At 43.8% G+C, this 115,343-nt stretch carries 98 protein-coding genes and 2 pseudogenes (1 of these 100 running past the window's edge); 39 read left to right on the top strand and 61 right to left on the bottom strand.

Annotation, left to right across the window (positions count from 1 at the left end; genetic code table 11):
• The 3 genes from A136_RS09680 to A136_RS09670 all read left to right on the top strand — a co-directional run.
• Window positions 1-159 carry the 3' portion of a hypothetical protein gene (locus tag A136_RS09680; protein WP_017060414.1) on the top strand. It extends 141 nt beyond the left edge of the window, so only the last 159 of its 300 coding nucleotides appear in the window; the start codon falls outside the window, past its left edge; the stop codon is at window positions 157-159.
• A 250-nt stretch (window positions 160-409) separates the two neighbouring features.
• Complete coding sequence (locus A136_RS09675) at window positions 410-1,951, top strand: HD-GYP domain-containing protein (protein ID WP_017065417.1); 1,542 nt, start codon at window positions 410-412, stop codon at window positions 1,949-1,951.
• Between the two features lie 202 nt (window positions 1,952-2,153).
• The gene (locus A136_RS09670; protein WP_017065416.1) at window positions 2,154-3,344 is read left to right on the top strand and encodes an amino acid aminotransferase; all 1,191 of its coding nucleotides are present in this window, start codon (window positions 2,154-2,156) and stop codon (window positions 3,342-3,344) included.
• Between the two features lie 123 nt (window positions 3,345-3,467).
• On the opposite strand, the gene A136_RS09665 is transcribed toward A136_RS09670, so the two are convergent.
• Window positions 3,468-4,109 carry an outer membrane beta-barrel protein gene (locus A136_RS09665; protein WP_017065415.1) on the bottom strand — a complete coding sequence of 214 codons (642 nt, stop codon included), beginning with the start codon at window positions 4,107-4,109 and terminating at the stop codon, window positions 3,468-3,470.
• A gap of 150 nt (window positions 4,110-4,259) precedes the next feature.
• Here A136_RS09665 and A136_RS09660 point away from each other — a divergent pair, with 150 nt between their 5' ends.
• Complete coding sequence (locus A136_RS09660) at window positions 4,260-6,149, top strand: DUF294 nucleotidyltransferase-like domain-containing protein (RefSeq protein ID WP_017065414.1); 1,890 nt, start codon at window positions 4,260-4,262, stop codon at window positions 6,147-6,149.
• A 5-nt stretch (window positions 6,150-6,154) separates the two neighbouring features.
• Window positions 6,155-6,871, top strand: a complete 717-nt coding sequence (locus tag A136_RS09655; RefSeq protein WP_017065413.1) for a 3'-5' exonuclease — start codon at window positions 6,155-6,157, stop codon at window positions 6,869-6,871.
• Between the two features lie 211 nt (window positions 6,872-7,082).
• On the opposite strand, the gene A136_RS09650 is transcribed toward A136_RS09655, so the two are convergent.
• From A136_RS09650 to A136_RS09635, 4 genes are all read right to left on the bottom strand, one after another.
• Window positions 7,083-8,972 (bottom strand): GGDEF domain-containing protein, encoded by a 1,890-nt coding sequence (locus A136_RS09650; protein WP_017065412.1) that lies wholly within the window; start codon window positions 8,970-8,972, stop codon window positions 7,083-7,085.
• A gap of 20 nt (window positions 8,973-8,992) precedes the next feature.
• Window positions 8,993-10,141 (bottom strand): sugar ABC transporter substrate-binding protein, encoded by a 1,149-nt coding sequence (locus tag A136_RS09645; RefSeq protein ID WP_029235305.1) that lies wholly within the window; start codon window positions 10,139-10,141, stop codon window positions 8,993-8,995.
• A 350-nt stretch (window positions 10,142-10,491) separates the two neighbouring features.
• Window positions 10,492-11,586: a 3-phosphoserine/phosphohydroxythreonine transaminase gene (gene serC / locus A136_RS09640; protein ID WP_017065411.1), complete on the bottom strand. Its 1,095-nt coding sequence runs from the start codon at window positions 11,584-11,586 to the stop codon at window positions 10,492-10,494.
• A 163-nt stretch (window positions 11,587-11,749) separates the two neighbouring features.
• Window positions 11,750-13,012, bottom strand: a complete 1,263-nt coding sequence (locus A136_RS09635; RefSeq protein WP_017060405.1) for a DUF945 family protein — start codon at window positions 13,010-13,012, stop codon at window positions 11,750-11,752.
• A 183-nt stretch (window positions 13,013-13,195) separates the two neighbouring features.
• On the opposite strand from A136_RS09635, the gene A136_RS09630 reads away from it, so the two are divergent.
• From A136_RS09630 to A136_RS09620, 3 genes are all read left to right on the top strand, one after another.
• Window positions 13,196-15,139: an ATP-binding protein gene (locus A136_RS09630; RefSeq protein ID WP_017060404.1), complete on the top strand. Its 1,944-nt coding sequence runs from the start codon at window positions 13,196-13,198 to the stop codon at window positions 15,137-15,139.
• Window positions 15,132-15,629 (top strand): response regulator, encoded by a 498-nt coding sequence (locus A136_RS09625; RefSeq protein WP_017065410.1) that lies wholly within the window; start codon window positions 15,132-15,134, stop codon window positions 15,627-15,629. Before A136_RS09630 ends, A136_RS09625 begins: the two co-directional genes overlap by 8 nt.
• Before the next feature lie 286 nt (window positions 15,630-15,915).
• Window positions 15,916-16,458 carry a hypothetical protein gene (locus tag A136_RS09620; RefSeq protein WP_017065409.1) on the top strand — a complete coding sequence of 181 codons (543 nt, stop codon included), beginning with the start codon at window positions 15,916-15,918 and terminating at the stop codon, window positions 16,456-16,458.
• Between the two features lie 150 nt (window positions 16,459-16,608).
• Here A136_RS09620 and A136_RS09615 read toward each other — a convergent pair whose 3' ends face one another.
• Window positions 16,609-17,190, bottom strand: a complete 582-nt coding sequence (locus tag A136_RS09615) for a TfoX/Sxy family DNA transformation protein (RefSeq protein WP_017060401.1) — start codon at window positions 17,188-17,190, stop codon at window positions 16,609-16,611.
• 357 nt (window positions 17,191-17,547) lie between these two features.
• On the opposite strand from A136_RS09615, the gene A136_RS09610 reads away from it, so the two are divergent.
• From A136_RS09610 to A136_RS09590, 5 genes are all read left to right on the top strand, one after another.
• Window positions 17,548-18,468 carry an HDOD domain-containing protein gene (locus A136_RS09610; protein ID WP_017065408.1) on the top strand — a complete coding sequence of 307 codons (921 nt, stop codon included), beginning with the start codon at window positions 17,548-17,550 and terminating at the stop codon, window positions 18,466-18,468.
• A 54-nt stretch (window positions 18,469-18,522) separates the two neighbouring features.
• Window positions 18,523-19,428, top strand: coding sequence for a lysine exporter LysO family protein (locus A136_RS09605; RefSeq protein WP_017071961.1), 906 nt, complete (start codon window positions 18,523-18,525; stop codon window positions 19,426-19,428).
• Between the two features lie 174 nt (window positions 19,429-19,602).
• Window positions 19,603-20,130 (top strand): hypothetical protein, encoded by a 528-nt coding sequence (locus tag A136_RS09600; protein ID WP_017065407.1) that lies wholly within the window; start codon window positions 19,603-19,605, stop codon window positions 20,128-20,130.
• Between the two features lie 118 nt (window positions 20,131-20,248).
• Window positions 20,249-21,892, top strand: coding sequence for a pyridoxal-dependent aspartate 1-decarboxylase PanP (gene panP, locus A136_RS09595; RefSeq protein WP_017060397.1), 1,644 nt, complete (start codon window positions 20,249-20,251; stop codon window positions 21,890-21,892).
• Window positions 21,893-22,250: 358 nt separating this feature from the next.
• A complete protein-coding gene (locus A136_RS09590; protein ID WP_004734686.1) occupies window positions 22,251-23,105 on the top strand; it encodes a MurR/RpiR family transcriptional regulator in 855 nt (284 codons plus the stop codon).
• Window positions 23,106-23,229: 124 nt separating this feature from the next.
• Here the strand turns inward: A136_RS09590 and A136_RS09585 are convergent, their stop codons facing one another.
• Window positions 23,230-24,522, bottom strand: coding sequence for an iron-containing alcohol dehydrogenase (locus A136_RS09585; RefSeq protein WP_017060396.1), 1,293 nt, complete (start codon window positions 24,520-24,522; stop codon window positions 23,230-23,232).
• Window positions 24,523-24,928: 406 nt separating this feature from the next.
• Here A136_RS09585 and A136_RS09580 point away from each other — a divergent pair, with 406 nt between their 5' ends.
• Both A136_RS09580 and A136_RS09575 read left to right on the top strand, forming a co-directional pair.
• Entirely contained in the window at window positions 24,929-25,192 is a 264-nt protein-coding gene (locus A136_RS09580) for a GrxA family glutaredoxin (protein ID WP_009847069.1), read from the top strand.
• 249 nt (window positions 25,193-25,441) lie between these two features.
• Window positions 25,442-27,124 (top strand): aspartate:alanine antiporter, encoded by a 1,683-nt coding sequence (locus tag A136_RS09575; RefSeq protein ID WP_017060395.1) that lies wholly within the window; start codon window positions 25,442-25,444, stop codon window positions 27,122-27,124.
• A 306-nt stretch (window positions 27,125-27,430) separates the two neighbouring features.
• On the opposite strand, the gene fabV is transcribed toward A136_RS09575, so the two are convergent.
• The 3 genes from fabV to A136_RS09560 form a co-directional block, all read right to left on the bottom strand.
• Window positions 27,431-28,633, bottom strand: a complete 1,203-nt coding sequence (fabV, locus tag A136_RS09570) for an enoyl-ACP reductase FabV (protein WP_017065406.1) — start codon at window positions 28,631-28,633, stop codon at window positions 27,431-27,433.
• Window positions 28,634-28,843: 210 nt separating this feature from the next.
• Window positions 28,844-31,126 carry an acyl-CoA dehydrogenase gene (locus A136_RS09565; protein WP_017065404.1) on the bottom strand — a complete coding sequence of 761 codons (2,283 nt, stop codon included), beginning with the start codon at window positions 31,124-31,126 and terminating at the stop codon, window positions 28,844-28,846.
• A 55-nt stretch (window positions 31,127-31,181) separates the two neighbouring features.
• Complete coding sequence (locus A136_RS09560) at window positions 31,182-31,811, bottom strand: TetR/AcrR family transcriptional regulator (protein WP_017065403.1); 630 nt, start codon at window positions 31,809-31,811, stop codon at window positions 31,182-31,184.
• Between the two features lie 755 nt (window positions 31,812-32,566).
• On the opposite strand from A136_RS09560, the gene A136_RS09555 reads away from it, so the two are divergent.
• Both A136_RS09555 and A136_RS09550 read left to right on the top strand, forming a co-directional pair.
• A complete protein-coding gene (locus tag A136_RS09555; protein WP_017065402.1) occupies window positions 32,567-33,874 on the top strand; it encodes a TolC family outer membrane protein in 1,308 nt (435 codons plus the stop codon).
• Complete coding sequence (locus A136_RS09550; protein WP_017065401.1) at window positions 33,874-34,485, top strand: OmpA family protein; 612 nt, start codon at window positions 33,874-33,876, stop codon at window positions 34,483-34,485. Before A136_RS09555 ends, A136_RS09550 begins: the two co-directional genes overlap by 1 nt.
• Window positions 34,486-34,760: 275 nt before the next feature.
• Here A136_RS09550 and nhaA read toward each other — a convergent pair whose 3' ends face one another.
• The 5 genes from nhaA to A136_RS09525 all read right to left on the bottom strand — a co-directional run bounded on the left by nhaA (window position 34,761) and on the right by A136_RS09525 (window position 41,942).
• Complete coding sequence (nhaA, locus tag A136_RS09545) at window positions 34,761-35,927, bottom strand: Na+/H+ antiporter NhaA (RefSeq protein ID WP_017065400.1); 1,167 nt, start codon at window positions 35,925-35,927, stop codon at window positions 34,761-34,763.
• 275 nt (window positions 35,928-36,202) lie between these two features.
• A complete protein-coding gene (locus A136_RS09540) occupies window positions 36,203-37,351 on the bottom strand; it encodes a lipocalin-like domain-containing protein (protein ID WP_029235304.1) in 1,149 nt (382 codons plus the stop codon).
• Window positions 37,341-39,794 (bottom strand): ABC transporter permease, encoded by a 2,454-nt coding sequence (locus A136_RS09535; RefSeq protein WP_017065398.1) that lies wholly within the window; start codon window positions 39,792-39,794, stop codon window positions 37,341-37,343. Before A136_RS09535 ends, A136_RS09540 begins: the two co-directional genes overlap by 11 nt.
• Window positions 39,775-40,446 carry an ABC transporter ATP-binding protein gene (locus A136_RS09530; protein ID WP_017060385.1) on the bottom strand — a complete coding sequence of 224 codons (672 nt, stop codon included), beginning with the start codon at window positions 40,444-40,446 and terminating at the stop codon, window positions 39,775-39,777. Before A136_RS09530 ends, A136_RS09535 begins: the two co-directional genes overlap by 20 nt.
• Window positions 40,447-40,568: 122 nt before the next feature.
• Window positions 40,569-41,942: an MATE family efflux transporter gene (locus A136_RS09525; protein ID WP_017060384.1), complete on the bottom strand. Its 1,374-nt coding sequence runs from the start codon at window positions 41,940-41,942 to the stop codon at window positions 40,569-40,571.
• A 98-nt stretch (window positions 41,943-42,040) separates the two neighbouring features.
• On the opposite strand from A136_RS09525, the gene A136_RS09520 reads away from it, so the two are divergent.
• Complete coding sequence (locus A136_RS09520) at window positions 42,041-43,471, top strand: DUF2867 domain-containing protein (RefSeq protein WP_017065397.1); 1,431 nt, start codon at window positions 42,041-42,043, stop codon at window positions 43,469-43,471.
• Between the two features lie 124 nt (window positions 43,472-43,595).
• Here the strand turns inward: A136_RS09520 and A136_RS09515 are convergent, their stop codons facing one another.
• The 3 genes from A136_RS09515 to rsuA all read right to left on the bottom strand — a co-directional run bounded on the left by A136_RS09515 (window position 43,596) and on the right by rsuA (window position 46,368).
• Window positions 43,596-44,255 (bottom strand): DUF2913 family protein, encoded by a 660-nt coding sequence (locus A136_RS09515; protein ID WP_017060382.1) that lies wholly within the window; start codon window positions 44,253-44,255, stop codon window positions 43,596-43,598.
• Window positions 44,255-45,472: a Bcr/CflA family multidrug efflux MFS transporter gene (locus A136_RS09510; protein ID WP_017060381.1), complete on the bottom strand. Its 1,218-nt coding sequence runs from the start codon at window positions 45,470-45,472 to the stop codon at window positions 44,255-44,257. The genes A136_RS09515 and A136_RS09510 overlap by 1 nt, the downstream gene beginning before the upstream one ends.
• Before the next feature lie 200 nt (window positions 45,473-45,672).
• Window positions 45,673-46,368, bottom strand: coding sequence for a 16S rRNA pseudouridine(516) synthase RsuA (gene rsuA, locus A136_RS09505; protein ID WP_017060380.1), 696 nt, complete (start codon window positions 46,366-46,368; stop codon window positions 45,673-45,675).
• A gap of 97 nt (window positions 46,369-46,465) precedes the next feature.
• On the opposite strand from rsuA, the gene A136_RS09500 reads away from it, so the two are divergent.
• The 4 genes from A136_RS09500 (at window position 46,466) to A136_RS09485 (ending at window position 50,959) form a co-directional block, all read left to right on the top strand.
• The gene (locus A136_RS09500) at window positions 46,466-48,208 is read left to right on the top strand and encodes a DEAD/DEAH box helicase (protein ID WP_017065396.1); all 1,743 of its coding nucleotides are present in this window, start codon (window positions 46,466-46,468) and stop codon (window positions 48,206-48,208) included.
• Between the two features lie 180 nt (window positions 48,209-48,388).
• Entirely contained in the window at window positions 48,389-48,787 is a 399-nt protein-coding gene (locus A136_RS09495) for a PepSY domain-containing protein (RefSeq protein ID WP_017065395.1), read from the top strand.
• Window positions 48,788-48,848: 61 nt separating this feature from the next.
• Complete coding sequence (locus tag A136_RS09490) at window positions 48,849-49,508, top strand: response regulator transcription factor (protein WP_017060377.1); 660 nt, start codon at window positions 48,849-48,851, stop codon at window positions 49,506-49,508.
• 104 nt (window positions 49,509-49,612) lie between these two features.
• Window positions 49,613-50,959, top strand: a complete 1,347-nt coding sequence (locus A136_RS09485) for an ATP-binding protein (RefSeq protein ID WP_017065394.1) — start codon at window positions 49,613-49,615, stop codon at window positions 50,957-50,959.
• Between the two features lie 77 nt (window positions 50,960-51,036).
• On the opposite strand, the gene A136_RS09480 is transcribed toward A136_RS09485, so the two are convergent.
• Complete coding sequence (locus A136_RS09480; RefSeq protein ID WP_017065393.1) at window positions 51,037-52,344, bottom strand: LssY C-terminal domain-containing protein; 1,308 nt, start codon at window positions 52,342-52,344, stop codon at window positions 51,037-51,039.
• 14 nt (window positions 52,345-52,358) lie between these two features.
• Window positions 52,359-53,087, bottom strand: coding sequence for a glycosyltransferase family 2 protein (locus tag A136_RS09475; protein ID WP_017065392.1), 729 nt, complete (start codon window positions 53,085-53,087; stop codon window positions 52,359-52,361).
• Between the two features lie 367 nt (window positions 53,088-53,454).
• Here A136_RS09475 and rplY point away from each other — a divergent pair, with 367 nt between their 5' ends.
• Window positions 53,455-53,733: a 50S ribosomal protein L25 gene (rplY, locus tag A136_RS09470; protein WP_017060373.1), complete on the top strand. Its 279-nt coding sequence runs from the start codon at window positions 53,455-53,457 to the stop codon at window positions 53,731-53,733.
• 168 nt (window positions 53,734-53,901) lie between these two features.
• On the opposite strand, the gene A136_RS09465 is transcribed toward rplY, so the two are convergent.
• The 3 genes from A136_RS09465 to A136_RS09455 form a co-directional block, all read right to left on the bottom strand.
• Window positions 53,902-54,294: an NUDIX hydrolase gene (locus tag A136_RS09465; protein WP_017065391.1), complete on the bottom strand. Its 393-nt coding sequence runs from the start codon at window positions 54,292-54,294 to the stop codon at window positions 53,902-53,904.
• A 61-nt stretch (window positions 54,295-54,355) separates the two neighbouring features.
• Window positions 54,356-55,117, bottom strand: a complete 762-nt coding sequence (locus tag A136_RS09460) for a nucleotidyltransferase domain-containing protein (RefSeq protein ID WP_017065390.1) — start codon at window positions 55,115-55,117, stop codon at window positions 54,356-54,358.
• Between the two features lie 71 nt (window positions 55,118-55,188).
• Window positions 55,189-55,851, bottom strand: a complete 663-nt coding sequence (locus A136_RS09455) for a DNA alkylation repair protein (protein ID WP_017065389.1) — start codon at window positions 55,849-55,851, stop codon at window positions 55,189-55,191.
• A gap of 204 nt (window positions 55,852-56,055) precedes the next feature.
• On the opposite strand from A136_RS09455, the gene A136_RS09450 reads away from it, so the two are divergent.
• A complete protein-coding gene (locus A136_RS09450; RefSeq protein ID WP_017065388.1) occupies window positions 56,056-56,577 on the top strand; it encodes a type II secretion system protein in 522 nt (173 codons plus the stop codon).
• 87 nt (window positions 56,578-56,664) lie between these two features.
• Here the strand turns inward: A136_RS09450 and A136_RS09445 are convergent, their stop codons facing one another.
• The 7 genes and pseudogenes from A136_RS09445 to A136_RS09420 all read right to left on the bottom strand — a co-directional run bounded on the left by A136_RS09445 (window position 56,665) and on the right by A136_RS09420 (window position 60,425).
• Window positions 56,665-57,198 carry a GNAT family N-acetyltransferase gene (locus tag A136_RS09445; protein ID WP_017065387.1) on the bottom strand — a complete coding sequence of 178 codons (534 nt, stop codon included), beginning with the start codon at window positions 57,196-57,198 and terminating at the stop codon, window positions 56,665-56,667.
• A 2-nt stretch (window positions 57,199-57,200) separates the two neighbouring features.
• Window positions 57,201-57,737, bottom strand: a pseudogene (locus tag A136_RS09440) (GNAT family N-acetyltransferase).
• A 50-nt stretch (window positions 57,738-57,787) separates the two neighbouring features.
• Window positions 57,788-57,886: pseudogene (locus A136_RS22595) on the bottom strand (DUF3465 domain-containing protein); the annotation flags it as partial.
• A 39-nt stretch (window positions 57,887-57,925) separates the two neighbouring features.
• Entirely contained in the window at window positions 57,926-58,177 is a 252-nt protein-coding gene (locus A136_RS09435; RefSeq protein ID WP_017065384.1) for a TIGR03643 family protein, read from the bottom strand.
• Window positions 58,178-58,300: 123 nt separating this feature from the next.
• Window positions 58,301-58,822: a GNAT family N-acetyltransferase gene (locus tag A136_RS09430; RefSeq protein WP_017065383.1), complete on the bottom strand. Its 522-nt coding sequence runs from the start codon at window positions 58,820-58,822 to the stop codon at window positions 58,301-58,303.
• Window positions 58,823-58,968: 146 nt separating this feature from the next.
• Window positions 58,969-59,781 carry a hypothetical protein gene (locus A136_RS09425; protein ID WP_017065382.1) on the bottom strand — a complete coding sequence of 271 codons (813 nt, stop codon included), beginning with the start codon at window positions 59,779-59,781 and terminating at the stop codon, window positions 58,969-58,971.
• A gap of 218 nt (window positions 59,782-59,999) precedes the next feature.
• Complete coding sequence (locus A136_RS09420; RefSeq protein ID WP_017065381.1) at window positions 60,000-60,425, bottom strand: hypothetical protein; 426 nt, start codon at window positions 60,423-60,425, stop codon at window positions 60,000-60,002.
• A 528-nt stretch (window positions 60,426-60,953) separates the two neighbouring features.
• Here A136_RS09420 and A136_RS09415 point away from each other — a divergent pair.
• Together A136_RS09415 and A136_RS09410 are read left to right on the top strand one after the other, a co-directional pair.
• Entirely contained in the window at window positions 60,954-61,145 is a 192-nt protein-coding gene (locus A136_RS09415) for a hypothetical protein (RefSeq protein WP_017065380.1), read from the top strand.
• Between the two features lie 211 nt (window positions 61,146-61,356).
• Complete coding sequence (locus tag A136_RS09410; protein ID WP_017065379.1) at window positions 61,357-61,776, top strand: BLUF domain-containing protein; 420 nt, start codon at window positions 61,357-61,359, stop codon at window positions 61,774-61,776.
• Between the two features lie 102 nt (window positions 61,777-61,878).
• Here A136_RS09410 and A136_RS09405 read toward each other — a convergent pair whose 3' ends face one another.
• The 3 genes from A136_RS09405 to A136_RS09395 all read right to left on the bottom strand — a co-directional run bounded on the left by A136_RS09405 (window position 61,879) and on the right by A136_RS09395 (window position 76,829).
• Window positions 61,879-62,829, bottom strand: a complete 951-nt coding sequence (locus A136_RS09405) for an OmpA family protein (RefSeq protein ID WP_017065378.1) — start codon at window positions 62,827-62,829, stop codon at window positions 61,879-61,881.
• 62 nt (window positions 62,830-62,891) lie between these two features.
• Window positions 62,892-66,407 carry a hypothetical protein gene (locus A136_RS09400; RefSeq protein ID WP_017065377.1) on the bottom strand — a complete coding sequence of 1,172 codons (3,516 nt, stop codon included), beginning with the start codon at window positions 66,405-66,407 and terminating at the stop codon, window positions 62,892-62,894.
• A gap of 27 nt (window positions 66,408-66,434) precedes the next feature.
• Window positions 66,435-76,829 (bottom strand): DUF11 domain-containing protein, encoded by a 10,395-nt coding sequence (locus A136_RS09395; RefSeq protein ID WP_017065376.1) that lies wholly within the window; start codon window positions 76,827-76,829, stop codon window positions 66,435-66,437.
• A gap of 306 nt (window positions 76,830-77,135) precedes the next feature.
• On the opposite strand from A136_RS09395, the gene A136_RS09390 reads away from it, so the two are divergent.
• A complete protein-coding gene (locus tag A136_RS09390) occupies window positions 77,136-78,995 on the top strand; it encodes a helix-turn-helix domain-containing protein (RefSeq protein ID WP_017065375.1) in 1,860 nt (619 codons plus the stop codon).
• Between the two features lie 28 nt (window positions 78,996-79,023).
• Here the strand turns inward: A136_RS09390 and A136_RS09385 are convergent, their stop codons facing one another.
• Complete coding sequence (locus tag A136_RS09385; protein WP_017065374.1) at window positions 79,024-79,890, bottom strand: LysR family transcriptional regulator; 867 nt, start codon at window positions 79,888-79,890, stop codon at window positions 79,024-79,026.
• A 141-nt stretch (window positions 79,891-80,031) separates the two neighbouring features.
• Here A136_RS09385 and A136_RS09380 point away from each other — a divergent pair, with 141 nt between their 5' ends.
• Window positions 80,032-80,406: a YybH family protein gene (locus A136_RS09380; RefSeq protein ID WP_017065373.1), complete on the top strand. Its 375-nt coding sequence runs from the start codon at window positions 80,032-80,034 to the stop codon at window positions 80,404-80,406.
• Between the two features lie 204 nt (window positions 80,407-80,610).
• Here A136_RS09380 and proX read toward each other — a convergent pair whose 3' ends face one another.
• From proX to proV, 3 genes are read right to left on the bottom strand one after another with little or no spacing between them, the layout of a single operon-like run.
• A complete protein-coding gene (gene proX, locus A136_RS09375) occupies window positions 80,611-81,618 on the bottom strand; it encodes a glycine betaine/L-proline ABC transporter substrate-binding protein ProX (RefSeq protein WP_017065372.1) in 1,008 nt (335 codons plus the stop codon).
• Window positions 81,611-82,705, bottom strand: a complete 1,095-nt coding sequence (proW, locus tag A136_RS09370; RefSeq protein WP_017065371.1) for a glycine betaine/L-proline ABC transporter permease ProW — start codon at window positions 82,703-82,705, stop codon at window positions 81,611-81,613. Before proW ends, proX begins: the two co-directional genes overlap by 8 nt.
• Before the next feature lie 3 nt (window positions 82,706-82,708).
• Entirely contained in the window at window positions 82,709-83,896 is a 1,188-nt protein-coding gene (gene proV, locus A136_RS09365) for a glycine betaine/L-proline ABC transporter ATP-binding protein ProV (RefSeq protein ID WP_017065370.1), read from the bottom strand.
• Window positions 83,897-84,537: 641 nt separating this feature from the next.
• On the opposite strand from proV, the gene A136_RS09360 reads away from it, so the two are divergent.
• Window positions 84,538-85,275 (top strand): HAD-IIB family hydrolase, encoded by a 738-nt coding sequence (locus A136_RS09360; RefSeq protein ID WP_017065369.1) that lies wholly within the window; start codon window positions 84,538-84,540, stop codon window positions 85,273-85,275.
• A 49-nt stretch (window positions 85,276-85,324) separates the two neighbouring features.
• Here A136_RS09360 and A136_RS09355 read toward each other — a convergent pair whose 3' ends face one another.
• From A136_RS09355 to A136_RS09345, 3 genes are all read right to left on the bottom strand, one after another.
• Window positions 85,325-85,537: a TIGR02450 family Trp-rich protein gene (locus tag A136_RS09355; RefSeq protein WP_017065368.1), complete on the bottom strand. Its 213-nt coding sequence runs from the start codon at window positions 85,535-85,537 to the stop codon at window positions 85,325-85,327.
• A gap of 141 nt (window positions 85,538-85,678) precedes the next feature.
• Window positions 85,679-88,126: a molybdopterin guanine dinucleotide-containing S/N-oxide reductase gene (locus A136_RS09350; RefSeq protein ID WP_017060333.1), complete on the bottom strand. Its 2,448-nt coding sequence runs from the start codon at window positions 88,124-88,126 to the stop codon at window positions 85,679-85,681.
• 22 nt (window positions 88,127-88,148) lie between these two features.
• Window positions 88,149-89,243: a NapC/NirT family cytochrome c gene (locus A136_RS09345; protein ID WP_017060332.1), complete on the bottom strand. Its 1,095-nt coding sequence runs from the start codon at window positions 89,241-89,243 to the stop codon at window positions 88,149-88,151.
• Between the two features lie 307 nt (window positions 89,244-89,550).
• Here A136_RS09345 and A136_RS09340 point away from each other — a divergent pair, with 307 nt between their 5' ends.
• Window positions 89,551-89,826 (top strand): nitrogenase-stabilizing/protective protein NifW, encoded by a 276-nt coding sequence (locus A136_RS09340; RefSeq protein WP_017065367.1) that lies wholly within the window; start codon window positions 89,551-89,553, stop codon window positions 89,824-89,826.
• 135 nt (window positions 89,827-89,961) lie between these two features.
• Window positions 89,962-91,086 carry a M14 family metallopeptidase gene (locus A136_RS09335; RefSeq protein WP_017065366.1) on the top strand — a complete coding sequence of 375 codons (1,125 nt, stop codon included), beginning with the start codon at window positions 89,962-89,964 and terminating at the stop codon, window positions 91,084-91,086.
• 143 nt (window positions 91,087-91,229) lie between these two features.
• Here A136_RS09335 and A136_RS09330 read toward each other — a convergent pair whose 3' ends face one another.
• Together A136_RS09330 and A136_RS09325 are read right to left on the bottom strand one after the other, a co-directional pair.
• Window positions 91,230-91,586 (bottom strand): hypothetical protein, encoded by a 357-nt coding sequence (locus A136_RS09330; RefSeq protein ID WP_017060329.1) that lies wholly within the window; start codon window positions 91,584-91,586, stop codon window positions 91,230-91,232.
• A gap of 267 nt (window positions 91,587-91,853) precedes the next feature.
• Window positions 91,854-92,480, bottom strand: coding sequence for a LysE family translocator (locus A136_RS09325; protein WP_017065365.1), 627 nt, complete (start codon window positions 92,478-92,480; stop codon window positions 91,854-91,856).
• 209 nt (window positions 92,481-92,689) lie between these two features.
• Here A136_RS09325 and A136_RS09320 point away from each other — a divergent pair, with 209 nt between their 5' ends.
• The 3 genes from A136_RS09320 (at window position 92,690) to A136_RS09310 (ending at window position 94,847) form a co-directional block, all read left to right on the top strand.
• Window positions 92,690-93,928: a DEAD/DEAH box helicase gene (locus A136_RS09320; protein ID WP_017065364.1), complete on the top strand. Its 1,239-nt coding sequence runs from the start codon at window positions 92,690-92,692 to the stop codon at window positions 93,926-93,928.
• 252 nt (window positions 93,929-94,180) lie between these two features.
• On the top strand, window positions 94,181-94,402 hold the full coding sequence (locus A136_RS09315) for a hypothetical protein (protein ID WP_017065363.1): 222 nt from the start codon (window positions 94,181-94,183) through the stop codon (window positions 94,400-94,402).
• A gap of 142 nt (window positions 94,403-94,544) precedes the next feature.
• Window positions 94,545-94,847: a thiamine-binding protein gene (locus tag A136_RS09310; RefSeq protein ID WP_017065764.1), complete on the top strand. Its 303-nt coding sequence runs from the start codon at window positions 94,545-94,547 to the stop codon at window positions 94,845-94,847.
• Between the two features lie 57 nt (window positions 94,848-94,904).
• Here A136_RS09310 and A136_RS22840 read toward each other — a convergent pair whose 3' ends face one another.
• Both A136_RS22840 and A136_RS09305 read right to left on the bottom strand, forming a co-directional pair.
• A complete protein-coding gene (locus A136_RS22840) occupies window positions 94,905-95,072 on the bottom strand; it encodes a hypothetical protein (RefSeq protein WP_017060325.1) in 168 nt (55 codons plus the stop codon).
• Between the two features lie 109 nt (window positions 95,073-95,181).
• Window positions 95,182-95,445 carry a DUF1289 domain-containing protein gene (locus A136_RS09305; protein WP_017065362.1) on the bottom strand — a complete coding sequence of 88 codons (264 nt, stop codon included), beginning with the start codon at window positions 95,443-95,445 and terminating at the stop codon, window positions 95,182-95,184.
• 188 nt (window positions 95,446-95,633) lie between these two features.
• On the opposite strand from A136_RS09305, the gene A136_RS09300 reads away from it, so the two are divergent.
• The 5 genes from A136_RS09300 (at window position 95,634) to A136_RS09280 (ending at window position 100,552) form a co-directional block, all read left to right on the top strand.
• A complete protein-coding gene (locus A136_RS09300) occupies window positions 95,634-96,080 on the top strand; it encodes an META domain-containing protein (RefSeq protein ID WP_004734625.1) in 447 nt (148 codons plus the stop codon).
• 382 nt (window positions 96,081-96,462) lie between these two features.
• Window positions 96,463-97,629: an ABC transporter substrate-binding protein gene (locus A136_RS09295; protein WP_017065361.1), complete on the top strand. Its 1,167-nt coding sequence runs from the start codon at window positions 96,463-96,465 to the stop codon at window positions 97,627-97,629.
• Between the two features lie 5 nt (window positions 97,630-97,634).
• Window positions 97,635-99,335, top strand: a complete 1,701-nt coding sequence (locus tag A136_RS09290) for an ABC transporter permease (RefSeq protein ID WP_017065360.1) — start codon at window positions 97,635-97,637, stop codon at window positions 99,333-99,335.
• Window positions 99,301-99,951 (top strand): ATP-binding cassette domain-containing protein, encoded by a 651-nt coding sequence (locus A136_RS09285; protein WP_017065359.1) that lies wholly within the window; start codon window positions 99,301-99,303, stop codon window positions 99,949-99,951. The genes A136_RS09290 and A136_RS09285 overlap by 35 nt, the downstream gene beginning before the upstream one ends.
• Window positions 99,941-100,552, top strand: a complete 612-nt coding sequence (locus A136_RS09280; protein ID WP_017065358.1) for a CDP-alcohol phosphatidyltransferase family protein — start codon at window positions 99,941-99,943, stop codon at window positions 100,550-100,552. The genes A136_RS09285 and A136_RS09280 overlap by 11 nt, the downstream gene beginning before the upstream one ends.
• A gap of 50 nt (window positions 100,553-100,602) precedes the next feature.
• Here the strand turns inward: A136_RS09280 and A136_RS09275 are convergent, their stop codons facing one another.
• The 17 genes from A136_RS09275 to A136_RS09195 form a co-directional block, all read right to left on the bottom strand.
• Window positions 100,603-101,235, bottom strand: coding sequence for an OmpA family protein (locus tag A136_RS09275; protein WP_017065357.1), 633 nt, complete (start codon window positions 101,233-101,235; stop codon window positions 100,603-100,605).
• An 11-nt stretch (window positions 101,236-101,246) separates the two neighbouring features.
• Window positions 101,247-102,491 (bottom strand): TadE/TadG family type IV pilus assembly protein, encoded by a 1,245-nt coding sequence (locus A136_RS09270; RefSeq protein ID WP_017065356.1) that lies wholly within the window; start codon window positions 102,489-102,491, stop codon window positions 101,247-101,249.
• Between the two features lies 1 nt (window position 102,492).
• Window positions 102,493-103,032, bottom strand: a complete 540-nt coding sequence (gene tadF / locus A136_RS09265) for a tight adherence pilus pseudopilin TadF (protein WP_017065355.1) — start codon at window positions 103,030-103,032, stop codon at window positions 102,493-102,495.
• The gene (locus A136_RS09260) at window positions 103,013-103,552 is read right to left on the bottom strand and encodes a TadE family protein (protein ID WP_017065354.1); all 540 of its coding nucleotides are present in this window, start codon (window positions 103,550-103,552) and stop codon (window positions 103,013-103,015) included. The genes tadF and A136_RS09260 overlap by 20 nt, the downstream gene beginning before the upstream one ends.
• An 8-nt stretch (window positions 103,553-103,560) precedes the next feature.
• A complete protein-coding gene (locus A136_RS09255; protein ID WP_017065353.1) occupies window positions 103,561-104,289 on the bottom strand; it encodes a tetratricopeptide repeat protein in 729 nt (242 codons plus the stop codon).
• Window positions 104,282-105,169: a type II secretion system F family protein gene (locus A136_RS09250; protein ID WP_017065352.1), complete on the bottom strand. Its 888-nt coding sequence runs from the start codon at window positions 105,167-105,169 to the stop codon at window positions 104,282-104,284. The genes A136_RS09255 and A136_RS09250 overlap by 8 nt, the downstream gene beginning before the upstream one ends.
• Window positions 105,169-106,095, bottom strand: a complete 927-nt coding sequence (locus A136_RS09245; protein WP_017065351.1) for a type II secretion system F family protein — start codon at window positions 106,093-106,095, stop codon at window positions 105,169-105,171. The genes A136_RS09250 and A136_RS09245 overlap by 1 nt, the downstream gene beginning before the upstream one ends.
• Entirely contained in the window at window positions 106,092-107,372 is a 1,281-nt protein-coding gene (locus tag A136_RS09240; RefSeq protein ID WP_017065350.1) for a CpaF family protein, read from the bottom strand. Before A136_RS09240 ends, A136_RS09245 begins: the two co-directional genes overlap by 4 nt.
• A complete protein-coding gene (locus tag A136_RS09235; RefSeq protein ID WP_017065349.1) occupies window positions 107,372-108,607 on the bottom strand; it encodes an AAA family ATPase in 1,236 nt (411 codons plus the stop codon). Before A136_RS09235 ends, A136_RS09240 begins: the two co-directional genes overlap by 1 nt.
• Before the next feature lie 11 nt (window positions 108,608-108,618).
• The gene (locus A136_RS09230) at window positions 108,619-109,125 is read right to left on the bottom strand and encodes a hypothetical protein (RefSeq protein WP_017065348.1); all 507 of its coding nucleotides are present in this window, start codon (window positions 109,123-109,125) and stop codon (window positions 108,619-108,621) included.
• Window positions 109,122-110,420 (bottom strand): type II and III secretion system protein family protein, encoded by a 1,299-nt coding sequence (locus tag A136_RS09225; protein WP_029235303.1) that lies wholly within the window; start codon window positions 110,418-110,420, stop codon window positions 109,122-109,124. Before A136_RS09225 ends, A136_RS09230 begins: the two co-directional genes overlap by 4 nt.
• Window positions 110,421-110,466: 46 nt before the next feature.
• Window positions 110,467-111,258 (bottom strand): Flp pilus assembly protein CpaB, encoded by a 792-nt coding sequence (cpaB, locus tag A136_RS09220; protein ID WP_017065346.1) that lies wholly within the window; start codon window positions 111,256-111,258, stop codon window positions 110,467-110,469.
• A gap of 10 nt (window positions 111,259-111,268) precedes the next feature.
• Window positions 111,269-111,706, bottom strand: coding sequence for an A24 family peptidase (locus A136_RS09215; RefSeq protein ID WP_017065345.1), 438 nt, complete (start codon window positions 111,704-111,706; stop codon window positions 111,269-111,271).
• Between the two features lie 3 nt (window positions 111,707-111,709).
• The gene (locus A136_RS09210; RefSeq protein WP_017065344.1) at window positions 111,710-111,910 is read right to left on the bottom strand and encodes a Flp family type IVb pilin; all 201 of its coding nucleotides are present in this window, start codon (window positions 111,908-111,910) and stop codon (window positions 111,710-111,712) included.
• Window positions 111,911-112,301: 391 nt separating this feature from the next.
• Window positions 112,302-113,495, bottom strand: coding sequence for an ISL3 family transposase (locus A136_RS09205; protein WP_017063708.1), 1,194 nt, complete (start codon window positions 113,493-113,495; stop codon window positions 112,302-112,304).
• Window positions 113,496-113,652: 157 nt separating this feature from the next.
• A complete protein-coding gene (locus tag A136_RS09200; RefSeq protein WP_017065343.1) occupies window positions 113,653-114,594 on the bottom strand; it encodes a class I SAM-dependent methyltransferase in 942 nt (313 codons plus the stop codon).
• 8 nt (window positions 114,595-114,602) lie between these two features.
• Window positions 114,603-115,301: a TIGR01621 family pseudouridine synthase gene (locus A136_RS09195; RefSeq protein ID WP_017065342.1), complete on the bottom strand. Its 699-nt coding sequence runs from the start codon at window positions 115,299-115,301 to the stop codon at window positions 114,603-114,605.
• Window positions 115,302-115,343: the final 42 nt, after the last annotated feature.

Below are 115,343 nucleotides of genomic sequence, written 5' to 3'. Positions count from 1 at the left end.
AAGCAAAAGATCGATGTCGAACAAGACCAAGCACCAACGGAAAAACACGCGGTGTCTGCTATTCTGAAACACATCAACCAATGGGCTGCAGACAAACTAGCGTCTCACCCTGAGATTGAAACCGGCTCAATCGAAGCTGAAATCAATCTCAAAAAGTAACGGGTTAAAGTAGATAGCGAACTCAATCACGCGCGATTCTAACCCAATACACAGACTGAATAGCTTCGACCCTCGACCGGGGCTATTCAAGTATCTTCATAAAAATGCTGCAATAACCCCCACCTAGCTAACAAATCTCTAACACAAACCAGTTTCTTGTATCAATCCACGAAAGCTATCGATAGAATTTCCGGTCTTATTCACGTCAGTTATGCTAATTATTCGCAATTCTAAAGTCGTGAATCAATGAATGCGTAAATCTAATAAGAATGAGAACAAAGGCTTACCGATGGATACTTCAAATTACAATCGATCGCTAACGACTAAGTTATACGTCATTGCTGGCGTGCTGTTTGGCACCTATGGCAGTCGGGTGTGCCCTATGCTCGATAGCTTAACGACGTTAGAGATTTTCACACAAGTCAGTATTGTGTTTATCTTATTATGGCTCGCACGTCGTTACCCATTGGCGCAACATACCTTGGTCAAGCAAGGCCGATTCACGCAACTCGATACCCTGCTATTTTTTGCTGCAAGTGTGCCTTTCGCGCTCTACTACAACTTAAGCTATGAATTCACCATAGATAGTAATTTGAAGGTGCTGTTTGGCATGAGTCTATTCGGCTTCTTTACCGGAACCATTCTTCAATTGAATGCCAAGCTCAGCCAAATGGATAAAATGGAGACGACTGGACAATTCGACTTCCAACTGGTTGGTGAAAGAAGTTCACTGGTCAAGCAGATGATAGGCTTGGTTATCGTGCTTCTGGTAACACTGACGACTATGTTGACGATGATTGCCGTTAAAGACATCTTCTGGCTAGAACACAACCCTGACCGCTTATTGGATGGCACCGGCAAGATCAGCGTGATCAAAGAGTTTATTTATTTGGCTGTGGTACTGGGTGGCTACGCGATAACCATCATGACGCTTTGGAGTAAGCTAATTAAGCGTATTCTCCTAAGCCAAGAGCACGCATTAAACAAAGTCACCAATGGCGAGCAAGGCGTTCGCTTACCTATTTTCGGCTACAACGAGCTTGGATCAATGGCATCTATGACCAATACCATGCTTGATAGCCTTGAAACCGCGCAAAACGAAGTGAAAACCACACGTGACGTGGCCATTGTGAGCTTATCGGCATTGGCTGAATCTCGAGACAATGAAACGGGCGCACATATCCTAAGAACTCAAGAGTACGTCAAGGTGCTCGCACAAGAGCTCAGCAAATCAGAAACCCACTCAAGCTTGTTAACACCAAACTACATCGAGTTGCTCTACAAATCTGCGCCTTTGCACGACGTGGGCAAAGTAGGTGTTCCTGATAGTGTGTTATTGAAGCCGGGCAAATTGACGGACGAAGAGTTTGAGATAATGAAAGGTCACCCCGCGATTGGGGCTGAAGCGTTATCTATTGCAGAAAAGCAGTTGGGAAGTAGCTCTTTCTTAAGAGTCGCAAAGGAGATATCTCTGACTCACCACGAGAAATGGAATGGCAGTGGTTATCCTAATCAGTTGTCTGGTGAAGATATCCCGTTATCTGGCCGTTTAATGGCATTAGCTGATGTTTATGATGCGCTCATCTCGAAGCGAGTCTACAAGCCAGCCTTTACTCATGAACAAGCTAAACAGATCATCTTAGAGGGCAATGGGACGCATTTTGATCCGCAAGTTGTCCAAGCTTTTCTGGTCGTCGAACAAGCGTTTGTTTCAATTGCTGCGACCTACAAAGATGGCAAAAATGTAGCGAGTGAACTCGAGCGCGAAAGCTTTATTGCTCAACCAGCGTAATCTATTCAAAATCCACTAACTTCTTGCACCCTATAGGTTAATCCGTAGGGTGTTTTGTTATCAAATATCCTCTTTAGTCAATAAATCTGATTGAAATGGATTTTTTTTGGCCTTTCTGTTCACTTCGTATTGTCTTAAAAATTCCATACAGGTATAACTACCCATAGATACTATCCCCTCTCAATTGACATGGATGAAGATTATGTTTGAAAAAGTGTTAGCTGCTCCCGCCGATCCTATCCTCGGCCTTACTGAAGAGTTTAAAAAAGACTCTCGTGCAGAGAAAATCAACCTTGGCGTTGGCATCTACAAAAATGAAGATGGTCAAACACCAGTACTTAAAACAGTAAAGAAAGCAGAAGCTGCACTTCTTGAAAACGAAAAAACCAAATCTTACCTAACGATTGAAGGTACAGCTGAATACGGTCTAGCGGTTCAGAAACTTCTTTTCGGTTCAGACGCAGAGATCGTTGCATCTCAACGCGCTAAAACAGCACAAGCTCCAGGTGGTACAGGTGCACTTCGCGTAGCGGGTGAATTCATCAAGCGCCAACTGGGCGAAGTGAAAATCTGGATCAGTAACCCAACTTGGGCTAACCACAACGGCGTTTTCGCAGCTGCGGGGATCGAAACTGCTCAATACAGCTACTACAACGCTGAAACTAAAGACAAAGACTTCGCTGGTATGGTTGCTGACCTAGAGAAAGCTTCTGAAGGCGATATCGTTCTTCTTCACGGCTGCTGTCACAACCCAACAGGTATCGACCCAACAACTGAAGAGTGGGAAGTACTGGCTAAATTGGTTGCTGAGAAGAAACTGCTGCCTCTATTCGATTTTGCTTACCAAGGTTTTGCAAAAGGCGTTGAAGAAGATGCTGCTGGCCTACGTATTTTTGCTCAATACAACAAAGAGATCCTTGTTGCTAGCTCGTTCTCTAAGAACTTCGGCTTGTACAACGAGCGTGTTGGTGCATTCACTCTGGTTGCTGAATCAGCAGACGTAGCAACGACAGCATTCTCTCAAGTTAAGAGCATTATCCGCTCTATCTACTCTAACCCACCAGCCCACGGCAGTGCTGTCGTTACTCACATCCTTGGTGATGCTGATCTACGTGCTGAATGGGAAGCAGAAGTGGCAGAAATGCGTGACCGTATCCAAGAGATGCGTGAACTATTCGTAACGACACTGAAATCAGAAGGTGTTGATGCAGACTTCACATTCATCGAACGTCAAAACGGCATGTTCTCGTTCTCAGGTCTAAGCAAAGAGCAAGTAACTCGCCTAAAAGACGAATTCGCTATCTACATTGTTGGCTCTGGTCGTATCAGCGTTGCTGGTATGACTAAGTCAAACATGGGTCCTCTATGTAAAGGTATCGCTGCGGTTCTTTAATCGAAAAGCGAAACCTGTATTTGCAGACCACAAGCTTGCACTTACAGACCAATAGATGTGTAAAAGCCAGCAATTAAGCTGGCTTTTTTGTGTCTCCACTTTCAGGTTTAGATACTTTGTAAGTTAATACTCTAGGAAAAATTCCACACCTAGCTCATTAGTACGCTCGCTACGAATTTTACCTTCACCATCTCGATGTTGGTATGACCCACCAATCGCAAACTTGTTAGTCACTAGATAGCGTAAACCTAAGTGATAGATCTCTTCATCAAACAGGTCACTTCGATTCACTTGCACGCTGCCGTTGGCAATCCAACGTTTCGCAAAGCCATAGTTAAGCTCAGCTTTTACCCCTTGGATGAACTCAGTGTCTGAAGATTCAGTTCGGTTGGTGTCATTATTTTCAACCTTACCTTTAGTGATACCAAGCAGGTAGTAAGCCACTATATCTAAATCTGTCTTAATGCTGTAACGGTAACCAACACCTGGCATCAGTGTATCAATTCGAGTTGTGGTGTCATCAGGGTGAATGAAGCGTGCGCTATAGTCTCCCAGCAACAACCAATCATCCGTCATCGCGTAACTGACGCCTAATCCATACGACGAGGCATTGTTATTACTGCCTGCATCTTCATTTAAACTGCCCGAATGCGCGGTGGCATAAATATGGTCGTAATCCAAAATATCCACCGCGTTAGTGTCCGCCCACAAACTTGGAGAAAACATAAAAACCGCAGATACAAAACTAAGCTTCCACTTCGACATTCCTATCATCCTTAAACTGTCACTCCATTAATTGAAAGGTTAGTCTATCCATAAGACTTTAAAAAGGTTTTAGCTCACAGATTGATTTGTGACGGCAAAATATTATCAAATGTTGTACCATGAAATCATACAAACCAATGGATGATCATTATGGATGCTGAGTTATTAGAGATTCAAAACTTTCTGGCACAATACCCCCCTTTCACAGAACTCCCTGAGGAGATGTTGGCGAAAGTGACCAGTAGCGTGGAAATTTCTTATTACCGCCAAGATACCCCTATCATTCACTTTGGTGATCAAATTCATGACTTATACATCGTTCGAAGTGGCGAAGTCGAAGTCTACCGCCGTAAAGGCGAACTCTATAACCGCCTTGATGAAGGCCACTTGTTCGGGCAAATGGGTCTACTGACCAACAACAAGGTTCGTTTCCCAGTAAAAGCGACCGAAGATACTCTTCTCTACTGCATTCCTGAGCCAATTTTCCAAGAGCTCTACGACAACTACGACTCCTTTGCAGATTTCGTAGAAGTAGAAGACAACGCCCGTCTTCGCCAAGCAAACTCAAGTAATAACGATGCCAACGATCTCACGACATCCAAGGTAAAAACGCTACTGACTAGCGAAGCGCCGATGATCGAGAAGACTCGTACGATACAACAAGCCGCGACAATGATGGCCGAAGACAATGTCTCTTCCCTGCTGATCATTGATCCAGAAATCGTTGAAGATGATGAAGATGACTCAACACCCGTGATTGGCATCATCACCGACCGAGATTTATGTACTCGCGTTTTAGCTGAAGGGCTTGACCCATCGGATGAAGTCTCTAGCGTAATGACACCTGAGGTTATCTCTCTCGATCACAATGCTTACGTATACGAAGCTATGATGACCATGCTTCGCTATAACGTGCATCATTTACCAGTGCTTAAAGATAAGAAGCCGATTGGTATTATCGAAGCGACCGATATTGTTCGTTATGAGTCTCAAAACTCGCTGTTATTGGTAAGTAGTATCTTCCAGCAACAAAGTATCGAAGACCTGAAGGTACTATCCGAGCAAGTGAAAGACAGCTTTGTACGCTTAGTTAACGAAGATGCGAATGCTCACATGGTGGGTACCGCAATGTCGGTAATTGGCCGTAGCTTTAAGCAACGTATTATCGAACTGGGCGAAGAGAAATTGGGCAAGGCGCCTATTCCTTACTGTTTCCTCGCACTTGGCTCTATGGGGCGTGATGAGCAGCTGCTGGTTACAGACCAAGATAACGCAATCATTCTTGATGATACCTACGACGAGAAAAAGCACGGTAAGTACTTTGAGGAGCTGTCGACCTTCATTTGTGATGGCTTAGATCAGTGTGGCTATGTGTACTGTACTGGCGACATCATGGCGACTAACCCAACGTGGCGTATGACTCGTCGACAATGGGAAGAGTGCTTTGCTGATTGGATTGATGATCCAAACCCGAAAGCCCTATTGAATGCTTCAATCTTCTTCGACTTAGATGGCGTCTATGGCCGCTTAAAATGGGCTGAGCAACTGAACAGCTTCATCGTAAGACGCGCACGTAAGAACAACCGCTTCTTGGCGTGTCTTGCACGTAACGCACTCAACCGTACACCGCCGCTCGGTTTCTTCAAAGATTTCGTGATGGAGAAAGATGGCCGCCACAACAACTCAATCAACCTTAAGCGTCGTGGTACTGCGCCACTGGCCGATTTGATTCGTGTTCACTCGCTGGCGGTAGCCTCTCGCTCTAAGAACTCGTTCGAACGTTTAGATGACATTATCGACGCTGGTATTCTGCCGAAAGGCCGAGCTCAAGATTTGAAAGATGCGATGGAGTTTATCTCTCTGGTTCGTATTCGCCACCAAGCACACGATGTCGACAACAACATCGAGCCTGATAACAACATCGAGCCAGAGAACCTGTCTGACTTCGAACGACGTAACCTAAAGGATGCATTCCAAATATTAAGTAATGCGCAAAACTTCCTTAAGTTCCGTTATCAAGCCAGCAACAAGTTTAAGTAGGGCCTATGAACAAACTATTCAGATCACCTCCGGTCGATTGGCCATTTAAGTTTGCTCAGAAGCTAGAACGAGCGAGAGACGAGCGCTTAAAGCACTTTTATAGCCAGCCTCTTCCTGCGCCTGATACGCCACTTTCAGAAGTGATGTTCTTGGCTGTCGACTTTGAGACAACGGGGTTAAACCCAAACAAAGACGGCATCATTACCATTGGTTTAGTGCCATTTACGCTCAATCGCATCTACTTGCGACAAGCCAAACACTGGACGCTAAGACCAAAACAGAAGTTAGAAGAAGAGTCTGTCGTGATTCATGGCATCACTCACAATGACATCATTGATGCGCCAGACCTTAGCGAAGTGTTGGGCGAGATCTTAGAATCAATGGCGGGACATATCCCTGTGGTTCACTATCGTCGTATCGAACGTGACTTTTTGGACAATGCATTGAAAGTGCGACTCGGTGAAGGCATTGAGTTCCCAGTCCTCGACACGCTGGAGATTGAATCTCAGATCCAAAATAAACTGGCTGGCGGCTTGTGGAACAAGCTGAAAGGTAAGAAACCAGCTTCAGTGAGACTGGGTCAGAGTCGTCGTCGATACCATCTGCCCGACTACACGCCGCATCATGCATTAACTGACGCTATTGCGACCGCTGAGCTACTCCAAGCGCAAATTGCTCATCACTTTGACTCTGAGATGCCTCTGAAGAGTTTCTGGCTCTAGCTGAGTTACGTAAGCTAAATACAAACACAAAGCCCATCAACTTTCCATTGGTGGGCTTTTTCATTTTTATCGTCTGTGTTTAAGCAACGGTTGGCCCGACTAAGCGCATTTCCCATAAGCGTTTAAACATATTATAACGTCACACCGCAGCAGTTCCGCTCTAATGGACATCGAAAATCGTGATCGCTATTTGTCAGCGTGATTGGCATTATTACTTCCCAACCACAGACAACGTTTGGTAATAAAGACGCTTTTGCTGATACATATTCTCATCAGCGACTGAGAACAATTGCTCAACGTCTGTTGAATTACTAGAGGCTGCACCAATCGAGAATCTGACAGGAATAGAGATACCCGCTTTAGTCTCGATTGCCTGTTGCTCCTGAGCAATGTACAACTGCTCAGTCATCTTTGCGACATTGAGCGAACTCGACTCACCAGACGTTAAGGTAAGCACCGCAAATTCATCTCCACCCAAACGGTATAGATTACTGGCAGGTGTCAATTCGTGGCTGATTACGTCTACGCAGCGCTGTATCAGCTCATCCCCGATCTCATGCCCATGAACATCATTGGTCGTTTTCAAGCCATTGATATCAATAATGATCAAAGAAATCTGATTTTGATTGTCGTTAATGCTGCGTTTACTGAATTCGAGATCTTCATTAAAAGCTTTACGATTCAAACAGCCAGTCGGCATGTTAATCCGTGTAATATTTTCGAGCTCTAGCCAACCAGCTAACTGTTTTTGGTACATGTCAAAAATCAGAAGATCTTCTTCACTGAGGACATCAAATGAACTTGAACAAAAATACCCGATCGCCGTCCCCTGTGAGTCACAGAGTATCAGGTCAGCCTCGCCAGTCCGGTTAAAATGAAACTGAATCGAATGTTGAACAAGTAATGTCTTTAACTCTTGATCGACCATTTGAGGAATCAACCGATATTCAGCCGCGTGTCTTGATGATGCAAACTGAACGATCTTCAAAAGACGATGCTTCTGGGATTCTTCACGCGCGAGCGAATACGTTAACTTGCTGGTTTTCTCTTCAACTAAGTCCTCTAGCAGAACATTAAACCTTTCGAGTTTATCGTTACTTTCTGTAAGCTCACGGACTTGGTATTGTATGCGACCCCACAAGGTTTCCAATAAACGACTCAGCGTGACGAACTCTGTAAAACGATGTTCATCCACACTATGAGTCGGTGACTGGTTATGCGAATACGACGTAACAGATTCAGCCAACAGGTTTAACTGCCCTGAGAACCAGCGGCTTAGGAACAGAGCAAACACAATCGCGATGGCAAGCGTCGCCACCAATATTCTGACAAAGACCACCTGAGCTTGTTGCATCTCTAATAAACGCTCACTGTCGGAAATATGATGTTTGACGTTCAGTACCAATTTGTCGGTAAAGAATGTGCTGTCGATAGAGATAATGTTCGCACTTTGTTCAGAAGATTGAGCATCCGTTGAATCAATATAGTTAAACTCAACCGACTCATTTTGATAAAGGAAAGGCGTCACTTTAGTCTTAAGTCTGTCATACCCCATAAGAACCACAAGATAACCCTGCGGCGTGTATGTAGAACCTTCTATCAAACGATAAGGTAAAATCGGCGCGACAAAAGCGATACCTGCAGCGGCATTATCCGCCACTTCAGTTTCGGTAAACTCGGTGTGGAACAATTTCCCTTGCCCATAAACCGATTGAGGACGCTTCAAGCTTTCTAATAACTGGCTCTGCTCAAAATGGTACAAGCTGCCTTTGCTGTCATAAATGGGCTTCCAGTTTTGGTCCAGAATATAAGTCGCGGACACACTCTCCGCTAGCGCATTGAAGCTATCCATCTTGTCCCAAACAACACTCGAGAAAAAGATATTACCACCCGCTTTAATCAATGATCGGTCATGCGAATACCATTGAGTTAGGCTCGCCGTCAGCTTAATTTGCTCTTGTACGGTTTGACGAATACCGGTCGTAGAGTTGTCCAGCTTGGTTTCTTTTTGCTCTAAAGAACTTTGGTTTTGTTTATTGAGAATCAACTGTCCCGCTAGGTAAACAGGAAGCATTGAGCAAGCCAGCAACACCAAGCCCATGGTGTATTTTAATGATAGCTTCAATCTCTTACCCTCATATTCGCCGAGTAATATTGAACAAAATCATTGTAAAACTTATGCAGTTCACTCTTTGGCATCCCTGACTTGTAACGCTGATACGCCCGAGCCGATGCCTCCCAAACGATCGCCATCTTGTAGTCACTCGACATCATTTGCGATGCTTGAAACTCATCGTACATATTTGAAAGTGTCTGGTTACCTTCCTCAACACGGCGTTGATTAACCTCATAAAACGGCGAAACCATGGCACTCGAGTGAGCTAAATAGGTGAAACTGTTTGATTGCAGGTATTGAACGACTTCTTTCAAAGCCAATTTCTTATCTGGGTTTTGCATGCCTTTTTCCGTGACAGCAAAAACCTTTGCGCCACTAAATGAAGACATACTTTCACCACGATAGGTCGGCAACGAATTGATGTACAAATCTCGACCAAAGGCGGCATCGAGTTCGCTGAACGCCCAATCACCATCAATCAAAAACTCGACTTCCCCATTGATGAACCTCTGCCTCGCGCAAATATCGCTGCACGATGATTCGATGACTTTTTTCTGCTGCAACATGTCGATGAAATCAAAGATAGCAACTAACCCTTCACCATTAACATTTTTCGACGATAATAAGTCTTCAGAAAAAAGCTGATAGAAAGCTAGATAGAAGTACATGTTTGGATTGGGAAAAAGCACGCTCACTTGATCGGACTGAGCAGAGCGTTCAATTAGGCTCTCCCATGTCACGACTTGCGCTTGAGGCTTGCTCGAATACAGAACGACTTGGTTTCCAATACCAACCGGTAACGCCTTAAGCTCACCGTTGATGACCACTGCATCAAGCGCTTTTTTCTCATAGCGTTGGGTATCGACCCAAGCATCAGGAAGCGTCGCTAAATCGATATATTCAGTTAGACCTAAGAAGTCAGAAGGAACCCAGATGGCGTCGGGAAAGGTATTGTCTCTAGGATCAGCAACAAGCAGTTCAGAACGAATACTGTTGACGTCAAACGAACGAATTTCTACACGATGATCAGTCATCGCTTCGATATGTTCTTTTACATAATCGGCCGTTTCATAATTAATACCAGCCCATATTTCAAGTGTGGACGAACAAGCAACGGCCGGAAATAGCATCGCAAATAGACTCAATAACCTCACACTTGGTTCCTTGTGGTAAAAATTAGACGTTGGATTTTAATCGCCCATCAATAAACCGGGCGATGCGGCTTATCGCTCACTGCTCATGATTAGAGACCTAGCTTTGGGCGACACGTTATATAGTAAAAAGTGCCTAAATAACAGTTGATACTCTCGCTTTAAGAGAAAGGTCTGCTCATTCTGATACATCCGTCATATCTCTGGATGACTGTTCTTACAATAAATCAACATACCATACCCTTTATTATTAACGACAAAAAAATGCCGCAAAAGCGGCATCTATCTCGTTCGGTGCATTCGACACAATAAAAATCAAATAAGCAATTTATCAGTCAAAGCCCTATCATCGATTAAGCGTATTTCTCTTCGAAATCTTTCATGAAGCTAACCAGCGCTTGAACGCCTTCCAGAGACATTGCGTTGTAAAGTGAAGCTCTCATTCCACCTACTGCTCTATGCCCTTTCAGTGATTTCAGACCTGCAGCATCAGCCAATTCTAGGAACTTGCCATCTAACTCAGGTTTCGCCAGTTGGAACGGCACGTTCATTCTAGAACGGTTTGCAGTGTGAACATCGTTTTTGTAGAAAGCTGAGCTATCGATTGCATCGTAAAGCAGCGCTGCTTTCTCTTTGTTCACCAGCTCCATCGCTTCAACGCCACCTTGAGCTTTCAGCCACTTGAACACAAGGCCTGATAGGTACCAAGCGTACGTTGGTGGTGTGTTGAACATTGAGTCTTTTTCAGCAAGTACTTTGTAGTTCAGAATACTCGGCAACACGTCGTTTGCGAGTTCGAGTAGATCATCACGTACGATTGCAATGCAGATACCCGCAGGGCCGATATTCTTTTGCGCGCCCGCGTAGATAACACCGTACTGAGACACATCAATCTTACGAGACAGAATGTTAGATGACATATCCGCTACGATTGGCTTATCCGTTTGAGGAAGCTCGCTGATTTCAATACCATCGATGGTTTCATTCGGACAGAAATGTACATACGCAGCTTCCGGGTCAATTTTCCAATCTTTAGCTGGAACAACCGCTGCTTTACCATCAATTGACGTCTTCGCGTTGAATACATCGATTTCGCAATATTTGCTCGCTTCAGTCACTGCACTTTCTGCCCAGTAACCCGCATCAATGTAAGTCGCTTTCGTCGCATCACCTAAAAGGTTTAGAGGAACAGCAGCGAATTGAGCACGAGCGCCCCCCTGACAGAAAAGAACTTTGTAGTTGTCTGGGATGTTCAGAAGATCACGTAGGTCCTGTTCGGACTCGTCAGCAACTTGAATAAATTCCTTGCTGCGATGGCTGATTTCCATCACGGAAGTCCCTAAACCATTCCAATCAATAAAGTCCGCTTGCGCTTGTTTCATTACCGGTTTAGGCAGTGCAGCTGGGCCAGCACTGAAGTTGAATACGTTATCTAATGTAAGTTCCATGGGGATGATTGCTCCTGCTAAATAATAACTATGCAAGTAATACCATGTTTTACCCAACATAAAAACAACAAAAGAGGTCTTAAGACCTCTTTTGTTTTGTACCGTATAAAATGTTTAAGCTTAACCTGCTAAATCACCCTATCAGTATTCACGCCTGCTCTGTTTATTGAACAAAAACCGGCATAAGTAGAGCGATTAATGGAATTTCTTGTCCATTTTCGAACACTAGGTTTCCATTTTCTAAGTCAGCGCTGATTTCATAACCACTGTCTGTTTCCTTGATCATTTCCATCACAAGCAATTCATCGATACCTTCACGGATGAATGGATACTCTTCAACAAGTTCATTTGAGAAGCTAGAGTGAACGTTGCCCGTTAATGCAGGCATGATCATCGAAGGGTTGCTGCTGATGTTTTCGGTCCCTTCCGGCACGCTCACCAACCACTTAGATTCGAACTGTCCCTTACCTAACTCTAACGACATGTTGTTCATTGAAAGGTCGAAACCTTTAGCAAACAGGATATCGATAAATGGAATGATCTCTGCAACGTCTTCTTGCGTCATCACAGGATTAGATTGGTAAATCTCAAAGATTTTCTCAAACGACTCGCTATCCAACTTCGACATTTCAAAATCGACGTTTAGGTTGTTCAACTGGCCTTCACTGGTCTCGATGTTTGCGATATCCAGCTTGAGGTTGCTGCGCAGACGCTTAGTTGCTTCATCTAGATGTGATTCAAAATCGTACTTAGAATTTTCAATGGTCATGAAAGGCTGCATTGCAGAATCTGAAACCAAGAAGCTATCGATAGTAAAATTCTGAGTACCTAACCAGTAGCCTTTCGCTTGTTGGCCTGAACCCACACCTTTCAGATTAGACAGCGTTACCTCTTCACCGGTTTCAAAATCAATTTGAACTGAAGGGATTGAAAGCTCGTAATCAACTTGGCCTAAAACAGTCGCATGGCCAGAAAGATTCGATTTAGTGATCGAGACCGAAGTCCCATTCTCATCAGAACCTTGGTGATTGAACTGGCTTAACTCAAAGTTAAAGTCAGTGTTGCCGTTTAGCTCAGTACTAGTGGTCAGAGTTAAAGGCAGAATATCGGTATTCTCAAACGTCGACAGTGCATTTAGACTCACCAAACCATGGCTAACCGCACTATTTATGACAAACTCACTCGGCAACCCATCAATCGCAAGTTGCTCTTTCAGGTTTTCATCCGTCACAGTTAAACGAGTGGTTACGTTGGAAGACAAGTAACCTCTATCGTATTCCACGATCTCAGCTTGAATGCTTGAATTGTTAAGCTTTGCAACGCCATCGGTAATCGCATTTTGTCCAATTTGCCCAACCGCTAGCGGCCAGCAAAGTGCCAGTGAGATTGCTCCGCCAATAGCACCAATTTTTCTTAACTGTTCCATGAGTTCTCTTTCTACACGTGTCTATTTTTTTTAGTCTAACCCATCAGTAGCAAACAAGAAACATTGAGTTAAATCAGTCTATTGCTCGATACTTCGATTGCCTCAATAAATTAACGGCTAGCTCTCATCCTTATTCGGCGGTTCTTGCTAGGCTAAAGACGTCGCTACTATTAAGGTTGAGCTGTGAATCAATACGCTGTTATCTGTTTGGACAATAATCCGGTTAGCATTGAAAGAATACGTTCGGAGCTGGCTCCGTTGGCTTCTGTATTCGATATTTATACTGCCGAGAACATAGAAGACGCACATCACGCATTAGAAGATATTCATGATCACAACCAAACCGTTGCCTTGGTGATCACTCATCATCATTCTGAATTTAATGGCGTGCAATTCCTGATTGAACTTCAACAGCTGCCCCATAGTAATACCGCAAGAACGATATTAGTCAGCGCTTCGTCAGACATTCAATCCATTTTAACCGCTGTGAATGAAGGTAGGCTCAACCACTGTTTAACCAAACCGGTTCAAGATCAGGTTCTGTTCAAATCAGCGCAAAAAGAGCTGACCTCTTTTGTTATCCAATACGACTCAGAAAACCTGCTCTCTTACAGCGATGCATTGGATCAACAACGCTTACTCAGAGCGCACATTGAGCAAAAGATTCACTCTTTCCAATCGGGTTTCATTCACGACTACCACCAGCTTTCTGATAATGCCCTTGCAGAACGTGTCGTCAGTGCCTTACAAGATGTGTTTTCAAAAGATGACAAAACTAAGGCCATTCGTGACTATTCCCCCGAGCATCTACTCACTGTGGAAGGCGAAGACAATCGCTTTTTATGGCTGATCATTGAGGGTGAAGCAGCTCTTTATAAGAAAGATGAACTTGGGCAACAGCGGGAAGTGGTACGTCACTCCAAAGGGAACATTGTTGGCGGGATGTCATTTGTAACAGGCGAGCCTTCGTTTTCTACGGCGATCACCCTAACGCAGACTCGCGTTATCAAACTGGATAAAGATAGCTTTGCTCAGGTGATGCATTCAAACAATACCCTGCTGCCTTTATTTACCAATCTATTGCTCCGTCATTTTAATCGACGTTTGCAACGCAGCATCACCAATAAGATCAAACTGCAGCAGACACTAGAATCATTAGAGTCTGCACATCAACAACTGATCGAGAAAGAGAAAATGGCGATGCTCGGGCAGCTAGTCGCGGGAGTCGCACATGAGCTGAATAACCCGATTGCTGCCATATTAAGAAGCATCGAAACTCTGTCAGACCATCTCGACCAAATATTGGCAAACCTATCCGTTCCAGAGTCCAATAAAGGGACTGACGTACTGGCACATTCAAAGTTAGCTAAGCCACTATCAACAGCCCAAGAAAGACAGCTCGTAAAGCATCTTACGTCGACGATTAATGACCGTGCTTTAGCAAAAAAAGCCGTGAGACTAAACCTAAGCCAAGACTCTACGGTTCTAAACACATTAAAGGCGTCCCCTGTCGCAGGCAAAGAGCTGCTCAATGACTTAGAGCATTACCATTATGTTGGAAACTCTATCCGCTCAATTCAAGTGTGCAGCAAGCGTATTGCCGATATGGTCAAAAGCTTAAAAAGCTATGCTAGAGAAGATGAAGAAGTTCGCCACTACACAGATATCCACGAAGGGCTTGAAGATACCTTAGTGATCTTCGAAAACAGGCTTAAACACCACCAACTCGAAAAGCATTACGATACCGACTTACCGCCTTTATTGTGCCAGTCGCTCTCGCTGCAACAAGTGTGGACCAACCTTATCTCCAATGCGCTCGATGCCCTATCTGAACGAGGAAAAGTGACCATCACCACTTCTCAACAGACAAAAGGCGACGACGCGTTTCTTGTGGTGCAAATCTCCGATACTGGCCACGGCATTGCCAAAGAAGACATCAACACCATTTTCAACCCAAATTTCACGACTAAAAAAGAAGGCAACTTTGGTTTAGGGATTGGGTTATCCATTTCTCAACAAATCGTTTCGGCTCATCAAGGGTTTATTTTGGTGGAGTCAGAGGTAGGCAGCCATACAAACATGCAAGTGTGGCTTCCATTCAAACAAGAAGGAGCACCTCATGAATAAGTACCTAATTTTATGTGTCGATGATGAACCTGAAGTTCTCAATAGTGTCCTTCAGGACTTGGCGATATTTGAAGAGAACTTTCTGGTTGAAGGTGCAGAGTCGGTCGATGAAGCCAAGCAAGTAATCAAAGAAATGGGACAAGATGGTATTAAGCTTGCGTTAATCTTATGCGACCACATCATGCCAGAAGAAACCGGCATTGATTTTCTGATCGAACTCAACCAACACGACGCTACTAAACCAACGCGTAAGCTGTTGCTCACCGGGCAAGCTGGGCTAGAAGATACCGTCACAGCCATTAACAACGCAGCACTTGATTTCTATATTTCAAAACCTTGGCAAGGCGACCAACTGAGAGACACGATTACTCAACAATTGACTGACTATGTCATTGCCAACGACAAGCAATTGCTAAACTGGACTTCCATCTTAGATACCGAGCGCATACTGACTTCAATGGCGGATAAACGCACCAGTTTTGGTGAATAGCACTGATTGGTTAATGGATACTGAGAATAGCGTCATCCGATATAAAAACCTTCCGAATGTATACAAATTTTGGATAATTCGCTCGTCTATTTTTCTCATTCGCCCTAAACATGAGATCTCCGTTACATACTGATCCTTAATTTGCTTGTTTTTTAACTAAATGAGTAAGGTTTTACATTTTAAAGGATTACTTTTCCGTGAGTTAGATTAAACTGTCTCAATGTTTATGGTTTGCCGATTTGTCTCAAACCAAAGGAATTAACACTAATATAGGTTTACGGTCGTTATGCGCAAAATTCTACTTACTACCGCTATGCTATTGGCTTCTGGTCAAGCACTAGCTGTTGATGAACAACCACAGGTAATGAGCAACTTTAACTATGATTACTTTGAAGCACGTATCGGTGCTAGCCCAGTAACATTTGGTGGTGCGTTCAGTAAGTCCATTCACCCGAACGCTCACGCTATAGCACGTATCGATTCAGAATTTGAAAGCGATTACGACTCAGCTGTAGGTCTTGGTTTCCACGCTCCATTAAACAACTGGGCAGACCTAACAGGTGAAATGCTAGCTCGTATCGTTCAACCTGAGAACTCAAGCTCTACTGATATCGGTATGGAAATCAACATTGGTGTTCGCCAATGGCTTGGTCCACAACTAGAAGTTGGTGGTAAAGGTGGTTACGTTTCTATCGATGACAACGATGATTGGACAGGTTCTGTTTACGCGCGTTTCCACTCTACAGAGCTTTTCTCTTTAGGTGCTGAAGCTCGTATTAACGACTTCTACGGTGACCAACTTATGTTCACTGCTCGCTTCAAGTACTAATACTTAAAGCCAAGTTAGCTCTTAACGAGCACTTAGCCTTTTGATACTTAGTCTTTTAAGAAATCCGACTAAGACAGAAACAAAAAAACCGAGGACATTCCTCGGTTTTTATTTATTAACAGTAATCTTAAGCATATAAGGTAAACTTCTTTAGTGGCAGCTCTTTAGTAATTGCTGCTTGCGTGGCTCTTGTAATAGTTTCCAGTGAATACCATCAATTGCACCCGCAAATTTCCAAAGTAGTTTTAGGTCAACATCGTTTCCGTACGCTTCGCGAACCTTATTAAACACTTCAGGTGCGCCCAACTGCATAAACATTGAAACATCATCCACACCCGCCTTTTTAACCATGCGCTCTAACGTAAGCTGCATGTTTGGTAGATCTCTTAATCTACGGCTAGCTGATGACTTCTTGAAGCTACGCTGCTGAATTGAATTATCGATTGAAGTACGAATAATACTATCCAATTCAGGATGTTCACAGGTAAACAGATCCGTAATGTCGTAATAGTTTACGGTTGCTGTTGTCTGCTTCTTTACATGACGATACTTTTCACAATCAAGATCGGTCAGTTTTTTATCTAATGATTTTCCACCTCTAATGAATAAACAACCTTCACTCAATAAAGCGAACATAGCGTCATTTTGAAAGAGGCCAATACCTCCGAACATAGAACGTTTTTGATGCTCACCAAATTGATTCACGTAATTAATAAATGCTGTCTCGGTCATATCCGTTGATCCTTAATCAAATTACCCCGATTAGGTTGATCACCAGACAAGCAGCTTGTTATGCGAAAATTTTAAATCTATTTTGTTATTCTATAGGTGAATATTATGGTTTCGTTTTTCACCTTTAAATAAATCATACTTCGAAAAGAAAAATAAGTCTGGACTTAGTTCACATCAATCAATTGAGTATTCCGGTTTTTCATGATTGACTTCACAGTAAACTATCAAACCATGCTTGAATTTGGACACCTAGTGATACACCGGTTCAAATTATTAAAGGTTATGTAGACGGGTGAGTATTGCCTCGCAGCATCGTGGCTTGTAAAATGGCAGGACAGACCTGTTTTTACTTTTTATATGAATCATTTATCGTTTTTCTGGCTACCTCAAAATAAGACTCTTCTCTTAAAGGGTCTAGAATCAGAGTTTGCCCAACTTGTTGGACATTCTATCTCAGCGGGAAAAATAACACTTCCTCCTATCCCTAACGTTGTACTGAAGATTCAATCGCTTTGTACCCTTGAATCAACTGGGATTGCTGACGTTGCCGAGTGCTTACTCGAAGACCCAGGCCTCGCTGCTATTGTCATTCGTGTGGCTAACTCTGTCGTCTTTAACCGACGTAATATTACTTGTGTTGATATTATGACGGCGGTGTCGCGCCTTGGCATATTAAGAGTACGTGACATCGTGACGGCTCAGGCTATTGAGCAACTCAAACACTCAGTCAACCTCAGTAAAGAATGTAATAAGGTATTGGTTCAGAGCGCTTCTGTATCAAAAGAGCTGGGCGCTACTATGGTGCTTGTTACCAACAGCTTCAAAGAGCTCTCCCCTACTGAATACCGTTACCTTGAGCATGAAAAATCGCTGCTTGTTGGATTACTGGCTGATATTGGTTTGTTCTGTTTGGTTAGCGAATACCACCTCTACCTCGAAAATGGCAATTACCTAGATCACGACATCGCTCTACAAATCTTCCAAGGCCAATGTTCTGCTACCAGTAAATTGGTGCTTAACCGTTGGGGCTTCGACAGCGACTTTATTGATGTGTGCAGCAATACCATCAATAACTACGAACAGCGTGAAGTCTCTTACTTAGATATCGCTCGAATCGCTAACCACCTGCTGATGTTCAGAAACAAGGATGAGAACATCGATGATCACGAAGTTGAACTTAACGTGACAGGTGCAGAGGTGCTTTATAAATTAAGCAACTTGAGCAAGCATGATTTTAATGCAAAGCTAAGCGACGTGATCAATACTAGCGGCTTCTAAGTCACTGTTAAATTACAAGTAAGTGTAATATGAAGTAAATGCAATGGGGAAAGCATGTTTACAGGGATGATCTTTATATTTGCGCCACTCGTCGTGGGGTATCTTTTTGCAATTTCGAACGCTCAGACATTAGAATTTATCAACCGCTCAACATCGCGGTTGATCTACGTGATTCTGGCGTTAATGGGACTAAGCTTAGCCGCCCTCGATAACCTAGGCAGTAACCTGCAGACAATCCTTCTATATACCGTCACTTTCTTTGTCTGCTTAAGCGTATGTAACCTAATGGCACTGCCCGCTATTGATAAGTTATTGCCACTCAAAACCGACAGTAGCAAGAAGAAGCTTCCCCTCTCTTCTATGGCGATGGAATCTGCAAAACTCATCTTAGTGGTAGGTTCAGGGCTAATCGCTGGCTTAGTGCTGCCTATTGGCCTTGATTGGGTTGATACCGCAAGCGAATGGATTCTGTTTGTTCTTCTATTCTTTATCGGCATTCAGCTGCGTAATAGCGGACTCACACTTCGTCAGATCTTACTCAACAAGCACGGTATGGTTATCGCAATCACCATTATCATCACCTCAATGTTAGGTGGTGTAATCGCGGCTTACATCCTAGATATCCCTCTGTTCAAAGCCTTGGCAATGTCTTCTGGATTTGGTTGGTACTCTCTGGCTGGTATCTTAATGGGTGACGCCTTTGGTCCTGTCTATGGTGGCGCTTCTTTCATGCTTGAGCTGTTAAGAGAGTTAGTTGCCTTGGTACTGATTCCAGTGCTAATTCGCAGCTACCCATGCACTTCCATTGGTTATGCTGGTGCGACTGCGATGGACTTCACCTTACCGGTCATTCAAACAACAGGCGGCGTTAGATGTGTGCCTATCGCTATCGTCAGTGGCTTTATCCTCAGCTTGCTTGTTCCGATATTGATGTTGTTCTTTGTATCTCTTGCTAACTAGATCGCAGGAATAGCGTTTGTTTTAGATTAGAATGCAACTCGAATACCAATGCCCAAGACACCGATACAGTTACCGAAATAAAAAGACACTAAGTGTCATTGCTCAACAAATAACGATCACGGTAACCTGTAACGACAAAGTTATAAAAAGAATAAACTTACAAAAGGAACCACTATGAAACGCCTTTGCGTCGCATTACTGCTAGCTTCAACTTCTACTTTCTCTTTTGCAGCAGATTCAATGTCTGAGACAAACCAGTGCCAAGCAAAAAAATATGATGCGTACATCGACGCTTCTTTGAATTGGTATGCCGACCTTGCTGCATTAACCTCTGAGCAATATCCAGAGCTAACAGAAGTGAGTGAGTGGTTCCTAGAAGGTCGTAAGCACCACTTTGAGCTGAATCGTGCTGCGGTTAACTACTACCTTGTGAACGACTCAAGCAAAGTGGCAACAGAGCAACCTGTAGAAGGTTGGTTGCAACTTGAGCAACACGACATTAAAACGCTATCAACACGTGATGATGAGCTTGGTAAAATCGCGAAAACAACATTCGATGACCGCCAATCAACGCCTCACGCTCAAAACTACGAACTACGTTCTGCCTTTGCAGAGCTGCTTAGTCACCCTAAGCAAATCGACTCAGCGCTGCAGCGTTACAACCAGTCGATCAGTAAACTTGAAGCGATTAAGTGTAAATAACCCCGCATTTAATATGCTTTTTTGAGAAGTTGGATTTCATAATTAAGACGGGACATTGTTCCCGTTTTCGTTTAGATTGTCCCGCTCGCGTCAATATTAGAAAAATAACTCGCTTGCTATGGTTACGGAACAAAAAACAGCAGATGTTAGCTTCGACAGTCTTCTACGTATCTTCACGGTACCTGAAGGCCCAGATTCAACACTCACTCAAATTGAAGACAAACTTTCACGAAACCTGAATCAATTCTTACGTGAACATATTGTGGCTGAAGAAAAGCCGCTACGTGAAATTGAGAAAGATTTTTCAAATGCTCATATCCCAGAGCAGCCTGAGTTTGTTTCTGAACATACTGAGCATCTCCTCGATTCTCTTGTGTCTCATTCGGTTCACACGTCTTCGCCAAGTTTTATTGGCCATATGACCTCTGCGTTGCCGTACTTCCTGATGCCGCTTTCAAAAATCATGATTGCGTTGAATCAGAATCTAGTAAAAATCGAAACCTCAAAAGCTTTCACTCCCCTAGAACGTCAAGTTCTGGGCATGTTACATCGCCTGATTTATCAAGATAGTGACCAGTTTTATTCTCGTTGGATGCACAGCGCAAACCACTCTTTAGGTGCGTTTTGTTCTGGCGGTACCATCGCGAACATTACAGCGCTCTGGGTTGCACGTAACAACGCACTAAAAGCGCAAGGTTCGTTCAAAGGTGTAGAAAAAGAAGGCCTGTTTAAAGCCATGAAGCACTACGACTACGAAGGCCTTGCCATCTTAGTCTCTGAACGTGGCCACTACTCTCTGAAAAAAGCCGCGGATGTCCTTGGTATTGGTCAAGAAGGTCTAGTGTCTGTTAAAACAGATAACGACAACCGTATTTGTACTGATGATTTAAGACTCAAGATCGAGCAGCTCAAGCAGAACAAGATCAAACCTTTCGCCGTCATTGGTGTGGCTGGTACAACCGAAACCGGTAATATCGACCCGCTAAGAGACATTGCTGAGGTGTGTGCCGAATCCGATTGTCATTTCCACGTTGATGCAGCTTGGGGCGGTGCGACTCTGATGTCTAACAATCATCGTCACCTACTTGATGGTATTGAACTGGCGGATTCAGTCACGATTGATGCGCATAAACAGCTTTATATCCCTATGGGTGCGGGTATGGTTCTGTTTAAGAAGCCAGATGCGATGACTGCGATTGAACATCATGCTCAATACATTCTTCGTAAAGGCTCAAAAGATTTAGGCAGCCATACGTTAGAAGGTTCTCGTTCAGGTATGGCAATGCTGGTTTACGCCGCAATGCACATCATTAGCCGCCCAGGTTATGAACTGCTGATCGACCAAAGCATCAACAAAGCGCGCTACTTTGCCGACCTAATTAAAGATCAGAGCGACTTCGAGCTGGTTTCAGAACCTGAGCTTTGCCTACTGACTTATCGCTATGTCCCTGAGTCAGTCAAAGCGGCACTGCTTAAAGCTGAGCCTGAACATCGTGTCGAACTGAATGAGTTGCTCAATGAGCTGACTAAGTTTATTCAGAAGAAGCAGCGTGAAACAGGTAAGTCTTTCGTGTCACGTACACGCTTAAACCCTGAAGCATGGGTACATCAGCCAATCATCGTTTTCCGCGTGGTATTAGCAAACCCACTAACAGGCAATGACATTCTTTCGTCAGTGCTTGAAGAACAGCGTGAGATCTCTAAACTAGCACCAAACTTGATGGGCAAAATCAACAAACTGGTTACGCAAATCAACGCATAGTCATTCAATTTTAGTTGCATCAAATTGAAAATTTCTTTCTTTTTGATGTAACTAAGCTGTCAGTTCATACCCATTTTGCATTCTTTTTGCTCAAACTCTCTTCCAATTCTGTAGTTTTCTAAAATTTTGTTGAGGTTTGTCATATTCTTAAGCATTCATGCCCTGTTTTTGTATTAGTAAATAGTATGTTGGGTTTATACTGACTCTATGGTGCTAGTTAGCTTGATATCTATTTGACGCAGCAGTATTTACGAAACCGAATATACATCGGCTTTGTGTTTACTGATATTTGCTTCAGCCATACCCTCTGGTAAAAGATATTAACTAGCAAGTTGTTCTCTATACCCTTGTGAACACTATGAATACATTAGAAAAAATACAAAAAAACCTGGAAAATTTCAGCAAGTCTGAGCGCAAGGTAGCCGAAGTAATTATGGCTTCCCCTCAAACTGCAATTCATTCTAGCATTGCTACCTTAGCTAAAATGGCTGACGTGAGTGAGCCTACAGTTAACCGCTTCTGTCGTCGATTAGACACAAAGGGCTTCCCTGACTTCAAACTTCACCTAGCTCAAAGCTTGGCAAACGGTACACCTTACGTGAACCGTAATGTTGAAGAAGATGATGGTCCAGATGCTTATACGCATAAGATTTTCGAATCAACTATGGCTTGTCTAGACGTTGCTAAAAACAGTCTAGACGCGATGCAAGTAAACCGTGCTGTTGACTTGCTGACTCAAGCAAAACGCATTTCGTTCTTCGGACTGGGTGCCTCTTCTGCTGTCGCCAAAGATGCTCAAAACAAGTTTATTCGTTTTAATATCCCAATCACATGTTTCGAAGACATCGTGATGCAACGAATGAGCTGCATTAACTGCAGTGATAACGACGTTATTGTTCTTATCTCTCATACTGGCCGCACTAAAAGCCAAGTTGAGATTGCAAACTTAGCGCGTGAAAACGGTGCGACAGTTATTGCTATCACAGCAAAAGATTCTCCACTGGATAAAGCGAGCTCGTTGTCTATTTCTCTGGATGTTCCAGAAGACACTGACGTTTACATGCCAATGGCAAGTCGCGTTGTTCAGATGACGGTTATCGATGTGCTAGCGACAGGCTTTACGCTACGTCGTGGTTCTGGTTTCAGAGAGAACCTAAAGCGCGTCAAAGAGTCACTTCGTGATTCACGTTACGAGAAGTACTCTCAGTTCTAATCTGCTTAGTCATGAACTGAAAACAGATGACCAGAGAACAAGTTGAATTAAAAAAACGGAGCCTAGAGCTCCGTTTTTATTTGTCTGTATAAAATGACTTATACAACGAACAAGTTTAAGACCGTTAGATAGTCCAACTATTGCCCTTCTCAACCACGCTGTTTTCGGACGCATAAGAATTGATAATGGTAAAGCTCGACTCGACAGCTGGCTCTTGCCCAATTTGATTCATTGAAGCTCCCTCATGATGCCCTTCTCTACAACTGCACTTCTCGCATACTTGCTTCAAAATATGCACGAGCCTCTCTTGGTTAAGCGGCAAAGGGTTTCCTTTAATCGCCACTGATTTGAGCGCGTCGGCAGACACCTCATCAAACTGGGCTTCACAGACACCAAATTCCAACAAGTTGGGTAACTTAAGCGTATCAAGCACTTCCGATAACCAAGAAATTGCCTCCTCTTCTATTGCTTCTACGTTACCTGTTACTATCTGAGCGATTCGCTGATAACGCGCTAGGATGTCGCTTCTTTGCTGCTCTTTTGCAACGGCTATGTTCTCCAACATCACAAACGGCGCTAAACGCGCGGTAATCACACTATGAGGCGCAGAAATCTTACCTCCTAGTGCGGAGGCTAAACCATGGGCTGCGCCAAGCTTGGCATTAGTTATCGCCATACCACCGAGCATAGAAGCGAAAGCAAGATCAGAACGCGCTTGAGGCTCATCATAAACACACGCTTTAACCACAGAACCACTCAACTTACGCAGCCCTTCTTCACAAATCATATCGGTTAACGGATTCGGTTCACCACACACGTAGGCTTCCATTAGATGAGTAAAGGCATCCATCGCACCTCGCCCAGATAGATATAGATTGGTTCCATGAGTTAGGGTTGGGTCGACAATCGCAACGTCGGCCAGCATGTCTGGGCTTCTCAGGCTGATTTTTACTTGGTCTTGGCCTGATTTCAGCACCGCGTTTTTAGTGACCTCGGCGCCGGTACTCGCTGTGGTTGGAATTGCGATAAACGGAAGTGGTTTGGTTTTAAGAGGAACATTACGCCCGACCACTTCAACATAGTCATATAAATTGCCTTGATTAGGTAAAACCGCAGCCAACGCTTTGCCCATATCGATGGCGCTACCGCCCCCCATGGCGACAACCATATCTGGCTTAAATCGACGAGCAGAAATAGCCGCCTCTTCAACCATTTTGATATTAGGTTCACCGGAAACGGCAATGTGCTGATAACGCATACTCTGCGCATCAAGATAGTCAGTAACAATTGAAGTGCGCTCTAATGTATTGCCTGTAACCAATAGCACGCTGTAGCCATATTGATTAAAGAGAGACAATGAAGCGGAAAGTGCTCCATCACCAAAGATGATCTTTGTAGATGTCATAAATTGAAACATGGTGCCTCCTGCGCCTATGACCGAACAAAACTGCGAACTCTTGGTTATTGGAATTTAGCCTTTATATAGTGCATCAGTATTAAGATGCCTCGTTCTGTATGCGCTTTTTTTGACGAGGTGCAACTTGTCGCATTAAAGATGGATTAATGTCGTATTCTTAGGGGTAATTCACACTCTTAAATTAAGGGTAATCAATCTGAATACCCATCAGAAATCAGCATGGATCCTTTTTGTGACCATTATTTGCTCTGATAGACAAAACCTATTGTATTAAGAGGTAATTCCATCTTTATTTCCCCATGGCATTGAGGCATAGTTGGTTTTATGAAATTTTGAGTGGCATTCACTAAAGAATAGTTAACATAATCGAGTTAACGAGCCTCATCCCGTATTTAGGAGAAATTAAATGTTTGTAGTTATTTTTGGTCGCCCTGCTTGCCCATTCTGTGTTCGTGCAAAAGAGCATGCTGAAACTCTTAAAGCTAAACGCGATGACTTCAACTACCGTTACGTTGACATCCACGCTGAAGGTATCAGCAAAGCTGATCTAGAGAAGACTGTTGGTAAACCTGTCGATACAGTTCCACAAATCTTCATCGACCAAGACCACATCGGCGGCTGCACAGAATTTGAAGCATACGCAAAAGAAAACCTAGGTCTTTTCGACTAAGCTAGGATTTCTCAAACGAGAATCAAGACTAAAGCCTTAAACAGGTGACCCATTTAGGCGTTAGACTGTACGATTTATAGAAAGCCCGCTCACTGTAGCGGGCTTTTTTATGACCAGTTTTCATACGGAATAAGAATAAGGTCAAAATCAAGTAAATTAACAAAATATTGCTTATAATTTATTTATATTTAGATACAATTCACCTCTCAAACTTACCCTGTGTTCCACGCCAATTATTGAGCGACCACCGTGAATATCGACGTTGTTTTTCTGTTAGAACAAAACCCCATTCTCCTCATCTTTGTTGTTTTATCGATTGGATTAGCCATTGGTAAAATTCGTTTCGGTAGCCTCCAACTTGGTAATTCAATCGGTGTTTTGATTACTTCCCTTATCATGGGACATCTTGGCTTTTCTTTTAACGCAGATGCGCTCACCATTGGTTTCATGCTGTTCATCTACTGTGTTGGCATTGAAGCTGGACCAAACTTCTTCGGTATCTTCTTCAGAGACGGTAAGCACTACCTCATTCTGAGCCTTGTGGTACTTTCTACCGCAATTGCCCTAACCTATTTCAGTAGTCATTACCTTGGCCTAGGCTTTGGTTTATCTGCAGGCATGATGGCAGGTGCCTTAACAGCAACGCCGATATTGGTAGGTGCTCAAGATGCTCTGAATTCCGGGCTTGCAGAATTACCAAGAAACATGGACTTGAGCCTGATTATCGAAAACCTTTCAGTCGGTTACGCGATGGCTTACTTGGTTGGCTTAATCAGTATGATTATGTTTGCTCGCTTGATTCCAAAACTTCAAAAAGTGAACCTACACGACTCGGCAGAGCAAATCGCCCAAGAACGTGGGTTAGGCGCTTCAGGTCAGCGTAAGGTTTACTTGCCCATTATTCGTGCTTATCGAGTGGGACCAGAGCTCATCTCTTGGACTGACGGTAAGAATCTGCGTGAACTGGGCATCTATCGCCAAACAGGCTGTTACATCGAGCGTATTCGACGTAATGGTATTCTTGCCCATCCAGATGGTGATGCAATTCTGCAAGAAGGCGATGAGATCGCATTGGTTGGTTTCCCAGATAGCCACGCTCGTCTAGACCCAAGCTTCCGTAACGGTAAAGAAGTTTTCGACCGTAACCTTCTCGATCTGCGTATCGTAGAAGAAGAGATCGTCGTTAAGAGTGACAGTATCGCAGGTAAGCGCCTATCAGACTTAAACCTGTCTGAATACGGCTGTTTCCTTAACCGCGTAGTACGTGCTCAGATTGAAATGCCGATGGACTTAAACATCGTGCTTTCTAAAGGTGACGTCCTACAGGTGAGTGGTGAAAAGAGTCGAGTGCACGGCCTAGCTGAGAAAATTGGTTTCATCTCAATCCACAGCCAAATGGCGGATTTGATGGCCTTCTGTAGCTTCTTCATTTTGGGTATTTTGTTTGGTTTGATCACCATGACATTCGGTCAGGTATCGTTTGGGCTAGGTAACGCGGTTGGCCTGCTTCTATCGGGCATCATGCTTGGTTTCCTACGAGCGAACCACCCTACTTTCGGTTATGTGCCTCAAGGTGCTCTGAACATGGTCAAAGACCTCGGTTTGATGTTCTTTATGGTCGGTATCGGCTTGAGCGCCGGTGGTAAGATATTTGAGCACTTAACCCAAGTTGGCCCACAGGTAATAGGTATTGCCCTAGTAGTGAGTGTGCTGCCAGTATTCTTCGCTTACTTGGTTGGCGCTTACGTATTGAAGATGAACCGAGCTTTGTTGTTCGGTGCAATCATTGGCGCGCGAACTTGCGCTCCAGCGATGGACATCGTAAATGACCACGCTCGCTCAACGATTCCGGCTCTGGGTTATGCGGGTACTTATGCGATAGCCAATATATTGATGACCTTAGCAGGTACTTTCATCATCATAATTAGCTAGCATCTGCTGCATTAAAAGCAGCCAAGCTTAGATATTTCGAATGCACTAATTCACTTTGGGTTAGTGCATTTTTTATAACCTGTTTTAAGCGGTTCAAGCCTTCTTCCCCACTCCTGCTCTTAACTCTCTTCATCCCTTATTTCTACTCTTGTCCCCCTTCGAATCGCGGTAGCCGTATCCGCTCTTAAATCTCTTCGCATCCCGCCACTCGAATCCCATATCTGCTCTTAATCTCTTGAACCAAATAGCAGACAAAAAAATAGGCGCTCAATGAGCGCCTATTTCGTTTAGATTCGATAACTTGAATTAGATGTCAGCTACATCAAATTCAACAGCTGGGTTAACGTCAGCTTCGTAATCAACACCTTCAACACCGAAACCAAATAGCTTCAAGAACTCTTCTTTGTACTCTACGTAGTCAGTCAGTTCTTTTAGGTTCTCAGTTGTGATTTGAGGCCATAGGTTACGACAGTGATCTTGAATGTCTTCGCGAAGCTCAAGGTCATCTAGACGTAGACGGTTCACTTCATCCACTTCTGGCGCGCTGCCGTCTTCTTTGTATAGACGTTGGCTGAACATACGGAAGATCTGTTCCATACAACCTTCGTGAATACCTTCTTCACGCATCTTCTTGAACACCATAGCGATGTAAAGAGGCATTACAGGGATTGCAGAACTTGCTTGAGTCACTACAGACTTAAGAACAGCAACGTTTGCAGTACCGCCAGTTTGGCCTAGCTTCTCGTTCAGCGCTGTCGCTGCACGGTCTAGATCCATCTTAGCTTTACCTAGTGCGCCATCCCAGTAGATTGGCCACGTTAGTTCAGTACCGATGTAGCTGTAAGCAACCGTCTTACAACCGTCCGCTAGAACACCAGCTTCAGAAAGAGCATTGATCCAAAGTTCCCAATCTTCACCGCCCATTACAGTAACAGTGTCTTTGATCTCTTCTTCAGTTGCAGGCTCTACGCTTGCTTCGATGATTGTGTCTTTGTTCGTATCAACCGCAGTTGACGTGTACGTTTCACCGATAGGCTTTAGAGATGAACGAATTACTTCGCCAGTCTCTGGCATTTTACGCACTGGAGACGCCAGTGAGTATACAACCATATCGATTTGGCCTAGATCTTCTTTGATCAGGTCAATTGTTTTCTGTTTCGCCTCGTTAGAGAAAGCATCGCCGTTCAGGCTTTTTGAATATAGGCCTTCTTCTTTAGCAAACTTGTCGAACGCTGCTGAGTTGTAGAAACCAGCTGTGCCAGGCTTTTTCTCAGTACCGGCTTTCTCAAAGAAAACACCGATAGTTGAAGCGCCGCCACCAAATGCAGCCGCAATACGTGAAGACAAGCCGTAGCCACTTGAAGAGCCAACAACTAGTACACGTTTAGGTGCGTTTGCGATTGGGCCTTGAGCTTTTGTGTAAGCAATTTGTTCTTTTACATTAGCTTCACAACCGACTGGATGTGTTGTAGTACAGATGAATCCGCGAATTCGAGGTTTGATGATCATATTCAACTTCCTTAAAAAATCAGGTTAAGGATAAAAGTTTCGTACGCAAATGGCATCTAATTTCTGTAAAAATGTGGCGAAAATGCAAGTGGTTGGAGCACTCAGTGAATATTTGCTGACTAAGTCACCATTTGTTAACGCCTCTATTGCAACTTCTACGACAAAAACAAAAAAAGGCACCTAATAAGGTGCCTTTTGTCATTTCTTTATCTAAGCAACGCTATTTAGCTTAGGTTTTAACTCTTTTCGCGTCAAAGTTTCACTGTAATCATGACTGAAGTGGTCAACTTGAATCGCTGCGTAGCGAAGTTTGTCTGCTGCAATGATTTGGTCAACTTCGTCTTGAGTAAGAACATCTGCCGCCAGTGCTTGAGCAAGTTTATCTTGCAATAGACCTTTACGAGCCACTTTGCCCTCTTTCACTGCTTTGAACATCTTACGTTCGAGAGGCTTGATGCTGTACATCGCATTGAACGCATTCTCCATTAGGCCAACACTATCCTCTTCTTCTTTGCCTATGTAGCAAAGGTGAGTTAGACGTTCACGGTGTGCACCCGGAGTCATCAAGCTTTCTGCCAGTTGTACCGTTAGATTATCACTTGGTTTTTCAAAGTGGTTACCGACAGGGAAAACTAGACCTTTAAGTACTTTACCTACCATCTTGTTCGGGAAGTTTCTGTACGCTTCTTGTAGCGATTTAGCCGCGTTATGGAAACAGTGTTGAACCGCGTAGTGTACGTAGTCTAGGTCAGCTTGTTGACGACCTTCATCTTCATACTTCTTAAGCGCTGCAGACGCCATGTATAGGTAACTTAGACCATCACCTAGACGTGCAGAGATAAGCTCTTTACGTTTCAGTTCGCCACCTAGTGTAAGCATTGCGAAATCCGCACTCACTGCAAGCGCACGGCTCAAGCGAGTTAAGTCTTGGTAGTAAGGCTTCGTTGGACCGCTCATATCCGCTTTAATGAACTTAGAGCCTGTCAATGCCGCACCGAACGCACCAAACGTGTTCTTAGTTGCGTGAGAGATATGCTTGAACAACAAGTTATCGAAATCCTTCGCACCTTGCTTCTCATCTGGGTTTGCTGCCGCTTCCATTTCGCTTAGCACGTATGGGTGACAACGTGTCGCACCTTGACCGAAGATCATCAGGTTGCGAGTTAAGATGTTCGCACCTTCTACTGTGATAGCAACTGGAATACCTAGGTAAGGCGCAGCTAAGTAGTTCATTGGACCATCTTGAATTGCACGACCAGAGTGGATATCCATTGAATCATTCAGGATAGTACGCGCCATTTCTGTCATGTGATATTTCGCGATAGCCGTAACGATACCCGGCTTCTCTTTCATATCGAGTGAAGTAGTTGTTAGTGTACGAGTCGCTTCTAGTAGATACGTTAAGCCACCAATACGACCTAAACTCTCTGCAACTCCTTCAAACTTACCAATCGACATACCGAACTGCTTACGAACATAAGCGTATGCGCCGGTCGTTTTCGCCGTTAGGTGGCCCATCGCCGTGCCAAGTGCGGGTAATGAGATACCACGACCTGCAGACAGACATTCCACCAGCATACGCCAGCCTTTACCTGCGTAATCGGCACCACCGATTAACCATTCCATAGGAATAAATACATCGTGACCGCGTGTTGGACCATTCATAAACGCAAGACCAAGTGGGTCATGACGCTCACCAATCACAACACCTTCGTGGTCAGCCGGGATTAGCGCACAAGTGATGCCAATGTCTTCTTTGTCACCCAGTAGCTTTTCTGGATCGTGCAGTTTGAAAGCCAGACCAAGTACCGTCGCCACTGGTGCTAGTGTAATGTAGCGTTTGTTCCAGTTAAGCTTGATACCTAGCGTCTCTTTACCTTCGTGCATGCCCATGCACACAGTACCGACATCAGGGATACCACCCGCATCAGAACCCGCTTCTGGGCCTGTTAGTGCGAAACATGGGATATCTGTACCGTCAGCAAGACGAGGTAGCCAGTAGTCTTTTTGGTCTTGAGTGCCGTAGTGAGACAGCAGCTCACCAGGACCAAGAGAGTTTGGAACCATTACTGAAACCGCAGTACTGATACTGCGAGTCGCAATCTTAGTTACGATAGTTGAGTTAGCGTGTGCTGAGAATTCACGACCGCCATACTCTTTCGCAATAATTAGCGAAAAGAAACGCTCTTTGCGTAAGAAGTTCCACACCTCTTCAGGAAGGTCTCGATCTTCTTTTACAATTTGGTGGTCATCAAGCATAGCGAGCAAGGTTTCAAGCTCATTATCCATGAATGATTGCTCTTCTGATGTCAGCTGAGGTTTTGGGTATTGATGCAGCTTAGTGAAATCTGGTTTACCAGAAAACAGCTCTCCGTCCCACCACACGCTACCCGCTTCCATCGCTTCTTTCTCGGTGCTAGATAGTGGTGGTAGTACTTTTTTAAAGAGTTTAAAAGCTGGGTCACTTACCCATTTTTGTCTTAGAGAGCTCATAGTTCAGATCCTTTTGTTCACTATATTGGTTGTGAATGTTTCGCTTTTTATTGTTTTATTCTTCTGCTGACATGCCTGCGGCTAAATATGGAATAAGAATATCGACCACTGCCTTAGCATCTATCTTTCTGTCATAGTCATTCTCTGCAATTTCTACCAGAGCCTGACTTGATGCCATGGTGAATACACAAGTCCCTAGGGTGAAGTGTAATCGCCAAAATAACTGTTCTTGAGTGAGGTTCGGATTCGCCTTCATTACAGATGTCGTAAACAAAGAAAGTACTTCGCTGTAGCGAGTAGTAATGAACCAACGCAAGTGTCCTTGCACATCCGTATAGCCTCTGCCGATAAGTAACATGAATCGGCTTGTACCATTTGGCCTAACATCATTAAGTGCTCTTAGTGGCTGTCTCAACGACTCAAACACGTCACTCATAGAATACGTTTCGTTCAAGTTTAAGTTCACTAATGCATCTTGCAGTGCTGGCATAAATGCTTCTAAGTAACGATTGAGTACCGCACGAACCAGAGTCTTCTTATCGCCAAAGTGATAGTTCACTGAAGCTAAGTTGACATTCGCTTTACTCGTAATCGTACGTAAAGAGGTGTCATTAAAACCGTGCTCAGCAAATAAGCCTTCAGCCACATCTAAGATTTTGTCTTTGGTTGTACTTCTTGGTGCCATTTCAATCACTCGTATTAAACAACTGTTTGAAATATACGCTTAGTACATTTATTTAACAAGCAAGCAACATCACATTTTCACAAATTGGTCGTACCAGTTAATAAAACTCAGCACTAAACGATTGAATCGCTGTGTGTTTATAAAAAAAGAAAAAAATAATGAATTTTCTTGGAACTGAAATGGAAATGGAGAGTCCTAAATTAGGTAGAAAACAGCGTATTTAGAAGTTTAACAGGCCGTCAAACTTGTTCTTCTCACTGCTTTCTTAATTACTGCATTTTCCTTATTAACTCCTATACTTGTATCCGCCCAAACCACGTTGGTTTGGGCTTTTTTTTGTTTGTTGTTTAGGGTGAAACCTTACTTACCCTTCTTCACAGCTACAACTACAAACTAAACAGCGCGATCGATTCTTTTTATATTGTCATTTTTTACTAAAAATCGAACTACCACGCTTGGCACATTGCTATCACTGAGATACGTATTTCAAACAACCTCCTAACCAACGTTTACCAATCTCTGCCCAAGCCGAATTCTAGCCTTGCATTTATTTTCAACACATCTACTCGAAGCTTGCCACCTGTCACAACTGGTAAATTAATCAATAGCGATAGAGACTTACATTCGAAATAAAGCCAACAAACTTAGCAATTTCTAGCAGATGTCCTAAGCTTCGTTTAATACCCTTCTCAATTAAGTAGTTAAACGCTAGTTGGGAGGAGGCGGGAGCTTTTAAAAGTAGAAGGAGACCTACTTTGAGACTGTTTAAATTACCCATCATCTGTTGCTTAGCTATTGCAACCCCACTCTCTGCTCAGACTTTAGAACAGGCTGTTGCCATTACCTTGGCTACCAATCCTGAGATAAAAAGTATTTTTAATGAGTTTGTGAGTGTACAAAAACGAAACGATGCCGCAGGTGGTGCTTATAGGCCGAGTATCGACATTGATGCTGGTATTGGTTACGAAGGCATAAACCCTGCACCAAATAACGGTCCTGATACCGATCTCACAAGAAAGGAAGCGACGATTTCCCTCACTCAATTGCTGTGGGATGGTTCCGCTACGCTGAACGACATTGATCGTACCGCCGCAGAAGCCGAGTCGGTACGTTTGCAATTGATCGCGGATGCCGAAGACAAAGCGCTGGAGGTAACACAAATCTATCTAGATGCAGTGAAAGCCACTGAAGTGCTGGCACTGTCAGAAAGTAATCTTTCTATACACAAGAAAATCTATAAAGACATAAAGAAACGAGCGAATTCAGGCATAGGTTCGACAGCTGATGTATCGCAGGTAGAAGCTAGGATTGCGAAGGCTCATGGTAATCTGTTGGCCGCACAGAATAATTTGATCGACACCCACACCCAGTTTAGACGAGTGGTGGGTCAAGAACCCCTAGGCTTAATTTACCCAAGAGCCGATATTTCTAAAATTCCTTTGTCGTTAACGGACGCCATTGTCGATGCATTAGACCAACACCCAGTGATCAAAGTTGCAAACGCAGATGTCGATTCAGCCCACTTCCAATACAAACAATCAAAGGGCGTGAACTACCCTACCTTCTCTATTGAAGCATCTCAGTCATGGCGTGATGATGCGGGAGGCGATGAAGGTTCGAGCCAAGAGACTTTGGCAATGTTGAGAATGCGATACAACCTCTACAACGGTGGTACCGATAGTGCTAATTCAGAAGCTGCAGCTTACCAACTCAATAAAGCAAAAGATCTAAGAGATCGTGCTTATCGACAAGTTGAAGAAGGCCTTCGCCTCTCTTGGAGTGCATTGGATCTGACGTTGCAACAAAAGAACTTCTTGTCTGATCACGTGGATTCGGCGTCAGAAACCGTTATCGCTTATGAGAAACAATATCGAATCGGTAAACGTACGCTACTGGATCTGCTTAACACTGAAAACGAATTGTTTGAAGCCCGCAAAGATTACTTAGATGCGCATTACTCTGAACAGTACGCTAAATACCGTGTAATGAACGCGACAGGCTCTCTATTGAACGCTCTACTGGTCGACATTCCAGACGAGTGGACAACGGCAGTGGAGTATTAATGATGAAAATACCTTACTTATTACTTCCCGTGTTAACGATGACTTTATTTGCCTGTTCAAACCAGCAGGAAGAGGCTTATATCGAGACACCTGAAGCAGAACAGATTGCAGACCTGCAAGACGATGATAGAGATGGTGTGGTGAACGCTCGTGATATCTGTCCAGGTACGCCTGAGACATCACAAGTCGACAATGATGGTTGTGGAGAAACGATTCTTGCGGAAGAAGTCAGACAACTAAAAATACTCTTTGCTCATGACTCATTTGAAGTGAACCCGATCTTCTCAGACCAGATCAGCACGATGGCAGAGTTTCTTGAAACCTACCAAAGTGCCTCGATTGAAATACAAGGCTATGCGAGTAAAGTGGGTTCTAACGAGTACAACTTAGACCTATCAAAAAAACGAGCAAACAATGTTCAAGACGAGTTACTGTCGAATGGTATCGAACCAGAGCGAGTGCGAATTGTCGGCTATGGTGAAGAGCGCCTAGAAAGCGATGGCGACGATGCTACTTCTCATGCACTGAACCGTCGAGTAACAGCAACGGTTGTCGGGCTGAATGAGCAGATCGTCGAGGAGTGGACCATATTTACCACGCTAGAAAAATAACATGACACTGTCACTCTGGTCATCCAAAACGATCCGCAATTCATGCCGATCAAAATAATGAGTTGAATCTAGGAGTTTTAGATCATCAATAACTAACCAAACTAAAAATACTAGCAGTTAGGATCAATAAAGCCGAGATAGGAAACCCTATCACGGCTTTTTTGTTCTTTGCTGTCACATGAATCGGGGAGGATGATTCTGTGACTCGTCTTGCTACTCAGAAGTTAGCTTGTTAATCAGTGAATAGGCTCGCCGTTAAACGAGCCTACCGCTGATTATAGTTTTACTTCTTGTTGCTTTGCTGTTTTCGGTAAAGAAACGCTTAGCAGGAAGTAACCTAGAATTGCAGCTGTTGTAGATCCCATCAGGATGCCTAGTCGAGCTAGTGTGTCAAACTCTACATTCGTTGGGCCAAATGCTAGTGATGAAATAAAGATAGACATTGTAAAACCAATACCACACAGGACAGATACTGCGAAGATGTTCATAAAGTTCACACCTTCAGGGAGCTTAGCAACACCCAATTTCACCGCACCCCAGCTGAATGCAAAGATACCAAGAGGCTTACCAATCAATAGACCCATAGCGATACCAAGCGGTAGCATACCTGTTAGGCTTGAGATCGAGATACCTTCCAATGAAATACCTGCGTTTGCAAAAGCAAAGACTGGCAAGATTGCAAAAGCGACGTATGGGTGCAGAGCATGCTCTAAGTGTTTCAGCGGAGAACGCTCCCCTTTATTACCTTTCAGTGGGATAGCAAAACCAATTACTACACCTGCCAATGTTGCGTGAACACCAGACTTCAATACTGCGAACCACAGAATTGCACCAACAATGAGATAAACACTCAGCTTAGTCACATGCTTGTTGTTTAGCATGAACAACACACCAGTCGCGATGAAGCCAACTGTAAGTGCAAGTGTTGATAGGTCGCCTGAGTAGAACAGAGCAATGATAACAACAACACCTAGGTCATCGATAATTGCCAGTGCTAGCAGGAATACCTTCAAGCTTACCGGTACACGGTTACCAAGAAGAGCCATGATACCCAATGCGAATGCGATATCAGTCGCTGCTGGGATAGCCCAACCTTGAAGCGCTTCAGGGTTACTTGAGTTAAATAGCACGTAAATAAGTGCAGGAGCTAACATACCACCCACAGCTGCGATAGCTGGGAAGATTGCTGTCTCTTTAGACTTTAATGCGCCTTCTAAAAGTTCGCGCTTAACTTCTAAGCCGATTAGAAGGAAGAAGACAGCCATTAAGCCATCGTTAATCCAGTGAGACACAGACATACCAAGAACGTAACTGTGAAGTACACCTTGGTACATTTCGTTCAGTGGTGAGTTTGCTACAAACATTGCGATCGCCGCAGCGATGACTAGTATGATGCCGCCAGCAGATTCCATTTTAAAGAAGTCACGGATGACGTCGGTCATGATTTCGCCCTTATATTTATTATTTAAATAAACGAATAACAAAGAATAACCACGAGTTTATATCCAAGTTTAATTGATAGATAATCACTTCTTCGGATGTTTAACTTCGGTTTTTCCTACAAATACTAAACAATACGTCGTATATTCCATAATGTTGTTATGCACCATGAATTAAGTATAGATGAGATCATCGAACCTGTATGCACAATTCATTGGGGGACGCTAAAAGGCGCAGGCATAAAAAAAGGCTATCAAATTATAGCCTTAGGTGTTTTTTAGTAGCCAGTTAACTGCATAAAGCCTGTCGCTTCATGACTCCCGCTCGCCTTAATCGGCCCTTCCCAATATGGTATGACAAATGGAAGCCACATATCCCTGCGTATAATACGCGTTGTGAGGTTGATATCATGCTTAGGGACGTTAATGATCCACTGCAAAGGCATCCGTCTTCCATTCATCAACGTTGTATTTTGCAATGGTTGAATGGAAATGTCGGATTCCGTTAATTGGTAAACTTTGCCTGAGCGCGTTGCTAATGTCCCGAATATGTAAGGCAACTGTTGGTTATGACGATAGCGGTTAATGCTCAGCGCTGTGCCGTCATCGAGGTTAAATACAAACCAATCCCAACCTTGTTGGCCCACTCCAAGTAAGCCACTGCCCCACTCTTTATGTACCCACGCAGTTCCTTCCACTTCCTTGGTAACGCCGTCTAGGTTCAACACACCACTCAACGATAAAAATGGAGCGCTGAAGTTATAAGACGCGACAGGTAATAAGTCGTGCTTTTTCTGATAACCGTTATCGCCGTTGAGCACATAGGGCCCTTTTGCAATGGTGTCGAGTTCAAGTCCAAACGTATCTGTTTGCACTTGAAGGCGTCCTGGGAATGGGGTGTTGCCGAGTGCACGCCAGTTCCAGTTATCAATCCAAAGCCTGAATGGACGATTAGTCATTCCCGCTTGGCCAATGCCGCCACGAGCCATGCGCTGTTCTTTCCATACTTTGGACTTAGAAGAGACCACTACATTTGAGATATAGACTTGAGGGCTTTGCCACCCTGGTGTTTCACGTTCGTCCGTTGCGATACGGAAAAAGCTCCACTGGACCGAATAGTCTTTACCATCATCACCTTTCAAAGATGCAAAGTAATGCCACCACTCGTGCTGAAACTCTGGGTGGAACTTAAAATCGTGTGGTAGCGAAACATTACGGTCTGGCAAAACAGGTTCGAACACATTGAAGTGTTCATTAACCAATATTGAGTTAACTTCATTCACGCCCTTTTCACCAGGATCGATGAAATAGGAGTAATAACCCCAAACACTTAAAAAGATGCCGAAGAAACTGATTAATAGCAGAGAAGACAGGATTCGTTGTCTTAACTTATTTGAGGTATTCCGTAAAAACATACTAAAGCGCATCCCTCAGTGACTTCATCGGAGTGTTCCGAATCATTCTCATCACTGGTAAAGCACCAGCTAGCATCAATGCTGCCATGGCCCATGCAAATGTCTGCAAATAGTCCCAAGGAATCACTTGTAACTCAAGTGACCACCCAAAAGACTGCTTTATCACGATATCAACAATTAGGCTCGCTAGCGCTAATCCGAGCGGAATCGCAATTAAGGAGGAAATAAGCCCAAACACAAACAACTGCAAACTACCTGTCAGGATCAGTTCTTTCGCCGAGACACCCAAACAGCGCTGCAAGGAAATATGCCTTTGGCGAGACACTTCTCCCGCAACCGTCGCGAAGAAGATACCGAAGACGGCGATAACCAAGGTGATGTTACCTAGTGTATCTGCAATCGCGAACGTCCTATCGAACACCCGCATTGCTTGACTGTGAATATTGTTGTTATCGAAAACACGCTCAGAACCAAGTCTAAATACGCTTTCCAATCGACTGCGAAGCCCTAATGAATTCACATCGTCTTTGAGTATTACGCCAAGTCCGACATTACCCCGCCCTGCAAACCCATACAGCCAGTTTCGATGCGACATCATGACTTGATGGTAAGGGTTACCATAATCGTAATAAACACCGACAACCTGCCAACCAGAGCCGAGACTGTCATAGAGGTCAATGTAGTCGCCAGGGCGAATCCCCAGCTTGAGAGACATCGATTCACTGATCAACACACCTTTAGAGTGATGTAAGTGATACCAGTAATTCGGAATACCTAATTTGATCGTCAGCGCTTCTAGCTCACCTTCAGAAGGACCCGTACTGATCACCTGAATGCTACCAACTGGAGACGCCACATCTTTCTCCCAACGCCACCAAACCGAATCCACTTCAGGTTGGTCGGATAACCAATTACTCATACGAGCAGCGGCATTGTTGGTTGGGTAGATATACAGATCGGCAGCCAAACGCTGTGTTAGCCATTTATCAGTGGTATCTCTAAAGCTACCGACCATGGTTTCTACACCAATATTGGCTGTTAAGGCTAACATAAACGCCATCGTCGCCACGCCACGGTAGCTCATACTGGAAGCTGCATCAGCAAAGAACCAGCGAGCACGAACCCAGCGCAACGAATAAGAGAGGCTGTTAAATAACTTCCACATCAAAAACGGGGTAAATAGCGCCACACTGATCAGCATTAGCGCGATAATCGCAAAACCCGTCTCTTGAGTCTGAGGGGCTTGATACACGGCGACAGCGGCAACCAAGAAGCCACAGCCAATCAATGCTTGCCAAGTAAACTCTGTACCCGCAAAGCGCATCAAAGATAAGCGAGAGGTCAAACGAATCGGTTGTGATCTAAGCAAACGCACCAATGGCCAAGCGCACGCTAAAAACGCACCAAGTAACGCCATCAATAAGCTGTAGCCGCTCCATCGCCAATTCCAGTCGATCGTTAAGCCAACGTTGGCGTCGTATAAGTCGCCTAAGCTTGAAGATACCGCTGGTAACAATTGGTTGGCTAACATGACACCGAATACATTACCGCAGATCCAGCTCAGTACGACCAATATCAACAATTCTAAGCAAAGCGCTTTAGCCAATTGCCAGCCCGATACACCTGTTTGTCTTAAGATTCCGACTAACGGTTGGCGCTGAATAAATGACAACGACATCGCTTGATAGAAAATAAATAAACCAACCACAAACGACAGCATACCCATCGCTTTTAGGTTTAAGTGGAACGCACTGGTCAGCGACTCAAGCTCTGCCTTAGAGCTACGAGAGATCGTCAAACCATTAGGTAACATATTTTTAAGACGTTCAAACTTCTCAGTGGGCATGTCTGAACAAGCAATCACTGAAAGCCCGGCACTGCGTTTAAGCATTCGGAGCAAGGAGATATCCGCAATCAACCTTGTACCATTAATCATATTATTTTGATCAACAACCACAGGACCAAGTTCAGAACCATCCATCAAAGGGATGTAATCACCGTTGTGCCATTCCATGTGTTCAGCAAGATCATCACTGACAAGGATTGGATATGGTGGCTTCATGAGGTTCAAAGCGGTGAGATCTTTTAACGCTATACCAGGTTGTAGCTGAAGCATAGAAACAGGATCTATACCGACAACCATGAAGTTTGCGCCATTTTCATCAGTGATACGATGGTGATCAAGAGGAGAACACTGTTGAAAACCTTCACGGCGAAGTTGGATATAAAAGCCTTGCGGGATTTTATTGGCGTTGTGTTTTGGTCGAATACGGTAAGGAAGAGGATTCGAAAAGAGTTTTTCGCCATGCGCATAGCTTTGCTTGGCGTGTTGGTTGATAGCAGTAACACCAACCAAAAGTGATACGCCGAGGGTTAAACCAAGCCATACCAAAATAATCTGCAGTGGGTAACGTCGATAGTGACCGAGTAGTGCCTTAACTACGGGCCATAACATGCAGTTGTCCTCCTTGTAGACGGATCCTACCATCCATATGCAGAGCTACTTTTTCACTGTGTGTTACCAACAGCAACGTACATTCTAATTGACGAGCCAAAGAGGTCAGCAAACGCATTACCGCTTCTGCATTACGCTCATCTAAACTACCGGTCGGCTCATCGGCCAGCAATATTTTTGGTTCCATATACAGCGCACGCGCAATGGCCGCACGTTGTTGTTGGCCACCAGACGCTTCTTCAGGGTAACGGCCAAGTAAAGGCATAAGATCTAAAGCAGAGAGAATCTGTCTCCAGAGACCTTTGTCTTCAGGTAAGCCTTTTAACTGGCGGCAAAAACGGATGTTATCGGCAATATTTAACGTTGGCAGTAAGTTGAATTGCTGAAAAATATGGCCAATGTTGTTTCTGCGATAAGCGGTGCGGTCACGCTCGGTTGAGTCGTGCATATTGAAGTGAGGAAAAGCGATTTCACCTGAGTCCGCTAGGTCTAAGCCCGCGATAAGATTCAGTAAAGTACTTTTACCTGAACCGCTTTCTCCCATTAATGCCAGCTGGTCACCTTGGTTTAATGTTAATTCAGCACCTTGCAAAACAGGGTGAAACTCCCCCCCATCGACATAGCCTTTACATAGGTCTGACAGCTTTAACATTAAACAGCTCGCATTAGTTAGAATTTGGAAGGAGAATCTACACTAATTCCCTGTTAGGAGGAAGTATTTTGAAAGATAGATCACACGCCAACGATAAAGTGATGCGATTGGTGCGCCCTACTTCAACTTCCTATCAAGTTTTTAATCCATTTTCTTGTTTTCATGCGATAGAGCGACCCGCCCCACTTGAGGACTTCTTCCGTTAGGAAAAGCAGATATACCCACTCAGGTGGAAACTTAAAATAGATAGCCGCGATGGCTGCCAATGGGATACCGATCACCCACTGAGCAATCAAATCTTGATAGAGGCAGAACTTCACATCACCACCCGCTCTCAACACCCCAACGATCACAGTCAATGGCACCGAGCGAATGACAATACCCACACAGAGGATCAGAATGAACTTCTCTGAGAGGGCTCTGGTTTCTTCCGTCAGTGCGCTAAAGGCATTAAGTATTGGCGTTTGAACGAAATAGAGAAAAACGGCTACAACAATACTAGTTAAGAAACACAAAATTGTTAAGCCAAGCGCTTGATAGTAAACCGCTTCATTGTTTTTCGCACCAAGTTGATTACCCACCAAAACAGCTGCCGCATTCGAAAGGCCAATCAATAAACTCAATGAGATAGATTCAACCGGCGTCATGACCGATAGCGCAGCCAGACCTTGAACGCCCGATTGCCCCATGATCGCGTGGTAAGCAAACAAACCACCCGCCCATGCTAAGAAGTTAAACGTGGTCGGCAGAGACAGCTTCAAGAAGCGAACCACCTTATCAATCGAAGCTGCCGCTTTAATATCGCAAAACTTAAATGCTAATAAATGCTTAGAGAAATAGAGATAACCAAACAAAGTCGCGACTTCAATCGCGCCACTCAGTACCGTCGCAATCGCCGCACCTTTGATTCCAAGCGCAGGAAAGCCTAAGTTACCGAAGATCAGCACCCAGTTTAAGAACACGTTAGACAGGATGCCGATACCGCTGAAAAATGTACTTAGCCCGGGTTTGTGCATCGCTCTCAAACCCACAGCCATACTGCTGACACACGATACCGCTAGCATGCTAAATGACGTAATTACGATGTATTCAACGCCTAAGTTGATGACCTCTTGAGAGTCGGTCGTCACGCCCATGATTTGTGCAGGAAATGAAACGAAAAACGCGATAGTCAGTAAAGCAAACAGTGTCGACACCAGCCACGTCAGCGCAGTGCTTTCTCTCACACCTTGTCTGTTACCCGCGCCCCAATATTGAGCAGTAAGAAGAGCACCGCCCGTGGTAACACCCACCAGCATAATGGTCGTCACGAACATCGCTCGGCTCGCCACCCCCACAGCTGCGATGTCTGCTTCGCCAAGTTGGCCCAACATCAATACATCCACCAAGCCTCGGCTTGAAAACATAATGCTCTGCAAGGTGATGGGCAGTGCAATCGCAATAAGCCTGCGAACAAAATCACCTCGTGTGTGATGAATAATTGAAGAGAGCAACATAGAGAGATACCTAAACGGAACGTATTGATGAATAAAGATAAATATCGCGCTATTATATCAATGTTCGGTTTTTAACCACAGATATAAATGGAGTAACAATGAAGAAAGTACTGGTTTTAGGCGCTTCTGGATATGTTGGTTCGCAACTCCTCCCTCTCCTGCTTGAGCAAGGCTATCAAGTCACGGCAGCAGCAAGGCATATCGACTATTTAAAGGCACGGACCGAGCCTCACGAAAGCTTATCGCTTGAGTATCTTGATCTGGCCGATCAAGCTGCGACACAAGCCTTAGTCCCCGACTTTGATCTTATCTTCTTTCTCGTCCATGGCATGGCGGAAGGCCACGACTTTATCGATTATGAGCTGAACTTAGCCCGTAACTTTGTTTCTGCTCTTGGGCCAAAGAATCAACACGTCATCTACCTGAGTTCTTTACAGCCTCAGACTGGTGATTCAGAGCACCTTCAAGCGAGAAAGAAAACCGGCGAATTGCTTCGTAAAGGGCCTGTACCCGTTACCGAACTTCAAGCTGGCGTGATCATTGGCCCAGGATCTGCGGCATTCGAGATCATGCGAGATTTCGTGTACAACTTGCCGATTATGATTGCGCCAAAATGGGTTGACTCTAAAGCCAACCCGATTGCTTTGCAGAACCTGAACCACTATTTACTAAAACTCGCACAAGACACGCCTAGCGAAAGCCAAACCTTTGAGGTTGGCGGGCCGGATATTGTCTCTTACCGAAACCAATTTGCTCATATTGCTAAAACCGCCGATCGTCCACTCAAACTATGGGCGACATCGCTACTGACACCAAAGATTGCTTCATATTGGTTAGGTGTGGTGACTTCTGTACCGTCTAACATAGGTAGAGCACTACTTGCAGGCTTAAAGCACGACTTCATCGCCAGTTCGACCATCATTAGAGAAAAGTACCCTCAGAAGCTTATCTCGTTCGAAAATATGGTTGAACAAGCCATTCACGCTGAAGGAAACTTTGTCAAAAGCAATGTATGGGGCTTTGATAAAACCGCATTCAAACGCTGGCAAGCTGGGTATGGCTATTACCCGAAGAAAACAGGCGCAAGTATCACCTCAAGCGCTTCATTGGAATCGCTTTGGCATGTTGCTCAGCAAATCGGAAGCCCGAAGCAAGGTTACTTCTTTGCTAACACTTTATGGCGCACACGCGAATGGTTGGATGTTCTTTTCGGTGGCGGTGTACCGGTTCGACAAATGCCAGAAGGGCCCAACCTAAAAGTCGGTGACAAAATCGATTCATGGAAGGTCATTCGCTGTGAAGAGAATCAGTTTTTATCCCTGCTTTTCGGTATGAAAGGCCCCGGTTTAGGGCGACTCGAGATTACCGTCTCTGACCACGGTGACTCTCGCGAGCTGAACATTTCAGCGTGGTGGCACCCTAAAGGCTTTCTAGGGTTACTGTATTGGTTTGCTATGATGCCAGCCCACCTGTTTATTTTTAAAGGCATGGTGAAGGCAATTGAGAAGCAGGCTAAAGAACAGGATTAAAAGCAGATGCGGGATTCGAGTGACGAGATGCGAAAAGATTAAAAGCAAATTAGCGACACGCGCTATGAGAGACAAAAAAGAGCGGATAATTCCGCTCTTCGTATCTCTCATCTCGAATCCGCTATTAGCCGATAACGCTAATTGGGATCTCAGCCAGTTGGTTGCCTTGGTTAGCAGGGTAAACGATGTATTCACCGTGATACTTCACCGCAGACTTATAGTCCGTTACTTTGTGAAGCATGAAGCCCGCTTCCATCGCCGCTTGGATGAACTCAGCATGGTTGCCACGAACAAACCAGTTCATTGGCTTAACCATCAACTCCCCGTCGAAAGAGTCGTCACACTGTTTACCGCATAAAGCAAAAGAGTGCTCGCCATCGGTGAAGAATTGAATCTTGCCGCCAGTCGTTAGCTCGTCTTCACTCGATACGCTCCAACCCATCTCGTACATTTTGTCCATGAACGCTTCAACATCACTGTCTTTTAGCGTTTTAGGCTCTTCGCCTTCAGGGAAAAAACGTCCGTAAAACGCAGAAATACGTTTAAAGGTAAAAGTTAAATCAGAGTTGTTGCCTTTTGAGCGACCCTGTTTCTGCCAGCGAACTAAGTCAGGCACAATCACGCGATCATAAGCTTGAGATTTAATCGCTTTTGTTACCCAACGAACAAGATAAAGGTTGTTCGCGATAGGTGCGTCGATCGCTTTACCAGACTTATGCAGAGCATACAGCTCGCCCAGCGCATCGTTCACTAACTTCTGAATTTCAATATAGTATTTTGACATTATGCCTTCTTTCCTAATGTCCAATATAGTAATGCTGACAGTATTGCACATGCTGCCATCATCATAGCCATTGGCCCTGCAGTGTCACTTGGTAGCATTGCAACAATTGCCCCCACTACAGAACCAGTACCAAATCTTAATGTGCCTGCAAGCGAAGAAGCTGTGCCGGCCATATTCGGGTATCCGCTTAAAAGCAGTGCCATTGAGTTACTACCAATGGTAGACAGTGTGCCGATAAACAGCATCACGAATGGCACAATACCCCACAAACCGATATCTAACATCCAACCGACTAACAGACCTAAGCCCGCAAACAGTTGAATGGTTAAACCGACTCTGAGCATAGCGTGAGAGCCCACTTTCTTAACGATTCGACCGTTGATGCTCGTCATCAAGATCATAGCAACAATATTCAAGCCGAACAGGTAGCCAAACAGATCAGGGCGAACGCCATAGATATCGATGTAAACGAATGAACCTGCCGTTAAGAACGCAAACATCCCTGAAAATGAGAATGCACCAGAGAAAATCAGGCCCATCGCCGTTGGGTTCTTACACAGTCGAGCATAGTTACGAATCGTTGTTTTAAAGCGCAAGGGTTGTCGGTTTTCTGCAGGAAGCGTTTCTGGGATCTTCATCGATACCGCCAGAATCACGATCACCGCAAAAATAGCCAGAACCCAGAAAATTGAACGCCAACCGAACCACAACGCTAAGTAACCGCCAATCATCGGAGCAACCAATGGCGCAACTGTCATCACCAAAGTAACGAAAGACATGGTTCTTGCGAAATCTTCACGATCGAACATATCTCTTACCACCGCTTGGATGATAACGGCCGCCGCAGCACCAGCAAAACCTTGAGCGGTACGGATGTAAGTCAGCGCTTCAATGCCATGAGTTGTCGCACTCACCATAGAAGCGATAGCAAACAAGAACACACCAATAAGCAGTACAGGCTTGCGACCATAGCTATCCGCCAACGGGCCATGCAGCAACTGCCCCAGCGCGAAACCTGCGGTATAGGCTGTTAGCGTGATTTGTACCTCACCCGCCGTCACACCAAGATCTTTAGCAATGGTCGGCATCGCTGGCAGATACATATCAATGGCTAGCGGAGTAAGTGCACCAATCGCACCTAGAATCAAAAACAGCACTAAGCCTAATTGAGGTGTTTCTAGTTGGGAGCTTTGGCTCTGTGAGGTCGATGTTTGCATGGTTCTCCGAATGTTCAACTGATAGAGCTAGGGACTAGCGTGAGTACGCGAGTCAAAGATTGGCTGAGACTTTCCTAGTACCAGTCAACATCATCAGCCGACGCTATCCATGGTCGGCTTTACAACGAAAGGGCTATGTCCAGCAAAAGTGGTCTCTTGTTAAGAACAATTTCTTGTTAAGAGCAACTTCTAGCTAAGGACTACTTCCAGATTGAATCGACTTCTTCTTGCGTTAGGTAACGGTATTCACCTAACTCTAAAGATTCGTCCATCTCAATTTCGCCAATACGTTCACGGTGTAGTGCTTCTACCTTGTTACCAAGAGCAGCAAACATACGTTTAACTTGGTGGTATTTGCCTTCGTGAATCGTTAGCAGCACTTCACGCTCTGCACGAACTTCTAGGTGTGCAGGAAGTGTTAGGCCATCTTCGCTCTTAAGCTGGATGCCCTCTTTGAATTTTTCAACGTAATCGTCTTCAACAGGTTCAACCAACCACACACGGTACGTCTTCTCGCACTTGTGCTTTGGCGAAGTGATACGGTGAGACCACTTACCATCGTCTGTAATCAACACAAGACCTGTTGTATCAATATCTAGACGACCAGCAAAGTGCAGCTTGTCCATTTTGATTTCATCAAGTAATTCAAACGCGATACGATTTGCGCCATCTTCATGCGAACAAACAAAGCCTTCTGGCTTATAAAGCATGATGTAACGTGGGCCGTGAACATTCAGTTCATTGCCTTGCCATTCCACAACGCACTCTTCAGTTACCTTGAGTGAGCCGCTTTTTTGAATGACATCATTTACTGTCACTGCCTTGGATTTTAATAAGTGTGTTGCTTCTCTTCGAGTGACGCCTAATGCATCGCACAGAAATTTATCTAAACGCATGAATACCTCAACTAATCTAAGTCGGGTATTATAGTCACCTTTGCTCAATTAGTTGAGCTATTTCACACTATTTGTTTTCCTTCTTACAAGACGCGATATGTATACACTCCGCCCGTACCAAGCTGATTCTGTAAAATCAGTGATTCATTACTTCAGAAAACACCAAACTCCGGCAGTGCTCGTGCTTCCGACAGGTGCAGGAAAAAGCCTTGTGATTGCAGAGTTAGCAAGGCTTGCGAAAGGTCGAGTGTTGGTGCTTGCTCACGTAAAAGAGTTGGTTGAACAGAACCATGAAAAGTATGAAGGTTACGGGCTGAAAGGCTCGATTTTCTCTGCGGGTTTAGGACGCAAAGAGACCGACCAACAAGTCGTGTTTGCTTCGGTGCAATCTGTGGTGCGAAATCTCGATTCATTCTCTAACCAATTTTCGCTGTTGGTTATCGACGAATGCCACCGTGTTCCCGATGAAAAGACCAGTAGTTATCAGAAAGTTATCACTCACTTACGCGAGAATAATTCGGGCATCAAGGTGCTTGGATTAACAGCGACCCCATATCGTCTTGGGATGGGTTGGATTTATCAATACCACACTCGCGGTCAAGTGCGTTCAGATGAGCCACGTTTCTTCCGCGACTGTATCTTTGAGCTGCCGATTCGTTACCTGCTCGATGAAGGTTTCTTAACTCCTGCACGCATGATTGATGCACCCGTGTTGAGCTATGACTTTTCGCAGTTAAAGCCCGCGAGCACTGGTCGCTACAAAGAAGCAGAACTCGACATGGTGATCGAGCAATCGAAACGAGCGACCCCACAGATTGTCGATCAGATTATTCACCTAGCCCAAGATAAACTAGGCATCATGGTATTCGCTGCGACCGTTCGACACGCGCAAGAGATCCTCGGCTTATTACCAGAAGGTGAAGCTTCAATTGTGATTGGCGATACGCCGACGCTCGAGCGTGACCAAATAATCAGCGACTTCAAAGAACGTAAAATCAAGTTCTTGGTTAACGTATCGGTATTAACCACAGGTTTTGATGCGCCACACGTCGATTTAATCGCGATTTTGCGCCCGACAGAATCCATCAGTTTGTATCAACAAATCGTTGGCCGTGGCTTACGCCTATCGCCGGGTAAGAAAGAGTGTTTGGTGCTCGACTATGCGGGCAACAGTTACGACCTTTACCAACCCGAGGTTGGCGACCCTAAACCCGATTCAGACAGTGAAATCATCACCATTCCTTGCCCGGCGTGCGGCTTCAATAACAACTTTTGGGGTAAGCTAGACAGCAATGGCTTCTTGCTTGAGCACTTTGGTCGTAAATGCCAAGGCTACTTTACCGATGAAGACACAGGCGAACGCGAACACTGCAACTATCGTTTCCGAGCGAAATATTGTGGTGAATGTGGGGCCGATAACGACATTGCCGCGCGTATTTGTCATGAGTGCGATGCAACCTTAGTCGACCCAGACAAAAAACTTAAAGAGGCACTGAACCTAAAAGATGCTTTGGTATTCGAGTGCTTAGAAATGGACCTCAACGTGCTTAAAGATGATAAAGGTAAATCACAACTTAAAGTCACCTATCGCGGTGAAAACCAAGCGCAAGTGCATGAGTTTTGGTCATTAACCACCAAAAAGCAGAAGCAGAACTTCAAAGACCAGTTTGTTCGCCCTCACCTTGCAGACAGACACCGCCCTTTCGAAGAAGCCTCACCGACGAAAGTGGTTGCTCACCAACATAGATTCCGCCCACCTCAATTCGTGATTGCCCGTAAAGTCGGACGCTTTTGGAAAATGAGAGACAAGATATTCGAAGACGAACTACAGCAGCGTTAAGGTTAAGAATAAAAGTAAGTCTTACGTTCTTAACACTCGGCAATTAATCTTATGTATTAAAGCCTGCGCCATTTAAGCGTTAAGTTTTTCGGTATCAAATTCTCATTATTAATCAGGTTCACTTTCTGTTCAGAATTACTTTTTTATACTGAACGCTATCAACCTTCTCTAGGATTCGCTATGTTTAGTAAAGCTATGATTTCTTTTTTTTCTATAAGCTTAGGCTTATTTGTTTCTGCTGGCGCATGGGCTAACTCACATCATAATGGTCATGAATTAGTGCAGGACGTTCATAAAGCAGGAACCAGCATCGAATTTGAAGAAGATCAAGACGAAGTCTATGAAGCCGTACGAGAAGGCTACATTCGCCCTTTCTCAGAAATGTATGCGGCGGTTGAAAACGATCTTCATGGCAGAATCATTAAAGTAGAACTAGAAGAAGATGACGACATTTGGGTGTATGAACTAAAAATCAATTACCAAAACAACATCATCAAAGTCGAATACAACGCTGAGACGTTAGAAATGCTTATGATCAAAGGCCGCAACTTTAAAGACGCAATTAAACACGGCGACTAGTTACGTACGACGAAGAGCTAAGCACGACGAACAGTCATTAGAAGAAATTAGAAGAACAATTATGAAAATTTTAGTCGTTGAAGATGAGCCTCGTTTGGGCCAACAAATTATTGAAACACTTGAGGGGGCCGACTGGGTTCCAGAGCTCTCTCAAGATGGTATCGACGCACTCTACCGTGCAACGTCAGAAGAATGGGACGCGATTGTCCTCGATTTAGGTTTACCTAAGCTTGACGGCCTAACGGTATTAAAAGGCATTCGAGACGAAAACATCAACACGCCAGTGATTATCTTAAGTGCTCGTGACACGCTAACTCAACGTGTTGAGGGCTTGAACGCCGGTGCTGATGACTACCTAACTAAGCCATTTGAGATGGTCGAGCTGATTGCCCGTATCCGAGCTCAACTGCGCCGAGCATCAGGCAGTGCTGCTCCGATACTTCAAATCGGTGATCTAAGCCTAGACACACGCAGTTCTAAAGTGTTGTGGCAAGGTCAAGCAGTTAGCCTCACGGCGCTGGAATATAAAGTTGTCGCGTACTTCATGCATAACCAAAACAAGGTTATCTCGCGCACTGAGTTGGTTGAGCATATCTACAAGCAAGACTTCGACCGAGACTCAAACACGGTTGAAGTGTTCATCGGTCGTATTCGTAAGAAAATCGCACCAAAGATCATCAAAACCGTTCGTGGCCTTGGCTACCAACTGAATGCTGAATAGCTCAGTCGTCAATCACGCCAAGAGCAACCATTAATTAAGTGGACAGCCTGTTCTGATCATCGCAATACGATAAGTTACGATGAGCAAAGGCAGGTTGGAAATGCATGAATCTAAAGAAACGAACACTTAAAAACATCAGTTTAAAAAGCCGCTTGCTCCTTGCTGCGGCTTTTTGGCTAGGTGCGATGATATTAGCGGCTGGTGTCGGGATTCCGAAGCTGGTTAACGACTACCTCGTCGATGACATGAAGCAGCAGCTTGGCTTAACCATGGATGAGTTAACCGCCAATATCGAAACCAATGACAGTGGTAACCTGATCATGGCAGAGCGTCTGTCTGATCCTAGGTTCAACCAGCCCTACAGTGGTATTTATTGGCGCGCCGCTACCCAAGAGCAGATCATTCGATCTCGCTCGCTATGGGATAAAGACCTCACCATCAAGCGTTCACCGATTCACACATCAGTCAAAGGGCCAGAGAAAGAAAAGCTGATTTACATCGAGCAAGATATCTACCTGCCTGAACTGAGCGACCCTGTCACGATCACCATTGGTATTGATGAAGATCCATTAGAATCCACACTGACAGAGCTTACTGGTCAAGTCTGGTTGATCCTAATGTTGCTGTTTGTTGGCGTGCTGATGTTGATCGGTATTCAAGTCAGTTGGTCGTTATTACCGCTCAGCAAGATGCAACGCGAACTGGTAATGCTAAGAAACGGCGAGCAAGAAGGGTTAAGCGATAACTACCCGAAAGAGGTTTCTCCATTAGTCTCTGACCTCAATGCCCTGCTCTTTCACTATCAAGAGTTATTAGAACGAGCTCGTAACCACGCGGGTAACTTATCTCATGCGTTGAAAACACCGCTTTCAGTTCTAAAAAATGAGATAGAGCGACTTCCAGAGGATGACAAGGCACTGCTGCAACAGCCCATTCATCAGATTCAAAGCCAAATTGATTATCACCTTGGCCGCGCTCGTATGGCAGGTGCAATGAACATTCTTTCGGTGAAGTCTTCACCTTGTGAGCGTGTTGAAGCTATCTCAATGGCGTTTGATAAAGTCTACGCAGCCAACGAAGTCACCATAATTAACGAGCTAGACTCTGAGATTGAAGTGGCAGTAGAAAAAACCGACCTTGATGAAATGGTCGGCAACCTACTCGAGAACAGTTACAAGTGGGCTGGCAGCATTATTCGCGTCCATGCAAATGAACTCGACGATGGCAACATAGAGTTGGTGATTGAAGATGATGGCCAAGGCATTCCTGAAGAGAAGCTTGAGCAAGTGACCAAACGTGGCGTCCGACTTGATGAAACCACACCAGGAACAGGCTTAGGGCTTAATATCGTAAATGAAATGGCACACAGTTACCGAGGCAGCCTAACGCTCAGCAAGAGCTCAATGGGCGGCTTAAAAGCTTCTCTGGTGCTTAAAGTAAGTAAAGGCTGAACAAGCTAAGTAAAAGTTAAACACAATAAGCCCTAACGTAATGCTAGGGCTTAATTCTATCGACCTTATATACAACTCTATATATCGTTCACAGCAACATCCAAAGTTTGTGAATTATCACTAAGGGTCGTTGCTCCAATCGTTAATACCCGGCCATCAGTGTAATAGTCATGATCGTCATTGATCACTTCCACCGTTGCCAATGGGTACTTGTCTAGCTCGATGTCTGGTAGTGACGCTCGTATCTGATTAGCGAGCCTATCTCGCTCTTCATCAACATTAGGGTCAATGTTATGAAGTACGGTCACAATGCCAGAATAAGGGGTGACTTTAAGGCCATCATCATAGCTAATTGCGCCTAACCACTGAGGCTGGTTAGTTTTAATATCAACACCTGCGCGCCACCAGCGAATATGGCTGCGCTTCATCAAATTACCCGGCAATTGAAACGCCATATCTTGTGGCTTGTCTCGCCAATACAAATCAGATACAGGTGGCGTTTTGTCTCTAAGCAATGCGAGATAGCCAGCCCATTCAATCTCATTTCGAGAGAAGGTTTGATTCTCTATCCAGCCTAATTGTTTCATTAAGTCTCTTGGGGTTACTCCAACATAAATGACGTTGATCGCTTGCGCCGAGTAGAATGACGATTTCCCTGGGAATGCTTTATAGGTAACCGAGTTCCAGTCTACTTTGTTTATTTGATCCGTCTCTTGTTGATTCTGAAAATCATCCGCTTTCCAAAAAAAGTGGGCGTAGTTCGCAAACAATACCCACGCTAACATCAGCGCACTCGACTTAAGAACCAAGCGTCGCCACTTCATTCGGTAACCGATAATGGTGAAGACCAATACCGCGAATACCCCGACGATCAAACTATTGTGCTCAGAGATAAATATCTTAAGGCTATTAAGCCACGGGAAGTTTTCAACGCCGTGCGCCAGTAACATGCCCCAAGCAATGAACTGTCCACCACCAAGAGCCAAGCCGATAAACGCCAACATACTAAAATTACGCCACGGTACACGATGCGAGCCAGCTATAAATGGCACAACCCAAGCAATAGGCCCTAATAAACGAGCAAAAAGAATGATGTATGTACCTTTGCGAGCAACCAGATAGCGGCAGCGCGCAATTAATCTTTTGGTTTTAGGACGAAACTTAATGAGCCTTCGTTGCGCCTTAGCACCGTATTTATAACCAATGAAATAACTGAGTTGGTCACCAAGCAAACCACCTAGCATCACCAAAACCAACGCCATCCATGCACCTGAATACAGTTGAAAGCCCGCTGCGATAAAGAAGGGCTCTCCCGGTACAAATAGGTTTGGGCCAATGAGAGCATCACCCAATGCCCCCAGAAACAGCCCTAGTCCATCAAACATAACAACCTCAATACTTACTGTTCTTTGTAGTGACCAAACTTGTAGTTCATCTCGTTGTTACGCATTTCGCCTTTGAAGAAGCGTCTTACATTGGCTTTAAGATAAGTTGAGCCTGTCTTCACAACGCCATCTTGGTCTAAACGACGTGGGTCAAAACCAAAGGTCATATTCAGGAATCTAAATCGCCATGTTTTGCTCGCACGTTTTACGTAGTCACAATCTTCACACAGGACGATCTCTTCATCAAAACCGCCGATCTCATCATGCGCCCGTTTAGTCGAGAAAATACATGCGCCAATCGCCGTCGGGAAAAAGAACTGAGTAGTAAACAAGCCTGCGTTAAATAGCCCGTAACCAAACTTGTGTACAAGCGGCAAACCTTTCGAGCTCATGTACACACCCGCCACTTCAAGCTTGTTCTCTTCTAGTTCATAAAGCGCTTTCGCAAGGAAGTTTCGAGGCAAGCTCACGTCAGCATCTAAGAAAAGGATTCGGTTGTATTGCGCCAATGAAGCACCCGTGTTTCGGCCAAGGCTCACACCACGGTTTTCCATGTGATGCACCGTTAATTTTGGCAACGCGTTTTCATAAGCTTGCGCCACTTCTCTGGTGTTATCTTCACTGTTCGAGTCGACAACAATCACTTCAAACTCTTGGTGGGTTTGCACGCTCAACTCTTCCATTAAGCGGCTAATGCGTTTCTCTTCGTTTAGCGTAATTACGACAATGCTTACCGGTTCCATATTTTCACCTATTCATTCTGCTGTTTAATTGACACTAAGATTAACGAACTAAGACTTAACCAAGTCTTAGGCAAACATTCATTTTCCGTTCATTAACTTGATGATTTAGCAGTGATATAAATAGATAAGGATTGCGATGTAAAAGGGAGTAAAATGCGCTAAACAAGCGTTAGCGAACGTTTTATCTCCAAACGAACCCATTATCGAAGGAAATTCACTTTGAGATGGGCTTCTGACTTGCTCATATTGGAATGTGATGTTAGTATCCGCGCTCGCTTAAGCATGAACTTTTATGTTTAAGCATTACCACACACTCAAGGTCGCATTGAGGTGTGAAGTTAATTTTTACTAATTTGAGAGTAAAACTATGAAATTTGAAGCAGTAGTACGTACTGAACTAGGTAAAGGTGCGAGCCGCCGCCTACGTCACGCTGGTAAATTCCCAGCTGTAATCTACGGTGGCGAAGCTGAAGCTGTAGCTATCGAACTTGTTCACGCTGACGTGATCAACCAAATGGACAAGCCTGAATTCTACGAAGCAATCACTCTACTGATTGACGGCGCAGAAGTTAAGGTTAAGCCACAAGACGTTCAACGTCACGCGTTCAAGCCAAAAGTTGAGCACATGGACTTCATCCGCATCTAATTCCCTACCAAGGAATAAGATTGGATTAATCCAGCCTTCTGCATAGAAAAGATAATCGATCTTACCAGTCGAGAAATCTAGAAATTCGAAACCCCGATGCTACCAACATCGGGGTTTCACCGTTTTTGAGCCCTCAAAAAACGTCCAAAACATCTTATCGAATCCAAACTAAAGATACCTACCCACGCGCTCTACTTCTTTCAAAGCAATACCATCGCCTGCTATACCAACAGGAGCTGAACCTAGTGAATACCACTTAACATCATCAGTCTCTTGAGCGGTGATATCTCCTTTCCAGTCACTCACGATAAAATAATGAATCAACTGAAGTTCCTTCGTAGGATGGTAAAGCGAACACAAGTATTGGTAATCAATCGGAACAACATTAAGCTCTTCATCGAGCTCACGAAAGAGTGTCTGAACCAGGTTTTCACCGTGTTCAATATGGCCGCCAGGTATAGTGATTAAACCGGGATCGGTCTCCCTAGACTCACTACGCTTTTCTAGCAATACTTGTGATTCGTTCAGCAAGATAAAAGAGACACACTCGTGGACATCCATCTAATTTTCCTAAAGCCGTTACAAAGGTAGTTAAGTTTGTTGTTCTAGCTTGTGTTAATGCTTAATTTACAACAAGCTTTTTACTCAGCCTTTCATACAATTCAAAAGCTTCTGTTTTAGATATCAAATTTCCGAGAGCGTATTGATGAGCTAGCTCAATATCGTCGCTTTGATTGGAGTAATAGCGCTTGGCGACTGCAGCACACTGGCTCAGGTTGGTGTACCAGCTGCCGTCTTGCTCAGCCACAAAATAATACGCCGCTCGCACTAACTTTTTACCAATTACCTTAACGATATCCGCATCAGTCATTGTTTTGAAACTCGAGGGCATTTGCTTAAGAAAAGTCGATAAATCGCCATTAAGAGCTTGGGCTATTTCATTGCTGGGCTTATATCGTGGAAACTTTATAGATAGATCATTCCCCCAAACACAACAGCAGCAATGCTTGATCCAAAAGTGCCAGTGATACTTTTCCGTGGGTTGCAGAACATCCCGCAGGAAGCCAGGATCGATATCAAGCTTGGTCACTTGCGGATAGGTTTGGGGTATGGTGCCGGAAAGTAGGTTAAATACTTCCTTTTCTCTCTGACCAACAGGCGTAGCGAGTACGATAGAAACATCCAAATCAGAGCGACCAACAATGGCCGTTCCTCTAGGCACGCTTCCATACAAGTAGATACCATCAACTTGACCTGGAAGTTCTCTTAGCAGCGAATCAACGACTGCTGACACCACTTCTTGAAATTCAGTCGCAATGTTCTTTGGCGAATAAAGATTTTGAATGAACCCTTCTCGATCGAGTCCTCTAGTTTGTTCTTGCACCTTGGGTTCCTATTTTAATCGTTATAATTAATCACACCGGATTCTGATGATGATTTGAGGAGTGCCAGTGGTTAAAGTAACATTAACTCTCGCTTAGTTTTATCGTCCAACTTTTCAATCGCGTAGCGAAAAGCAACTCTTGGTATTGCGGCATGCTTAGCGTTTAAATAACCAATAACCTGTTGAGGTTCCTTTTTACTTAGGACTTTAAGCATCCAACCATATCCTTTCTGCACGAGGTCATGTCCATCTTCTAGCAATAGGTCTGCTACACAAAGCGGAGCCCACGCTGAGTATCGATTCTGATTGATCGGATAAATTAAGATGACAGCAGCAGCTCTACGTACAGCAAAATTTGAATGCTCGACCCATTTGGTTGTGAGTTCGAACAACTCATTGTATTGAGACAGTAACTCACCAAACGCATGAGTGCAGAAGTCATCACAATCATTCCAGTCAGTGACATACTCCATTAACCAATGCTCAAAGATTGGAAACGTTTCTTTCGAATATTGTTTTCTTACTCTAAATGCCCAGTCGTAAGCAATAACACCTAACGCCCAATCCCTTTCTTCAAGCAATTGAGTACACAGGGACAAAACATTAGAGATATCTTTATTTTTGATGGTTTTAAAAACGAGCGCCGATATAGATCGAACCTGCCCTGTTTTAACACTAGCCTCTGGATAACCAACGTCTGAAAGATGAAGCTTTACCGTTTCAACGATATTCATTAATTGCAAAACCTTCATAGAACTAAAATTAATATCAAAGTGAGATACACAGTACTTAAACCATACGCATGGGATTTATAAAATATAAGTTACCTTAATCACAACATTCATTATTGAGCATTTAAATTACCACTAAAACAAGGACATTCCCTTTGGTAATAGTAACTTATAATGCATACTAGCGACCTTAAAAAGAGGTGATAAATGAAAAAGAACGGTTTTACACTTATTGAGCTTGTTGTCGTTATTGTGATCCTTGGAATACTCGCCGTCACTGCCGCTCCAAGGTTCCTCAACGTAAGTACCGATTCTCATATTGCAGTCGTTAAAGGTACTGGTGCTTCTTTTAAAACAGGGGTCGATCTTGCCTATTCAAAAAATTTAACCTCAAACGGTGGTGGTGCTTCCACGAATGTCCCTATCTATGATGACTCCGCGACCGGCCAGCTTGACTTCAATGAATGGGGATATCCAGCCCAGCAATGGCACTTACCTGAAGAATCTCCAAGATTAGATAACGCTGAAGATTGCATTTCGGTATGGGGCGCACTGCTCCTCGATCCACCTAGTATTTCAAGTTTCAATTCACCAGAAGAAACCGACTACATTGCTGAATATATACAGACGGATCAGTGTATCTATCATTATCGAGTCGTACCGGGAATTTCCATTGACTACAACTCAATGAATGGTGACGTCACTGTAGACGATGAGCCGGATAACTAAGCGCTAAATGTTGGTCTTTCAGAGTACTTGGGAATTTACGGTTTCTGTCAATAAAAGTGCCACACATTAAGAATCAACAGCACACATTTAAGACTGGCTTATTTTGGCGTAAACGAGCGTGCTGTCCATATATCCTGATGGCAAACGTCGATCATTGGCTAAGCGATCTTCAAGTTGATAGCCACATCGTTTGGCCACGGCCTGACTTTTAAGATTCGAGCCTGCCATCCTAATTTCGACTCTTTTCGCACCTTTTTGAGTGAATGCATATTCTTCGATAATTCGGACAGCTTCACTCACGTAACCCAAGCCCGTTTTTGATGTTTGCAACCAGTAGCCGATTTCAAAGTAAGGGACAGTATCGTCTCTGATCATAAAGCCAATAGCCCCGATAAATGCCCCTGTTTGCTTTTCAATAATATTGAACCAGAACTCGCCAGTAAAGTTGGCGAAATTATTGGTAGCATCTTGAATGTTAAGTTCTAGCTGCTCTTTAGTTAGAGAATCAGAAACCCAAGGTAAGAATGGGGAAAACTCGGCCTTGCACTCATTTATCACCTCACACATCTCTTCGCTGTATTTTAATGATGGAGGGGTTAATTTGAGCCTTTCACTTTCCATCACTAAGCCTTTCCCCAATCAGATCGAACAACCGCCAACACAACTGTATCCCACCATTGACCTTTGAAGAATCGATGAGCTTTAAAACACGCTTCTTGTTTCATTCCCAGTGACTTACATAATTTAATCGCAGCCAAGTTCTTGCTGATGGTTTCGGCGTAGATACGGTGTATGCCTAACTCTGAGAAACCAAAATCAGCGAGGGCTTCAGATGCTTCTATAGAAAGCCCTTTTCCCTGAGTTTCCCTCGATAAAGCACAGCCCATTGAAGCTTGTTTATCGCGTTCAAGACGTAAACAAACGGTTCCAATAAACTTCCCCGAATCTTTGCTTTCAACCGCTAGTTGATAGGACTGGCGTGGTACTTCCAAAGCCTATGCAACAAACAACTGAGTTAGCTCTCGATATTTGTTAGGTTCGCAATCACTTTCATCATAGAAACGCTGATACTTTGCGTCTTGAGAGATCGCAACAAAGGCACACTCGTCTTCGATACTCATATCTCGAAGAATCAACCTGTCAGTTTCCAGCTTAAACATCAAAATTCCTTTTTATCTTATAGCCTTGAAGGGAAAAGTCTCGGAGGTGTTTACTCGTATACTTTCCCGTTATGCTTCAACCAACCATGAGTGTGATGATTACGAGGGTCTTTGTGCGTCCAGTGCATTGCGCCACCTTTCTTGTTCCACAATCAAATGTCATTTGGGCTGACTAAATAAGTCCCTATCTAGCGGTGCTTGTATTGAGTCGGACAATAACCTCTCGAAACGTCCGAACTGCGTAGTTTTACATGCTTGGTCGAGCGCCCAGAAACACGTGAACGCCACAGCTTAAAACTGCCAAGCTTGAGATGGCTACGCATAAAACGAATCACTTCCGATTCATTTAAACCAAATTGCAGTTCTATTGCTTCAAACGGCGTTCTGTCTTCCCACGCCATTTCGATAATTCTTGATTCATTCTCTTTAGATAGCATCATGCATACTCTTCCTTAATAAACTGGAAGAAATACGCCCGTCTTAGATTTAAAGATCACAAGTGACTACTTTGAACTCCACGACTTATAAAGTTCAGTAAAACAACAAGCTAACTCAAATTATGGCTATTTGCTTTCCAGCCACTCAGAACGCAATAGACCATACTTAATCGAGTCATAATACTCGCCTTGGTAATAACGCACTTTTCTTAGCCTAGCTTCTTGCTGGAAGCCTAATTTAAGAGCTAGTGACATCATCCGCGGATTACCCGACCAAGTGGTTAAACCGACACGCTCTATCTGCTTGTTTTCGAATAGGTAAGATACCCAAAGAGGAAGAGCTAACGCAGCAATACCCTTCCCCCAATAGTCGGAGTTATAAATGACTACTCCGACTTCAAGCCAACGTGTCTCTTCACACTCCCAATAACAACTGACGGTTCCTACAGGCACATCGTCTACAACCACCAACTGTAAGTCGGATCCATTGAGTAACCGTTGAAACGAACGGCTTTCAAACTCTTCTAGTGATGGCGGTGAGTATGGAAAATAAGGGCCGTTAAACTTCGTCCACTCATCGTTTGAGATAACCAAGGAATAAATGGCTGCCAATTCGCTTGGCATGGCGGGCCTAATACTTACCTGCATTTTCTCTCCTTGGTTTGGTGCTTAAGTTTGGTTCTTGGTCTAACTTCTAGAGGGATTAATCTCGACCACAACAGCTAGTAATCTCATAATAACCATTAATAATAAAGTAACTAAATCGGATGACTACCAATCTAGCAGCTAGGCAATCATGGGGTTAAATAAGCTTGTGCGAACTCTCTAAGCACTCTCGCATTATTGTGGTATTTGCTATCCCCGCACTTTGTGCCATCTACTCTGATGTCCGGGCTGGAATATGCAGGTATAACATCTCGCTCATAAGACATCACTGTGCCTCTGTCAGCACAAATTGTACCGAAGGAATATTGAGGAGCTCTTGGATACGTTCCAGAAATGTAACTTTCTATACTATCAAAATCTTTCAATAACGTTTTATAGTCATGATTAGCACCACTTAAATGGCCAATTTCATGCTCCATTAAGTAATCAGGGCAGTTTATCGCTAAAGAAAAAAAGTAGGATACCGAAGAAGACATACCACAATAATCAGACTCAAAGCTAAAATTATAATTAGAAAATACTATCCCAGTAAAAATGGGGACGCCGTCTTCTGTTGTTTCTGGAATCGGTTCTTCCATCGAGAGTTTTAATAACCTCTCTGCTGCGCCCAAATCTTGAAACCAAAGGCTGTCGATTTCAGACGTATAAGTCACCTTAGTGACTTTTCTCGTCATAGGGACGCAGGAGTTTTTTAACACCAGATTCGAATAGCTTTCCCATGTCGCTATTTTAGAGGCTATAAATGCTTTGGAATATTCATCTAACACCGATTCATCAACATAAAGGTGGATTTCTGTATTCAAAACCTCGCTCTGTACACAAGTAGGAAACTCGATGCTTTGAGCATTGGAGAGTCGACTATTGCTCAACACTATAATCAAAACACAACCAACTAACTGGATGAGCCTTTTAAAAGAACTCTCACTGACTCGTGTATTCATTTCCACCCTCTCCCTATATTCAAAACCACAAAGAGCATCAAAAACGCCGTGACTTAAGATTCATATCAACCCCCATTACACATATAAGCATTGGCCTCTCAAAGTAACCTGCACTACCTGTGTTTTTCAGAAAATAAAAAGCTCGCCATACAATGACGAGCCTTGTTGATTATGGGAGCTTAACGCTTATAAGACCTTAACCTTAACAGATCTAGCCACTAAGACAGCTGATCGCGTAAAGCCAATTCAACGTTTTTCAATACTTTGAACTCTTCTCGAGTACAACCGCGCGCCACGGAAACCCAATGGTCGCCAGTTTCATCGGCCCCTTTAAACTCTGCACGCAACTCATATCGTCGCCATGTAACAAACGCCAAAATAAAGGTCAGTGCAAGCATTGGTAAACCGAACTGAGGAACAAATGCCCAAGTCGCCGCCGAGAGGACTAAAGCCAACGAAACGATATTGATTGCGTTTTCTTTAAGACCCAATTGACGAATTTCTAACTGTTTGATTTTACGTAAGCTATACACATCTTTTTTAACTCGGAGTTCATCAGAACCCACCAGAAAGTCTGATGCTTTGTATGACCTACGAAGTCGCACTAAATTCGCTAACCTGTTGCGTGTTTGGTTCTTATTCATCGCCTTTCTCCATGTTATTTAAAGGTTAGTAAAAACTAATATAATCATGAAGTTAATGAACGAATGCTTGTTTTATAAATCAAACCAATATTAAAATCAAGCCTATGCAATTAATAACAATTATAACAAAACCACTTAGCATATAAAATTCAAATAAAAAGAAGGCTTATTGAGGAGTCTACTCATCGTAAATCGATGTACTTTAGTTAAGTGAGATATAGGCCGATAATATTTCCAATAACCGACCAAACATACCAAACGGCGGGCATAATTCCTCCTGCTTTGTAACCACTTATTTCAACGCGATTTTTGCGACAAACTTCGTGTTAAAGGAATGCTGAACAGTGGTCACATAACGCTCCACTTGTCATAGGTCGCATAACTCCCTTGCCCACTATCCATCCGGCTTTTAAATACCTGAATCACTCAATTGAACATATCAATATAGCTTATCGATTAAGCAATTGATCTCATAATGTAGAGTCTGTACGCTTACACTATGCACACGGTTACCTAATGAAGATCACGATGAACGAACTACTGACATGCGGTATGGAACAGAAACAACGAACAACGGTGACGAGTTTATTCGCAAGAAATGGATTTAAGATCGCAACGACTGACTTTGATGATGTGACTTTCGAACGTGAAAATGTGTTGGTCAACGTTCGATTTGATTCCTCTTCTAACGTTGAATCGATTTCAACTCTAAACAACTAACGAGCTCACAAGCAGGTCGCTAAAATAATTGAATGGCCAACATTCGAGTCATTTTAGCGTATCTTGCAACCTGCCCTTTTCTACTTCATCCCCATCCTCTTCTCTTCTCTTCCAAAAGCCACCGAGTGACAATTAAATCAATGACTCGCAATTCCATGAGCTTGGCTTATATTTATTAATACCCTTTGAACAAAAATCCGAAATGATGCCTATGTTCCTAACTCGGTTAATTTATGTCAGTACGCTTTCCGAATGTTGTGATTCCAAAGCATTGGAGGAGATACTCGCTATCTCGCGAGATCATAATCGGCAAAGCCATTTAACGGGGCTTCTCAGCCATAATCAAAAGTACTTTCTTCAATGTATTGAAGGGTCTAGAGAGGCCGTTAACCACACATACAATCATATTCTTAACGACGAGAGACACAATCACGTCGCAATACTTTATTTTAAAGAGGTTGATAGCAGAGAATTTGGAGACTGGTCGATGGGAGACATTCCGCAGTCCAATTTAACCGAGCTGTTGAACTTACAGTTTTCAACATCTGATCAATTTAACCCGTACGAAATGTCTGGCGAAAGTGCTTATCGAATGCTTTTAGAGTTAAAGCAAAATTTGCCATCTGAATAGATCTTCGACCCGACTTAATCCGTAGAGCGAGCAACAAAAAGCCCCAACGTAGGGGCTTTTTGCGTTTTATAGAGGCATCTGTTTGTTATTCTTCAGTAATTTCTACTCACTCTCGCTGCTCGACGCCTCTTGTTCACTGCCAGAAAGAGCTTGCTGTTCGGCAGTAATATCAGACTCTTTGAACACAATGAACGCGCGGCGGTTTAATGCATCGGCTTTTTCAGAGCGTTCATTAATCGCAGGCTGCAACTTACCAAATGACTTCACTTCCCAGATAAACTGCTTAGGGTCGAGTTTGGTTTTGAGGTATTCAACCACCGTTTCTGCGCGGCGCTCAGCCAGCTTTTCATTGTAAGAAAGTGAACCCGATTGGTCGGTGTGCCCTGCCACCATTATGCTGCCTTGCAGGCCGCTCAACTTCGTTGTGAAGTCATCTAACTGAGTTAGATCTTCTTGCTTGAGTACTGACTTATCGAAATCGAAGTGTGGCGTCATTGCCATATAAACTTTACGTTCTGGTTTTGGTGGCTCACAGAAAGGCATCTCTTCGTACTTCTGAGCTTCTTCAAACACAATAAATGCACGGCGGTTCTCCGCTCGGTCTTTATCTGTCTTACCAAACAGAAGAGGTTGAGTCTCACCAAGATGTTTCACTTCCCAGTCATATTGCGTTGGGTCTAGTTGCCCTTTCAAATAATCTGCGACCGATTTAGCACGGCGCTGTGAAAGACGTTCGTTGTATTCCAGAGAACCTTTGTAATCAGTATGGCCGACAATCGTGATACGCCCTTCGAGGCCTCTGATCTCTTTAACAAAGGTATCCAAGTTGATCTTATCGAGGTCGCGTAATTGGTATTTATCAAAAGCAAAATGCTCTGCGATGGCGATGTGCACCTCACGCTCTGGCGCCAAACACTCGCTGATTAAAAACTTAGACACATCGATGCCTGCGAACTTGTCTCGGTTCTCCTGGCTCACATAGGTGTCGGTTGCACAGCCGGACAGCAGCAAAGTACTCATCACTGCGCTTATTAGGAAAATAATTGTTTTCATCTTACTCTTTACTGTCACTTTGAATTCTCAACTCTTAACTTTCAACCCACTTTGGGGCATGCTTAGATCTTACCGACTAAGTTAATAAACACGCCGGATGCGTCGTAGTCGTCATCATTGGTTAAGTCACTATCAAACGCAGAGAAGTTATAACCAATCCCCATTTTGAAGTTCTCGCCGATGTGCTTGTTCACCGAAACTAACGCACCGTGTTCTAGCTCATCGTTGAGTGTGTCTGTTTTCCAGTGGTATTCACCCGTCACATCCCACTCTTTCATCACACGGTAAGAAGCGCTTAATCCGTATAGGTCGATATCGCTTTTAACCAGCTCATTCGAACCAGATGCTCGTTCAAAAGCTTGCTGTTTGTCTTTATGGGCGTACTTAGTACCGACATCCCAGTGTTGGTCAATCGAATAGATCGCCTCAACTTCAATGATCTGGCTGGTTTCATCTTGATAATCCACATCGCGATCCAGTTGATCGAAATCTGCAATGTAGGTGTAGCGGCTCAGTAAGTTGAGTCGATCGTTGTAGATCGGACGATACGCTAGTCCACCGGTCGCTTCAGTGAATTGCGCCATGGTTTCGCCCGTTGTTTCACTTTCGGTGATGGAGTAGTTGTACTTGCCGAACAATGTGTACTCTTCCGTTAAGTGATGCGTGTAACGGTTGGTCGTCACGATTTGTTGCAGCTCTCGCTGAGCGATGTCAGGGTCGTCTTCACTCTTATCCACTCGATATTCAAATTTGTGGCTTAGGGTGATGTCATCTAGGTCAATTGAAGCATTGAAGCTAATAGATTCACGCTCTGTGGTGATGTTCTCGTCATCTTTAATTTCCCCAAGCTGATAACCGATCCCCATCTCGACATCTTCCGTCACGTCGTAACCAAAGCCGTACGAGTCGATACGGCCATGACCGTCGTTTTCATCAACAAACTGGTTCTCTTGGTAAAAATCGACACTGCTGGTGAGGTCTGCACGCTGACCAACAATCACGTTGTTTTGACCTTCGTAGTTATCATCTACATAAGTTACGTAGGTTGAGTGGTCATCTGTTACATCGTAAGTCACAGTCGCTTCTGCTACTTGGCCTCGGTCGCCATCGGTGTATTCGCCGCCAAGAGACAAGTCTTCCAACACTTGGAATTCAGCGCCAATCGACGCGCTGTCGTTTTCATCATAGTCATCCGACTGATCGACGGTCTTTTGCCCTTTAACGTAAACGCTGTTCTCGCTGTCCCACATGTATTCCAAACGCACGCCCGCTAAGGTCGCATCGCTGTGCTCGTCGTTTTGGTTAAGCTCTTCAGTTTGTTGCCCTGCCGCCGAAACTTTGATGTGCTCGGTGATTTTGACTTGAGTCTCAATCTCAATCGTTACAGTATCTGTTTCTAGATTACCATCGACATCGCGCTCTTCATTGGTCGAGAAGCGAGAGAGAACCGCCAAGCGATCGGTAGCTTGCAAACGAAGTTCAGCACCGTATGCCTCTTGCTCTAAATCATCGCTGCTGCTTGCGTAGCTGTATCCCGCGTCTTTGTCTCGATACCAAAGTTTCAGGTCATTACCAACAGCACCAAAAATGGTTGGAGCAAGATCATAAAGGCTGGTGACAGCTGTGATTTGGACACTGTCGCCCTCGCGGTCTTCCAATGTGTCGCCAATTGGCGTAAAGGTTAAGCCGCCATCAACAGAGACAAAATTCGACTCAGTTTGAGTACCTTCACTGTGTGCAAACTCAGCCTTAATGTAGGTACCTTCTGTTGCACGCAACGTTAAGTCCGTACCGTAAGACTCGTAGTCTTGGTTGTCCTTTTCTTGAGTTGCATACGTCACGCCAACACCAACGTAATCGTTGATCCAACCTTTAGCACGACCACCGTAAGACATCGCGCCTAATGAATCTGAACCTTGTGGAACATACTCATAATCGACAACCAGAAAGTTTTCGTAATCATCGCCGTTTTCAATCACGCTACCAAAGCTATCGGATAGGATGTTGTCGAGTGGCTTGGTCAAAATAATTCGACCTTGGTATGGGTCAAAATCATAGTCGACACCCGGCTCAAGTGGGATTTCATTCTGCACTAGGCCAGATTCATCTTTTACTTTTACGTAAACTTTGTCACTTCCCGGTACCGCTTCACCATGACGAAGGAAGTACAGAGAACCGCCTGTACCCAAGAACTCATCGTGTGCATACAAGGAATCAGCTTCTGCGGTAAAACCGACCACGTTCAAACGATCTTCACCGTATTGTGTAGTATCGCGAGTGCGATAATCAGCTTTGAAACCATAGAGGCTACGGTTGTAATCGTTGTTCTCAGTGCCTGTTAAACCCGTGTTGTAGTTACCCCACAAGTATTGAGACTTATCGTATTCCACATTGAGGTAAACCTTGCCTTTGGTGTTGACCACTTTTTCGATGTTTGAGCTGTCACCATAGTTACCGTAATAAAGCTCATCGTCGTCTTCGAGGATATCGAACACATCCGAATCGTCGGAGGCGAACGGATGTTTGAACATGTCTTTGATTTCACTTTCTCGCGTATCAAAGTGAGTCGTTACACGAAGTTTGTCGCCAAATTTACCCTGACCAAAGTACGCTAAGCGACCTTGGTTGTAGATGTCATCTTGGTACTGGTCATCGACACTTAATGCATCGCTATTACCAGACACATTATTCTTACCAACATAAAGATCAGCCAAGCCAGTTTGTGCGTAGTACGTATCTGGAATACGAACGTAAAGCTTGTAACGACGTTCATCACCGTTATCAAACACAACCTTGGTTGGGAAAATGTAGGAGTCTGTTGGTAAGTACTGCTCTGCGTATAAGTTGCCATCTTCGACATCAAATTCATCTTCACCGATGATGACTTTATCTACGCCTTTCAAGCCAGTGCCGATGAACTTCGCTAAACCCGCATTGGTCGGGATGTTGTGACGCATCAGCTTTGCCTGTCCGTAACTTTTACCTTTGCTCTCTTCATCGTCGTTATCGTTTCGGTCGATATCGACTTCAGAGTCCGGCTCAACTAAGTCAGTCACACCAACGGTGGTCACATCCATGTTGCCATCTTTGTCCCACGCTTTTAGGCGGAACATCAGCTGCTCACCGACCTCAAACTGATAATCAACATCAGTTTGACCATCCCAATTGATGTCAGAGTCGTTCGCCAGTTTATCGCCTTCAAGCACAGCGATTGGCTCAGACAGACCAAAGTCACCCACTCGGTACACTTCCAACTGGTACTTTTTGATGTAGTAACCGTAGTTGGTGGTAATGGTGAAACCGACGCTGTCACGCAGTGTGCCTTGTTCGACTTCTAATTCATCGCTGACACTGACATCTAATACTGGGTCAAAGCGAGTGATGTCACGGCTTGCCCAAATAGCGCCTTGCTCTAAGTAAATACGCGAGCTGTCTTGGTCTTGGTTCGGCTTGGTGATTTCAATGCCAGTCGTCTCAGAACCGAGTTTTTCAAGCTTACCTGTGTCTTTCGCTACCGCCATCACAGGAATGGCCGTTAACACACACGTAGCTAAACGAGACTTACTAAATACTTTCATACAATTTCCAGTTACGGTTCCAATGGCTTACTTCTGTTCACTTTGTTGGTCTTTGCGATGAACGCTAAAGTTGAACTTGGTGAGCTTGTTCGGGGTAATTCGCAACACTTTTGGGTTTTCGCTCACCACTTCCATGGAGGTGGAGAGCGAATCAGTGTCCAACTTCACGAGGAAGTTCTTACCTTTCTTATTGAGTACCCATTGGTCGGGCACGTGGTAACGACCGTACTGGTCTGTGTAAATAACGATTCCCTCAACCGTCATCAACTTAACGCCCGGAATACCATCTTCGTAAATACCTTTGTTCTCGATAACGATTTCCCACAGGTAATCCTCGCCATCGCGATACAGGTTTCTGGTTACGTTGAGGTTTTCCGCGCTCAGTCCCTTTTTCTTGTCCGATTCATGCTTAAACTGAATCTGACCTTGTGCGTCGAACTCGATACGAGAGCCCGCATCGGTTGTGACGTAGAAATCAAAGCTTTGCTGTGTGCGAGTTTTAAATTGAATCACCACTTTGCTGGTTTCTGCCAGTGTTCGGTTCACTGAATGTCCCCAAAGGTCACCAAGCTCCAAACCTTGTTCAAGTGCAGTGGTTATCGCACCATCTTGAATAGCAACGTCTTGACCATCACGAATGATGTGCGTCGAATCAGCGATGTAGCCTTGTGTTGCTAAGTTCGCAGTTAGCTCAACATCAAACGCGGTTGCATCAGCTTGGAATCCATCTTTGTTATGATCTTCAAAAACTTTACCGATGATCGATGAGGTATCGAACACCTTGTCCGGCTCAATGGTCACTTTGGCGGTGTCTTCATTAGAAACAGCCGAGCCATCAACCTTCGCTACTGCGGTGTTGATGTAATCACCAAAAGTGGCACCTACCGACACACGCAATAAGTAACGAATACGCAGCTTCTCGCCCGGATCAAAGTTCAACGATGTGAACATTAACTTGCCCGTATCTGATGGATCTTGAGAGATAACCTGATCGTCTTCCGTACCGAACTCACCATCAATGCCGCTTAGCACAATTTCTGATGTGTCCACGATGTATTTCAGACCACCTGGGTAACGGTCTTCCACAGTCACGTTCTTAAAGTAAGATTCATTGTTGTTCTCAACGATGATCTCGTACTCAACCGCATCACCCACTTGCGCGGTATCTTGCAACGCAGACTTGGTCAGCTCCAACTCTCCAGAATTATCAGGAATCTTCTTGATATGAGTAGTTACACTGTCACTGGTTTCGGTACCGTCAGATTCGGTCGCCGTAAAGGTATTGGTAATGTCGTCATCCAAGCCCTTACCTAGCGTACCCACGACCTCAAACGCGTAAGCATTTCGTTTGTTGGATTTCAGGTTAACGGTAGTGTCTAAGTCTTTATTCGACGGGAAAGAATGACGCTGAATAACCGCGCCCGAGTCGTCGACTTCCACACCTTCAATTGTCCAATCGGTAAAGACTTTATTACCTGTGCTGTTTTGTAGTCCACTGATCTCATCGGTTAGACGAACATTAGCCGCGTTACCTTGACCGTTGTTGGTCACGGCTAAGTAATAAGTGACACTGTCGTCATCTTCGGTGTATTCAGGCTTATCAGAACGTTTTTCAACAACCAGATCAGCACCCACTGGCGGCAAATCCAAAGCAGATACTTGATCTGCCACTGCCTGCATCGAGGTTTCAGAGGCCAACATGCCTTTAGAACGAGCGCGCATCGCTGGGCTACCAGTTAAGTCGAGGTAGTATCCAAGCACATCGATATTAGTCAGCATGTCTTCGTTGACCGTCAATGTGAACGTGTAATCAATCTTGCCGCCCGGCGATATGTCGACCAAGGTGAACAGGTCTTTGTCGTCATCAAAGGTGCCAGGTTGAGTTTCAGCCCCTTCTGATGTTGCCGTTAGTGTCCATTCATCAAACGCATTACTAAAATTACCATCAATATGATCACCCATGGATTCAGAGAACTGGGTGTAAAGCGCGACATCTTTGGCTATACCTCGGCCTATGTTTTGCACCACTAAGTGATACTCAACCTGCTCTCCCGGCACGTAATACGGGGCATCGGTAAACAGCTCAGCTTGAACCACAGCCGCAACTGTTTGAACTGGAGGACTGATAACATCGCCGCCATCTACTTGCGCAGTATTAATGATGTGTCCGGTCGCGGTATCGACTACGGTGCCTTTTGAGCGGAACACAACTGTGCCGTGCGGTGCAATATCCACACTGTACTCAATCGGGCTAATTTGCTCCGTCGTCGTTCCTACCGTGGTTGACTCAACAACCAAAGAAGTGGTTCCAGCAACAAAAGCAGGCCCAGTGGTACCATCGTAATAGCCCACCTCTATCGTGCTCATGTCATCGACAACACTTAAATCGCTGATGTAGTTGTTAGAGGTGTTTTTAATGGTAATCAAGAATTCCAGCTCACCACCCGGCTCATACTCGGTTTGTACGTTAGTTTTCGTCGCAACAAACTCAGAGTCTTTCGGTGTCATGACTACCGTTGAGTCTTGTGGTGTTCCGTTATAAGTGATGGTTGCCGTGTTACTGATATCGCCAATCGCCGTCGTACGAATCAACGCCTTAACATGGAATGTCACGGTACTTTGTGGCGCCACATCCATACTCACATCGATATCTTCACTCAAGTCGAACGTCTTGGGAGTGACAACAGAGCGATCATCCGAGGCGTCAAAGCTCACTTCCCATAGTAGGAATGCCGACTCTTGTTTATCCGCGGTCGTGTCGACTTGAATGTCACTGATGATGTCTTGAAGTTGAACACCAGATGCAAACGCATCAGAGCTGTTGGTTACGGTGATGTCGTAGTTAATCAGCTTGGTTACTTCATACGATGGCGTATCAACCGTCTTCTTGACCGAAACCGTCGCCAACACTGGTGTACTGGTAGCACTGTCATCAAATGTTGTGCCGTCAAAGGTCGCTGATGCGATGTTAGTAATATCGCCTGTCGCCAACGGATTAGTCGCAACTTGAATAGTGAAAACAATACTGTCTTGAGGCGCAATATCGAGCGTCTCATGAAGGTCTTCACCACGGGTTGCATCCGGTACTGGGGTTTCACCGGTTGTCGATACCGCCGATATTTGGATTGAAGCAGGGTCAAAAGCTTGTTCAGTCGTACCACCTGCAATCGTGGTTTCAACCGACTTCAGCGCATCTTCAATAGCAACATCTTCAGCCCAACCTAAGCCGTTATTCTTAACGGTCACGGTGTACTGAAGTGTTTCTCCCGGAAGGTACTCTGCTTTATCGACATCTTTAGTGATCTCAACTTGCGCATCTTCTGGAATGTAGGTCGCGTCTGCAGAGTGCTCACCGTCGTCGCTATCAACTTTAACGACGTTAGTGATCTCGCCTTTGGCCTTATCATTAACAGTGTTGGTCACGACAAATGAATAACTGTCACCCGGGTGAATGCTGTAAGTCGCACTATAACCCTGTGCGTTATTAACCACATCTTTGCGAGCGTTCAGGGCTGGATCGCCACTGCCATCAAGCTGTTCGTCGCTAATGATCCAATTACCTGTCAACGCTTGCTCTTGATCTGGGCTGTTAGCCACCTCTGTCATGATGGTATCGATGCGATCCGTCAGGACTTGATCGACAAGGTAACCTTCACCTGTGTTAGCCACGGTGATCTTGTATGAGATAGGTTGACCCGGTTGATACTTAGCATCAGGTTCTGCAATTGGCGTCGTTTCTTTGGTTAGAACCAATTGACCCGACTTCGGAGTGATAAAGCCTTCTCGTAAGCGAGCGATCTTCGAATCGTCCAAACCATGTCGTAGATAAGCCGTATTGGTAAAGCGCCCAATCGCATCATCACGAACCTTACCTTGAACGTGAATACGGACAGCTGTGTACTTATCACCACCACCCGTACCAGCATCGTCACGCCCAGCCATCTTGATCGATTCAACAGGTAAATCGATGTCTGGACTGTTTTGACCAACTAGCTTATCTAACTCTGAAAAATCATTAGCGTCAGGGTCTGATGGCGCGGAGTTATAAAGCACATTGTAATCGACGCTCCACTCCGTGAGTGCGGTTTGCATCGAACCATCGACAGTTTCGACTTCGAAGCCACTGATGATGTCGCGGATTGAAAACAGGCCAGAATCCACATCATCGTTGGTAATATCGATGTAGTAATTCACCGTTCCACCAGGTACGTACGTAGGTGTATCTGTCCACTTATCAACTAGAATGTTCGAGCGGCCAGGGTTGAGGACAATATCGTTGGTGTTATCGCCATTCACTTGTGCTGTATTGGTGATGGTACCTGTCGCTGACGTAGAAACTCTGCCTTTCACGTCAAATACAATGTGCTCACCTGGGCGAAGGTCGACAGTTGCATTCAATGGTACACTGCCGTTGTAGTTACCTCGTACGTCATAAGAACCAACAGGTTCCACAGCAATCGCGATGGTCCATTCAGAGAACGCATCATCACCATCTTCGGTTTTGATGGTATGAATAGCATCGATAACACTCACGTCATTCGCGATGCTATCACCCGTATTCTCTAGCGTAACTTGATACTCAACATCCCCGCGAGGTGCGTAGGTACAGCTACTGCCATCGTTTGAAGGAACTGAACAACCAGCCGATTCACCATCGGTGTAAACCAAGGTTTTGAAATAGTCGAGCTCAGCTTCTTGAGGTGGGATAGTTTCTGACGTCGCAGACTCATTTTCTGCCGTCACTCGGTTGGCTTCGATAGTTCCCAAAGCGTCATCACGGATAACACCCGTTAAGTTAAACGTCAGTATTTCACCTGCGGCAATATCGGTTTCAATATTCAGGTTATTGTTTGGGTTATAGCTAGGAACATAGGTATCGACGTTGGCATCAATACCATTACTGATTTCGTGAATGATATCGCCCGAAACAAAGGCAGACTCCATTGTTCCGCCAATAACCTCAACTTGGATATCCTTTACCGTGTCTTTGATTTGAATATCATTCGCCCAACCGTTTTCAGTGTTAGTGACCACAAATTCATACTCAACTTCGTCACCCGGCAGATAGGTATCCCCATCATTGAACGGGTTGCCGTTAATCGACACCACGCGTTTTTCAACACTGATATTATTTCCTAGTGGCATTAGAGTCGCAGTACGAACCTTACCGTCATAATTCGCTTTGTTTTGAATATCGCCCAACGCATCCTCACGAATCTCAGCATGGATGGTGAACGTTAGGCTTTCTTGAGGCGCGATAACAATGTCGTTATCAATATTGACGTTATTACCAGAAACGAAGTCAACCGCGTCTGTAATCGAACCTACCGCTGCCGTTTTTTCTAGCTGCACTTCCCAACCAGATAAAAATGGCTGGCCGACAGGGTCAGTGCCAGACGTCGAGGCATCTTCTGCAATGCGAGTCTGAATTGCAGAAATAGTATCTTCAAGGCGAGAACCATACTCAATACCATTACCCGTGTTCTTAATTTGAACTCGGTAGTAAACCTCACTTTCACCAGCGACTTGAGAATACTCAGTCTTTGCCGAGGAGAGGCCTGCGTCATAAAATGCTTTCTTAGAGAACGAAATTTCAGGCTCAGCCATCTTTGCAGGTGGAGATACGGCAATTAGTTCATTTCCGTCATCTTCATCGATGTACGCTCGGTTAGTGAAAGAACCTACTGCTTTTGGACTGATTTTGGCCTTGATGACGTAACGCACAAACGATGACAATACTACACCGCCAAAGTTGTCTGCCGATATATCCAAGTGCGTATCAATCGGTTGATTGTCTTTAATCGAGTTATCTACATCAGGATCTGAAATCCCCGATCCATCAGCGAAAGTTTCAATCGTCCAGCTATCAAAGGCAGGGCCACGCGTTCCATCAAAGTATTGAGTGGTTATTTGGTCGATGTCATCACGTAAACTGATGTCATCAACGTGCGCCGATGCGATGTTCTCGATTAGGATTTCATACTCGATGTAGCCGCCAGGCATGTAGTTAGTAGCGCCAGCTAGTTCATTACCATCCGTATCGTAGTAAGCGAGAATGTTTTTTTCGTAATCAATTTGGCGAACAGTTTGCGAAATATTATGAGATATCGTGTCGCCATCGACGGTTAGAACGTTAACAACATCGCTATTGGCTTTGTCATTGATGGTCGCGACAACTTGGTACTCAAGCTTAGCGCCCATCGGAATATCGGCTTCAACATTTAGGTTACTGTTGGTTGATGTGTAAACATTGCCAGCACCTGCGCCCGCATCCACATACTCAGAATCAGTTCCAGTTGCGATCGATGTGATGGTCCAATCTGAATACGCTGGTCCTGTATTACCATCCACTAAGCTGACCGTAATATCTTCGAGGTTATCGACGATTGGAATATCGTGAGCGTTACCTTTGCCGTCATTCTCAATCACTAAGTGATAGGTCACGGTTTGAGCGGGCTCGTACACCGCTTCATCAGTCGTTTTATCAAAATCTAAATGGTAGCCATCGGGAATCACGACGGTATCTCGATAATGAATATCACCGACCGCATCCGGTCTTACGGTACCTGTTACTGTGTAAGTCACGTCTTCGCCAGCATCGATATCAATCGAGGTTACGATGTCAGTGTCGTTCGCAACATCACCGTCTTTGGTACCATCTGTTGTACCCGCGTTCGCAGGATCGCTCTTAGCAACCGCCACCGTAAACTTGTTTGAACCTACCGAATCATCGAAAAATGGATTACCTGAATTGCCATCTTGTAGCTCCACTGATATGTCATTAATCAGTTCGTTAACGTCTACGTTGTTTCGATAACCATGTCCATCTTGAGAGTTGTACCTAATGGTATAAGTCAACTCATCTCCCGGAGAGTAGCGGTTAATGTTAGTAGTGCGAACAACGCCGCCGTTATTATGTACCTGATGGTTTTCAGCCACGGCACGTTTGGCATACTCACAATCGTCAGTACAACCGGCATTATCATCATGAATCAGCACGGCTTCGTTGCGGATTATGCCGCCGTCTCTGTCCGCTACACCGTTAGATACCGCATTGTCTTTGACATGCGCCTTAATACGCACCGTGACAAAGTCTTTGGCCGGAATTGAAACTGGGAACTCCACATCTTCAGTCGTTTGAGGGCCGAAACCAGAGCCAGTATCAACAGACCAATAGTCAAACGGGTTTTGATTAAGAACATCTTCTACTTCACCATCTTTATCATTCGCTAGCGTAGTAGTGATCTCACTCAGGCGATCCATGAAGATAAGATCGGTCTCATCAGTGTCGCTGTTATTGCCAATAACGATGGTGTAGGTGAGATCTTCACCCGGCGTGTAGCGGACAACATCGGTCGTTTTGGCTAATGAAACATTGATGTCATAGGTACTGTGTGAGTTATCTATTTGAGCGGAAGAGCTGTGGTCACGGTCTGTAATAGGATCGTAAACATCAACACGGTTCGATACTTGTTCTTCTTCATAGTCAGACTTAACAATGCCGCTCACCTCATAGTGAACCCACCCTCCGGGAGTGATATCAACGTCGGTATCGATGTCAGTGTCGTTAGCAATGTCACCGTAACGAGAACCCGGTTTATCTGTGTTGGTCGAACCTACAATTGTCCAACTATTAAAGAAGTTAAGCGCTGAAATACTATCTTGTACCGTTGCGTCATTTGCATAGCCAACACCGCGGTTATAGATATAAATATCGAACGTAGCGCGCTCACCTACAACAAAGTCGGTATTTTGAGCGGTCTTAGCGACTACAAGATTCGGCTCGCTAGGATAGGTACGTACCGTATCCGATAGATTAGTATCTGGTCCCGTCACTGTTGCGGTATTGGTGAATGCTCCCCAAAGAATCTCACTGTCGACACTGCGATCGAGTGTCCCAACAATGGTATAAGTAATCGTCGCACCTGGCGGGATCTGAGCGGTGGCATCCAGATCATTGTTATCCGAGAACGATCCAGGGTCAGTCACGGCTTTCACCCACGGGGAGTCTGCCTCTCTTTCTGCACTGATCGTCCACGAAGAGAACACGGGCTTGGTTTCACCCGGCTCGTGAAGTAACTCTGCTTCTATGGTACTGATTTCATCTTTAACATTGATGTTAGAGGCGAAACCGTTCCCTGCTGGGTTGGTAATGCTGATCGTATAAGTGACAGTATTGGTGGTGTCGGTATACGCGTTTTGTTCGTCATGACCATCAACACGCTTATCCAATACTAAGTAGTAATCTCGTGGGTATGAGCCTCTATCGGAATAAAGTACGCTGTCAACCGTCACTTCATTACGGATTTCATCATCGGCAATGGGGTTTACGGTCGCGGCAATGCTATAAACGATCTTATCGTGTGGAGCTAGCTTTGCCTTCACATCTAAGATCTTTTGATTCTTCTGATTACCTTCTATGTCATCAGTAAAGCCGGGATCACTGTTTGTCGAAATTGAGCCGTCAGAGGCATAAGATTTCGCAGTAATAATCCAGCTCAAATACGCTTTAGTCGGTGTATCATTAATAGACTGAGTCATGACAGAGACTAAATCATCATAAACCGGTATATCAATCGCATAGCCGTCACCGTTATTCTCTACCGTGATGTCGTAGTTCAGGGTACCGCCAGCTGAGTAGTAACGAGAATCCACTTCCTTTTGGACCTTTAATTTCGAGTTTGGCATTTGGACGCCAGAACCCGACTCGCCTAAGTTATCCCCTAAGCACAAGCCGGCATCGGTACCATCATCAACAATCTGCCCCACACTGGTGTCTGCCACTTTTGCGGTCAGCTTATAATGAACGAAGCCCTCAGGTGCGAGGTCGACTTTCAAATTGATGTCGTTTGTTGTCCAAGTATTGTAATTAAATGAACCATAATTCGATCCTTCACCACTTCTATCAGCGACTTCAAGCTTCCACTCGGAAAATGCTGAAGCATTAGAGCCATCCGTTTGCTCTGTCACGATACAAGCAAATTTATCGACAACTTCGATATCGTTGGCGAAGAACTCTGTGTCCTTGTTAAAAATAACAATGTCATAGACCACTTCGTTATCACCGACTATCCCCGGAACATAAGTCGTATCTGTGGTGTTCTTATTACGTGTAATTTGACTTGATGACGTCGTCAGAACGTCTTTCGAATCGAGAATATTGGCCAAAGCATCGCCAGAATCTGCGTGGCCATCAGCATCAACCACTCGGGCTGCAACTTGGGGAATTTGACCAATAGACACAGGGCTAACGTCCACCACAACGGAATAAACAATCTGCTCACCGGGATAGATAGACACTTTGTCTTCTAGTGACTTGTTGGACTCCTTTCCAGATGCATTGAGTTCAGAAAGGCTATTAGAACCGATCGAGGTCACTTCATTGGTCCAAAAATCGTAAGGGTTACCAACCGTGTCAGTTGCGTTCTTTTCGTTGCTGACATCGTTGCCTAGATCGGTTTCAAGATCCGCAAGAAACTGCTGAACCGAATAATGGTACGCGATACCAGTGTTTGCTTGGTTAGCAACCGTGACCGTATAGGAAAACTCATCGTCGACTAGGTAGTTATCCGATTGGTTCAAGGTATGTGTCAGGGTGATACTAGGCTCAGTGGGTGGAGTGATAACCTCATCCACTGTGACCAAGTCATCGCGTGTTTCAGCGGTTATACCGTCATTAACAATGTCGCCGACTAAATTGTCGGCAACGGTCGCTTGAATTTCGTAAGTCACTGACCCACCTATATCAATCGACGCAGCACTTACTGATAAGTCCCCTGATTCGGCGAAGGTGCCTGGATCGCTTTTGCTGCCTTCAACCTTGCTTACTGAGTTAACGTTGTCAGTAAAGGCTTGTTGCAAAGCCCCTTCAATATTGAGTGCCTTTATGTCTGAAATGACATCTTGAACGTCGATCGTCTGAATAAACGTATCGCCAGTGTTCGAAACCTTAATCTTGTAGGTGAGTTTGTTATTGAGTTGATAGTTCGTCTTATCGACTGAAACAACAACATCATGTTGGTACACACCACGCTGAATGGATTCTGTATTTGATTCAACAGCATCCAATAGTCCAGTGCTCGCACTTGCGACGTTATCAATCGTACCGGCTGCGTCAGCAGAAACGGTGGCGACCATGGTGTAGGTCACCGACCCACCAGCCGCAATACGCACACCTGATGCATCTAAGTTTCCGAAGCGACTGTAATCACCTGGAGATGACAGGAAGGAGGATTGCGCTTGAGTCGAAACTTGCGAGAACGCGTTAGCATTATTTCCTTGGTCATCTGTCGTTAAGATATTTAACAGCTCATCTTTAACGTCCAACTCAGCGATAGCTTTATCCGACTCATTCGTTAAAACAAGCGTATAAGCCACCTCTTGGTCGTTGTCGTAAGACACGCTGTCAATAGACAGATCCATAACAAGACCCGTTGTATCCGCATAGGAGGCAAATGGAAACAATAGAATGGATAAGAAAAAGGCAAGATTGTATCTAAACATTAACGCGCACTTCACAGTAGATTGACAAGTGTCTAGGCAAAAAGCCATAGATTTGACGTCACTAATTTGGCACTTAGCCTGTTAGGGACATGCGCAACATACAGTTCAAATAATCCGAACAATTAACATCCGTAAAAAACAAATTACTGAAGATGTTAAATAGAGAATCCGATGTCTAAACTAGAATCAAGACATTGAGTTAATTATCAGAAGGTTAATGTTTTAATGAGTGAGTTTTCACAGTTGTTACGTAACTTCAGAAAGGAACTTCAATTTACACAAACAGAGTTTGCAACCTACTTAAATCAGCTGGACGATGAGTTTAATGCGGTTGACGTCGTAACGATAAATCGTTGGGAAAACAGTAAGGTAAAGCCTAGTACATACAAAGCACTCAAGATCTTACAGCACCTTGGCGGAGATTTGTTTGAGACAATAAAGAGCTTTAAGTCCGAACAAAAAGACACACTAATCGAACTGTTTTTAAACGAATCCTATGGCTCATTTCAAAGTAGAATTTCAGCTCTATCAGGCCTGAATCAACAACAAGGCGAACGCAACTTTAAGTCACTGCCTTTAATGTCAGAGCCGTGTGACACTGGCGTTATCGACAGAATCAAACTACTTTCTAAATTCACAAAAGTCGATATTTCGCCATTGGACCAAATTGATTTATATCTCTACTACTGTGAGAAAAAAGCACATGGTCACAAACTGATCAATGTAGATGGCGACATTGTGAGTCACAACGTAGGCTTTTTCTTTGAAGACCATCAATTTGAGACATTAAAAACTCAAGAGCTAGATCTAAGAATGGCCTGCTCTTTAAATTCAAGCAAAAGCATAAATTATTTTAATATAAGCTCACACTCAGAGACAAAAGATCATGTTATTGAGCATATAGTTTCAGATATACAGTTACTTTCTCAGAACAAAAACATTAAAAAATATTCTGTTTTAGTAAAAGACCCCAATATGATGAGACTCTTGAAGAGTGTGGGGTTTGAAGTATTTAAATTTTCAGAACCTTCTGCTAAAAAATGTAATATTACATTCAAAAATAAATATTATAGCTACTGTATATTAACGATTGATAAAATAGACTATCTGACTAATCGGAACGTAATGTCACTAATCAAAGATGAATATTCTACCATGATGAAATTTCCGCAATTACTGCGCGAAGCGCGCAAGAAATTGAAGTTAACGCAAAAGGATTTTGCGGCATACATTAATCACTTAGATGATGAATTCAGCTCTGTAGATGTCGTAACGATAAATCGATGGGAAAATAGCAAAGTAAAACCAAGTAATTACAAAGCCCTAAAGCTATTGGACTGCCTTGGTCTGGACTTGTATACAACGTTGAAATCCTTTGATTCAGAAGATAACGAAGACAGTGCATTGCTTGAAGACTTCCTTCGTGAGAGGTTCTTTTCGTTTCAAAGCCGAATATCGTCTATCTCTAAAGGGGAAATAGAAGAAGGCTGCGACTGTCAGATCATGCCACTAATGACAGATCAGAATGACAAAGCAGTAATAGATAGAATAAAGCTGATTTCACAATATACAAAGATGGATCCTTCAGCCCTTGATACCATAGATCTGTTTCTCTATTGCAGTGAAAAAAAGGCGTATGGCAGAAAAATGGTCGATGTTAATGGCGATATTGTTAGTCATAGCCTAGGTTTTTTCTTCAACGAAGAGGTGTTCGAGCAATACCAAAATAAGCATCTACATATTAAGCAAGCTTGCTCTTTAGATTCTAACCAGAACTTAAATTACATTGTGGTTAGCGGTCACTCTGAGAAGCGCGAACAATCTATTGCGAACCTGATTTCCGATATGAAGCTTCTTGCAAGCAATACTAAGATCAAGAAATTCTCTATGATGATCAAAAATCCAAATGCACTGGATCTGATGAAAAACCTTGGGTTTGAAATCTATAAATTCTCAGAACCAACAAAAGAAAAATCGAACATTACCTTCAAGAAAAAAAACTACCGCTATTGCGTACTGACTATCGACAAGATCGAATTACTGAGTAATAAACATGTTATTTCTTTTATTAGTAAATATGGTTAAGCACCGGATTTTACCAACGATAGAAAGCTTATACTAAATTCTGCTTAAGCTTTTCTTCCAACGCATGGATACACAGCTTGATGGCGATAGGCGTATTTGAAGCGAATGGATTTAGCGCATAAACCGTGTTGGTGGGTAATTCAAAGCTTGGCAGCACGTCGACAACATCACCAAATAACTGAGGAATGCAGAAATCTGGAATCACACCGATACCAACACCTGATTTAATCAGTGCAAGGCAACTGTGGAACGAATTGGTGACGCAACTAGCTTGCTGTTGGTAGACAAAGTCCTGCTCAGTTTGAGAACTAAAATGATGAGTCACCTGCTTTCCCTGCCAAGAGTTTGCAATGTAAGGAATCGATTCAAGCTCACGTTCACGCATGCTTTCAACGCCACATAACACATCTTTAAACTCACCTAACCTCTTCTGCTTTAAGTTACTGTCACGAGAACTGCCCACTCGTACCGCGAGATCAATATCGTGCTCCATGAAGTCTAAATGCTGATCGTCGCTTATCAGTTCTGGCTTTAACTTCGGATATTGTTTCATCAGTTCGGCAATAACAGGCGCTACCAATAAATCCATCAAGGCATTCGGAGCTGTGAGACGAATCCGGCCTTGTGGCTCTTCTAGCTCAGCTTTTGCCATATCCCAAGCCGATTCAGCGATCACATTGATGTCTTTGCAACTCAAATAAAAGCGCTCACCCATGCTTGTCAGAGTTTGTCTTCGTGTAGTGCGTTTAAGAAGTGAAGCACCTAACTCTTGTTCTAGAATTTTGAGATGTTGACTGACGACAGATTTAGACAACTCTAGCTTTTCAGCCGCAGCCGAGACTGAACCCTGCTCTACGATATGAGCGAAAATCGACATCTGCTTTAGCTTACTCATCTTATTGTTCTCTTTTTACAAACAGTATTTTCTATTATCTCTGTTTTTCAAATCAATTTCCAAGACTAAACTCAATTCAACTTATCGAGATACCAAATCAAAAAGACAGTGCCCGACACAATACTGTTATGGAGAAAGACAATGTTAGACAACCAAATTTTAGAAACATGTAAGCAAGGCATTAACGCGTGGCAGAAAGCATTCAACAGCCAAGACGCAAAAGGTTGTGCCGATCAATATACTGAAAGCTGTGTAATGGAAGCGCGTCCATTTGGTACTTTTGAAGGTCGTGAAGCGATTCAAGCATTTTGGCAAAACATCATCGACCAAGGCTTCAAAGACGTTGATTACACAGACGTTCAATGGGAAGAGCACCCAGAAGGCGGTTACATTCTTACCGCTAGCTGGACAATGAACAAAGCGTTTGGCGTTGTACATCATGAACACTGGGCACTTGAAGCCGATGGCTGCGCTCGCTTAGTCAGCGACAACTTCGAAGTTCAAGGCGAACGCTAGAGCTGTAATTAACACCTAGAAGCTCAAAAATAGAAACAGAAAACAAAAAGCCAGCAATCCAAATGGACTGCTGGCTTTATAATGTTCACTCTTGTCGCCCTTTCACTTGGTTTGAAGGTGATTGAGTGACTCTACACAATCACTCAACACGCTCATCATTTCAAATCAAAGTGTCTGGTAAGACAGAACAAATCCAAGTCTAAGTTACAGTGCTGCTTTCTTCGCTTCTGTAATCCAACCATCGAACGTGCTTTGGTTCGCTTTGATCCAACCGTTTACGTGCGCTTCGATATCCGCAGAGCTGTTCTTACCTTTACTCATCATCATGTTCTGAGCGCTTACATCATTGATGTTAAGTTTGATGATTTCAAAAAGCTTCGCTGCTGATGGGTTGTTCTTAGCAAACTCTTTATTCGCAATAATGCGCATTGAGTTCATTTCGAAGCCGTAGTTTTTGCCGTTAGATAGCGTCGTATCAACGTTCGAACGCTCGCCAGGAAGTGCTGAGAAAGGAACTTCTAACCAAACTACATCTTCGTTAGGCACCAATACGCCACTTACCCAGTAAGGTGTCCACGTGTAGTAAAGGATTGATTCACCCTTTTGGTAACGAGAAATTGTATCTGCAATGATTGCAGCGTAGTTACCTTGGTTGTGAGTTACCGTATCGTCCAGTTTGAACGCTGAAAGTTGGTGTTCAATCACCATCTCACAACCCCAACCTGGGTTACAGCCTGTTAGGTCTGCTTTGCCATCACCGTCCGCATCAAACAGCTTCGCGATTTTTGGATCAGTTAATTGACCAATGTTGGTGATGTTGTACTTTTCAGCCGTTTTCTTATCAATTAGGTAACCTTGAGCAGCGCCGCTTACATATTGGCCTTCACGGTAGAATTTCTCATCACCACCTGCCATTGTGTATTTATCAGCATGAAGCGGGAACCAACCTACCGTTAGGAACGTTGCGTCACCCTTTGCAATCGAGGTGTAGCCTACGTTGTAGTCCACTTCTTGAGTTGATTTCACGTCATAACCCAGTTCTTCTAGAGCACGGTTAACGATCAATGTTTGGAACGTCTCTTCCGCTACAGACGATTGAACAGGCTGAACTGATACGCCCTCACCCGGTAGGCTTGCTGCCCACACGTTAGTCGATACCGCTAATGTAGAAACGATGCTTACTGCGAGTTTACTCTTCCATGAATTATTCATTGGTGTTTTTCCTTAATTGAAGTTCTGATTTGTTACCGCGATTAAGTACATTCAGTACAAGGGAAACAGGTCCCATGCGATACCAGCGTAATTTTGTATTACCAGCATTGACACCCAGTACTTGGGTGATTCTGTCTAATAAGATGGCTAAGATAACGATGCCTAAACCACCAACAGCGGCCAGTCCCATATCCAAACGGCCAATACCTCTCAGTACCATTTGACCTAAACCACCTACCGCAATCATTGATGCGATAACCACCATCGATAACGACAACATCAGTGTTTGGTTCACGCCCGCCATGATAGTTGGTAATGCAAGTGGCAGTTGAATTCGGTAAAGCATCTGCTTTTTGCTTGCACCGAATGAGTGACCCGCTTCGATCAATTCTTCCGGAACTTGCTGAATACCCAAGATGGTCAAACGAACAACAGGAGGAAGTGCGAATATGATGGTCACCACGACACCCGGAACGTTACCGATACCAAACAACATGACGATCGGTACTAAGTAAACGAAGGCTGGCGTGGTTTGCATGGCATCCAGAATTGGACGAACGAATTTAGCCGCCGCGTTACTGCGGGCGAGCCATATCCCCATGGGTAAACCAATCAACAGGCAGAAGAAGACCGATGTCATCACCAACGAAAGCGTGGTCATGGCTTCAGACCAAGCGCCAATCAAGCCGATGAAAGTCAAAGACACGGCCGTTGCAACGCCAAGCTTCAAGTTTGAAAACTGCCACGCCACTAGAAACAAGATGATCAACATGAATGGTGCTGGCGTAGACACCAACGCCGTTTCAAATGAACTTAGAATAAAATCGATAGGCACACGGATCGCTTGGAATAATGGGCGTCCGTGCTCAACTAACCAATTCAGTCCAGACTCAACCCAAGTGTCGACAGGCAGCACAGCCTCTGCAAAAGGGTTAAGTGGATCAAAAGGTGTCGTTTCAACGGTTTCGCTGCTTAACCAATCTGCTGATGGTGAGGTATCAGCCGCTTGACCCCAAGGATCACTTGCAGGTTGAGCTGGAGGGGCCGATTGAGACCATGGGTCATTATTTGTTTGTTCAGACGACATGATCTACCCCTTATCCAATGTTTGTAACAGTCGTGACTTAGTCACCACGCCAAAGTAATTACCTTGCTCATCCACAACAGGCACTGAGTAAGGAACACCACCAACTAGGCCAAGCACATCATTGATTGGTAAATCAGGGTTCAGCGTTAATCCATCATCGATCTGCGCGCTGACGAGTGATTTGTTCTCTTTGTGAGCTTTACGAAGCGAGTCGATAGAGACAATACCGGAGTAACGGCTGCTCTTCTCAACTACGATGCCGTATTCGCGGTCGTTATCCATCAAAATTTGTAGAGCGGACGCCGGGCCATCGTGTTCTGATTTTTTAAATACCGCAGCTGGCTTCTTACGCGCAATGTCTTTCACAGTAAGCACGCTTGCTACGTTCACACCGCGGAAGAAGGCTTCGACATAATCGTTGGCTGGGTTATTAAGAATATCGTCTGGAGTACCTACTTGAACCACTTCGCCATTTTGCATAATCGCAATTCGGTCACCGATACGCATCGCTTCATCCAAATCATGCGAGATAAAAACAATGGTTCGTTTATCGTCATTTTGAAGGCGAATAAGCTCATCTTGCATTTCTGTACGAATCAAAGGATCGAGCGCCGAGAACGCTTCATCCATCAACAAGATATCTGGGTCACATGCTAGTGCACGAGCCAAACCAACACGCTGCTTCATACCACCAGATAGTTCATCTGGGTAAGATTCTGAATATGCGCCAAGGCCAACACGTTCAAGTGCTTCAAGTGCTGATTGCTTTCGTTGCTCAACTTCAACACCCGCAAGCTCTAGACCAAATGCGGCATTCTCGATGACCGTCATATGCGGCATCAAAGCGAAATTTTGGAAAACCATCGAGATGTTGTTGCGGCGAACTTCGCGGAGTTCATCTTCTGAGATGTGGGCAATGTCTTTGCCTCGAAGAAGCACATTGCCTTTGGTTGGTTCGATCAAGCGGTTAAGAAGGCGTACTAGGGTTGATTTGCCAGATCCTGACAGTCCCATTATGACGAAAATCTCGCCTTCTTGGATACTAAGAGAAACATCGTTAACGCCGATCGTTAGCCCTGTTTCTTCGAAAACTTTATCTTTATTTGCGCCTTCCTTAATCATTGTAAAAGCACGGTCGGTGTCTTCACCAAACACCTTGTACAGTCCCTTAACTTCCAGTATGGGATCCATGTAATCTAATCCTTTCTCAGTTATTTAAACTTAAATTGGTTATTTAAACCCGAAAAACAATTAGTACTCTAAGTAATTGACACGTGTAAATCAAGGTTCTTCGCTCGGTAAAACAAGGCAACAGACTAAAACCAGACCAGCAACAACAAGACCAAAAAAATAAGCAAAAACAAAGCAAGCCACTGATAATAAAAGGAATAAATTAGATAATCGTACGGCCAATATTATGTATTACGTAGTCGTAGATTATTGAATATTAATTTTACATTAGAGTGATTAATAGGCTGAATGAACCAACAAAAGCCACAATTAGTTCGCGCACAAATAATTCGAATACGAACTATTTATTAAGCTTTCATGATGTTTCCGAGGCGAAAGTTCGCTCGGTAACAAGGATAAGATCGACTCTCAATCTCTACCTAAAAACCAAAGGTCAACCGTCTAAAGTCAGCGAGTTGAAATCAACCTTTTAGACCAAGAATTTTAATACATCACACCAACTGTGATACTTGCTGCAAACTGTCAATTGGTGATTATCTAAGCTGGGTTTCAACTTGTAGAGTGCTCATTGCTGAGCCATTCTTTATAGAAGAAATAAGCATTTCCCCGTGACGAAATAGAGAAAAAGACAAGGAATTCGAATGATAAAAATGTTGGTGTGTGACTTTGACGGTACGCTTGATGGAGGCTCATCTCACGGTGTTAACCAGCTATTTGATTACCTCACAGAACAACCTGATATTCGCTTTATCATCGCGACAGGAAGAACATTACCTTCGATTCGAATGGGTTTAGAATCGGATAACTACCCGAAGCCACACAGTATTATTAGCGATGTGGGCACCAAAATTCATCATGTTCATTCCCAAAAACCAGACCATGTTTGGCATAACCAACTGGAAGCTTCTTGGAACAAATCAAAGGTAGAGACGGCTCTCGCCCCCCTTGATTTTATGGGTGAGCGCATAGAAAACCATCAAGGCGATTACAAGATCACCTTTGAAGGAAAGCTTTCAGAGCCTCAACACGAACTGATTGAATCTAGCTTGGAGATACACGGATTAGATGTTCACCTGACTTACTCTCATGATTGGTACTTAGATATCACACCAAAAGGCGTTAACAAGGCGACTGCGATTCACCACCTACTCGAACAACACGATTTGAGCGTTGCAGAAGTGTGCGTCGCAGGTGACTCAGCTAACGACACCTCAATGCTCACCATTGAAGGCGTAAACTCGATACTGGTTGCTAACCATTACCCAGAGGTTGCTCACCTATCGGATAGAGACAACGTATACACGAGTAGAGCAACACATGCTGAGGGTGTCTTAGAAGGCCTTAAATACTGGCAAGGGCGTGCGTCGAGTATCCGATAAACGCCAGTTCGCCATTAACAACAGATTAGAATCAAACAGGCTTCTAGCCCTACTTCCAGCCTGGGAGCCAATTTTGATTATCAGTAAGCTCTCGCCAATTGATGTTTTCTTCTCGTTTAGTCATTACTGCCTCTATCATGCAGCGCACTACTTCCCCTTCATCAAATTCAACTTCTGTGACCATAAAGTGCTTTTCTTTCTTCAAAGGGCTAACGGCCGTCCATTTACTGCGAAGTAGTTTCTTTGGATTGATTCGATTCATGAGTTTATTTCTCGCTTAGATGTCATTGATTATTATGGATTGTCTAGCCGACACTGAGTAATAGTCTTCGTCGCAAGAAAAGGATCAAAAAAAGCCAGCGATTAGGCTGGCTTCATTCAGTTAGCTATTACTTGTTAAAGATTAGCCGTTTTTAGGTGGATCAAATGCCGTGAGTTCTAATACTGGACCTGTGTATTTTTCAATCTTCACAAGCGCAGAGTTTGCAGCACAGCCATTCGCCAAACGAGAAGTCGGGATATCCAACGTAAGCACGTTACAGCCACCGTTTTTACATAGACCTGTGTCTTTATCTAAATCAGGCCAACCGCCTTCATGGATACATACAGAGCCTTGTTTGATGCCATCCGTCACTAATGCACCCACCAATACTTGTCCACGACCATTATGTGCACGAACCAAGTCACCCGTTTTAATGCCTCGAGCTTTCGCATCTTCAGGGTGAATTGAAATCGGCTCACGGTCTGCAATCGCATACTCTTCGCGGATCTTCGCGTAGTTGAACTGGCTATGCAGACGGTGCGCGGCGTGCGCTGTCATCAGTTGCAGTTCGCCATCTTTAGCGTTGCCTGTGTACTCTGTTGGTTCTAACCAAGTTGGGTGTGCAGGGCAATCATCTAGTTGGTAACCTTCAATGGTTCTTGAGAATATCTCGAACTTGCCACTTGGTGTACCTAGTGGGTTCATGATTGGGTTCTCACGAAAATCAGCGTAACGAACAAACTGTGCGTTCTTCTCGTTCCACTTCATCTCGATCAACTGATTATCTTCCCAGAACTTGCTGAAGTTAGGCATTACGATACGCTGACCACGACCACCTTGCTGTGCGGTTTTGTAAAAACCATACAGCCATTCCATCTCGGTCTTGCCTTCGGTGTACACATCACGACCACCCGGAGCAAGTAACTCAGACATGTCCGCAAATACATCGAAATCGTTACGAGCTTCACCTTGTGGCTCAACCACTTTCTTCATTGGCACTAAGTGTTGGTTACTGTAGTCACCCGTCATCGTCATATCATTACGTTCAAACGATGTAGTAATTGGCAGAACAATATCCGCGTGCTTAGCTGCTGCTGTCCAGTAAGGTTCTGAGATAACAATCAGCTCAGGCTTTTGCCAAGCTTTGATCAAGCGGTTGGTATCTTGGTGGTGAGTAAAGTTCGCACCGCCTGCCCACCAGATCATTTTGATCTCTGGGAACGTTAGGTTGTGACCATTGTGATGGTAGCTTGAACCCGGGTTTTCTAGCGCTTCAACAATACGCGCTACAGGGAATGCGTTCACAGATCCTGAAACAGCCCAATCGTTACCCGCCGAAGAACCACCGCCAAGTGACGCTGAAATCGCAGGAAGTACGCCTGCATCACGAGCAGGGTTACCACCGTTTGAGTAGTGGTAAGAAAGACCGAAACCACCACCAGGCAAGCCAACTTGACCTAGCATTGTCGCTAGCGTAACCAACATCCAGTGACGTTGTTCACCGTATTGTTGACGCTGCATACCCCAGCCAGACATCAGCATAGTACGGTTCTTACTGAAGATATCCGCAAGTAGCTCAAGCTGCTTCACTGGCACACCACAGATCTCAGACGCCCACTCAGCAGATTTTTCTACGCCGTCTTCCTTACCCATCAAGTAAGCTTCGAATACGTCGTAACCTGTTGTGTATTTACCCAAGAATTCTTTATCGTGCTTGCCCTGTTTCACTAACGTGTGTGCGATACCCATCATCATGGCTACGTCAGTCATTGGGTGAGGAGCAATCCACTCTGCGTTGTCACCAAAAAACTCGATAGTCTCAGAGCGCATTGGGTCAATCGCAATCACTGTCTTGCCCGACTTCTTCAACTGGTGGAAGAACTCAAGACCTGCACAGTCGGTTGAGCTCCAAGCGATCTTCAAGGTGTTAATTGGGTTTAGGCCCCAAAGTACCACCACATCACTGTGCTCAAGGATAACTGGGTAAGTCGTCTGCTGTTCATACACCTCAATCGAACCCACAACGTGCGGCATGATAACTTGCGCAGCACCTGTTGAGTAATCACCTAAGTGACCAGAGTAACCACCAGCCATGCTCATGTAACGTTGTAGAAGCGTTTGCGCTTTGTGCAGAACACCACTTGAACGCCAGCCATAAGAGCCTGCGAATACAGATTCCGCACCGTGCTCTTGACGAATACGTGAGTGTTGTTGGTGAATCAATTTGTACACTTCATCCCAAGAGATACGAACAAATTCATCACTACCACGTACACCTTCAGGTGCAGATGGGTTAGCCAAGTAGCCTTTACGAACCATAGGGTACTTAACACGCGCTTTGGTGTGTACTTGATCAGGGCCTGTGGTCTGCAGGCTATTTGGAACCGTTTGTGCCAGTGCATTCGTCGTCGACACTAACTTGCCATCTTTCACTTCACACAGCATTGGTCCCATACGACCTGATGTTAGAACACCAGAACCACGTTTGTCCGAAGCAATTGCGCTCATCGGCGTCAAAGATGTGAATGCCAACGCACCAGCTGTAATACCTGTGCCTTTCATAAATCCACGACGTGTCATATTAGTCATAATTTTATCCTTCTAATTCTCTTTAGTGACCAACAACGTCTTTCGCGTGGTTTTGGAAGTACTTAGTCAGCAGCTCAAGGTTTTGCTCAGAAATGTCTGTACGGTCGCCCATACTTTTCGCAACAGGTCCCCAAGCATTCACAGTGAAGTGGTTTGAAGGAATTTTCGCGTGACACGTTGCACAGTAAACGTTGTCCAACTCTTCTGCGTAAGACCAGATTGGGTCTAGTTTATCGACAACTGGAGAAGTGATATCACCCGTTAGCGCAACTGAACGCCACTCGTTACCGTAAGCATCGGCTTTATAGTCACCAGTAGTCAGTGCTTCTTGACCTTTGTCTGTCAATGTCGCAACGATTGCACGTTGGCCTTCACCGAAGTAAAGCACTTGCTCTGCACCTTTCATTTGGAATGCATTCAAAGTCACAGTACGGTTGTCGCCTTCAGCCTTGACCACTTGCAGTTCTGCTGTTGGGTTTACACTGCCGAAGTCACCCATTGCGATATCGGTTACTGGGTAAACCACTTTCGCATCTGCTGGCGTGTTTTTCGTAAATGCGATCAGGGTATCGAACGCTTTGCTATCTAGCTGAGCTTCAGGAGCAAAATGTGCAACGCCTTTGTGACAATCGATACACGTTTGGTTATTTTCACGACCATAAGCATGCATTTTTGCTGCATCACGAGATTGCTCGAACTCTTCCATTGCATCGAATTCGTGACAAGAGCGACAAGTCGCTGAGTCATTCTCGCGGAATTGAGCCCAAACTGTCTCAGCCATCTCTTCACGGTGTGCTTCATATTTCTCAGGCGTGTCTATCTTACCTGAAATAAATTCGTGGTAGATGTCTTTGGACGCTCTTACTTTGGTGATCACGTAGTCAATCGGATCAGTTGGAATGTGGCAATCGGCACATTCAGCTCGAATGCCTTTTGCGTTACTGAAGTGTACAGAACCTTGGTATTCTTTGTGGGGTGCTTCCATTGTGTGGCAAGAAACACAAAACTCAGTGCTCGATGTATAGTGCATAACGGCTGCAGTTCCCCCTAAGGTTAACCAGCCAATACCTATACCAACCGCCGCTATTAGTGCGATATAACGTTTTTTTATTGTCATAATTCTTAATCATCTTCAACAATTGGTTACAATTAAGATCAGAATAGTACTTTAGGGGTAGATTAGTTTGATTTGGATCATAAATCGCATTCTGAGGAACAAAAATTGAACCTTTATGAGAACCCAAGGACACTTCACGAAATTATTCCCCACCAGATACAATCACCCACCAAATAAGAAGTAGCGGTTAAATATTCATTATTGATTAATCCAACATCAACGAGACAAAACGGCTTTCTAAGTCAAAGAAGTAAATTGTAAATCTATTACAATATTGGCTATCTATTTTTCATAAACTCCTCACTCAATGAACCAAACAGAATTCCAACAAAAAATGGCGAGTTTCACCTCGATTGAACAAGCGCTTGATTACTTCGAAATTGGGTTTGATAGCAAGTTCATCGACCAAAATAGAGTCGAGCTTATGAAACGCTTTAATGGTTATCTGATCCTGTCAAAACCCGATGATTGGTTCTCTGGACGAAGAGCGCTGAAAAACGCTTATTGTAAGGTTCAACGCAGCAAGTTAGATCGCCACACACGTTCAGCCTGTCGTGGGTGTACAACTTGTCAGCGTCGATAGATAGGAAGTACTGCTCAAAGTAGAGAACTAAAAAGTAGATAGTTGAAATAACATCTCATTACGATTTAGTTAGTGGTTTGCTCGAAAAAAAGTGTGCTAGTCTTACGGCAACTCAACTACGAGATAAAAACTACAATGAAAATTTTCAGCAATTTCGAAAGCGGCAACATTCACGTCGTTTCTGCAGATTCACCACAAAACATTCAACTGACGATCCCAGCAGACTACCAAACTGAAATCTCTCAGTGGTTTCACTTCCGCTTAGAAAGTGAAGCTCAACAAGCTCACCACTTTGAAATCGGTCAATTGGCAACATCTGCCTACCCTGAAGGCTGGAAAGATTACGATGTAGTTGCATCGTATGACCGTGAAGAGTGGTTCCGTATCCCATCTCAGTTCGATGGCGATACATTAAGCTTCGATATCATCCCTGAACACGATTCAATGTACTTCGCGTACTTCGCGCCGTACTCATACGATCGTCACCAAGATCTTCTGCACAATGCTCAAACGCACCCTGCTTGTAAGCTTGAAACTCTAGGTCAGACGCTAGACAACAACGACATCACTTTGCTAACCATCGGCGAACCAAGTGAAGAGAAGAAAAACATCTGGGTTATTGGTCGCCAACACCCTGGCGAGACGATGGCTGAATGGCTGATCGAAGGCCTGCTACAACGCCTACTTGATGAAACAGATACGGTTGGTCGCTCTCTTCTAGACAGCGTTGTGTTCAGAGTTGTACCAAACATGAACCCAGATGGCAGCATCCGCGGTCACCTGCGTACTAACGCGATTGGTGTTAACCTGAACCGCGAATGGCAATCACCTTCTATGGAACGCAGCCCAGAGGTATTCCTTGTTCGCGAGCGTATGCTAGAAACGGGCGTTGACCTGTGCCTAGATATTCATGGCGATGAAGCGATTCCATATAACTTTGTAGCAGGTAGCGAAGGCACACCTTCTTACAACGAGCGCATCGCGAAGCTAGAGAACCACTTTAAGCAAGCACTGCTCACTATCACGCCAGAGTTCCAAGATGAATTTGGTTACGATAAAGACGAACCAGGCAAAGCAAACATGACAGTTGGCACAAACTGGATTGGTGAGCAATTCAAGTGTTTGGCTTACACCGTCGAGATGCCATTTAAAGATCACATCAGTCACGCTGACGAACTTTACGGCTGGTCTCCAGAACGAAGTGTCGCGTTTGGTCACGATATGCTAGCCGCAGTTTGGGCTACAGTAGACGAGCTATAAGGCGAACTAAGCTCATTAGCTTTACCTGTATCGCCTTTGGTTTATAAGAATCTGGGCTATAGATAGAACAAAGCCCAGCACTTGTGAAAGTGCTGGGCTTTTTAATATCGGCTTGGATGAGTGAATCTAACTTTAAAAGCTTTCTATGCCACTCTGAGGCTAGCAAAAAACACTGGGTATCTTTGCCTAATGTGGCGTTGTTCAGACACCATATCTTTGAAGCTCGGACCTTGTGATAACTGAACGATCACTTCGTCACCTTCTTGTCGCAATACAGCACCGCTAATATCGATACTGTTGTTGTCATGCAACCTCAAGGTGCCGGCCATTGAAAAGCCACGATAAACCGGAATGATGTTACGCATCATCAGGCGTACACCCTTTTCAGAAACTTCGCTGACATGAAAAAGCTCATCCTTAATTCGCATCACCGGACGAGCCTTTTGAGGGTACTTTAAGCGGTAATATTTGCGTTTCTGGGTGAATGAATCTTCACGCATTGGTGACTCCCTGTCTCTGTTATTTCGGTCAAGCAATAGGCTGTAGCTTCAATTGGTCTCAAATAAACACATTCACCAAATTGATAGCTAATAATTATATCGACTTCCCGAGCTAATGCTTTAGAGATTTATACAGAGAAACACTGATTGCTTAGCATTCAGTAAAAAATGAGAACTGAATCGGAAATGAAAACTAAGATGGAAACGAGAACTAAGCCGGAAATGAACTGAACCAATAGCTAAAAACCCAATTCTTCGCATCGCACCCTAAAGCTGAAACAATGCCAACTGAATGCTGAAGCCCACGAATAGAATCCCACACACAATGTTCATCATTTGCGAGGTGCGCTTTTGAACTAACAAGCGCTTAAAGGTATCCGCCATTAAGATCACAACTAAGAACCACATCGACACCACTGACGCTTGAATTGCACCAAGTATCAAACTGTCTGTCACAATCGCATCTGTTGAAACAAATTGAGGGAATATAGAAAGATAAAACAGGACAATTTTAGGATTCAGTAGATTAGTGAGAAGCCCTTTGAAAAACTGATGATATAGCTTACTTCCCGATGCGCTCACCACAGAGAGCACGCCCTCTTGAGCGCGCAGCGCCGCACGAAAATGGTTATACCCAAGCCAGACAAGATACAAAACCCCAGCCCACTTTAGCCCTTCAAAGGCCATGGGAGTGTTCGACAGTAATAAGCTTATGCCGTTAGCCGAGATAAAGGCATGAAAAAAGAAACCACATGACACGCCCAACACGTTCACAAATGCGAACAGCTTCCTTTGAGTTAAGGCTGTGCTTAATACCAACAGCGCATTTGGGCCCGGGATAATGGCAATAAAAAACACGATAACGATAAACAGCCAGATACTGTCCCAACTCATTTCGATCTCATTTCATGAACATTTTTAGGGCGGACATTGTACGTCCATTCAGTGCCATTACAATATGATAAACGCTTAATTATCGCGTATAGCTAACAGACATAATTCGCGCGTATAATGAATGTGTTTATCGTCTAACATACAAAACTGATTCTCTAACATTTATAGCCCTGTTAGACTCCACCTCCATTTTGATACTTGGTTCATTTATGTCATTTGATAACCTCACCCTTAACGCAAAAACCGTCACAGCGATCCCTTCTCAATTCGACAAACCGACTGAGATACAACAAGCGGTAATTCCATCAATTATTGCGGGTAAAGACGTACTTGCGTTGGCTCAAACGGGTAGCGGAAAAACGTTGGCGTTCGGCTTACCCTTGCTGAACAACATCAACCATGATGTGAATGGACTGCAAGCGCTTATCATCGTCCCGACACGTGAACTCGCGTCTCAAGTGACCAAATCTTTAGAGCCGATCGCAACAGCGCTTGATATCAAATTGGTAACGCTAACGGGCGGCGTAAATACTGATGATCAACAGCAACAATTATCGACTAAACCACAATTAGCCATCGCCACACCGGGCCGCTTACTTGCTTTAATCAAAAGTGATGAACTGGATGTCGCTCAGTGTTCATCATTGGTTCTTGATGAAGCCGACCGCCTGATCGACATGGGCTTTTGGCAAGATATTCAAGCGATTACTTCAGCACTACCGAGCAAACGTCAGTCACTGTTGTTCTCTGCGACACTTCCGCCCGAATTAGTAGGTCAGGCTGAAGAGCTTCTTTCAAATCCAGTTAAAGTCACGACACATCAAGAAAACAGCGTGGTCGCGACTATTGAAGAAACCCTGTATTTAGTGAACAAAGGCAGTAAAGCTCAAGCGCTCATCGCACTACTCAATCAACACACATGGCCGCAAGTATTGGTATTTATTGGCGCAAAAGACAATGCCGATGCATTAACCAAACGATTGAATAAAGCCAAAATCAGTGTGAGTGCGTTACATGGAAATAAGAGCCAAGAAGAACGAGAGCAAGCATTAGAAAGTTTCAAAAATGGCGAGACTCGTGTGCTTATCGCGACAGACGTGATGGCTAGAGGCATTCATATTGATCAGTTACCTGTCGTAATTAACTTCGAATTACCTTCTCACTCAGCAACTTACGTACACCGCGTTGGTCGTACAGCAAGAGCAGGAAGTACTGGCTGCGCGGTCTCTCTGGTTAGCCACAGCGAAACTGACTACCTCAATGCGATTCGCACCTTGACCAATAAGCCGTTAGTGCTGCAACCATTAGAGGGTTTCCCGGTTACCGACAAACCTGCATCTGAAACGACCGCTCGCAAGCGTCCACCTAAAGATAAAATGGCCAATCGAAGAACAGCTAAAAAGAAAAGCATTAAGCAATTTAAAAGCAAACCAAATAGCTCTAAGTAACCAGAAATAACTCTAAGTAACCAGAAATAGAATGGTCAGCTCAGTTTGTACTGGGCTTTTTTATATGCAACAAAATACAAATTCACACCCAAAAACTTCCCTAAAGTTGCCAACTTAAATGACACTTTTGTGAATTATGATGCCAACGTATTGATTCTTGGTTGCTCAAAAAAATACTCTTAAATCACGTTGACGCCCCTATATCTAGCAACTAGATTTTTCTATTAGTGTCTACAACAGGAGGTCATTGAAATGAAACGTGCTAGCTCTACATATCGATTACAACTGATTAAGGAAGTGGCAACTCGCCGAGATCGTCAACGTTCCAATGACCCGATGGCAAACTACATACAAACCCTAATAGATAATAAAGATGATTGTGATACTTCGGTTGAACGCAACCAGAGGTTCAGTGGCAGTCATTTTGATGAGCACATAGGTGGTTGGGTAAGTGACCACTGGGGTAGCAAGTAGTCCGATATCTCCAGTCACTCGTGTCATAAATAAAGCAGCGTAACCGCTGTAGAATTTATCTCCGCATTAACCTATCATCTACAACAAATCCCTATCATTGAGTAAGCAGAAAGTGTCTGAGTTAAAAAGAGAAAAAGAAGTGATGGTTGCCTTCCAAGTGATCCCTCGCGTTAAAGAAGGCAACAACTTCGAAGTAGTTGATAAAGCCATTGAAGTTGTGAAAGCAGCCGATGTCCCTTTCCAAGTTGGTGCGATGGAAACCACAATGAAAGGTGAACTCAATCAATTACTCGATATCGTTAAAAAAGCAGAACAAGCTTGCTACGATGCAGGGGCGGTAGAAGTGATCACAAACATTAAGATTCACAGTAAAACCACCGAGGCCGATGATACATTTTGCACGTACCATCGTGGTGTAACGAAAGCGAATCACATGTTTGTTTAATCACATTTTTGTTTCTGAAAACTGAGCTTTAAGAAAGGCTCTGAAGAACCAGTGGTGTTATTGGAAAGGCATGTCTGAGAGGTGAGAAAGGATTTCCATTCGTTCTTCTTCTGACATCGAATGCCAATCACGCGGAGTCTCTTCAGGGTCATCTTTTGCCCCGATCGGTTTTCGGTCAAGTGCTTTGACTGGCTCTTTTTTGATTTTTACGTTCTTTTTATTCATACCGACACCACTCCTTCTGGTACAAAGGTACCTACTTTAATATTACACCCCAACCATTATGTAAAGTAATAGTTACTTCGGAGTTAAATAAAATCTAAATACTTCCTCTTTAGCCAAAAAGATCTCTTTGGGGACTGGTATTTCCCTCTTCATCGACCTGCTTACCAATCAAGTATTTTTTATTCATTATTTTTCTTCTATAGCGCTGACGACACAGCTTTATCACGTGCAATTGTTCTGACGGTGTCATCGACATCCAATTAAAGCGCTCTTCTCTCTTGCGCATACAACCGTTGCAATAGCCTTTGTCATCGCTTGAACAAACCCCAACGCAAGGGCTCGGAACTTGGAAAAACTCTAACTGCTCCACCATGCCTCCTTACACATTCAAAATTACGCTTACTCTCTCAAAAATAAGCGATTAATTTGTCGCCTGGCTCATGAAATCCATACTAAACTATGACCTTATACTGACACATATAGTGTTTTGTAAACTATACTTTGAACCCATCAAGTTACACTTATCCGGTAACTTCGTTCTTTCCTTTGGAGCCTTATAATATGAAGTTTAGTTCAAAAAAATTACTAGCAGTAGCCGCTTTACCTATGATGCTAGCAGCATGCACAACAACAGGTGACAACGCGATGCAAGTAACACCAACCGATCTACAGCACCATAATTGGGAACTTGCGCAAATTGATGGCAAGGACATTGTGAAAAGCGAAGACCAAGCAGCTCCTCGTCTAGAGATCGGCGAAAAGATGACTGCAAACGGCATGGCTGGTTGTAACAACTTCTTCGGTCAAGGCGAGCTGAAAGACGGTCAATTCCGTATCAAGCAAATGGGCATGACAATGAAAATGTGTCACGGCTCTGCGATGGAAATCGAACAATCGGTTTCTGCTACTCTAAGCGAGTGGAGCGACGTAACGCTAACAAACGATACGCTAGTACTGAAAAACGATGTACACACGCTAACGTACACAATTCGTGACTGGGTAAACTAATCCGTCATCGAAACCAAATACTGATTAAAGGAGCCTGATGGCTCCTTTTTTATTGTCAGCTTGCCCTCACTACTTCTTCAAAATTGGCACTCATCGCCGACTTTTCGTACCAGCCTCCAATAAACCTCAAAAATCTCTCATTTAGATGCAATAAATTCAACGGTTCAGCGGTCTGTTGCTAGGATGGCAAAAGCCTAGAGTCTGTCGAGTTTTCGAGGTGATTACAGATCGAACAAAACTCAACCGAGAACTCCCTGCTTGTTCTCAAGTAATTGATTGAATTTACTGTTGAATTAGAATTTATTTCAGAAACAGATAGAATAACTGTAGGGAGTTCTAAATAACAATGCTCTTACCCGTTCACTACCAAATGGAAAAGTTTATGAACAAGATAGTAAGTACGTTAGGAATCATGGCAACCGTTGCATACAGCGCAACCATTTATGCTGATGAAGCAACATCAACCAATAACTGGAACCAAATCGAACAGCAGGCAGAGGGAGAAACTGTCTACTTTCACGCTTGGGGCGGAAGCCAAGAGATCAATCGTTACCTACAGTGGGCAGGCAAGAAATTACAAAGTGACTACGGTGTCACGTTAAAGCATGTGAAAGTGACCGATATTGCGGAAACCACCACTCGACTGCTTGCTGAAAAAGCGGCAGGAAAGAACAGTGAAGGCAGCGTCGATATCGTCTGGATTAATGGCGAGAACTTCCGTTCGATGAAAGACAACGCGCTATTGTTTGGGCCATTTACGGAATCACTTCCAAATTGGCAGTATGTCGATAAGTCTCTGCCAATTGATGTCGATTTCTCAGAGCCGACAGAAGGCTTAGAAGCACCGTGGGGCGTGGGACAACTGGTGTTCATTCATGACCAAGAAACACTTCACAACCCGCCACAATCATTCTCTGAGATGTTAAGCTACGCTCAGGCTTTCCCGAACCGCTTAAGCTACCCTCGCCCACCAGAGTTTCATGGCACGAGCTTCATTAAGTCACTACTGATTGAACTAACAAACAATAACCCTGCGCTGGCTCAGCCGGTTTCAGAAGACAACTTCCAAGAAGTAACGGCACCACTGTGGGCTTACTTAGATAAATTCCATAAAGTGGCGTGGCGCGGTGGAAAGCAGTTCCCAGCAGGCACATCGGAAAGCATCCAACTTCTGGATGACGGACAGATCGATCTCGCGATTACGTTTAATCCAAACTCTGTTTATTCAGCACAAGCCAGTGGTCGCTTAGCCGAAACCACTAAGGCTTATGCTCTAGAAAGCGGCGCTCTATCTAACATTCACTTCCTTGCGATTCCTTGGAACGCCAATGCAACCGCGGGTGCTCAAGTGACCATTAACTTCTTACTGAGCCCTGAAGCACAGTCTCGCAAGGGGGACCTCAATGTTTGGGGCGATCCTTCGGTTCTGAGCAGCAAGTACCTCACTGGCAGCGCTAAAAACACCCAGCAATTTAAATCGGTTGATGAACCACACCCTAGCTGGCAAAACGCGCTCGAGAAAGAGTGGCTTAAGCGATACGGTAACTAGTCTTCATGCTACGCGCTCTATATTTTGTTGTTATAGCTGTATGCATTATCCCGACCATTCCTGGGGTAGCGGGAGTCGTGGCTTCGTCACTGAGTTTCATCCCGCCCCTTGGTTTAGAGGAGCCGACACTCAACGGTTTTAGCCAAGTCTTTCAATGGGAAGGGGCTTGGCACTCTATTGGCTTAAGCCTAGGTTCAGCAATTGCAAGCAGCTATATAGCCTGCTTCCTGACCTTTTTTATTCTTCAAGCCTCTTGGGGAAACAAGTTTTGGAGAAAGATTGAGTTTACGCTATCGCCAATGCTTGCCATTCCACATGTAGCTTTCGCTATCGGCTTTGCTTTTCTGTTTAGTCCAACGGGGCTTGGCGCAAGAGCGGTACATCACTTGCTCGGCGAATCGGCTACCAGCTCTGAATTGGCGTTATTGGTGAAAGACCCATACGCGTTCGGCTTAATTATTATGCTCGCACTCAAAGAAATCCCCTTCTTATTGCTGATGAGCATTTCGATACTTCAGCAAATTGATGTAGAGCGTATCACCAAGGTCAGTGCATCGCTCGGTTACAGCCGCGCTCAGATCTGGTGGAAATGTATTTTCCCACAATGGTTTACTAAGCTTCGTTTCCCAATGCTGGCGGTACTCGCTTACAGTGTCTCGGTTGTCGATATTGCTTTGATCATAGGCCCAACCAACCCGCCGACCTTTGCCGTTTTGGTATGGCAATGGTTCAACGATCCGGATCTTAACCTACTTCCGCGAGCTGCTGCTGGTGCCATCGTTTTGTTTGGTTTAGCTTCGTTGATCATCGCCTTGGCGCGTTTAGTTGAATGGGCGGTTCTTAAGTACTTTCGAACTTGGCAGTATTCCGGAAGAACAGGGGCAAACCTTCCGGGGAAAACGGTATTCACTGTCCTTGCTAGCCTTTCACTGCTGATCATTCCTTTAATGGTAATTTGGAGCGTTGCTCAGCGTTGGCGCTTCCCTGATTTACTGCCGAGCCGCTACAGCACGCGCTTCTGGGAGTTCGAGTGGGAAGGCATCATGAGCACCGTTGGTCAAAGCTTATGGATTGGTCTGATTGCTGCTTCAATCGCTTTGTTGCTTGCGCTGGTTGCTCACGAATACAGAATCAAATACAAGTGGCAAGTTCCGGGCTTCATTATCGCTATTCCAATGCTAATACCACAGCTTTCAGTGTTGTTTGGTATGCAAGTCACGACCCTCTACATCGGCAGTAGTGCCTATGAGTTCTGGGTGATTTGGGCGCATGTTTTCTTTGCTTTCCCGTTTGTGTACCTGTCTTTGGATGGCCCGTGGAAAAGCTTCAATGATGGGTTGATTAAAGCCTCGCTGAGCCTAGGTAAATCGCCATTTCAGAGTTGGTATTCGATCAAACTACCAATCTTGCTTCCTGCGATTGCCTTTGCTTGGGCGGTCGGGATCAGCGTGAGTTTGGCCCAATACCTTCCAACATTAATGCTCGGCGCGGGCCGTATTAGCACGATCACCACAGAAGCCGTTGCACTTACCAGTGGTTTCGACCGCAGGGTGACAGCAATCTATGCCATTTGGCAGGCCCTATTGCCTCTGTTCTTTTTCTCTTTAGCGATATTAGTCAGCCGACTTCAACTGAGATATCGCCGTCTTACTTTTAAAGGTTTCCTAAGTAATGAGTCTGTACCTCAACGACCTCGCCATCCGTAAAACCGATGGAGATTCGCTGTTCTCAGCGCTAAACGTCACATTAGAATCTGGCCAAATACTGGCTTTGATGGGGCCGAGTGGCTGCGGAAAGTCGACCTTACTGGATGCGATTGCTGGTCACTTAAGTGAAGAGTTTTCGTACTCTGGCACCGTTGTGTTGAACAATATTCAGCTCGACGAGCTTCCATCACATCAGCGTGAAGTCGGTATTTTGTTTCAAGATGACTTGTTGTTTCCGCACCTCAAAGTATGGGAAAACTTGGCCTTTTCGTTACCGAACTCTGTTAAAGGTTCCGCTCGCCAAAAACAAGCAATGGCTGCACTAAAAGACATAGAGCTAACTCACTTAGCTGAATCTTTCCCGGATCAAATATCCGGCGGTCAACGCGCAAGAATAAGCTTGACTCGTATGTTGTTAGCCAAGCCTAAACTCGCCCTGCTTGACGAACCGTTCAGTAAGTTAGACCAAGAGCTCAGAGCACAATTTCGCGATTGGGTCTTCGAACAGCTGACCAAAGCGAATATCCCTACATTAATGGTCACGCACGACGAAGCCGATGTACCTCAAGGGGCAGAAGTACTGTCTTGGCCATGGAGAAGTAACCATGCTGGATAAGTACTCCATTAAGGTCATTAAGTGGCCATTAAATCAGTCTGCTAAGTTACTAAACCAATTGGGTATCACGGCCAATCAAACCACGTTATTCGGATTTCTGATTGGGTGTTTAGCGTTTCCAGCGTTGGCATTTCAACAATATGAGTGGGCGTTAGGCTTCATTGTGTTTAATAGAGTATGTGATGGGCTTGATGGAGCCTTGGCTCGAATCCAAGGCATTAGTGATGCGGGCGGTTTCCTCGATATCAGCCTAGATTTCCTATTCTACTCGCTGATCCCTTTTGGATTTGTCATTGCCAACCCAGAACACAACGCCATTGCCGGTGCATTTTTGATCTTCTCTTTTATCGGCACAGGCAGCAGCTTTTTAGCGTTTGCGGTTATGGCAGGCAAGCGAGGCATTGAAAACCCAGTCTATAAGCATAAGTCTCTGTACTACATGTCAGGGCTAACCGAAGGCACTGAAACCATCGCTTGTTTCATCGCGTTTTGTATTTGGCCTCAACACTTTGCGGTTATCGCTTACACCTTTGGTGCAGCTTGTTGGCTAACCACGTTCATGCGTATTTATTTTGGGTTCCAGACTCTCAAAATAAATTAGGACACCAAAAAAGGATACAATCGATAATTGTATCCTTTATTTTGTTGAATCTAATTTACCATCACATCGACACGTCGGTTATTCGCTCTTCCCTGACTTGTGGAGTTAGTGTCTACAGGTGCCAATTCGCCACTCGATAAAATGCTAATTCCTTCAACCCCTTTTGATTGAAGATAAAACGCTACTGAATTCGCACGCTGTTCTCCAAGTGCTAGATTGTAATCAGAACTTCCTACGCTGTCAGTATGACCTTCGAGCAAAAACTTACTACTAGACAACGATGCTAACTTTACAATTTTATCCAGAATATAGAGAGAAGAGTCTGTTAACTGAGACCGGTCGAAAGAAAAGTAAACTTTTGCCAAAGGATCGTCTTGCCTTCCATTTTCTAACTGACCGTTAAGGATTAGAAACTCGCTACAACCTTCGCTGACGCCGACCTCACCAATCAAAAACTGACGCAAATCTTTATTAAGTTCGTGTTTACTCGTCGTTTCAAGCATGCTGAAAGGTCCAGCATTTGGGATAATAGAGATAGGTTCTCCCACTCTAACAGAGCGCTCAATGTCCATCCCTTCTTTTGCACAATACTCGTTAAACATGACTTCTTTCTCTTTGGCTATACTCCCCGCGCTATACACGAAGAAGAAAAGAGCGATAAATAAATACTTTAGTGGATTCATGAACTTTCCTACTACTTAATATGTCCAATTTCTTCTGAAATTAGGTTTAGAATAATTTCCAACAGTTCTTCTGGGTTGGAGGCATCGTAAACATTACTTTCACCAACACAGTCAGCTAAAGCTCTATTGTCATTAACATCATAAGTGAAGCCAATTAAAGCGAGCTGTGCCGTCACTGGCCGCCCAGAAACAGTTCTATCAGAGCTCAGCCCGTCGATAATTTCAGTACACATCCCTTCCTCCACCAAAGCGCTAGCCATATCCGAATCACTGTCGTCTCCATCAGAAAGTATAACGATCAACCGCCGTGGGTTTGGTTTATTTGTCGCTTTTAAGATTTGCGCTGCTCGCATAATACCTTGATAAGAAGCTGTACCTCCATCAGGTGAAAAACTTTTAATATCATCGTCAATACTGTCTAAATCAGACGTCAGTGGGGTGGTATAATAATCATAATTAGCAACATAATCACAACGCTCATCGGATTCTTTTACTTGCCATAAATCTTCAACTGTATTTTTCGCACTCTGTTTATCGCTCCACCCGAACACGATTTGGTTTGAATAATATATTTTTCTTTTACTCCTACTACCATTACACCGACGACCAACCCCATCGACCGAATATGCGGCAAAAGGAACTAAGGCAACCTTATTAAGCTCATCGGGTGAGGCGCTTTCTTGGTTAAATTTATCCAACTCAACGAGCACGTTCGAAATAATATCTTGTACCTCTTGATATTTTCTCTTTGTACCCCACCAATAATCCATTGAACCCGAAAAATCTGTCACGAATGCAATATCAATGGAGTCACCTTGATATTTTCTCGCTGTACCAGCATGACTTACAGAATACTTTTCATCTAAGCCGACAAAATTATCGTTACCGGGAAACCAAGATTCATGCGTGGTAGTTATAGAAATATCATACTGACTATACCTCGCACCGCCTTCGCATTGAGTTTGATCCGTCAACTGACACTCCGTCCTAACGATATTCATAGGCACATTTGTTTCTTTATCTCGTATATAGGCATCTACATATAAACGAGCTAGTGCAGTATTATGCTGTGAACTTGTGCTATTTTGCGCAGAAAGTGCGAGTGCAGCTACTTCAGCAGCATCTCCCAGACGAGCACGATTTTGTATAGCTCTGGCACCATCGATTCCTAATGCAAACAAACCGTAAAAGCCGGGGATGAGTAAAGCAAATAGTATCGCAGCATGTCCTTTCTGTTTGTTTAACGACTGACGCATACTACCTACCCATCATGACAGAAGAAGATTGAACTGTTGTGAAGTCGGTCTCGAATAGCTCACCAGCCCAATTATCTGTCTCATAACAAAGAGTTACTCGATACAACGTGGCTCTTCTTCCCCATGACGTCATCATAGATAGTGCTTGAAGACCCTGAATGGTTTCTGTCAAGGTACAGCCTCCACCGCGCTTGACCGTCGTAGTATTTGAGTTGCCATTTAAGTCAAAACTTAGCATTTCGAATGTACCTGACAAATTAGCTTGGTTGTAATTTCCGGTAGTACGTTCCAAAGAGTTTCTCGCTACCTTATATAGTGCTTTGGCATCATCCGTTGTTAAAGTGTTATCATTCTTACCATACAATTGAGTTCTTTCTTTTAGCACATTCACAAGAGAATAAGACAAACGGTCTAACTTCCCTTGTATTGATAGCTTTATAATGACGTCCCCCGTCAATATTAAGAGTGTTGCAAAAACAACACCTAGTAATGCAAATTCAACAGAGAACGTTCCTGCCTGTCTATATCTTAAATTGATCACGCTCGTACTCCTGAATCACGATAACTTCACGTGAGAATAAGGTCTCCGTATCAATTAAAAAAGACAACATAGGTTTAAAGTCATAATCAATTCGATATACAGCCATGACACTATTCACAGGCTCCCCACATTCCAACTCGTATAAACTGTCATCTTCAATTTCACACTCTCCTTTATATGATGACAAAGCCTGAATATCATCCAAATATTGAATAGAAAGCCTGAATTTATTAGGGTCAATCATCTCTCCCCAAAGAGATCCCTGTGCTTGAATCGAATTTTTAAATGACTGCATAAAATCAGTAGTAGAGCCTGATTCACCTCTAGTGCTAGAATCTTGAATAACAACTTTTGCATCTCTTACTGACTCGGAGATTGCATAGTCACTTACCGAGGACACATAAGACATGTAGCCCATCTCAGCCCAAGTAATACACATCAACCAAAACGCCATAAATGACAAAGCAAACTCGATAGATGCAATGCCCAAGTGCTTTTTTCTATTGTTCGTTTTTCGCATAAAACCACCTATATTATGGGCGAGTTTACAGACTGGCTACTTTTGATATCATTTATGATCTGAAATGACTCTTTTTCTGAATAACGACTAGCTAGGATTTTTTTCGCTGAATCTATTTGATTAATTTTCACTAAAGAGAAGACAAGATTAGTCTCGATTTTCTCATTACTTGCCCCTTTAATATAGATAGGCAGAAGCAGAGAAGCTGCATGTTCAAAATCCCCCTCAAGCATAGAAACCATCGCTAAGTTATTCTTGATTTTCACATCATCAACAAAGTGCTCTCTAGATCGTTCAAAATAGTACTTCGACTTTTTTATATAACCTAAATACGCATAGGTTATGCCTAATTGATTCTCAATTTCAGGGTTGTTTTTATCTAATTCATTTGCCCTCAGAAGGCACAATTCAGCCTTTCTAATATTACCGATCTCAAACAATGCGTTGCACTCAACAACGATTGCTTTTACATTCGACTCTTTTTCTCTGACACGAGTTATCACAAATAAGCTAGATTCATAATCACCATTATTCGCGTATGCTTCTGCTAGCTTTATCCTAGTTGAATCACTTTCTTTAATTTTCAATTGACCTTTATAATAAGCTATTAATTTGGGATAGTTATTCGTTTCGATTAATATTGATTCTTTGGATTCGGACAATTTACTATCCAAACTACTGTTAGCACACCCAAAAACAAAATAAGATAAAATTATCACTATTACTATTTTATACATTGGCCATAACTCTCATTATCCCCGGAGCCGTAATCAGAATAACGATCGGCATCATAATAAATAGGATTAGTGGAATAGACATTTTTGCTGCTAGTTTACCGATTTTCTCTTCGACTCCTAACATGTTAACTTCTCTTATATCTGAAGCGAGAGTCGTAAGCACATCAAAGATTGAAGACCCATACTTTAGGCTTTGTTTTAGAGTCATAATAAAGCTTCTTACCTCAGGAGTGGGTATCCGATTATAAAACTCATCTAGCGCTATATCCAAAGTTACTATTTTAGTACGTTCATTGATTTTATTTAGTTGATAGGATAAATCCTTGTCAAACCCTTCCATCTCATGCGACAAATAACTCATAGCTGACTCCAAAGTCATTCCTGTTTGGATACAAATAGCCATCATATCCAGAAGATATGGTAATTGATTCGATATTTTTCGTCTTAATGCTTTTTGCCTTACCGCTAAGTAACTGTCAGGTGCAATGACACACAAAACAAACCAAATGGCCAGCATTGCAATAATTTGGTTAAGTATAAATTCAAACCTAGATAGCAATATGTAAATAATAACGCATCCTAAAAAGGCCACAACATACTTGGTTAGCATGTAATACTGCGAGATATTAGAATTATAAATCCCCGCGTCATCTAACTTTTTATCAATATCATCTTTTGACGATGTTAAAGTCGATGACAGGTTATCAAACAGATTATCTAAACCTTCTCCTTTCCTCACCTCGGCTTTAGGTTCATCGAAAAGTGAAAATTTATTAAGCATTCTTCGCCGACCTATCTCGGTGTATACCTTAAAAAATAGATAGGATAAACACGCGAATAGCAGAACAAGAAAGACAAAAATTAACGTTTGCGTTTGCATTACTTTTCTACACTTTTCATTAGGGACCAAACAATGAGCAAACCAATAAACTCACTAGCCAGAACATAATAAAGAATCGGCTTGCCCGCAGGGTCATTCATTACAAAGTCAAAATTTTGCGGGCTGATAAATTGCATGAAAAACATAAAGCCTATAGGTATAGCCGAAACAATTTTCGCAGACATTCGAGCTTCTGAAGTCATCGCCATCTTTTTCTTTTCAATAGATCTAGAATCAAACATTAAGCGATTCAACCTATTAATAACTTGTTTTAACTGTCCACCCCTCTGCATATTTGCTCTAAGAGTAATAACAAAAAAGTAAAAAGCAGGATAAGGGAAGCGTTGAATCGACTTTCTAAATACAGAGTCTACCGATTCTCCTACCTGTAAGCGCTCCCCCATTTTCTTAAATTCTTTCCCCACTTCACCTTCTAGGGTTTTACCTACGTAAATAATCGCATGAGTAATACTCTCTCCGGAGCTTACTGCACTTGCCAGCATACTCAAAGCATCGGGGAATGCTTCTTCAAAACGTCTTTGTTCGCGATTCTGCAACCATTGATAACCTATGAATAGACCAATAATAACCAATGAAAGTGTTACTATTTGACCATCCACTTTAATCATTTTCTGATTAAGTACACTGCTAAAAACAATAAGAAAACCTAAGTACCCTAATAGTTTTATCATGGCGTATTGACCAAGCTGACGAACTACATTATCAAACTTACTTTTGCATTTTTGAACCAAAGTTTGACTTGATAGAGCATTCAAATTTACAGCTTGCTGAGATTCGTCAATAGATTCTATATAGAGCGTTTTATTAGCTTCCATTAAATACTGGTGACGTTCTTTTTTTGTGGATGGCCAAAACGCTATAAGCATTACAGCTCCGCCAAATATCAAAGCTAACCAATAAATCACGCTGGCTCTCCAACCCTAAATGCACTATTAAGCTGCTCTTCTAAACCAAAAAATTTTGCCTTCTCGACCAGAACGGAACGTTGCATCATACCGGCGGTAACATACCGACCAGAGACCTTGCCTGATTCACTTTGAATCATCGGCTGAAATTTAAATATTTCCTCTAGCACTACATTCGAACCTTCAATACCAACCACTTCCGTAATGCTCATCACTTTCCGGCTACCGTCGTGGAGGCGGCTAATCTGTATGACAAGATCGACTGCGCTTACAATAGTTCTGCGTATTGCTTCCAATGGAAGGCTACTTGTAGCCATCATGATCATAGCCTCTACTCGAGCAATCGCGTCTCTAGGTGTATTCGCGTGTAAAGTAGACATGGAACCATCGTGGCCGGTATTCATAGCTTGAAGCATTTCAAATGCTTCTCCACCACGACACTCACCCATGATTATTCGGTCCGGCCTCATACGAAGTGAGTTAATAACGAGATCTCGTTGTGTAATTGCACCGGTACCTTCAATACCTGCTGTTCGAGTTTCCAATCGAACGACATGGGGTTGAAGAAGCCTCAGTTCAGCTGCATCTTCTATGGTAACAATCCGCTCCTTCTCAGAAATATATTGAGATAACGCGTTTAGCATCGTCGTCTTCCCCGAGCCTGTACCGCCTGAAATTAATATATTCAACCTACAACGAGAAGCAATCATAAGCACTTTCGCCATCTCAGGACTCATCGCCCCAAAATCCACTAACTGCCCTAGGTCTATACTCTGTTTTTTGAACTTACGGATAGAGACGGATGTACCATCAATCGCGATGGGAGGTGTAACAATATTAACGCGGCTACCATCCGGCAAGCGTGCATCGCAAGTCGGTGATGAATCATCGACACGGCGACCAATTCGACTAGCAATGCGCTTTGCTATTTGTAGAAGCTGAGCCTCGTCAATAAAACTTACAGGTGCTTTTTCAACAATGCCGTTTCTTTCGATAAACACATTGTTGTAGCCATTAATCATGATGTCACTAATAGAGTCATCATCCATCAGCTTTTGCAGTGGGCCTAGACCGTGTAATTCATCAACCAGACTTCGAACATATTCATTCTTGACAACAGTCGCAACAGAAAAGCTGTGAGTTTCAATTAGCATTTCAACCGCGCTAGTCAACTGCTTGCTTAGAGCCTCCTTCGACAATGAATGGACAGCTTCAGCGTCTAGAGCTTCAAATATTTGGTTACGGATAGCTATGTAGTTAGATTTAGCTTGATCCATTATTTAAACCTCTTAAAGAGCTTTTTCAGCAGCGAGGCATCAGTATTACTAGCGTTCTCGCCTAGAAGCATTGACGTTAATCGATTTAAGCTTTGACTAATAGGAAGACCCAGTTGATAAATATGTTTACCTTCTAAAACCATCTTGCCAACTTGAATCTCGTTGGGACAAACCACATCAACATTTCGACCTAAGAACTGTTTGATTTCATCTAAGGAAATTGTTGCCGATTTTTCCACCATCGTATAATTAACAACAACGATACATCGAGCTCTTGAGTTTAGGTATTCCAATGAAGCTAATACACGCTTTGTTTCTCGGACACTTGATATAGTCGGTTCTAAAACCAATGTAATAATGTCATTATTTTCAGCGATATACTTTAGGTCAGTTTTAGTATTAGAAGAACGCGATAAATCCTCTAAAATAAAGTTATATTGCCCAGCCAAATGTTTGGACATAGCACGAGCATATTCTTTGAGCTCAAGTTCATTTAAGTCTTCTGACTCAACAGCTAAAACAGCTAGCATGCTATTAACTTTTTTAAGCATGCTACTAGCATAACTCACGTCTAAATCAGTAGTGAGCGCGCCTGGAGCGACAGACTTTTTCTGAAACTGCTTTTCACCAAGGAAAATATCAAGGTTTCCACCTCGGAAGTCATGATCCACAATAAGGCAGGTACTTTTCTTTTTCGCACTGAGTTCATAAGCTATTTCAGCCGTTAACATTGTGGCTCCTACACCACCCTTTGTTCCCCAAACCGCAACTTTTTTTGCAGTCCTGTCCTTACCTAAACCGCTATTCTTCTTTCTATTATTATCAACATTTCGAACAAAATCGATTAATTCAGTCTTAGAGATAGGCCAAAATACGTAATAAAATCCCATCTCTTTTAGGTTACGTATAGTCGAAATGGCATCTTCACTACCAACGACAATAACTGACGCACTATTCGGTAATAAATGACTGATTCGCTTCATATCTTCAGTGACGCTTTCAGTCACATTCAACTCTACGATAGCAATTTCGACATTAACTTCACGTACGTGTTGTTTGATGTTTTCATCTGAATTATTAAGCATTGACGGAGGAACAATTCCTTCAAAACGAAAAGCTTCTTCAACAAGATCAATACATTCTTGTGTTTGGTGGAACAATACAGACGTTATCTGTTGTTGCACCACGACTTTTTCTTCTACTTTTGTTTTTAAAATATCTACAAGATCAAACATGTCATCACCGTCTATCGCACACTATTTAGCATTTTTTCAGGGTTAACCATGGACTGCCATCTTGCATTATCAGCATAACATCCGGTTTCTCCATATCCAAAGCGACCTATCGATTCATAGGTACAAACCTTCGTTACAGTTTTGTATTGGGTGTAGCGTAATGTTAAATCAAATAGGCGTTCGTTAGGCGTATCAGTTCCTTCTAAGGAAATCAGCTTACTGTTGACTCCTTTACTTCTCATATACTCAGCCGCAAGGTCTGCTAGTTGCTTTCCTTGCTGTGTGCGCCAGACTAATTGGCTACCTTTCTCAATCAGTACATCAAGATTTTCATCAATAATTTCAAATACTTCTACTTTTGTTTGACCTGTTTTCTTTATGATAAACGAGTATGTATGTTCAACGGGTATGACTTCAATCGACTGACCGCGCCTTTCTTGGACCTTTTCTGCACACCCACTCGAAACGACAACAAGTACACCGACAAATAGAGCCTTTAAATGCATTTTAATAATCATTTTTGGAATCCTCCTGAAGCCAACACTTCCTGAGTCCAAATCGAGCTCGCTTGCTCATATTGATTTTCGATAACGAAAAAACGCTCCAAAGTTGTTGTCTTTCTCATCGTAGGCAGTTGTATTTGGTTAGGTTCGATTGGCTTCACTAAATTCACAGTTGCGACGATTACCAATTCTGTTTTACTTCGCTCAGTTCCCGTATTTCTAAATAAGGCCCCCAACACAGGGATTTCGCTTACGAATGGGACCTTGCTCAATGACTCTTTGTCTTCGGTACTCAGTAGGCCACCTAAAACGAAGCTTTTCCCATCACCAAGTTGTACTGTTGTTCTAGCTCGACGTGTTTTTAGTGCTGGCAGGTCGTACGTTTCATTACTGTATTGAGTGTCCAATGAACTGACTTCCGGCATTAGGGCCAACGTGATTTTATCGTCATCGTGAACTTTGGCTGCCAACTCTAAACGAATACCAAATTCTTTGTATTCAACATTGGTTGTGCCATCGACAACAGTAACAACGGGAAGCTCACCACCAACTAAAAAGCTCGCAGTTTCACCAGAAATAACCGAAAGGTTTGGTTCAGCTAGGATTTGACCTACCGTATCGTTACCAATCGCAGTGATTACAGAGACAATGTCAGAAGCACTAAAGCTCGTCAGCTTGTCGACAAAAACACCAGCCCCGGCACCTTCACTTCCATAGCTCACACCAAATTCTTCAAGAAATGAATGTGATACCTCTGCAATTGACAGCTTCACATTTACTTGTTTTACCGTCGAAACTTCGATGTTGTTTACAACCCCTTCGAAATAGTTGCGTTTCATAAATAGTATTTCTTGAGTTTCGTCATCACCGAGGTCCCACTCTAGCTTGTACTCTTCTTTTGATTTTTCCAAAAGAGTACCAACTAACTCATTAATTTTGTCGCGCTCGTTTTCGGTTGCAACAACTCCGGATAAAACAACTTGTTCCCCAATATTTGCTGCGATGACTTGCGCATTTGGGTGCAATATTTGTATTTGTTGTTGAATATGGTCGAGACTCGGGTTAACCCAGATCTTCCGAGAAGCCAATGTTTTACCCTCTTCACCATAAATAGCTAACGATGCTCGCCCAAGTTTTTTTCCGAAGACAACCACTTTACGTTCATCTATTACTTGATAATCCGCAATTTCAGGGTCAGAAATAAAAACTGATTGGATATCAGCTAGAACCGTAATAGTTTGCATCCCACCTTTAGATAAATTTGTGATGGATTGAGCAAATCCTGAGCATGATAGAGTGCTGGCAAACATACAAAGTAGCCATTTAAAATATGTTAAACGCATAGTAACCTAAGCTTTAATTTACAACGATTTGATTTGCTCTAAACTCAACGATCGATTTAAAGCCCGGTAAAACATCCCCTGCATCTGCCTGCAAGTCTGATTTTTGGTATTCACCAATCGATTTATGAACTTCCAATGACGAAATATGTTTGGCAATTGTTAATTTGGCGACTTGGTTGCGAGTCAGTTCAACAATCAATCGGATTTCAGTCGATTCAGGTAAGGTTCTTCTTGCTTCAATAAGCTGCTTATTGACTTGAAGGACTTTAACTCCCATAACTATAGGAGTCACAGACACCGAGTTCTTACGGTTACTTGATGTTTCCACTAATAAAGTATCTGGCGTCGAAATAGAGAGTATATCGACCAAAGTGCCTTGCATTATGATTCCACCAACTACTGATTCGACTTCCGTTTTAATTGCATATGGAACGCGATTTGGTGCAATAACCAATTCTACGTAACCATCTTGCTCAGGATTAATTATTAGTTCAGGGAATACCACTGAATTTTCGATAATATTTTGTCGATAAACAGAGCCCGGAACAAAGTCTAAATCAATGTCGCTTACGACACCTTTTGTGTTTGCTTCGTTTTCAGGAATACGTTGTAGCTTTAGTTGGCTACGCTCAACATGTTGACCTTTTGTTACATTTTCTAAAAGTGTCCATACCTGGACAGTCACTTCTTCTTTTTCTTTGATCGTTGTCGACTCATGATCTTGTTTCGATAAGCTACCAGCCAAACCATATAAGCCAAATAATATAGCGATGACTGCCATACCAAGAATGATGTTTTTTTTCACTTTGTTGACCTTATAACGAGGCTAGCACACCTAAATAACTGCCAATACAAATAGGAACGCCATAAGGAACTCCTCTTTGCTTTGTTTCTTCTATATTGGTTAATCGCCCATATACGTAATACACCACTGATAATAAGCCACCGATACATACTATTAAGAACAATATCGGCCATAAATAATCAGGTCTGATGGCGAATGAGTAAACTGCTAATAACTTTGTATCACCAGCACCAAGGATAGACAATTGGTTGAGAACCACACCAATAACAACAATGCTTAAAGCGTAAAGTAATGAGATGGATTCCCCATACAACAAAAAAAAAGGGAAGACCACTATCAATACAAGAATACATTCCAGGTTTGAAATCGTTCTATTTTTAACGTCTTTATACATTATAATTAGAGAAATGGTGGCTAAGATAACTAGCCACCCGTATTCTAAGACCATAATTTAAGAGGCTGTACCACCTAGAGCAGTAAAAATTTTACCAAATACTACCCCTAATTGAGTTCCAATTGGAGTAACAGCAGTACCAACAACGATTGCAATAGCCGCAGCAATTAGACCATATTCAATAGCTGTAACACCTTGCTCGTTATTTTTGTAGTTTTCTAGCACGATTTTGGTGTTAACGAATAGTTTTGTAAGCATAATTAATTTTCCATGTGGTTTGATTGTTTTCATACGGAATTTCACCCCGTAAAGAAGGTTAACAAGATATTACTCATTTATATGATTACAGACAAATTACTAACCATTTATAATTGTCGAAAAATAAGTATTTAAAATGAACCAACATCAAATAAAACCGTTAAATTAATAACACTTAAGTAAATAGGGGTTAATTTACAATCAGAAAAAGTTAAAAATACGCACAATAAGTTACCAAGCACACATAAACCAGGTGTATATGGTTAAGATTCAACCAAGCTTTAATTATTGCAAGTACGTGATGTTAATCACAAAAAAACAACATGTGAGCTCTAAAATAAAATCAAGTAGGGTGATAACTCTAAACTTTTGCTTCGAAGAAAAATAAGGTTCATCGCGGCTTTCCGGGGAAAGCCGCTTTTATCTTCAAGAAGAAGTAGTCGGTATCTCGATACCCATACCCCATTCGCTTGATTAGCTTTATCTTGTTGTTTATCCCTTCTAGGGTGCAGGTGTTTAGCGGATAACTTGCCGATGCGATAATACCGTGAAGATAAGGACTCAGTTTTCGTGCGAACTCTTTCAATGGCTTAATTCCACTCTCTTGTACTTGTGCCCACCAAGCCTCCCAGAGCCCTTTAGCATGTGCTTCTGATTCACAATACCAAAGCTCTTTGAGTTGTGCCCCGAGTATATAAGTGGTCATTAAGTCCTTATTGATATTCAATATTTCTGTAAGATAGCTGTCTTGCCGTGGATTTAAGTTGCCTCTATTTTTCAACAACACCCAGCGTGAGCGCTTGACCCATTGCCTCGCTTTTTTATCTTGCTTGAGTTTGTTGGCTTGGTCGACTCTGACTCTATCCATTACCTCACGACCGAACTTAGCAACAACATGGAATAAGTCGTAAACGATTTTTGCGTTCGGGCAGTGCGCTTGAACTTCAAGGTCAAAAGCCGTATTCATGTCCATCGCGACCGCTTCGATATTATTGCCATGCTTGCCTAACAGCTCGAAGAACGGTCGTATGTCCTTGCGGCTACGGCCTAACCCTATCCAAATGACTTGATGAGTCTTAGCGTCAGCAATGACCGTGGCATACCTATGCCCTTTAAAGATAGCGAACTCGTCCATGACGAGTTGCCTTAGCTCTTCCCATTTCACTGACGGCACCACTTGTCGAAGTCGGCGTTTATCTATCTCTTTAATGGTGTGCCAATGTACGCTCGTTAACTGGGAGATATGCTTAATGGGAAGAAGAGGCAGCAGTTGTTCTATATAACTTTTTAGGCGCTTCGTTATACGAGCATAAGGCTCTAACCAAGATAGAGACTCTGTTTTGATGCCGCAGTCACGACACTTAATTCTTCGTGTTTGAACGGAAAGTTCAACAGGAACACCGAGCAACATGGCTTCTTTCACATGACGCCATTGATACTCGTGGATAGCTTCGGCTTCAAGACCACAAAGGCACTTAGCCTCAGAGTTAGGTTTAAGAGTCAGGGTAATAAGTGATGCTGTCTGGTGAGACTTTACTATTTGAAAGCCTTCCCAGAATGAAGATAGGAAAGTATGATTCGGCATGAAAACGGTAGTTTGTGTATGATTTTTGTTTGGCGACTAAACCATATCACTTACTACCGTTTTTGTTTTTAGTTCCCGCTAATCCGCGATGAACCAAAAATAAGCCCCACCCTAAATTTAGGGTGGGGCTTATTTTTCACTATCGAATCAAGATATATCAATTAAGTTTTTGAAATATCAGAACCTTCAAGCTTGAATCAAGGTCGACATCGACAAACTCAGGCGGGTTGTCTAGGCGTTCAATAAACTCAACGCTTGGCGCTTCTTCTGCCATCGTCTCAATCAGGAAGTTTGGTGAGACTGCTGGTGAGTTCACACACGCAATCACTTCACCGCCTTCCGTTAGAAGTTCAGGCAAACGACGTAAGATTTTTTTGTAATCTTTGGTTAGAGCAAAGCTGCCTTTTTGGAACGAAGGTGGATCGATGATAACGAGCTCGTAAGGACCGCCCTTCTTGATTTTCCCCCACGACTTAAAGATATCGTAGCCAAGGAAGTTAACCGAGCGCATATCGTGTTCATTCAGACGGTGGTTATCGCGACCTTTGTTTAGCGAGCCACGTGACATGTCCACGTTCATGCATTGACGAGCGCCACCAGCGATAGCCGCGACAGAGAAACCACAAGTGTATGCAAACAGGTTAAGAACGTTCTTATCCTTGGCATTATCTTGTACCCACTGACGACCATTACGCATGTCTAGGAACAAACCGAAGTTCTGATTACGGCCAATGTCTAATTGGTACTTAAGACCATGTTCAACCACAACCGGAGAATCATTCAACTCTCCCCATAGAACCTCTGAAGGCGCGCCATCGGCATAACGGTGTTGCAGAACAATGCTTGTGCCCTGCTTTGATTGCCAGATATCTTTGTTGGTGAGTTGAACCAATCCAGCTTTAAGAGATGACAAGAATTCGTCGTCTACTTCTTTGAACACGTTAACCAGTAGCTGTCCATCAACCCAATCACATGTCAGTTGTTCCAGACCAGGCCAAAACTTACCGCGACCGTGGAAAATACGGCGTAGTTCGTTTGGTACTTCATTAAGTTGCTGTTCAATATGACTAAAAAACAGAGGTAAAGCTGATGCTTCCATTATTTCACTCACTTAGTGTTTAGCTTTGGCCAAGTTAATGACCAAGGTTCAAGCCAACTGTCCAAACCGTTCGACACGGTTTCTTGATGCCACTTCTCACCCAAGGAGTTTAGGCTTCTTGGATCGCAGACATATTCGTAGGCTTGTGATTGATAGGCAAATCGAATCGCGAAGGCATGTAGATAACCTCTGTCAGCCTCACTCGATGGATTATAAATAGGGTCACCAACAATGGCTGAGCCGATCGACTTCATCGCGACACGGATCTGGTGAGTTCGCCCTGTATAGGGTTTGCATAACAGCAGACGCTCACCGGGTTCAGCCGTTGCTGATAAAAACTGAGTAATCGCAGGGTTCTCTTTGGATGTCAGAAGTTTCCAACTTGAGCGTCGTGAACGCTCCATGTCTCCTGAGATCAAACCTTGCTTTTTCTTTGGCTTCTTAGAGCCAATCGCAAGGTAGTATTTTTCTACTTCACGCTTTGCAAATAGCTGTGAAAGCTCGCTCGCCGCCGACGCATTTTTTGCCAGCAGCAGAATGCCCGAAGTCATTTTATCTAGTCGATGAACGAGGTACAGCTTAGGCTCATCAATTGCCTTAGCAACTTCTTGAAGCAACATGGTATCGCCATCGTCTTTGTGGACGCTGACTCCAGGGTGCTTATTGATAAGTAAAAAATCAGAGTGGTTCAGAAGAATATCGAACATTAAAGGCTAGCTCCATTGTAGAACGTGGAGTATACCGCGTCT

The sequence above is a fragment of the Vibrio crassostreae 9ZC13 genome, assembly GCF_000272045.2.
Classification (GTDB): domain Bacteria; phylum Pseudomonadota; class Gammaproteobacteria; order Enterobacterales; family Vibrionaceae; genus Vibrio; species Vibrio crassostreae_C.
This window is presented reverse-complemented; position numbering and strand designations above follow the sequence as displayed.

Excerpts from the sequence above, each read along its gene's own strand:
- A136_RS09600 (WP_017065407.1), top strand. The coding sequence starts at position 19,603 with ATGAAACGCCTTTGCGTCGCATTACTGCTAGCTTCAACTTCTACTTTC.
- A136_RS09590 (WP_004734686.1), top strand. The coding sequence starts at position 22,251 with ATGAATACATTAGAAAAAATACAAAAAAACCTGGAAAATTTCAGCAAG.
- nhaA (WP_017065400.1), bottom strand. The coding sequence starts at position 35,927 with ATGACCGACGTCATCCGTGACTTCTTTAAAATGGAATCTGCTGGCGGC.
- A136_RS09435 (WP_017065384.1), bottom strand. The coding sequence starts at position 58,177 with ATGATGCTATCTAAAGAGAATGAATCAAGAATTATCGAAATGGCGTGG.
- A136_RS09530 (WP_017060385.1), bottom strand. The coding sequence starts at position 40,446 with ATGTTAAAGCTGTCAGACCTATGTAAAGGCTATGTCGATGGGGGGGAG.
- rplY (WP_017060373.1), top strand. The coding sequence starts at position 53,455 with ATGAAATTTGAAGCAGTAGTACGTACTGAACTAGGTAAAGGTGCGAGC.
- A136_RS09305 (WP_017065362.1), bottom strand. The coding sequence starts at position 95,445 with ATGGTGGAGCAGTTAGAGTTTTTCCAAGTTCCGAGCCCTTGCGTTGGG.
- A136_RS09525 (WP_017060384.1), bottom strand. The coding sequence starts at position 41,942 with ATGTTGCTCTCTTCAATTATTCATCACACACGAGGTGATTTTGTTCGC.
- rsuA (WP_017060380.1), bottom strand. The coding sequence starts at position 46,368 with ATGCGTTTAGATAAATTTCTGTGCGATGCATTAGGCGTCACTCGAAGA.
- proW (WP_017065371.1), bottom strand. The coding sequence starts at position 82,705 with ATGTCGTCTGAACAAACAAATAATGACCCATGGTCTCAATCGGCCCCT.
- A136_RS09540 (WP_029235304.1), bottom strand. The coding sequence starts at position 37,351 with ATGCGCTTTAGTATGTTTTTACGGAATACCTCAAATAAGTTAAGACAA.
- A136_RS09340 (WP_017065367.1), top strand. The coding sequence starts at position 89,551 with ATGAACCAAACAGAATTCCAACAAAAAATGGCGAGTTTCACCTCGATT.
- A136_RS09580 (WP_009847069.1), top strand. The coding sequence starts at position 24,929 with ATGTTTGTAGTTATTTTTGGTCGCCCTGCTTGCCCATTCTGTGTTCGT.
- A136_RS09565 (WP_017065404.1), bottom strand. The coding sequence starts at position 31,126 with ATGAGCTCTCTAAGACAAAAATGGGTAAGTGACCCAGCTTTTAAACTC.
- serC (WP_017065411.1), bottom strand. The coding sequence starts at position 11,586 with ATGGAACTTACATTAGATAACGTATTCAACTTCAGTGCTGGCCCAGCT.
- panP (WP_017060397.1), top strand. The coding sequence starts at position 20,249 with ATGGTTACGGAACAAAAAACAGCAGATGTTAGCTTCGACAGTCTTCTA.
- A136_RS09360 (WP_017065369.1), top strand. The coding sequence starts at position 84,538 with ATGATAAAAATGTTGGTGTGTGACTTTGACGGTACGCTTGATGGAGGC.
- A136_RS09335 (WP_017065366.1), top strand. The coding sequence starts at position 89,962 with ATGAAAATTTTCAGCAATTTCGAAAGCGGCAACATTCACGTCGTTTCT.
- A136_RS09240 (WP_017065350.1), bottom strand. The coding sequence starts at position 107,372 with ATGGATCAAGCTAAATCTAACTACATAGCTATCCGTAACCAAATATTT.
- A136_RS09510 (WP_017060381.1), bottom strand. The coding sequence starts at position 45,472 with ATGCAAACATCGACCTCACAGAGCCAAAGCTCCCAACTAGAAACACCT.
- A136_RS09475 (WP_017065392.1), bottom strand. The coding sequence starts at position 53,087 with ATGGAACCGGTAAGCATTGTCGTAATTACGCTAAACGAAGAGAAACGC.
- A136_RS09670 (WP_017065416.1), top strand. The coding sequence starts at position 2,154 with ATGTTTGAAAAAGTGTTAGCTGCTCCCGCCGATCCTATCCTCGGCCTT.
- A136_RS09255 (WP_017065353.1), bottom strand. The coding sequence starts at position 104,289 with ATGTATAAAATAGTAATAGTGATAATTTTATCTTATTTTGTTTTTGGG.
- A136_RS09520 (WP_017065397.1), top strand. The coding sequence starts at position 42,041 with ATGAAGAAAGTACTGGTTTTAGGCGCTTCTGGATATGTTGGTTCGCAA.
- A136_RS09230 (WP_017065348.1), bottom strand. The coding sequence starts at position 109,125 with ATGATTATTAAAATGCATTTAAAGGCTCTATTTGTCGGTGTACTTGTT.
- A136_RS09260 (WP_017065354.1), bottom strand. The coding sequence starts at position 103,552 with ATGCGAAAAACGAACAATAGAAAAAAGCACTTGGGCATTGCATCTATC.
- A136_RS09660 (WP_017065414.1), top strand. The coding sequence starts at position 4,260 with ATGGATGCTGAGTTATTAGAGATTCAAAACTTTCTGGCACAATACCCC.
- A136_RS09270 (WP_017065356.1), bottom strand. The coding sequence starts at position 102,491 with ATGCGTCAGTCGTTAAACAAACAGAAAGGACATGCTGCGATACTATTT.
- A136_RS09350 (WP_017060333.1), bottom strand. The coding sequence starts at position 88,126 with ATGACTAATATGACACGTCGTGGATTTATGAAAGGCACAGGTATTACA.
- A136_RS09430 (WP_017065383.1), bottom strand. The coding sequence starts at position 58,822 with ATGCAGGTAAGTATTAGGCCCGCCATGCCAAGCGAATTGGCAGCCATT.
- proX (WP_017065372.1), bottom strand. The coding sequence starts at position 81,618 with ATGAATAATTCATGGAAGAGTAAACTCGCAGTAAGCATCGTTTCTACA.
- A136_RS09610 (WP_017065408.1), top strand. The coding sequence starts at position 17,548 with ATGAATCATTTATCGTTTTTCTGGCTACCTCAAAATAAGACTCTTCTC.
- A136_RS09635 (WP_017060405.1), bottom strand. The coding sequence starts at position 13,012 with ATGGAACAGTTAAGAAAAATTGGTGCTATTGGCGGAGCAATCTCACTG.
- A136_RS09605 (WP_017071961.1), top strand. The coding sequence starts at position 18,523 with ATGTTTACAGGGATGATCTTTATATTTGCGCCACTCGTCGTGGGGTAT.
- A136_RS09355 (WP_017065368.1), bottom strand. The coding sequence starts at position 85,537 with ATGAATCGAATCAATCCAAAGAAACTACTTCGCAGTAAATGGACGGCC.
- A136_RS09285 (WP_017065359.1), top strand. The coding sequence starts at position 99,301 with ATGAGTCTGTACCTCAACGACCTCGCCATCCGTAAAACCGATGGAGAT.
- A136_RS09395 (WP_017065376.1), bottom strand. The coding sequence starts at position 76,829 with ATGGATCTGTCTATTGACAGCGTGTCTTACGACAACGACCAAGAGGTG.
- A136_RS09235 (WP_017065349.1), bottom strand. The coding sequence starts at position 108,607 with ATGTTTGATCTTGTAGATATTTTAAAAACAAAAGTAGAAGAAAAAGTC.
- A136_RS09225 (WP_029235303.1), bottom strand. The coding sequence starts at position 110,420 with ATGTTTGCCAGCACTCTATCATGCTCAGGATTTGCTCAATCCATCACA.
- A136_RS09650 (WP_017065412.1), bottom strand. The coding sequence starts at position 8,972 with ATGGGCTTGGTGTTGCTGGCTTGCTCAATGCTTCCTGTTTACCTAGCG.
- A136_RS09625 (WP_017065410.1), top strand. The coding sequence starts at position 15,132 with ATGAATAAGTACCTAATTTTATGTGTCGATGATGAACCTGAAGTTCTC.
- A136_RS09325 (WP_017065365.1), bottom strand. The coding sequence starts at position 92,480 with ATGAGTTGGGACAGTATCTGGCTGTTTATCGTTATCGTGTTTTTTATT.
- A136_RS09320 (WP_017065364.1), top strand. The coding sequence starts at position 92,690 with ATGTCATTTGATAACCTCACCCTTAACGCAAAAACCGTCACAGCGATC.
- A136_RS09310 (WP_017065764.1), top strand. The coding sequence starts at position 94,545 with ATGGTTGCCTTCCAAGTGATCCCTCGCGTTAAAGAAGGCAACAACTTC.
- A136_RS09205 (WP_017063708.1), bottom strand. The coding sequence starts at position 113,495 with ATGCCGAATCATACTTTCCTATCTTCATTCTGGGAAGGCTTTCAAATA.
- A136_RS09465 (WP_017065391.1), bottom strand. The coding sequence starts at position 54,294 with ATGGATGTCCACGAGTGTGTCTCTTTTATCTTGCTGAACGAATCACAA.
- A136_RS09200 (WP_017065343.1), bottom strand. The coding sequence starts at position 114,594 with ATGGAAGCATCAGCTTTACCTCTGTTTTTTAGTCATATTGAACAGCAA.
- A136_RS09485 (WP_017065394.1), top strand. The coding sequence starts at position 49,613 with ATGAATCTAAAGAAACGAACACTTAAAAACATCAGTTTAAAAAGCCGC.
- proV (WP_017065370.1), bottom strand. The coding sequence starts at position 83,896 with ATGGATCCCATACTGGAAGTTAAGGGACTGTACAAGGTGTTTGGTGAA.
- A136_RS09405 (WP_017065378.1), bottom strand. The coding sequence starts at position 62,829 with ATGAAAACAATTATTTTCCTAATAAGCGCAGTGATGAGTACTTTGCTG.
- A136_RS09585 (WP_017060396.1), bottom strand. The coding sequence starts at position 24,522 with ATGTTTCAATTTATGACATCTACAAAGATCATCTTTGGTGATGGAGCA.
- A136_RS22840 (WP_017060325.1), bottom strand. The coding sequence starts at position 95,072 with ATGAATAAAAAGAACGTAAAAATCAAAAAAGAGCCAGTCAAAGCACTT.
- A136_RS09445 (WP_017065387.1), bottom strand. The coding sequence starts at position 57,198 with ATGGAAAGTGAAAGGCTCAAATTAACCCCTCCATCATTAAAATACAGC.
- A136_RS09550 (WP_017065401.1), top strand. The coding sequence starts at position 33,874 with ATGATGAAAATACCTTACTTATTACTTCCCGTGTTAACGATGACTTTA.
- A136_RS09215 (WP_017065345.1), bottom strand. The coding sequence starts at position 111,706 with ATGGTCTTAGAATACGGGTGGCTAGTTATCTTAGCCACCATTTCTCTA.
- A136_RS09280 (WP_017065358.1), top strand. The coding sequence starts at position 99,941 with ATGCTGGATAAGTACTCCATTAAGGTCATTAAGTGGCCATTAAATCAG.
- A136_RS09515 (WP_017060382.1), bottom strand. The coding sequence starts at position 44,255 with ATGTCAAAATACTATATTGAAATTCAGAAGTTAGTGAACGATGCGCTG.
- A136_RS09455 (WP_017065389.1), bottom strand. The coding sequence starts at position 55,851 with ATGAATATCGTTGAAACGGTAAAGCTTCATCTTTCAGACGTTGGTTAT.
- A136_RS09480 (WP_017065393.1), bottom strand. The coding sequence starts at position 52,344 with ATGTTTGATGGACTAGGGCTGTTTCTGGGGGCATTGGGTGATGCTCTC.
- A136_RS09620 (WP_017065409.1), top strand. The coding sequence starts at position 15,916 with ATGCGCAAAATTCTACTTACTACCGCTATGCTATTGGCTTCTGGTCAA.
- A136_RS09500 (WP_017065396.1), top strand. The coding sequence starts at position 46,466 with ATGTATACACTCCGCCCGTACCAAGCTGATTCTGTAAAATCAGTGATT.
- A136_RS09210 (WP_017065344.1), bottom strand. The coding sequence starts at position 111,910 with ATGCTTACAAAACTATTCGTTAACACCAAAATCGTGCTAGAAAACTAC.
- A136_RS09250 (WP_017065352.1), bottom strand. The coding sequence starts at position 105,169 with ATGCAAACGCAAACGTTAATTTTTGTCTTTCTTGTTCTGCTATTCGCG.
- A136_RS09345 (WP_017060332.1), bottom strand. The coding sequence starts at position 89,243 with ATGACAATAAAAAAACGTTATATCGCACTAATAGCGGCGGTTGGTATA.
- A136_RS09655 (WP_017065413.1), top strand. The coding sequence starts at position 6,155 with ATGAACAAACTATTCAGATCACCTCCGGTCGATTGGCCATTTAAGTTT.
- A136_RS09295 (WP_017065361.1), top strand. The coding sequence starts at position 96,463 with ATGAACAAGATAGTAAGTACGTTAGGAATCATGGCAACCGTTGCATAC.
- fabV (WP_017065406.1), bottom strand. The coding sequence starts at position 28,633 with ATGATCATCAAACCTCGAATTCGCGGATTCATCTGTACTACAACACAT.
- A136_RS09490 (WP_017060377.1), top strand. The coding sequence starts at position 48,849 with ATGAAAATTTTAGTCGTTGAAGATGAGCCTCGTTTGGGCCAACAAATT.
- A136_RS09665 (WP_017065415.1), bottom strand. The coding sequence starts at position 4,109 with ATGTCGAAGTGGAAGCTTAGTTTTGTATCTGCGGTTTTTATGTTTTCT.
- A136_RS09390 (WP_017065375.1), top strand. The coding sequence starts at position 77,136 with ATGAGTGAGTTTTCACAGTTGTTACGTAACTTCAGAAAGGAACTTCAA.
- A136_RS09300 (WP_004734625.1), top strand. The coding sequence starts at position 95,634 with ATGAAGTTTAGTTCAAAAAAATTACTAGCAGTAGCCGCTTTACCTATG.
- A136_RS09415 (WP_017065380.1), top strand. The coding sequence starts at position 60,954 with ATGAACGAACTACTGACATGCGGTATGGAACAGAAACAACGAACAACG.
- A136_RS09420 (WP_017065381.1), bottom strand. The coding sequence starts at position 60,425 with ATGAATAAGAACCAAACACGCAACAGGTTAGCGAATTTAGTGCGACTT.
- A136_RS09495 (WP_017065395.1), top strand. The coding sequence starts at position 48,389 with ATGTTTAGTAAAGCTATGATTTCTTTTTTTTCTATAAGCTTAGGCTTA.
- A136_RS09380 (WP_017065373.1), top strand. The coding sequence starts at position 80,032 with ATGTTAGACAACCAAATTTTAGAAACATGTAAGCAAGGCATTAACGCG.
- A136_RS09675 (WP_017065417.1), top strand. The coding sequence starts at position 410 with ATGCGTAAATCTAATAAGAATGAGAACAAAGGCTTACCGATGGATACT.
- A136_RS09425 (WP_017065382.1), bottom strand. The coding sequence starts at position 59,781 with ATGAATACACGAGTCAGTGAGAGTTCTTTTAAAAGGCTCATCCAGTTA.
- A136_RS09275 (WP_017065357.1), bottom strand. The coding sequence starts at position 101,235 with ATGAATCCACTAAAGTATTTATTTATCGCTCTTTTCTTCTTCGTGTAT.
- A136_RS09385 (WP_017065374.1), bottom strand. The coding sequence starts at position 79,890 with ATGAGTAAGCTAAAGCAGATGTCGATTTTCGCTCATATCGTAGAGCAG.
- A136_RS09450 (WP_017065388.1), top strand. The coding sequence starts at position 56,056 with ATGAAAAAGAACGGTTTTACACTTATTGAGCTTGTTGTCGTTATTGTG.
- A136_RS09315 (WP_017065363.1), top strand. The coding sequence starts at position 94,181 with ATGAAACGTGCTAGCTCTACATATCGATTACAACTGATTAAGGAAGTG.
- A136_RS09615 (WP_017060401.1), bottom strand. The coding sequence starts at position 17,190 with ATGACCGAGACAGCATTTATTAATTACGTGAATCAATTTGGTGAGCAT.
- A136_RS09290 (WP_017065360.1), top strand. The coding sequence starts at position 97,635 with ATGCTACGCGCTCTATATTTTGTTGTTATAGCTGTATGCATTATCCCG.
- A136_RS09560 (WP_017065403.1), bottom strand. The coding sequence starts at position 31,811 with ATGGCACCAAGAAGTACAACCAAAGACAAAATCTTAGATGTGGCTGAA.
- A136_RS09535 (WP_017065398.1), bottom strand. The coding sequence starts at position 39,794 with ATGTTATGGCCCGTAGTTAAGGCACTACTCGGTCACTATCGACGTTAC.
- A136_RS09410 (WP_017065379.1), top strand. The coding sequence starts at position 61,357 with ATGTTCCTAACTCGGTTAATTTATGTCAGTACGCTTTCCGAATGTTGT.
- A136_RS09330 (WP_017060329.1), bottom strand. The coding sequence starts at position 91,586 with ATGCGTGAAGATTCATTCACCCAGAAACGCAAATATTACCGCTTAAAG.
- A136_RS09195 (WP_017065342.1), bottom strand. The coding sequence starts at position 115,301 with ATGTTCGATATTCTTCTGAACCACTCTGATTTTTTACTTATCAATAAG.
- A136_RS09400 (WP_017065377.1), bottom strand. The coding sequence starts at position 66,407 with ATGAAAGTATTTAGTAAGTCTCGTTTAGCTACGTGTGTGTTAACGGCC.